Source organism: Halorubrum sp. GN12_10-3_MGM, from assembly GCF_005435235.1.
GTDB classification, from domain to species: domain Archaea; phylum Halobacteriota; class Halobacteria; order Halobacteriales; family Haloferacaceae; genus Halorubrum; species Halorubrum ezzemoulense.
Genome location: NZ_SGUB01000009.1, coordinates 1 through 114,498, shown reverse-complemented (window position 1 = coordinate 114,498; position 114,498 = coordinate 1). Strand labels below are relative to the sequence as shown.

The following is a 114,498-nucleotide window of genomic DNA, read 5'->3' as shown; positions in this document are numbered from 1 at the left end:
CAAACGCTTTCGAAACCGTGGTGGCCAGCGATACGACGACTCACTGAAACGCTTACCGAGGAGTTTGATGCCACCATTGTTTCGATGACTGCCACCCAACCAACACTATTTACTGAGGCCTCACAGCTCGAATCAGTACCACTTGTTACTGATGTGGATGAACACTTTAGAGCCACAGAACGGGTCACCTACGCAGTCGGTGACTCAGTGTGGAACTATCCGGAAACCCCACCCATAGAGCACGCTGATGCAGCCCAACAGATCGTCGATGATGTGCTCAACGAAACGAGCGATTCATCAGCGTGTTCTGCGATGGCAATCTGCAATACTATTCTGAGTTCACGAGAACTCACTGAATATGTCGTTGCGAAGGGACGTGAAGCCACTGGGATTTCCGTTACACATCTCGGTGAAATCTACGAGGATGTTTTGCAAACCCAGACACCTACTCCGGAAAGCAAGTCGGAAGCCACGCCGGAGGATCGTCTATCAAGCAGTACGATTGCGGATGAAACGCTTCGTCGACTTGGCTTTCGAACTGATGACGACGATGAGTGGATTTGGAACGGTGATCCGTCCGCACGACCGCTATTCGTTGGGACGTTCAACTCACGCTATCGGCCGTACGACCGGCGAGCATTGATCCAAGTGGCGGATGTGCTCGCAACCGCTGGCGTCCCGTTCGTGTTCGTTTCGACGCAGGCAGTCGAGGCTGGAGTCGACATAAGTTTCGCCCGTGTTTATCGTGACCTTGCATCGCTCGACAGCATCGTCCAAGCAGCAGGACGATGTAACCGCTCTTTCGAGTGGGGAGAACGTGGCGGAGAAGTGACTCTCTGGTTTCTCGCTGACCCCGATGACCCAGAATCTGATCCCCCTGCCACCTATATTTATGAAACACCGGATATCGGCGGCCATCTTGACCTCGTCGTTCAAAAAATCAAAACCGCTGTCGAAACAGCAGATGCCCCGCCAGAAAAGGTTCCCGAGACGACGTTCACCCGGGATGCCATCGTGAGCTATTTCGAGGACATTGACGAGCAGATATCCGACCGAAAAGAACTCGTTACGGCGATTGAGGAGTGTGACGGTTCGACGCTGGGGAGATCTTCACTTATCGACGAAACGTACAGAACAGTCGACATACTAGTTGCGGTCACCGAACTCGACCGAATGCTAATTGAGAAGATTGGTGATAATTTTGATGTCGGGAACAAGCCACGAGGATTCGAACTGTTGAATGACCTCGTTGATATGCGTGTTTCGATACCAGTACGCGATATCGAGGAGAATCTCCCAATGGCGAATCGGGTTGATAGGAAAGAACGTGGTGACTCAGAGGGGGTGAACGTGTTTGTTCATACTGGAGGCGGAGGCGACGGTGAGTATGCACTTTCTGAAGGTGGCTTTATTGCCGAGGAGGACGATCCGATTGCCCGACGATTTACAACATAAGTATGACAAATAGTACAGACTCAAATGAGGTTTCTGGCGGCGAGGACAATCTCATCTCGGAGTTCATTGAACGCGAACGCGCTCCCCATCGTGAACCACGCGTTCGAGTAACCGGGCTTCTTGTCCAGTACTATCATGTTTGTAAGCGTGAACTCTGGTTTATGTCACGCGGTATCGACATCGACCGCGGAGCAGCAAACATCCGCCGTGGAACGCATATTGACGAAACCAGTTACCGCGACAAGCGTCGGTCGTTTCAAATAAACGGTCGCATCGCGCTGGATATGCTCGATTCCGGCGAAGTGATGGAAGTCAAGGCCTCGTCGACGCTCGAAAAACCAGCGCGAATGCAGCTGCTCTACTACCTGTGGTACCTCGACCACATCCTCGATATCCAACGGGAGGGCGTACTCGCGTACCCAGCGGAACGAAAACGCGAGGAAGTCAGTCTGACCGACGAGAACGCAGCCGCCGTCGAGGAGACAATATGCGGCATTATCGAGGTTGTTGAGAGCGACACACCGCCAGAACTGGAGAAGAAACCGTACTGCGATTCCTGTTTGTATCAGGACATTTGTTGGCTCTGATCATGACCAAAGACAACCACCACGTATTCACCGACGGCGAGCTTTCGCGTAGCGAAGGCACACTTAGAATCGACACCCTTGACGGAGAGATGGAGCACCTGCCGGTCGAAAGTATCGATACCCTGTATCTACACGGCCAAATCGATTTCAATACACGCGCACTCGGACTCCTCAACGATCACGGTGTTCCCACTCACGTCTTCGGCTGGAAAGACTACTACAAAGGGTCGTATCTCCCGAAACGGAGCCACATCTCAGGAAACACGGTCGTCGAACAGGTTCGTGCATACGACGATGCTGATCGCCGGCTTGGGATTGCCAAATCGATGATTGAGGCAAGTATTCATAACATGCGGGCAAATCTTGTCTACTACAACGCCCGCGATTGTTCGTTCGACACAGAAATCAACCGACTTGAATCACTCAAGACGGAAGCGAGCGGGGTTGACAGCATTGACACGCTCCGTGGAACCGAGGCAACCGCCCGGAAAACGTACTACTCCTGTTTCAGTGAGATTCTGCGAGAGCCGTTTTCGCTTGACCGCCGAGAGTACAACCCACCAACGAACGAGACGAACGCGCTCATCTCGTTCCTCAACTCGATGGTTTACACGGCTTGTGTCTCAGCCATCCGCAAAACAGCACTTGATCCGACAGTCGGATTTATGCATGAACCCGGAGATCGGCGATTCACGCTTTCGCTTGACATCGCTGATATATACAAGCCAATTCTTGCAGATCGCGTCTTGTTCCGTCTCGTGAACCGGCAACAGATTAGCCCTGATGAGTTCGAATCAGATCTCGATGGTTGTCTGCTTACCGAGGACGGTCGTCTGACAGTACTCGAAGAGTACGAGGAAACGCTTGATAGAACAGTTGAGCACCCTCGTTTGAAACGAAAGGTGAGCTATAAGACGCTTGTCCAGACGGACGTGTACAGCTTGAAGAAACACATCCTAACTGGCGAACCATATCGTCCAACTGAACGGTGGTGGTGAGATGTTCGTACTCATTACATACGATGTTCCAGCAGAGCGAACCGACATTTACCGCAAACTCCTTCGAAGTCGACTAGAACACCTCCAACAGTCCGTCTTCTATGGGGATATTACCGAAGGCCAATTAGTCGGCATCAAGCAGGATATCAAATCAGAACTCATTGACGAGGATTCAATCTATATCTTTCAAGCGGATGTTTCAGCTGCAGTTGAGTACACTGTTTTGGGTGCTGGTGACGAACCGGGCAGCCGTTTCACCTAATTTTCGTCGACCCCCCAGTGTCTGCTCAGAATTAGGGGTCGACGAAAGCGATAAGTGATATACCGGCTATAGGGCCACTGTGTCGGCTAATTTGGCACATGTTTCAGACGAACCCTCGTGGGGTTGAAGCGACAGGGGAGGCCACAGACACGCTCCATTATGGCTCTGTTTCAGACGAACCCTCGTGGGGTTGAAGCTAATATCGTATTCAACGCTTATCTCAAAATCCACAGGTTTCAGACGAACCCTCGTGGGGTTGAAGCGACGAAGCGACCTCGACGACACATATCGGCGGGGATGGTTTCAGACGAACCCTCGTGGGGTTGAAGCTGGCAGTACGTGACGGTTGCCGTCGGCGGCCCGAGTTTCAGACGAACCCTCGTGGGGTTGAAGCTATCTAATCTAAGCGAACAATACAACAACAACGTGAGTTTCAGACGAACCCTCGTGGGGTTGAAGCGTCGCCGGGACGGAACGGCGACACACACCTATGGTTTCAGACGAACCCTCGTGGGGTTGAAGCCACTTCCTGAACGTGGGGCTCTCTAAGAGATCTGGTTTCAGACGAACCCTCGTGGGGTTGAAGCGTCCAATTCGAGGAGGACGCGCTCGTCGCGAACCAGGGTTTCAGACGAACCCTCGTGGGGTTGAAGCCGGATTCGCCTCGACGTGGGGGCCGACTCTCCTCGCGTTTCAGACGAACCCTCGTGGGGTTGAAGCACGGTGATCGAGGCGACTGACGAGGAGGGTAACGAGGTTTCAGACGAACCCTCGTGGGGTTGAAGCGCATAATCAATAACCTCAGACGGACCGTTCGGAGCTGTTTCAGACGAACCCTCGTGGGGTTGAAGCACGGAGGGCGGCGTCTGGAACCAGATGGCCCGCGGTTTCAGACGAACCCTCGTGGGGTTGAAGCTCCTGAACGAGCTCGTCGGCGACGTCGACGACGCCGGTTTCAGACGAACCCTCGTGGGGTTGAAGCGAGTTCACGATCCCGGACACCAGCAAACAGCGGCGTTTCAGACGAACCCTCGTGGGGTTGAAGCACGCTGATGCACTGGGGGCTGCCGTATCACAAGGCGTTTCAGACGAACCCTCGTGGGGTTGAAGCGGGTTCGGTGGGCCACTGTCGTCGTCGACGCGCGATGTTTCAGACGAACCCTCGTGGGGTTGAAGCGGCTTGTCGGCGACCTCTGCCAACTCGATCGTCGAGTTTCAGACGAACCCTCGTGGGGTTGAAGCTCCTCGATCTCTTCGTCGGTCGGATCGTCCAGATCGTTTCAGACGAACCCTCGTGGGGTTGAAGCTATTGACAATATGGGCTAAAAGGCGACTTATCTTGCGTTTCAGACGAACCCTCGTGGGGTTGAAGCGAATTCAGGTGAGTTGGTGCTTGCTTTGCTAGTTCGTTTCAGACGAACCCTCGTGGGGTTGAAGCACCGGTTCCTTCGAGAGTGACGCTTCCTGTCTCTGGTTTCAGACGAACCCTCGTGGGGTTGAAGCGTCCAGTTCCTCATCAGTTCCTCGCGGGCCTCGGTTTCAGACGAACCCTCGTGGGGTTGAAGCAGTAACGCGTGACGGGACAGAGACAACGGGACAAGAGTTTCAGACGAACCCTCGTGGGGTTGAAGCGAGCGTCTCGGCGAGTGTCTGGAGGAGGACCCGCGGGTTTCAGACGAACCCTCGTGGGGTTGAAGCGCCAGCAGCTCGCGCCGCGACATTGAGCGGCTCGCGTGTTTCAGACGAACCCTCGTGGGGTTGAAGCGCTTCGCAAAAGTCTACCACAAAGGGATTCAACCCTTGTTTCAGACGAACCCTCGTGGGGTTGAAGCGACTCCTCGAAGGTCGGCCGGTACGGGGCCCTAGGTTTCAGACGAACCCTCGTGGGGTTGAAGCGGCGGCGCGTCGTCGCTACAAGACACCGTCACGAGTTTCAGACGAACCCTCGTGGGGTTGAAGCTGATAGTCCTCCAAGGGAACGAGCGACTCGATAGCGTGTTTCAGACGAACCCTCGTGGGGTTGAAGCGTTGCTACCAAACTGCCAATTCCCCTCGTCGGGGTCGTTTCAGACGAACCCTCGTGGGGTTGAAGCGGAGCCGGGGGCGGCGACTCTCGCGGCAACTTCTCGGTTTCAGACGAACCCTCGTGGGGTTGAAGCTCGACGCAGACGATTGACTTCCGCATCCAACCGATCGTTTCAGACGAACCCTCGTGGGGTTGAAGCGGGGGTGACGCGCCACGCGTGAGACATGGCTCTCACGTTTCAGACGAACCCTCGTGGGGTTGAAGCACCGTGTCAAATGATTGTTCTGATACTGTGTCCAAGGGTTTCAGACGAACCCTCGTGGGGTTGAAGCACCGCGGAGCGGGACATTCGCGGGAGGGAGCCGCAAGTTTCAGACGAACCCTCGTGGGGTTGAAGCTCGACCTCTTGGTTCGCGACGAGCGCGTTGTCATCGGTTTCAGACGAACCCTCGTGGGGTTGAAGCTTCGAGTTCGGAACGAGCCCGCACACGATCCGCGGTTTCAGACGAACCCTCGTGGGGTTGAAGCGGTGTGGACCGTCGCATGGACCGCGACGCGCGCCGAGTTTCAGACGAACCCTCGTGGGGTTGAAGCTCGGCGGGAGTTGGGGCTGGACGACTCGCTCGACGGTTTCAGACGAACCCTCGTGGGGTTGAAGCCGGCAGGCACTCGGGATTCTCAAAGAACAGGCGAAGTTTCAGACGAACCCTCGTGGGGTTGAAGCACGCATATTCGCAACCAGTTTGAAAGGGTTATCGGGTTTCAGACGAACCCTCGTGGGGTTGAAGCGCAATACGGTGCCGGTGACATCCCCACTGAAGATGGTTTCAGACGAACCCTCGTGGGGTTGAAGCTCATCGTGTCCTCCGTCGTGCTCATGCGTGGTCGTGAGTTTCAGACGAACCCTCGTGGGGTTGAAGCTCGACGTGTCCCTGAGCTCGCTCGCCAAGGTGCGCGTTTCAGACGAACCCTCGTGGGGTTGAAGCTCGACGTGTCCCTGAGCTCGCTCGCCAAGGTGCGCGTTTCAGACGAACCCTCGTGGGGTTGAAGCGCGAAGGACCGCAACGTCGAGAATCCCGACGCCGTCGTTTCAGACGAACCCTCGTGGGGTTGAAGCAGGTTGTCAGTCCACGCGGCCATGTCGATGCCGAGTTTCAGACGAACCCTCGTGGGGTTGAAGCGGATCGGCGGGACCACGGTGGATGTGCCAACGGCGGGTTTCAGACGAACCCTCGTGGGGTTGAAGCGCCTGGACGAGCGCCGCGTAGTCCTGGAGTTCGAGGCGTTTCAGACGAACCCTCGTGGGGTTGAAGCGGGCACCGTCACGGTATCCGGGAGCGACGCCAGCGTGGTTTCAGACGAACCCTCGTGGGGTTGAAGCCGGTCGCCCGGCTCGGTCGTGATGTTCGAGAGCCCGTTTCAGACGAACCCTCGTGGGGTTGAAGCGTCAGGGTAGTAATCAGAGAGGTCCCGACGTGCGACGTTTCAGACGTACCCTCGTGGGGTTGAAGCTCGGAGATGCCGGCCTCCTCTGCTAACTCCTCGGCGTTTCAGACGTACCCTCGTGGGGTTGAAGCGTCGGCCGGGAACCGCACCGGGTCGCGGTCGATCGTGTTCCAGACGAACCCTCGTGGGGTTGAAGCGAGCAAGATGTCGAGCTCCCCCACATGTTCGATCCGGTTTCAGAAGAGCCCTACATGTCGAGATAGGGGCCGCAAGCCCGAAACGTGGTACTACGGCCTATCGCTCATTTGCCCACCGTAGTTCTGATAGGATATTTGAAATTAGGTGGGCTAAAAGAGCGCTTATCGGGATTCAGTACCCCAAAAACCGCACAGACAAGTTCTGTGCTACTCCTGGTTCGGTTACCTTCCCCGATGCGGCGACGGAGTGAGCCGCGGCGTAGCGACGGCACGAACGTCGAACTCGTCGGTGAGTCCCACGAGCGCGGCGGTCTTGTGGTCGCGTCAGGCTGCGATCGCTGACTCTCAGTCTCGAGGTGGTCGTCAGTGACCCACGACTGAAATCACGGGCTTCTGTCTTGTACCTCTGTGTGATTAACGCTTGGATACGTGGCAAATAAAGGGACTTCGAGTCGTGATCGCAGGGGCTGTGTCACTCCTCGTCGGAGTTCCGGAACGAGGGCCAGAATACCTATCTGAGTTGGTAACCACTCGCCGTTATGGACAGCGAGAAAGAGAAGATGCTGAACGGAGACCTGTACGACGCCGACACACCCGAACTCCTGTCCGAACGGGAGCGCGCCCGCAAGCTCACGAGACGATATAACCGAACGATGGCGGACGACGCCGAGGAACAACGGGATCTGTTAGAGGAGTTGTTCGGGTCGCTCGGTGAGGAGTGTTACGTCGAGCCGCCGTTCCGCTGTGACTACGGATACAACATCCACGTGGACGAAGACTTCTACGCGAACTTCGACTGCGTGATATTAGACGAGTGTCGGGTGGATATCGGACGGAACTGTCTGATCGGCCCGGGCGCGCACATCTACACCGCGACTCATCCGCTCGACGCGGACGAGCGGATCACGGGTCAAGAGTATGCCAAGCCCGTCACGATCAGTGATAACGTCTGGATCGGTGGGCAGGCGGTTCTCAATCCCGGCGTAACGGTCGGTGACAACGTCGTAGTTGCATCCGGGGCTGTCGTGACGGAAGATGTGCCCGACGATGTCGTCGTACAGGGGAATCCCGCCACAGTTGTGAAGAACCTCGAGGCAACCCAATAGTCCCCGGCGGACAGGGGTTCTGCCGACCGAAACCGAACTGAGAGATCCACCGTGTGGATCGTCAACGAGCTTCTCGACGAGTACCGTCTATACTGAGTCACGCAACCGAGTGCTGTCGGCGCGTTCCACGCCTGGAACGGCGTTCGTACTGACTTCCGGCCGGAAAACCGACCCTGCCTCGGCTACCCCGGGTCTTCGTGTACAATTTCGCCGTCAACGACCGTGAGATCCACGTCAATGTCCGCAATCGACTCCGGCTCGGCGAACGGGTCCGCGCCGAGCACGACCGCGTCAGCGAGCTTACCGGGCTCGAGTGTTCCCTTCTCCGCTTCGGTGAACTCCGCGTACGCCGCGTCCCGCGTATACGCCGCGATCGCCTCGTCGACGGAGAGGCGCTGCGTGTCGTGTGGCGCGTTGACCGCGTGGTGGATGCCGTGGAGCGGTCCGATCGGCATCGTGTCGCTGCCGAACGCGAGGGGGACGCCGGCGTCCCGCACGCTACGGAAACGGTTGTTGCCGCCGCGGGCCTCGCTCCCGATGACGGTCTCGTAGATCCCGCCCTTGCCGGCCCACTGGAGGAAGTTCGGCTGCATGCTCGCGACGATCCCGAGCTCCGCCATCCGGTCTATCGCCGCGTCGGTGGCCAGTTCCACGTGTTCGATCCGGAGTCTCGGATCCGGTACGCGGTAGTCGTCGAGCACCGCCTCGTAACAGTCGAGTACAGTGTCGATCGCCACGTCGCCGAGCGCGTGCGTGGCGATCTGCTGGTCGGCTCGCGCCGCGGTCCGGAACAACTCGGAGAGCTCGGACTCGGTCGTCACCATCGTCCCGTCGTTGTCGGGGTCGTCGACGTACGTCCCGGAGATCTTCCCCGTTCGCGCGCCGAGAGAGCCGTCGGAGAACGTCTTGAGCCCGCCGATCCGGAGCCAATCGTCGCCGAACCCGGACGCGATCTCGAGGTCAGACAGCGACTCCGCCTTCCCGGAGTGGACGTAAAACGTCACCCGAAGCCCTAGCTCGTCGTCTCGCCACGCGCCGAAGAACGCCGCATGGATCGGGCTCCCGAACTCCTGTGGCGCGGTAAGTCCTGACATGTTCTGGACCGACGTGACGCCGAGCTCGTGCGCTCGCTCCGTCGCCGCCGCGAGCGCGCGGCGGGCCTTCTCGCCGCGCGGGTACGTCGCCTGCTTCACGCGACCGGCGGCGTCCTCCACGAGCACGCCCGTCGGCTCCCCGCTGTCGTCACGCTTCACATCGCGTTCCACGCCGTCGAGGTCAACTCGGTCGACCGCGGGACCGTTGACGGCCGCGGCGTGTCCGTCGACGCGCATCGCCGCGACGGGGTGTTCCTCGCTCACCGCGTCCAGATCGGTTCGGGTGAGGTGTCCGTCGTCGTCGGGCCACGTCGTCTCGTCGAAGTTGTAGCCGAGCACCCACTCGCCGGGCTCCGTCGCCGTCGCGTTCTCCCGGAGCATCGAGAGCGCCTCCGCGCGGTCGTCCGCGCCGGCGAGGTCGGTCTCGAGCCGATCGATCCCGACCGACAGCAAGTGCGTGTGCGCGTCATTGAACCCCGGGAGGACGACCCGACCGTCCAGGTCGACGATCCGCGGGTCGGTCGCGGTCGCCTCAACGGTCTCCGTATCACCGACCGCGGCGACATGCCCGTCGCGGAACAGGACCGCCTCGGCCACCGTCCGGTCGTCGTCGAACGTGTGCACGGCGCCGCCGCGCAGGAGGAGCTCGGTCACGGGACTACTCCTCGCCGTCCGGCCAGCGCTCGATGTACACGGTCTCGTCGGTGTAGAACCGGACGACGTCCTCGGCCTGCGCATGCAGGTCGCCGAAGAAGGAGTCCTTCTGCCCCCCGAAGTGGAAGAAGGCCATCGGCGCCGCGGTGCCGACGTTGATACCGACGTTCCCCGCCTCGAGCTCGTGGCGGCATGTCGCCGCCTCGTCGCCGCGGTTCGTGAAGACGGAGGCGGCGTTGCCGTAGCGGCTCCGGTTGGCGATGTCGATCGCCTCGTCCAGATCGCCGGCCCGAATCAGCGCCAGCACCGGTCCGAACAGCTCCTCGGTCGCGATTGTCATCTCCGGCGTCACCTCACCGAAGACCGAGGGTGCGAGGAAGCACCCCTCGTCGGAGGCGGCCTGCTCGCGCCCGTCGAGCAACAGTTCCGCGCCCTCCTCGACGCCGGTCTCGATGGCGGACTCGATCCGGGCTTTCGCCTCGTTGGAGACGACCGGCCCGATGTCGACGCCCTCGTCGAGGCCGTTGCCGACGGTCTGTGCCGCGGCCCGGTCGACGACGAGCTCCGCGAACTCGTCGTACACGTCGTCGTGGACGACCGCGACCGGGTTCGCCAGACAGCGCTGTCCGGTGTTGGCGAACGCCGAACTCACGGTCTTCTTGGCGGCGTACGACAGGTCCGCCGCGTCGCTCACGATGACGTGGTTCTTCGCGCCGCCCTGCGCCTGCACGCGCTTACCGTTCGCGGCCGCCGTCTCGTAGACGTGCTTCGCGACGCCCGTGCTCCCGACGAACGAGGCCCCGACCACGTCGTCGTGCGCCAACAGCCCGTTCACCGTGTCCGGGCCGCCGTGAACCAGTGAGACGACGCCGTCCGGGAAGCCGGCGCGTTCGAGCAGTTCGAACAGCGCGATCGCGGTGTACGGCGTTCGCTCGCTCGGCTTGAGCACGAACGCGTTCCCGCACGCGACCGCGTACGGGAGGAACCACAGCGGGATCATGCCGGGGAAGTTGAACGGCGTGATCGCCGTGAACACCCCGAGGGGATGGCGGACCGCCGTCTCGTCTATCCCCGGCGCGGCGTGCTGGAGGTGCCCGCCCTGCAGCAGCGTTGGCGCGCCGCAGGCGACCTCGACGTTCTCGATTCCGCGGCGGAGCTCGCCTTCGGCCTCCCCCTTCGTTTTCCCGTGCTCGCGGACGAGCAGCTCCGCGATCTCCGTTTGGTGCTCCTCCAGTAGCGACTTGAACCGGAACAGCGGCTGAATGCGCTCTTCGACCGGCGTCTGCCGCCATTCCTCGAACGCCTCGCCCGCCCGTTTCACCGCGGCGTCGACGTCGGACTCGGTGCTGATCGGAGTGTCACCAAGCGCCTCACCGGTCGCCGGATCGACGACCGTCTCGGCGAGGCCGCCGCTTGGGCGCGTCCACTCGCCGTCGACGTAGTTCGCGATCGGCCGGTCGAGGAGGTCGTACAGGTCGGTGGCTTCCCGCTCGCTGGTTCCGTCGACGCTCATTCGATCTGCTCCCCCTCGATCACGATCTCGCGCTCCGCGAGCTCGTCGATGAACTGCTCTGGATCGAACAGCTCCTCGGGCGGCTTCGCGCCCGCTCCGGTCACGTCGCCCTGCCCGACGAGCACCGCCGCGATGCCCATCGGGACGCCCGTCCAGACCGCGGTCGCCTTCAGACCCCAGTCGTCGAGTCGCGACTCGACCACGGTCGAGTACCGGTACTGGGCGTGTTCGCCGTCCTCCGTCCCGGCGACGTCCACGCGGAACGATTTCCACTCCTCCGCCGGACCGGGCTTCGGCTGCCGATCGAGGTGCCAGTCGAGGAACTCGCGGGGCGAGGTCTCGACGCCCTTGTACTCCACGGGCTCTTCGCTGGTGAGGTTCAGCCCGATGAGCACGTCACAGATGTTGACGAGGTCCGGGGAGAACGCGACGCGGAAGTCGACGTCCTCGACGCCGGGGAAGGTGGTCGGCATCGTTGCCAGCTCCGAGTGGATGCTGTGGAACCCCTCCACCTCGCCGACCGGGGACGGCATGGTGTACGTCTCGCGGCCGGAGAGCGGATCGAGCGTCCGATACTCGCCGTCTTCATAGACGACGGGGTCCATCGTCAGCTCGTCGAGGATCGTCTTCGCGGAGTAGGCGAACCCCTCGCCGCCGCCGCGCGCGCCGGTGCGGATGTGGATCGATTCGACCTCGTCGAGGTGACTCGCGCCCATCGCGGTCGCGACGTTCGTCAGCCCCGGGCTCGCACCCATTCCGAGGACGGCGGTCAGTCCGGCCTCGGCGAACTGATCGTCGTATTCCAACTGGTCCTGCGTCTTGTGGTACAGCCCGCCGAGGTCGAGGTAGTGACAGTCCGCGTCGAGACACGCCTCCATCACCGCGACGTTAAACGCGTACGGGAGGGCGTTGGCGACCACGTCGGCGTCGGCGATCGTTTCGACCACGCTCTCGTGGTCGGTCACGTCGACACGCGCCGTCTCGACGTCGCCCGGTAGTTCGGCGGCGAACTCGTCCGCGGAGTCGATGTCCGCGTCCGCGATGAGGAGGTCGTCGATCGCCTCGTTTTCGGCGAGTTCCCACGACGTTGCTCGACCCATCGCGCCGCAACCGCCCAGCGCGACGACTTTCATTCCGCTCCTCCGTAGTTCATCATTACAGATTTCACTTGTGTCATAGCTTCTAAGTGCCACTTACTGCCGTACCGCCCGCCGGAACCGCTCTCGCCGTAGCCGCCGAACGGGAGCAGTCGTTCCCAGTAGTTGTTCGTCTCGTTGATGAACACGCCCCCCGCCTTGATGCGGTTCGCAGCGTCGTGGGCGCGTTCCAGCGAATCGGTGAAAACCGCCGCCTGAAGCCCGTACGGCGAACGGTTCGCTATCTCGATCGCCTCCTCGTACGAGGACGCAGTGATGACCGGCGTCACCGGGCCGAACGTCTCCTCGGTGGCGACTGCCATCTCCTCGGTCACGTCGTCGAGGACGGCCGGTGCGAAGAACAGCCCGTCTGTCTCGCCCCCGGTCCTGACCGTCGCACCGCGTTCTACGGCGTCGTCGAAGTGCGCACGCGCCTTCGACTGGATCCGCTCGGAGATCATCGGTCCGACATCGACTCCGTCCTCAAAGGGATCCCCGAGCACGAGGTCCTCTGTCCGCTCCACTATGGCGTCGACGAGCTCGTCGTGGACGCCCTCGGTCGCGATGACGCGCTCCGTCGCGCAGCAGACCTGTCCCGCGTTCCAGTTGCTGCCCGAGACGATGCTATTGGCCGCGTGCTCCACGTCCGCGTCGTCGAGAACGACGATCGGGTCCTTCCCGCCGAGCTCCAGCAGGCACTGGGCGTTGCGCTCGGCCGCGGTCTTCGCGATCTCCTGTCCGACCGCACTGCTGCCGGTGAACGCGATCAGGCGGATGTCGTCGTTGGCGACGAGCGAAGCGCCGGTCTCGCCGTCACCGGTGACGAGGTTGAACGCGCCGTCAGGGAGACTGGACTGCGCGAACGCCTCCGCGATGTGGTACGCCGTCAGCGGCGTCTCCTCCGGCGGCTTGAACACGACCGGGTTGGCCGTCGCGATGGCGGAGTAAATGCTTCCGCCCGGAATCTCCAGCGGGAAGTTCCACGGGGAGATAACGGCACACGGCCCATACGGCTCGCGCTGCGTGTACGCGAACTTGTCACGCCACTCGGAGGGGACGACGTCGCCGAACAGCCGGATGGCGTCGTGCGCGTAGTCCTCGCTGGACTCGATGACATACTCGGTCTCCTCGTAGGACTCGTGGAGGGGCTTCCCCTCCTCTTCGGTGATCCCCTCCGCGATCTCGTCTTCGTGCTCCTCGAAGTAGTCCGTCACCTCGTCGAGTACCTCCGCGCGCTCGAAGGCGGTCATTTCCTCGAGCTCCGTCTGGGCCCGACGGGCGGCGTCGACCGCGGACGCCACGTCCCGCCCGTTTGCTTGCGGGACCGTGTCGATGATCTCCCCCGAGACGGGAGAGACGACATCGATCTCGGCCGACGACTGGGAGCCGACCCACTCTCCATCGATGTACAGTTGGCGCATGTGTCGTGTCCTCGGTGGCCATACAACAACCCCCATAAAAAATCTTTCTCGATAACCGCCATGTAGCCGAAGTATATTCGGCCAAACCCGAGCTAAGGAGGAATACCAACGGGTAATCGGTTCTCACCGGATGTAGTCAGCCGCTTTCGACGGGGTCAGTACGGCGGATCGTCGAGCGCGACGTTGACTGACTTCGATCGGGTGTGCTCTTCGAGCGCCTGCTGGGCGCACTCCCGGCCGAATCCAGACTGCTTGAACCCGCCGAAGGGCGTCCCCGGGACCGTCCCGAAGTACTGGTTGACCCAGACGCTTCCCGCCTCCACGTCCGCGGCCGCCCGATGGGCCACAGACGGGTTCTCGGTCGCGATCCCCGCGGTGAGTCCGTAGTCGACGTCGTTCGCGATCTCGATCGCCTCCTCGTAGTCCGAGAACGTCATGAGGAACTGAACCGGTCCGAACACCTCCTCCTGACCGATTCGCATACCCGGCTCGACGTCGTCGAAGACGGTCGGCTGGTAGAAGGCGCCGTCGGCGTACTCGTCACCGTCCGGGGCCTCGCCGCCGCGGAGAACGCTTGCCCCCTCCTCGCAGCCCACGTCCACGTAGTCGTCGACGCTCTGCCGGTGGCCCTCGTAGGCCAACGGTCCCATCGTTGTTCCTTCTTCGAGGGGGTCGCCGGGTTCCCAACCGGAGAGCTCCTCCAGATACGCGTCGACGAACTCGTCTTTCACGTCCTCGTGGACGAGGATCCGCGTCGCCGAGTCGCAGGACTGCCCGGCGTTGTACATCCCGCCGGTCGCGGCGTTCGCGGCCGCCTCGTCGATGTCGGCGTCGGGGAAGACGATGAAGGGGTTCTTACCCCCGAGCTCGAGCGTGACGGGCGTCACGGAGTCCGCCGCGGTCCGCATGATCGACTGCCCGACCGGGACTGACCCCGTGAACGACACCTTTCCCACATTGGGATGGTCGATGATCGGTTCGCCCACGTCGCCTCCGGAGCCCGGGACGACGTTCAACACGCCTTCGGGCAGGACGTCGTCCGCCAGCTGCGCAGCGCGGATCACGGACAGCGGCGCCGGACTCGGCGGTTTGACGACCGTCGTGTTACCGGCCGCGAGCGCCGCCCCGACTTTCCACCCCATCAGGAGAATCGGGTAGTTCCACGGGAGGATCTGTCCCGTCACGCCGTACGGCTCTTGGCGGACATACGCGTGGGAATCCGCCCCCGTAGGAACGTATTCGCCCTCTTGGGCGACCGAGACGTTCGCGTAGTACTCGAAGAAGTCGAGACCGTTCTCTATGTCCGCCTTCGCGTACGCGAGTGGCTTCCCGACCTCCAACGTCTGTAGCAGCGCGAGCTCGTCGACGTTGTCCCGCAGTTCGTCGACCCACGTCCGAATCAGCTCGGCCCGGTCACCCGCGTCCATCGCTCCCCAGCCGTCCTCGTACGCCGTGTCGGCTGCCGCGACGGCGTCCTCGACGTCCGCGGTGCCGCACTGCGCGACCGTCGTGATCGGCTCGTCGATCGAGGGATCCGTCGGTTCGAACGTCTCTCCGTCGCTCGCCGGTCGGGTCTTCCCATCGATGTACGCGCCGAAATCAAGGGTCGCGATCTCTTCGTGCGCCTGTTCGTGTCGGTCTCGAATCGTGCCTGTGAAATTCATGATTGTGCTTCGGTTGTCGTTCGTATCGTCCCGGTCCGTTCGCCGGAGTCGTCTCGCTGGACATTCGCACGATCGTCGGTCAGCGCGAACGCGAGATCGGTGTCTCTCGGACTCTCGTCTACTCGGTGAGTACCACGCTGTTCTCCGCCGCCCAGCCGATCTGAACCGTCTCTCCCGTCTGGAGGTACGACCCCTGGTCCCGTATCTGCATGTCGACGGTGAACCGTCCGCCGTCGTCCAGTTCAACGACGAACTTGCCGAGGTTCCCCTTGTAGATCTCGTCGATGATCGTCGCCCGGAAGCTGTTGTCGAGCCCGGCGGCCTCATCGCCGATCCGGATCTTCTCGGGCCGGACCGCGAACCCAGCTGTCGCGTCGGCCTCCGGATTCGACGGAACGACATACGTGCGGCCGTTTCGGTCGATGGCCGCTCCGTCGGCAGTGTCGGAGTAATCACCGCGGACGAGATTCGTTTCACCAATGAAGTCCGCGACGAACTCCGTCGCGGGCTCCTCGTAGATCTCGGTGGCAGTGCCGAGCTGCTCGACGTGTCCGTCGTTCATCACCGCGATCTGGTCGCTCATCGTGAGCGCCTCCTCCTGATCGTGGGTGACGTAGATGAACGTCGTGTTCAGCTCTTCCTGCAGGTTTTTCAGCTCGACCTGCATGTTCTGCCGGAGCTTCAGATCGAGCGCCCCGAGCGGCTCGTCGAGCAGGAGCACGGCCGGCTCCGTGATCAGCGCCCGCGCTAGCGCGATGCGCTGCTGTTGGCCGCCGGAGAGCTCGCTGATCTGCCGGTCCTTGGTCCCGGGCAGCTCCACGAGTTCGAGCATCTCCTCGACGCGAGACTCGATCTCCTCGTTGGAACCCCTCCGAACGAGGCGCTTGACCGCCTGGCCGACCCCGCCGCGTCCGGTCTCGCCGCTGCCGTCGACCCCTTGCATCTGAAGACCGAACGCAACGTTCTCGCCGACGGTCATGTGCGGGAACAGCGCATACGACTGAAACACCATGCTGGTGTTACGTTCGAAGGGCGGAACGTTCGTCACGTCCTCGTCTTTGATGTACACTGCGCCTTCTGTCGGCGTCTCGAAGCCGTCGATACAGCGGAGCAGCGTCGTCTTCCCGCACCCGCTCGGTCCGAGCAGGGTGAGGAACTTCCCAGACTCGACCCGCAGATCGACATCATTAACGGCGACCACGTCGTCGAACCGCTTCGTCACGCCCTCCAGCCGGACGTCGTAATCCGTCATTCCTCAGGCGCTCTTGATCTCTTGCCAGGCGTTGCTGTACATGGTCGTCGCCTGACCGATGTTCTGGATGTATTCGAGGTTGCTCATCGTCTCGTCGTCAGGGTAGATAGACTCGTTGTTGAGAATCTCGTCGAGGATGTACTCTTCGGCGGCCTCGTTGGGGCTCCCGTAGTACGTGTAGTTCGTGATCTCGGCCCCGACTTCGGCGTCTAGGAAGTGGTTGATGAACGCGTGCGCCGCGTTGACGTTCTCTGCCTCTGTGGTTATCGCTGCGGTGTCGACCCACACGACCCCGCCTTCCTCCGGAATGACGTAGTTGACGGGGGAGCTGCCGTCCTCGAACGTCTCCCAGTACGCTTGGAACGCGCCGCCGGACCATGCGTGGACCGGGCTGAGCTGTTCGTTGATCAGGTTCGTCGGGAAGTCCGACGAGTCGTACGTCGAGAGGAGGTCCTTCTGCTCCATCAGTAACTCCTTCGCCTCCTCGACCTCGGACTCCTCCGTCGTATTGAGGGAGTAGCCGAGGTATTTCAACGCCGCGCCCATCGCCTCGCGGACGTCGTCGAGCATCGACATCTGCCCCGAGAAATCCTCGTTCCACATGGTCTCCCACGAGTTGACCTCGATGTCGCCGACCATCTCCTCGTTGTACGCGATCCCGGACGTTCCCCACTGGTAGGGAACGGAGAAGCGGTCCTCGCCCGGATCGTACGGCGCCTCCCGGAATTTCTCGGAGAGGTTCTCGAAGTTCGGCAGGGCGTCGAGGTTGAGCGGCTGGATCATGCCCTGCTCGTTCAGGACGTTGACCATGTAGTCGCTCGGGAAGATTAGGTCGTACTGACCGGTTCCGCCGGCGTTCAGCGCGTTGAACATCTCCTCGTTCGAGGAGTACAGCGAGACGGAAACGGATACGTCGTACTCCTCCTCGAAACCGCTGATGAAACCGTCGGGCCAGTAGTCGCCCCACTGGAAGACGCGAAGCTCGTCTTCGATCTCTCCGTTACCGCCGCTCCCACCGCCGCCGTCGTCTCCGCTCCCACCGTCGCTACCGTCACTCCCGGAGTTGCCGTCACTCCCGGAGTTGCCGCTACATCCCGCGAGTCCGACGAGTCCGGCCGTTGAGACGGCACCGGTGGTCCGCAGGAATGTACGCCGATCACTTGTGGATTGCTGTTGTGACATGGGTTGTCAATGTCTCTTTTTCTCCAACTTCCACAACAGACCATAAATATTTCGGGAGATCATACGTCCAGTCGGATATATTTCACAGAACTCACCACGTCGGGCCCTGAAACCATTGAGCGACGGCGACCAGAGCCATCGTGACGACGATGATCAGCGCCGCGACGACGTTGACTCCGGGAGAGATTCCCTGCCGGACCATCCCGAAGAAGAAGATCGGGAGCGTGTTCTCCTGTCCGATGATAAAGAAGGTGACCACGTAGTCGTCGAAGCTCATGGCGAACGCGAGTAGCGCGCCCGCGAAGATCCCCGGCTTGATCATCGGGAGCGTCACGAACCGGAGCGTCTCGAGTTCGTTGGCACCGAGGTCCATGGCCGCCTCTTCCATCGTCTGATCGAAGGTCTGTAATCGCGCCGCGACGACGACCGCGACGAAGCTGATGCCGAAAGCGACGTGGCCGATTATTGCTGTTCCGGTCCCCAGTTGTATCCCGGCGATGTTGAAGAACAACAGCAGCGAGATCCCCATCACGATGCTCGGGATGATGATCGGCATGAACACGACGCCGGTGAACAGCCGCTTGCCGGGGAAGTCGTACCGGTCGAGGGCGAACGCCAGCATCGTACCGAACACAGTACTGATAACGACCATCGCCACGGCGATCTCGACCGAATTGAGGAGCGCGTTCCACGCCGCGGTCGGATCGACTCGAGCGACTGTCTCGCCCTGTAACAGCGCGGTATACCACTTCGTCGTGAACCCCTGCCAGACGACCGCGTACCGCGAGTCGTTGAACGAGAGCGTGATCAACACCGCGATCGGCAGGTAGAGGAACAGATAGACGAACGCCGTCTGGGCTACCAAGAGCCCGGCCCCCCGCTCGAACAGGGCTGCGCGCGCTCGACGGAACGCGCCCATCATCCGAGCTCACCCCCGCCGCGCTGGTACGCGGCGATGCTGAGTAGCATGACCCCCATGAGAACGAACGCGCCCGCGGCTCCAAGCGGCCAGTTGCCGGCGGAGCCGAATTGAGACGCAATGAAGTTCCCGATCATCTGACTGTCGGTGCCGCCGAGCAGTTCCGGGATGACGTATGCGCCCGCGCTCGGGATGAACACAAGGACGCTCCCCGCCATGACGCCCGGTTTCGACTGCGGGAAGATGACGTGATAGAACGCTTCGAAACGGTCCGCTCCGAGGTCCATCGCGGCTTCTTGGAGCGTGAAATCGATCTCCTCGATACTCGAATACACCGGGAGGATCATAAAGGGGATCCAGATGTAGACGAGTCCCAAGAGGACCGCAAACTGCGAGTACATCAGCGAGGCTCCCTGTTCAACGAACGGGAGGACCGCAAGCGCGCTCATTAGCACGCTGTTGGCCGACAACAGCAGCTGAATGGCGTAGATCCGGACGAGAAACGAGGCCCAGAACGGAAGGATGACGAGCACGATCAAGAGGTTCTGGTATCTTTCGGGGGCAATGTGACCGATATAGTAGGCCATCGGGTAGCCGACGGCGAAGGAGACCACCGTCGCGAGGGACCCGTAGCCGATGCTTTTGAACAACAGCCTGACGTACGGCGTCGGCTGCGTCGCCGAGAGCGTCTCGATTCCGGGGACTACCGTCTCGATCAGCCACGCGACCGTCGCCCAGAGCGCGACGAGGATCGAGGTGTCTTCCGGGATGAAGAACCGACGGTACTGCTGTAGTCCGAGGTTCTCCGCGGCGAGGAGGACTTCGCCGAACGCCCCCCGTTCCCCGAAGCTGAAGAAGAACATCACGGCGAGCGGTGCGAGGAAGAACACGCCGAGCCAGAACGCGCTCGGTGAGAGATTGACGATCGCACCGGTCCACTGGTTCCGACGGACCCTCTGAACCAGTTGCGCGTCGATGCCCGACGCCTGATTGTTGCTATCACGTCCCATTCTCTCGTTGGCGTACCACACCCCACATGAAATATGTTTGGGCAAACCCGATACTTACAGATAAACATACGAAGAGAGACGGGACTAAGGAAATATTATGTTATTCGACCCCCTAACAGCGAATAGAGGCGTGCAGCCAAACAAAACACATAGGCATCCGGCCACTGAATCCACGCTCATGGACATCGACGAGGTCGACCGGAAGATCCTCGCCATACTTCAGGTTGACGGGAGGGCGGCCCTCTCCGAGATCGCACGCCGGCTCGACATGGGGACGGCGACGATCCACGAGCGGACGAAGGCACTGGAGGAGGAGGGGTACATCCGGGATTACCGCGCCGTACTCGACCCGGAACTCCTCGGACGCAACGAGGTCGGCTTTATCCGTGTCGAGACGATGGCCGGCCGGTCGTCGGAGGTCGCAGAACGCCTCGTCGAGGTGACGCCGATCCAAGAGATACACGAGGTCACCGGCGACGCGGATCTGCTGTTGAAAGTCCGCATCGCCGACCGGCAGGAGATGACCGACCTGCTGAGGGAGATCGGCCAGTACGAGGGCGTCGAGAGCACCGCCACGGACATGGCGCTCCGGAGCGTGAAGGAGGAACACACGCTGCGGATAGACGAATGAACGACATCTGGGGGCTCGAACCGTCGGCCAGGTCGGAGTACGGCTCACTCGAGCAGGCCCTGGTTCACGAGCCCGGCGACGAGTTCAACTCGGTCGTCGATCCGGACGCGTGGAACTGGGATGGGCTGCCGCGTCAGGAGAAGGCCGCGAAGGAGCACCGGTCGCTCGTGGAGGAGCTGGAGTCGAACGGCGTGGAGGTGCTCACGCTCGAGGGCGTGACGCAGAGCCTCGCCGAGTCGCTCTTCGTCCGGGACGTGGGGTTCGCGATCGGCGGCGGAATCGTGGTCGGCAAGATGGTCGAGGAGACCCGGCACGGCGAGGAGCGCCGGCTCTCCGAGCGAATGACCGAACTGGGGGCGCCGATCTATCATACCGTTCACGGCGACGGCGGCTTCGAGGCCGGGAACATGGTGTGGATCGACCGCGACACCGTGGCGATCGGTCGGTCGCAGACCACCAACGCGGCCGGGATCCGACAGGTTCGGACCGTCCTGGAGACGTTCGGAGTCGAGGTGATCGAGGTGCCGATCTTCGGCAGCACGGAGAGCACCGGACAGACGCATCTCGCCTTGGTGTTCAGCATGGTCGCACCCGATCTCGCGCTCGTCTACTCCGAGGCGGTTCCGCCGGAGTTCCTCGACATGCTTCACGATCGCGGTATTGAGACGGTCTCCGTCCCGATGCGCGAACAGCGCAACCGCGCGACGAGCACCATCGTCGTCGACCCCGGGACTGTGCTCCTCCCCTCCGGGAACCACCGGGTCCGCGCCGCGCTCACGGATCGGGGATTCCACGTCATCGAGCTGTCGCTCCGGGAGATCAGGAAGGCCGGCGGCGGTCCGAAGGGACTCGTGCTCCCCTTGTCCCGAACTGTTACCGGCGAGTAACTCGAATTGCCGTATCTATTTCGGCTTCTAATTGTATTTGCCAAAGATTTATTTCCCGCCGCTTCATCATCTATTGCGATGAGCCTCGGTGACAAGGAGCGCGACCACGCACGCCCGTTGGAAGAGAAAACGTCGAAGAGCCGGGAGTTTCACCGGCGAGCGTCAAACGTAACGCCGCTCGGTGTCGAGTCGAACGTCCGTTCGTTCGACCCGTACCCGTTCTATCTCGAAGAGACGGACGGCTCGTACGTCTATGACATGGACGACAACGAGTACTTGGACTTCCTCCTTGCGCTCGGTCCGATCATCCTCGGACACGGTCATCCCGAGGTCAAAGACGCCGTCAAACGACAGGTCGAGAAGAGCGACCTGACCGCGACGCCGCAGCCGGTCGCCATCGAGTTCATGGAGAAGGTCTGCGAGATGGTCCCCTCCATCGAGTCGGTTCGGATGGCGAACAGCGGCACGGAGGCGACGATGCACGCGCTCCGCGTCGCGCGGTCGTACACCGGAAAAGAAAAGATCGCCAAGCCCGAGGGCGGGTACGCGGGCGCACACGACTATGCGCTACAGAGCGTCTATGCCAGCGAGGAGGCGCTCGGTCCCGAGGAGGAGCCGAACACGGTGTCGTACGGGACGGGCATCCCCGACGCGGTGAGCGAGACGGTCGTCGCGTTCCCCTTCAACGACAAGGAGGCGACCGAGCGGATCCTGCGGAAGCACGCTGACGACATGGCCGCCGTGATCATCGAGCCGGTGATGTTCTCGTGCGGCTGCCTCAAGCCCCGCGACGGCTACCACGAGTTCCTCCGCGACCTGACGGAGGAGCTTGACATCGTCCTCATCTGGGACGAAGTGATGACCGGCTTCCGGCTGGGCCCGCAGTCCGCGCAGGGCCGGTTCGGCGTCACGCCGGACATGACGACCTTCGCGAAGGCTGCCGGCGCCGGCTACCAAGTTGCCGGGTTCGGCGGGCGGCGGGACATCATGGAGGAGATCATCCCGCCAAAAAAGAAGGAGGCCTCCAAGTGGAACTCCTCCGCGTTCCACGGCGGGACGTACAACGGACACCCGGTCGCGGCCGCAGCCGGGCTGAAGACGCTGGAGATCCTCGACGAGCGCGACGTATACGAGCACATCGACCGCCTCGGCGACAGGCTGTTCAGCGGGCTTCAGGAGGTCGCCGACGACGCCGGACTTGCGGTTAACGTCGAGCATATCGGCTCGATGGGGCAGGTGTACATGACCGATCACGACATCCACTCGTACCGCGACACGTGGCACGCGAACACCGACCAGTTCGCCGACTGGTGGCTCGAGGCCGCAGCCGACGGCGTCCTCTTCGGGAACCCGCTACAGGGAGAGCGGTTCTTCACCACATACACCCACACCGACGAGCAGATCGATCACGCGCTGGAGGTCGCGGAGGACGCCTTCCGCGCGGTCGACCACCAGTACGAGTGACAATGTCGAACCAGTCCGACCCCTCGGTGACGCGCGAGTCGGCCGGTGACGGTCCGTCGAGCGACACCGTCAGATCGCAGTACGACGAGTACGTGATGCCGATCGCGAAAGGATACGATTCGTTCGCCGTCGACCGGGCCTCGGACACGACGATGACGACGCCGGAGGGCGAGGAGTACCTCGACGTGTTCGCCGGGATTTCGGTGACGAACGCCGGACACAACGACCCCGCGGTCGTCGACGCGGCGAAGGATCAACTCGACCGGCTCATCCACACCTGTTCGTACGTCCACAGGAACGCGCCGGTCGGCGAGCTCGCCGAACGCATCGCCGAGATCACGCCGGGAGACCTCCAGAAGACCTTCTTCTGTAACTCGGGAACCGAGGCCGTCGAGGGCGCGGTGAAGCTTGCGCGCAAACACACAGGCAACAAGGAAGTCGTCGCTCTAGAGATGGCGTTTCACGGCCGGACGCTCGGCAGCCTCGCGCTCACCGGAAACAGCGCATACAAGCGGGGGATGGCACCGACGATCAACGACGTCACTCACGCGCCCCCGCCGTACGCGTACCGCTGTGACCGTTGCGACGGGACGTGTTCAAGCGACTGCGCGGACGAGCTCGAGCGCGTCATCGGCACTCACACTTCCGGAGATTTGGCCGCCGTCATCATCGAGCCCGTCATGGGCGAGGGCGGGATCATCGTCCCGCCGGAAGGCTGGCTGCGGCGCGTGAAAGAGATCACGCACGACAACGGCGGGCTACTCATCGTCGACGAGGTACAGACCGGATACGGGCGAACCGGCACGATGTTTGCCAGTGAACAGTTCGAAGTGGTCCCCGATATTATGCCACAGGCGAAAGGAATCGCGGACGGACTCCCGCTCGGCGCGTTCACGGCGCCCGCGGAGATCGCTGATAGCTTCGAGGCAGGCGATCATCTCTCGACGTTTGGCGGTAATCCCGTCTGCTGCGCGGCCGCGCTCGCCAACATCGACCGGTTGGAGGACGGGATCGTCGAGAACGCAAACAGACAGGGCTCATGGCTCGAATCGCGTCTCACGGAGCTGGAAGAGCACTACGACTCGGTGGGTCAGACGCGCGGTCTCGGCCTCATGTACGGCGTTGAACTCGTCGCGGACGCGGACCGAACGCCCGCGAAGGAGGCCGCGACCGCCGTCCGCGAACACATGCGCGACGAGCACAACGTCCTGATCGGCGTCGGCGGCTACCACAAGAACGTCCTCCGCTTCCAGCCGCCGCTCACCATCGAGCGAGACGAACTCGAACGGGCGGTCGACGCGCTCGAGTCCGGCCTTCAGGCGGTCGCGTAATCCATGTCGTCCGGGAACTGCCCCGACGGCGAGGCTGGGTCGGAAACGATACCGCCCGCGTTCCGCGAGGGCGCGAACACTGACGGCCCGCGCGTCGTGGTCGTCGGCGGCGGCGTGATCGGCTGTGCCGCCGCGCGCGAGCTGGCCCCGGACCACGACGTGCTCGTTCTCGAGCGCGACCAGATCGCCGGCGGTGCGACCGCCCGAGCGGCCGGTGAGGTGACGATGACGCCCTCCTACACGGACCACCCGGAGATCGCCGCGCACGCGAACGACTTCTTTCGAGCGTACGACGGAACCAGAGCCTTCGAGTACACCGAAACACCGAGCGTCGAGCTCGTCACGGCCGACCGGGAGGAAGCCGCGAGAGCGCGCGTCGACCGCCTCCGGGACGACGGCGTCAACGTGGCGTTTCTGGAGGCCGCCGCCGTCGAGGAGCGGTGGCCCCGGATCGACGCCTCGGAGTTCGTCGGCGCAGTGCGGTTCACGGACACGGGTCACCTCGACCCGTACACGCTCGCGACGACGCTGCGCGCGGACGGAGCGGACCACGGCGCGCGGTTCGAGACCGGGGTCAACGTGACGGACCTCGTCGTGGAGGGGCGAACGAGTGGAGCAGAGCTCCGTGATTCGGCCGCGGAGGGAGAACCCGCGAAGGGCGACACGGACGCGGAAGCGGAGACCGAGACGGAGACATCGGTCCGCGGGGTCGAGACGGACCACGGGACGGTGGCGGCCGAGGCGGTCGTCGTCGCGGCCGGCTGGCGGACGCCGCAGCTGCTGGCTCCGTACCTCCGGGTTCCCGTTCGGCCCTATCGGACGCAGTGTCTCGTGTTGCGGCCCGAGTCGTCGCTCGGCGCATCGTTTCCGATGGGGTGGATCCCGGGCGAACACGTCTACTTCCGCCGCGAGGAGAATGGGGACCTTCTCATCGGGGGCTGGTCGTTCGCCGAATCCGACCCCGCGGCCGCGAGCCGGGACGCGGACGAGGCCTTCCGAGACCACGTCGCCGCTCTCGTGCCCCGATTCCTCGGGACCGAGGGGGCGCTCCGCGTCGTGGACGGATGGGCCGGGATCGACGGTGCCACGCCGGACACGCGTCCGATCATCGACGCGCCGAGCGACGCCCCCGCCGGGCTCGTCGTCGCCACCGGGTTTCACGGCCGAGGCGTCATGACGGCCCCCGTCGCCGGCGCGCTCGTCCGTGCGCATGTAATGGGCGAAGACCCACCGATCCCAGCAGCGCCGTTCTGTCTCTCGCGGTTCGACATCTGCTCGACCGATTTCGAATTCCGCAGCATCAGCGCCGGTGGCGAGTGACCGGCGCTTCGTATTCGGCACGGTTCCAGTCAAGAGAAGGGTTTCCACAGCCCCGACCGACTCACGCGGAAAGCTTTCGAACCGCGGCGGGTACGTCCCTACGGTCGATCTTGCGGACCGACGGGGCGTCGATATCGGACCTCTCGCACTTTACCTTGACCCGATCAGGATTACGACGGCACCCTCGTTACGACTGATTTCGCCGGATACAGTGAGTTCGCGAACGCTAACCGTCGCCACGGCACAGGACGGTTCGACGGAGAGTCCGGCGTTGAACCCGCCGGTCGGCAACGCGGTTGCCATGTCCGTCACAGGCGTGTGATCGCGGTCACTGATCGAATCGGAGCGGAAGCTGAGTTGGCCGGCACAGTTAGCGAAACCCGAGATTCCGCTGCTGGCGACCACGGCGAAGACACGTCGCCTGTTCGTTGGGTTGGCTCCACGGACTGACTCAGATTTGGAGGGCTAAAATAATACAGAATCGATACAATATATACTCTGATGATACTTCGGTGAGCTGTATTGATTGATCCGAACAGGCGGTCTTCCTCAAACTCTCCGTACAAGATACAGCCTCTAAGTCTTACACTGGCTGACCTACCAACCCCCGAATATATACTGCCGTTTTTATCTTCTTCAGTGTGCGCTAGCTGGTCTCAAAATGCGTCGAGAAGGTAGTGGTATACGATGAACCGCAGTAACCCTCACTTGTTTAATATAGTACCGCGTCCTCGAGAACATGAGCGAGGACGGACCCACGACCGCGGCTATCTACGCCCGGGTCTCGACGTCGGACCAAGACGTGTCCCGGCAGCTCGACGAGGTGCGCGAACACCTGGAGCGTCTCGGTGTCGCAGACGTTGAGGAGTATCCAGAGGTCGTCTCCGGCGCCGCCGACACCGACACCCGCGAGGTGTATAACCAGCTCCTCGACGACGTCGAGACAGGGCAGTTCGATCTCGTGGTGGTTCACGAGATCAGCCGGCTCTCCCGCCTCGGCCCGACTGAGATTCACGAATTCATCCAGCACTGCTTGGAACACGACACCGGCGTCGAAGCCCTTGACGTCGGCCTGAAGATCCACGTTGACGACGGGGACCTCCAGCAGACGATATACAGCATGGTCGCTCGGTTGATGGGTGACCTCGCCCAGATAGAACACCAGCAAAAACTCCAGCGGATACGGTCTGGCGTCCGCGCTGCACAGTCTGCCGGAAAGTGGACTGGGAGACCGCCTGCGGGGTTCGCTGTCGAGGATGGCTACCTCCACGTTGATCCGTCCGAGTTCCTACACGTCCGCGAGGCTCTCGTTCGCGTCTACCACGCCGAGTCGTTTGCGGCTGTTTCCGACGACACCGGGATCGCCGAGTCGACGCTCCGGAGCCTCCACGAAAATCGGCGCAACCTCTACCTCGGCGGCGAGGCCGAAGACGAGCGCGTCGACAAAGCGCTCACCGAGATCCGTCCGCTGGAGGACGCCCGAACTGAGGGTCCTGAACTCGGAGAGTTGCGCGAGCGTGTTGAGCAGCTGGAGGAGGCCACAGATATTGACGCCCACTAACATACACCCTACCTCCTCAGCCTCGAATCGTTCGTACGTGTAAGATTGGCTCTAATGTGACGAAAGCCTGCCAAGTCTCTAGAGTATATAAATAGGTACTGGGGTGGTCAAAGAGCGACAATTCAACAGCATCTTCGAAATGAAGTCTTCTACGTCAAAATGAAGTCTCACCTATGACTAGCTACTGGTTGATATATTGGTGGCCTCACAAACTCGGGTTTAAGTTCATTCCACATTTGGGTTTTAAAATTGTTCGGGCTATTCCCGAGGAGTATATCGCTGATATGATGGTGAAAATTCGAGTATAACTAGGTCATAATTATAAACTAACGAATGGCAGTATTGCTTTGTTGTTCTCATTATAAGCGAGTGCTTCAACTTGACTCACACCATCGGGGGTGATCAAATCGATCACTCGTGGAGCATTTCCGGTGGCCCCCGCGCGGGCTCCGCCGAAGTTGAACTCACCGGCTGTCTCCCCTACGTTGCGGAACGTACCAAAGTTCTCAGAGCCAACCACTGGTATGACCTCTGTGTTGGTGAGATTAATATTCAGACTATCTTTCTCTACGACCAGCGTCACAGTATCGGCAGTAAGACTGACAGTCATCTCTGGGATGCCAAGACCCTCTCCATTGGCGTCGATGATGTCTCTCTTGAAATTCTCGTTTGTGCGCCCGAGACCGCTGGCAGCGATTCGGTAATGCCAGTCATTGGCGAACTCTACGTTCACAGCTAGGTCGCCGTTCTCAGTATTGCTCCCGTTAGAGATTGACGGGTCACGAACCCATACTGTGAAGAACTGTGGTGAGAAATATTCAGCATTGAATACTTTCTCCAAGTTCTCAACCTCAAACGTGAACTCATAACTACTCTCAGACTCAGTCAGCGTGAACTGGCGCAGGTCAAAGGCCCCATCATAAAATGCGTCATTGCTCGGGTAGGTGTATGAGCCAGGACCGTTATCATCACCTTTTGGATCATCGAACTCAGCAACAGTGACGCTGGGAGAATCAGCGGGTTGGATACGCATCGCAGTACCGCCGCTGGCACCCATCGAAATAGCGACTGTGCCGCTAGCTGACGCACGGTACTTGCTAATTTCGACCTTTGTTGGATCACTATCTACCCCAGTCCCAGAGGCGTCAGCATACTCCGTTACTGACCACCCATTGTCTCTCGCAGTGAGGAATTCATCCAACGGTACTGTTAATCCCCGGGCATTTCCGTCAGTCATCGCGCCGAGGAACCACTCCTCACCGTTGCGTCTGGCGACGATAATATACTCTCCAATGGCGGCGTCTACGACAATTGTCTCGTCCCAGCTTGTCGGAACCTGCTTAATAAAGTCGAACTCCGGTTCTGTGTCGTAATTTTCTTTTTCAGTGTGCGTGTTCTCAAAGTCAGTGTACGCCGCAGGGAACGGTGGATCGCTGTTCTGCTCGGTGACACCGATGGTATTGAGGTTTAGACCGCCGACCTCATTCGGGCCGAGTTCTATTGCTACTGTGTTGTCACCGGCCTCAAGATCGATCGAAACGGTATGGATATCCCAATCATCCCAGTAGTCTGTGAACGCCGGCGTGAGTTTCCGTTCGGAGCCGTTAACCAATAGTGTGAGTTCTGGGTTACCATTATTAGTGACCACGTTTCGGTTGTCTTCCTCGTCACTCGCATACCGGAGGTGGAGATCGTAAGTCCCTGATTCAGTAACATTTTTGATTGTGAATGTCGCTGTCGATTCACGATCGGGATCACCACGACTGGGATCAACGGGGACGTAATGAGCGCCGTAGGCGTTGCGCCACTGATCGGCGGTGAACATGTTATTCAGATCCCCAGCCTGCGCCTGAACAAACTCACCAATTTCAAACGTACTATCGATGTACGCTTCGATGCGGTCAGCAGCCATCTGGAGGCCAGCTAGGTACACCGGATACATCGCTAGTTGCTTAGCGCGAGTCGTCTGGATTTGGTCACCATCAGTATCGTTGAATGTGATGTCAAAGATACCTGGCTGGTAACTCGTTGGTCCTGCGAGCATCCGGGTGAATGGAAGAGTGACGTGGTGATCCCGTCCAACGTTTGTACCAAGTGCGCCAAACCCGTCGTACTCTTGTGCTTTCACCACTTCTCGGGCGGCAACATTTGGATATGTCCGAATCTCGCCGGTCGGTTTGATCCCTTCGTGGATTTCCAGCATCTGACGGTTCGCAGCGGCGGCTTGGATGACTGTCTGGTGGTGGTTCACCGCCCGCTGGGAATGGTGGGTGTGAGTCGCCTCTTGATCGTTCAACTCATCGTACAGCCCAGGGTCATTGACGTACCCATTTTTGATCGATCGAATTCCAACGTCTTCGTAATCTTCAAATATACTCTCGTTTTTAATTTCGTCCTCATAGTTACCGAGATTCCCGGAGGTTTCGTTATGTATAGTCATCTCTACCGGGGTTGAGAGGTTTGCTCCGAACTCGGTAACCTCGTTCACATCAAAGTCCGGATAGGAGTCGTCAATACCAATTTCGAGGGTAGTTCCATCAGCATCGGCACCGTAACTGCTCCAGCCTTCATTCCACCCCTCTGCCAGAACACTGTCGAGACCGTGTTCACTTGCGAACCGCATATATCGCTTCATGCGTTCGGTCCGCGCGCCATGGATGTACGCAGCAGGGTTCCCGGAGATCTCGCTGTCACTCTTGTACTCCCAGTTGGCGCTTCCAGCGATCATCGTCCACCAGATACCAACATATTTGCGACCGTTTTCGAGCCATGACGTGTCACCGCTCGGGAACACCGACTCGTCGAGTGGGTCCGCTAGCAACGGAATGAGTTGAGACCCCACAAGATCACCCGGTGTGTCTCCGATCTGTATCGTCCGCCAAGGGGTCATATGGGGGGCCGAAGCTTTCACAGATGACCCGTCTGGGAGTGGCGCGAGTTCAGCTGCAAATTCCGGACTGCCTGCGTTAGACTGAGATGCCAGCGACAGGGAAGCATAATTCTTGAGGTTTGATTCGTGAACGCTCAGATATGGCCCGTTACCGCCAGTGTCCATCGTCAGCGGCGTGTGTGCTCCGCGCCGCACGGAGTTTCCGTTTGGCCTGGTAGATCCTCCCCCTGAAGGAATATCGCTCAAAGTGCCCGTGGCATACTCCTGTTCAAACCGCGGATTAACCCACTCGTTTTCGATCCACCAAGCGTCGTAATCACCAGCGAAGTTAAACTCCGTGTTCTCAGAGTCAATACTGAACTCTCCAAATCCGTCATCCAACACTACACGGAAACCGAGCCCGCTGTTGAATACTCGCACCTCAAGGCTTGCTGCTCGGCCATCTTCTGTGGTCTCTTGGAGATTGAGGGTGAGGTAGCTGTACTCTTCTTCGACAGAGGCGAATTCACCCCATTCGGGGGTCCACTCCTCGGTCGTTGTTCCCCGCTCCCCTCCAGTCACCAGAATATTCGGTCCGCTCCCGCTAATGTCTGTCCCAAACGCCTCTTGTCCGGAAAAGTTGAATCCGATCGGCGACGACTCGACGTATGTTGTTCCCTCGTAAGTAACAGTATAATTTGGGACGCCCGACGAAACGTCGACCGTCATGTTGATAGATCCATCTGGAGATGAGACAGTCTGTGTAGCGAGGTCCTCTTGATCAACCGCGTTTGATGCGTTTGGTTTCTCAACAGCAGATCGAATAGTCACTGGGAGGGTCTGTTCGGTGGTAACGGCTTCTGTATCAATGTACACACCGATTGACTCACTCTCACCAACGCCCAAACCAAGAACTTCATCCTGTCCGTCACGAAGCCTCTGGTCCCGGTTATTTCCCGGATAAAAATAGATAGCATCCGTACTGAAGGGGACATTAGCGAAATCGAACGTCCCCCAGATGTAGATCGTCTGTGTCCCTTGGTTTGTAATCTGGAACACATCGTCAAATGTGTACACAGAGTCAGTCCCGACCCCTTGGCCACCAGCAGCTGTGTCACTGAAGTTGAGTCCAAGTTGGTTGGCACCTGTTACAGTCGCATATTCGCTGTTTGGTCCAGTAGAAGGCGTCAATGCGAGGTATCCACTGGTGTCTCCAGCAACCTCAACGCTGACATCTTGATTTGTGGTGACACTACTGAACGCGCCAGTCCCGACGGCACTAGCGCCGGCAGCACCGCCGAGCAACATGAGGAGTCTTCGTCGGTTCATCATAGCTGTCTTACCGAATGCCCAGTGACGGAATCGAACCGCCTCACCGTGGGTCACACCACGGGCAAACACCTGTGTGGGTAGTACGCCGATCTAGAAATATTATTAAATATATTGAACAATACTTGTAATTGGTTCTCTTTAGGATCTACTCACGGGGAAGTACTTGGTTATGAGACGGTTGAGGTTTGTCACGGGGACCTCGATACATTGAATGTACAGCTTGATGTGGGTCAAGGATCGCTTGATCCAGAATCAAGCACCTATTGAACTTGATTTCTAGCGTTATATTGACGTCAGAATTATTCTTGCTCTATAGAAAGGACTTGGTGGTCTCACTTCTCGTCTTCCTCTTCAGTCTCGCCTTCGTCTTCCTCTTCAGTCTCGTCTTGATTCGGCACACACATCACACTGAGGGTCCGATCAAACGCGACGCTGGTTTCTGACCCGCTTCCAGTTACCTCAAATTTGAGCTCAATATATTGCGTTGTAGAACAGTCCAGTGTAACAGTGACAGTACCAGCGCCCCCTCGGCCGAGTTGACTTGGAGCATCAGAGGTTTCGATCGTGGGCCCAGACGAACTTATACGCAAAACGTCGACCTCCAAGGTGTTGAGGTTGACACCAATCTGGTTGTGATACTCTACAACCGGTGTAGATTGTCCCGCAGTAATATTTTCACCTTCGTCGATGAGTTGCTCGTAGCTGAGATATGCGTTGTCATCCTCGGTTACGTTGATCCCAACTCCGCGGTCAGCATCCATTGTGGTGAACCCAGTGGTACCAAAAATAAATCCGATCGCTGCTGTCAATGCGAGGAGAACACTTAATAGACGGAGTTTACCCACACTAATCTGCGGCGTCCGACTAGGTGTTCTCATTCTCACTGATAGAGTTCAGGTGGTTTTTCCCTATTACCAAGACGACTACGGCGGCCGACGATGTGGTGAACAATTGCCGACATTCCGAAGGCGGTAGCTGTGAAAATGCCCACCCCGACTGGTTCAAGTGCCCCAACGATCGGTGCTTCAACTATGACTGCGAGTAGGAGTGAAGCTGCGACACCTGCGAGCCCAACATAATAAAGGCTCCACGGAATTTCCTTGTTGCTGACAGCCTCAACATATACGTCGAGGTCTTCCAGTTGAGGAGTAGGATGAACTACGTTTTCCTCTTTGTCGATAGTTATGATATTGTTCTCTTCTAGATTTGGCAGATGGGTGCGCTTGAGGGTACTGTACACGCTTCGGTGATCCTCGTACTCAAGATCGTCAGGTTCTTTACTACTCTCCCAAGCAGCGATGTTTATTGAAAGCTCAGAGATATCGACTGGTCCCTGCTTGCGTTTGAGCGCGTGGATTACAAATCGTCGTCGACGGTTCGATAGAACACCATAGATATCATCTTCAGACAATTCATCTCCGTTTGAGTCTGATTCGTTTGCCGGTGTCGTGATTGGTAGCATACAGTCGGCCCCCTTGACCGCCGACCAAGACTTCTATCTCTCAGCCGTCGGGTGTTAAGAAGTTCATACGGAAGCAGATAGTATAAGCCAATATCATATTTTATCTGTTGTGTGTTTAGTCTTACAGTATCTAGGTCTACCAACTGCTGTGAAGGGATCGATTGAAGACCACTGAATCCGCTCATGGGGTTTCAAGCCACTCTTGATGTACTAGTAATGATCTCCTGAAGTCTCTAACATCGATGGATACCCGCTTCAAGCACTGCTTGATACAAACAACAGGGCGTGCTTGAGCCGAATCGAGTTTGCCATTCAATTCATCAACTCCTCCAAGATGTAGCCTCGAGCGTTTCATAACGAAGTAGGTTCCTCTCTATGCCTCATTCGAGCGCTTCCGGCCTGAACAGTCAGGCTCGGGGGTGCCAGAACACAGGTGAAATCCAACATGCAACGGCGAAAGTTTGTCGTCGGACTGGGTGCATTGGCTTCTGGAAGCGCGGCTGCCGTCGGCACAGGCGCGTTCACGAGTGTCACAGCAGACAGGTCGGTTTCCGTTACTGTGGCTGGCGATGCGAATGCATATCTCGCACTGAGTTCGTCGAGTGGTTCGAACTCCAGCTACGTCGAAACTACGAGTGACGGCGAAGTTGAACTCAACCTTGACAGCTTGGACGAGAGCGACACTTCTAGTTCAGGCACAGGGGGTGTCAACCCGAACGCGACGACGGTGATTGACAGTGTCCTCACGATCGCGAACCAAGGCACGCAGAAGGTCGAAGCTGATCTTAATGCCCCGGCTCCTGATAGTGGCACCAATGATGTGACCGTTGGTCAGCCGTCCGACGCCTCCCCAAGCGATGGTGTGTACATCTACTACGATACTGATGAAGATACCAGCGATAGTGGAGATCCCAACCCTCAGAGATTCAACGACACAACCGTCGAACTAGACACCGGTGAGAGTATCGATGTGGATGTGACTGTCATTTCCGGGACAAGTGACTTTACTGGTACCCTCGAAATCGAAGCGGATGCTGACGACGCCGACGGCTCTGCGACCGACTCTACGACGTAATTAAATTCGACTTCCCCTATTCCACTTATGAAGCGAAGACATTTCATCGCTGGTCTGGCGTCGACTACGCTTGGGGGAGCTACGGCAGTCGGAACAGGTGCATTCAACACTGTTGAGGCGAACCGCACTGTGAACGTAACTGTCGCAGACGAGTCACAAGCCTATCTCGCCCTCAACAAGGGCTCCGATCAATCCACATTCGCGCGGACGGGTGCGGCAGGCGGGAACGGTGAGATCTCGCTTGATTTCAACGGCTCAAGCGGTGCTAGTGGTATTGGTGTCGGGACTGATTCGACATACTCGTTCGATGGAGTAATTCAGGTTACGAACCAAGGCACTCAGTCAGTCTATTTGAAGGCACCCGTCAGTGATGCGAGCAGCGACGACAGTGCGACGGGCGAGATAACCGATGCGTACTTTTATGTCGCGAGTGTGGAAGGTAGGCCAATCGACGGTGATGAAACCGGGTTCGATGGAACGACTGAAGGTGAGGCTTGGCTGAAACTCCCCACCGGTACGTCAGCGCAGTTAGGATTCTTCATCGACTCGACTGGTGCATCACAAACGACGCAGGCTGAAAAAGAAGAGCTGTCGGCCACGTTCACCGCTCAAGTCACCCAACCAGGTGGCACTCTCGTCAATAGTTCCGGTAGTACGATCTGACTCCGAGCCAACACGCTGTAGACCACGACCCACGCTGGCACACGTTGTCTCGATGATATCGGGACACGTGGCACGGCATCGCCGTGTAACGGCGGTTCGATTCCGCCGGTGGGAATTTCCCCTCAAGGGGAGGTCAATATGAACCGACGCAAATATCTCGCAGCGCTGGGCGTGTTGGGAAGTGGAACTGCTGCGGCAATGGGGACTGGCGCATTCACTAGTACGAGCGCAAGCCGTGATGTAAGTGTCTCCGTCGCAGACGACACGAACGGGTACCTCGGGTTCGGTACTTCTGGAAGTGCGAACGGAGTGTTTGCATCCGTGAGCGGCGACGAAATCGCGCTGGACTTCGATACGTCCGACGGCGGCGGTTCGGGCGTCGGTCTTAATTCGACCTACAACTTTGACGACGTATTCACGATCGAGAATCAGGGCACGCAGACGATCTACGTGTGGGCCAACTTTAGCGGTGAAGACCTCGATGACGACGATATCTGGTTCTATCCAGATAGTGACTCAGGCCGCAGATTGAATGACGGGTCTAACAGTGTTGTGACACTCACTACCGGCCAGCAGGTCAACGTTGGCGTCCACATCGACACGAGTGTTCTCAGTTCAACGGACAATCAAGCACTCACTGCCTCGCTAACTGCAGACGTCGATGTGCCGGGTGGCTTAGAAGGCTCACAACCAAGTGATCCAGTTGGTGAGGACGCTGCCGTCGTCAGTAAAGATCCAGACGCTGGGGAATTTAGTTCGATTCAGGACGCAATTGATGCCGTTGATGGGACAACGGTCTTGGTTGAGTCCGGTAGGTACGAGGAGAGCGTAGCGATTGATGTTGATGGCCTGACTCTCAAAGGCGTAGAGGGTGCGAACCCGACGGTAACACAAAGTTCTGGTAGTGTCGTCGGTATCAACGCAGATAGTGTAACAATTGACGGCCTCACCGTTGAAGCCGGCAACGGCACAACTGCCGTGAATCTAAACGGTGTCAGCGACAGTGCGGCGGTGACGCTGACGGACAACACAATTGACCTGACTGTAGGGAATGACAACTCTGTCGGAATCGTGGCTGGAAGCGGGTCTGGTATCAGCGAGACGATTGAAGATAACACCTTCCAAGCTGACGCTGACAACTTCCTTGGGGATGGCACGACTCCGTCCTTTGTGGACGACGGGAACGACCGGGTTGACTTCGGGACTATCCTGTCAGAAAACACGTTTGAGCCGGGAGTTGTTGAGTATGAATTTGGTGCGCTAGCCGCGGCGGTACCCGTAGACTCTAATGATGAGTTCTTACAGGCACTTGCCGATGACCGGGATGCGGGTGACGGGACATTTGGTGGACCGTTTGCCCTATCGAAGAGTTACACTGACGGGTTAGATAACCAGAGCATTGCCGGGCAGCGTGACGCGCCTAGGGGTACTGTCCGCGTGGACATCGACCCGGCAGACATCAACACGGACAACTCATACAGCACCCCAGACGGTGATGCCATATCTGGTGTCTTCATCACTGGGTTTGACCAAGCAGCGTTCCAGAACGTCATTATCAGTGGTGGGCAAGTGTTTATTTTCGTCCCTGACCGGCTCAGCGGAGAACAAGTGACCATTGCTGTGGGTAACTTTGACCAGACCAGTAACCCCAGCGGCTGGGATGGTTTGTCCGGTGACGACATCGTTATTCAGAACGTAACGATTCAATAATAAGGGCGCTACCTACACTACCGTCGCACCGCTCACTAACTGACCGCGCTTTTCTATTTTTTCACGACTCGACAGGCGACAGCACGGAGCTATTCGAGGACGGTAATCCCAACCTCGTCGTATATCTCTTTTAGACATTCCGGAGAGTAATCAAGATAATGTTTCTCCAATACGTTTGATTTGATTCTCCCATAAAACGCGTCGATATACTTCGTATCAACCCCACACCGACTCATCTCCGTGGCAAACTACCGGCGCAGTTTCTGAATCGTGACCTTCACGCCGACCTCTTCGGACACGCGGCGGAACTTCCAATTCAGCGGTTGCTTCGTCGTCTGGAACACGCGGTCATCGTCGGGGTCACGCTCGGGTTTGAACGCCTCGAACGCCTCAGCCGCTTCGTCGTTATAGAAGGTGAGCCACGTTTCCTTGATACTCGACTCCTTGTCAGGGACAAGCAGCTTGTCCTCGTCGATATCGTCTATCGTCAGTTGACACAGTTTGCTGGACCGGAGGCCCGAAGTCGCCGCAAACAGAAACACCGCTTTGTACTTCGGGTTCTCTAACGCGCTGTAAAATGTCTGGAGGTTCTCCTTCGAGAGGACGTCCGTGGGTTTCGCGGACTTACTTGGCATCTCGAAGGCGTCCATCACCTCCCGATCGAGGAAATCTCTGAAGAATATACAGAGTGCGCCGATGATTCTCATCTGGATCGAGTCGCTCACGTCACCCAGAAGTCGAGGTAACCCGCGATGTTGTCCTGGGTGGTGGGTGACGGTGGTGTGTCGGCGTGCTCAAGAAGTGGTGCGATGTATCGGGTGTGGGGGTCAGTCGTGTTTTCACTACCGTTAAGAATGCTCATAGCGACTCGCAGCAATTAGCGAGCACATCATCAACCGACGCATCAGCACTAAATGATGTCTGTGCCGCTACCTGATTCAAGCCCACCTCGATACGGTCATGTGCGGCGATTTCTTATATACCAACGACAAGTAACATGAGACGATGAGATGGCTGCGTAGGTCGACCACCCTACTCATCACGGTCTCGTTAGGAGCAGTCGTCCTGCTCGTTGTCTCCAGCGGCGCAGTTGTTCTCGATCAACCGAGCGATCCACTCAACGATGAGGTCGCACTCCAGCCTGGCGACAACCCATACGCGTATCTTAATGAGAACGACGAACTCGCAGTTGATGTCACTGAGAACAATCCGAACCTCGATACTGAGGGCGTAAACCCAGACGGATTCACGGCTCAGGAGCCACTCTTCTACATTACCTACGACGGAAACGAGTCCGCAGAAGCATGGATCGACCACGAGGGGACAGGCGTCACGTTTGTCGTTGACGGTGAACCGATCGAGAGCGGGTCGAACGCTGTACGGCTGACTTCGGAAAACGACGCGGTTCCGGTCGGCGTCGAAGTTGACACTCGTGTGGCCGAAGTCGCCCCCGGTGATCGACTTATCGATGAAATTTCGGTCCACGCTCGTCCTGCAAATTCAGAGGCGATTGAGGACACAGATAACGATGACAATAGTGATGATGACGATCCGGGCACAGTTACGACGGTAGGGTCACCCGACTCAACCGCCCGGAATGTCGAAATTCTCTCGCTCGCTGCTGAAGTAGAGACAGAAGTCGATCTCCGACAGCTCCACGTCGGCGACCCAGCGGTCCGACTCACTAACCTGACGTTCGTCAGTACGGACTCCGGTGACATCGAGTTCGAAGTAAGGGGTACCACCGACCCACCGCCAGAAACTTCCTCCGTGCCGCTTGGTGTGGACCCGCTCGGCTACTACACAGTTGAGTTTACGACACCTGACCAACCAATCAGCGAGGCGACTACTGAGCTCGTTGTGGATCGCGATTATCTCGCGGAAACGGACGTTGACCCCGAACAACTCGCCGTCTACCGTGAGACGGAGGCAGGCTGGAAGCAGACAAAGACGACCGCAATCAGCACGAACGATGAGACAGTCCGACTCCGAGTTGCCTCCACGGGGTTCTCTGCGTTCGCGGTCGCAGCCGAGCGCCCAGCATTAGTCCCCGTTGAGGCGGCTCTCTCGACCGATCAAGTCGCGGCTGGGGAGACGTTGACCGTTACTGTTAATCTCGATAACAACGGGCGGGCCCCCGCGAATGGCTTGAAGGTTCAAATTGTAACCGCTGATGAAAGGGAGTTGGTGAGTGACGAGGTAGCCACAGTCAACGCTGAGGTTGGCGAGACGACAACCGAATCAATCGTTGTCCGCCTCAACTCTTCTGGGGAGTATAACCTCGTCTTGACAGGCCCAGCTCTCGCAACTGGATCGGGGAGTTCCGGAATGGGTACCGATCAATTAATCACGCAGTCTGTTACCGTGACCGAACAACTTGATAACGAAACCGGTACCGAGGCCGAAGGTGCCTCCAGTATCAACACTCCAAATGAGGACTCCGCCGATACGAGTGTCTCAGGCGAGACAGAAGCAAGAAACGACAGGGAAGAAGTAGTAACGGAACCTTCTGGCATCGATCTTACCGATATTGGAGGGATTGCGTTGCTCATCGGAATTGTCCTCACAACTCTGTTGCTGTTCCGACGCGTACCGCGGTGATTACGGTCTAAAAGTCGGAGAGATAGCGCTTAATTCCCGGTTTCGTCAGAAACTCCGACGATCGTGTGACCGTACTCTCGTACACCTCAACAACCGTTTCGTCGTCACTCAGTAGTAGTTGTCTTGAGTTCGCGAACAAGAAATTGAATCCGCTCGTCGAGATCTTCTACCGCCTACCTCGAAGGTTGTCTAGGTCGTGAGTTCTCTCCGACGGCATTAACAGCTTCATCGAAAGCTTCTCTCTTCCCTGCGAAAAAGAACTCCACATGAACCAGATACCGACACAGAGTTCTATAAGAAAACTGTTGATCTTCGACTTGCCGTGTTGAAGGAAGAGCACAACTAACCGTAGTGGATTGATTGGGGGTAGACAAAGTAGAACAATTGGTGTTTCTATGAGGGTGTCATAGAACAGTTCGCATACCTGCTGTATGGCGATTTCTATCAAGAGTAGTTTTCATTTTTGACACTATTGTTCGAACTCAACTGGGCAAGCGTTGTCTCACGATGCCCGTGACAACCATTCTATGACACCTCTGGCGTACAGGAAACGGGGGTTTTCTGAACAGTAAAATCAAATCTACAAGGCTCTTCCCGAACTCAGTGAAACACTACTATCCGCAAATTGATAGAACATTCCGTGATGAATACAGGGCGCGCATCCTGTGACGGATGTCACACCGCAGCCCGCACAATAGAGGGGACTGACAGGAAGTAGTCACGACGGTACGAATAGCCCAAACGGACGAAAAAACCGGGCCAGAGCGCGCCGGGTGTTGTCTCTGATGAACGCCCACGTCCCGATTTTCGACTCGTCAAGGTGCCACTGACCGCCGTCCTTGTAGGCGGTGTCCGCCTGCTCGTGGTAGTTCAGTGCCTCATGGACACGTGACTCGGTCATGTCACAGGCGTCAGCGAGTTCCGGGACCGTCTTCGGGCCGTCCTTCAGTTCCTCGGCGACGAGATGGCCGACCTGCATCGACAGAAACAGTTCACTGGAGTCGGCGTCAGCCATCTCGTCGTCACCTGATCGGATGCCTTCCCGGAGGCTATAGAGTGCGTCTAGCATCAGCCAGCCACCGCCGCCGACTCCGACCGCGGCGACGGTGGTGTCTCCCTGCGCCCAATAGGCGACCCCACCGGCAGTTACGATAATGAGGCCGAGCGCGAGTCGGAAGTGGCGTTCATCCAGTCCAGGTAACGGGCTCGCGAGTTCGGCAGACTCACCCACGAGTACGATAGCCGCGACGATGATGGTTTGTGACCAAGTGAAGCCGAACGCGATACCGAACAGTGCGATCAGCCCCACCGCGTAGGCGGCACGACGGACGAGGCTGGTGCCGAGGAGGGGGCCGGTCGAGGACATTACGTGTCAGGAAAGAGCCCAATCGTTAAAACAGTCAGCCCACGGTACCATGGTCGGAAACACTAATGCGGATGTGTCGTTGCTGACTACAGCCTCTCTATTCAGCAGTCAGTAGCAGCCTATATCATATATCGAATAGTTGTTTCGCTAGGTTGGGCAAGAGCCATCTACAAATTGGCCTACGATTAGGCCTATAGATCAGTAGAGAGAACGCGACTGAATCGTCGGCTCAAAAACCGGATCCGCACCCGGGTCGGACTCGACGCTGCCCGTGACGTACGAAATCTTCTTGCGTTCTCGCTCGGCAGCTGCCGGACTCATTTCCCCGAGATAGTGGTTCCGGAACGTCTCCCAGTCCTCCCACCCGCCGAAGCTCATTACCACGGCAGGAAGTACGCCGCAGTCCCACAAGAGATGCCCGCCCCACGTCCGCCGGAGGTCGTGGACGTCGAGGTAGGTCCATCCCTCGTCACCGGTTGCCGCGTAGCGTCGCTCGCCAGCTCGCTTCACCCAGCGATAGATCGAGTTCGGCTCGACGCCGACAACCGGCTCGTCGGGATCACGCTCGTACGAGAGCGTTCGAACGGAACTGGCGAGTTCTTTCGGGATCGGAGTCTCCCGATATTTCCCGCGCTTCGCGTAGTCGTTCCACACGCGAAGGAAGCCGTCGGGAGCGTGGGTGAAGTCGTTGCTGGTGACGCTGGCGATCTCTTCGCGGCGGAGGCCCGCCTGAACACCGAGCCGAAATGCGATCTCCTGCTCGGGAGACTTCGCCTCGTCGATGAGCGCTGCGACCTCGTCGTTCTCGTCGCTCTGGCTGAGCCAGACCCGCTTCCCGTCTCGTTTGGGGTAGTCGTCAAGTCGCACAGTAGGCTTAACGAGGTGGCGCTACTAAAAATCGTGTGGAATAGGTATCTGAGGGGTCTCTTTGAGAGTCAGCTCGGGCCTATCAGTAGCCGAATACCGGATTCTAACACATCCAGAGACGGTTGTGTTGAAATCCGTAGTTGCTGATAGTTCGTCGAGGTCGTACAGAATACAGAGCGCTTATTCCGTACGCTGCGCTCAGAAGTTGAAGTCGCACTTCTCAGTCATGGGTCGAGCATTGTCTAAACACTCACACGAACTCTCCCTGTTCAGACATCTCGAACTCAAACCGTGCTCCACCATCGGTTCCATCGGCTACAGATAGCTCCCAGCCGTGGGCTTCCACGATTCGTTTTACGATAGTCAACCCGAAACCAGTGCCACCCTGTGCCGACGAATGTCCCGGTTCAAACACCTCGTCACGCTTTTCGACTGGAATTCCTGGTCCATTGTCTTCGACGTAGATCCCCAGTTCGTTGTGACAGCCGACACGAACGGTCACGTCAGATCCACCATGTTCAACAGCGTTTCGGAACAGGTTCTCGAACACGTGGCGTAACCGGTCAGGGTCTGCTTGAAGGGTCATTTCGTCGACTATTTCGATGGCTGCCTCGCCTGTGTCTACTGTTGCCCAGCATTTCCCGACGAGGTTAGTCAAACTGACCGACTCTGTTTCGCTTATTGTGTCGCCTTGGCGAGCAAGCGTCAACGTATCCTCGACGATCGCCTCCATCCGGTCAAGCGCCTGTAGTAGTGGATCAAGATGCTCGCTTTCTCCCTGCTCAGCAAGGAGTGCAGCGCGACCCTGTGCGACGTTGAGCGGACTGCGCAAATCGTGGGAGATAACACTCGCAAACTCTCCAAGCCGCTCGTTCTGCTGACGTAGTTGTCGCTCACGTTCGACGCGTTCAGTCACGTTCCGAGTGACCCCAACGAGACGTGTTATCTCACCATCGGAGACTACCGGCGCAAGTTTTGTCTGCCAGAAGCGTGCTCCTTCGCTGACCAGGAGTTCCTCCTGATACGAGATCGGTTCGCCAGCCTTGACACAGCGGTGATAGTTCGCGGCTAACTCAGCGCCCTGTTCTTCACCGAACACGGCTTGTGGTGTCTGGCCCTGTACTTCCTCGGTAGTAATCCCAGTCTGGCGCTCATAGGAGGGACTGAGGCGCTCAAACTCGAATTGGACACCATCCCCATCTTCCTCAACATTCATCAGAAAGATGGCGTCCTCCACGCTGTTCAAAACGGCTTCGTACTCTTCGGCAAGCTCTCGCGCTTCGCGTTCGTACTCTTTTCGCTCAGTAATGTCTCGACTGCTAAGCAGAATCCCATCGATGATGTCGTCGTCAACTCGATTCCGCATTGTGGCCTCAATCCAGCGCCACGAGCCGTTGGCGTGGCGGAATCGGACTTCAACAGTCTCGGATCCGGAAGGGTTTGAGAGAACGCTTTCCAGCGCGTCGGCGTTTCGCTCCCGGTCCTCGGGATGGACGAACTCGAATCCCTCGTGGCCAACCAATTCGCCGGGGTCGTAGCCGAGAATCCGTGTGATGGCCGGACTAACGTAGGTTATCGTCCCGTCAGTATCGACGACTGTCGCGAGATCATTTACCTCCTCAACGAGCGTCCGATACCACTCAGGCTTGTGGTTATTACTCTCTTGGTGGGTTGTATCGTCATCCATCGATTATAATGGGTCCAGTACACGTGTAAGCATATTAAAATCGTACGCAACCTCCGGCGGAAGCACTACTCCTTGTTGTATATATGGGGGTGGTGGCCAAGATCTTGCTGAGTATACTCCTATACCTCTCACGCAAATCCTATCGACTGTTAAAGATTTCAACAGGGAACTAGAGACAAAGAATCAAATAGTCAATCAGAGTAGAATTTGCTATCATGCTCCCAGACGACCTCCCAGTTGATCGCCAGAAATTGCTGACGTGGGAAACAGACTGCTGGCAGTGTGGCGAGCAAACGCCTGTGGTCTGGCCACGAGGAGACCATCTTGATACACCCCTCGGAGATGTATTAGCGAATTACGAAACTCCTGTTGAACGGGTCTACAGCAATACTCTCGGCAAAAAAGTCTGGGGAAACGTCTGTCAGAACTGTGATTCATACCAAGGAAATCATTTTATCCAGCAAGAGGCACTGGAGATTGACCCGCCACTGGTAGACTGTCCACATTGTGGGGATGAACACGAATGGAGTCCGGACCAAGGGATGGGTGGGGCATTTGGACAGGGATGGGTCTCATGTCCAGAATATGGTGAAATACCGGTTGGTGACCCACGGGGAGAGTGATGAATCCTTTCGCTCCATACAGGGCCAGATCAGTAGTATTTCAAAACTCGAATGCGAAAATTGCGACATGTACGATCTCACTGGCTTTCAGCGCGATCTGCTGTACGTAGTTGCCGGACTTGATGACCCCCACGGACTCGCGATCAAAGACGAGCTCGAGGACTACTATGAAAAAGAAATCCATCATGGTCGGCTCTATCCCAACCTCGACACGCTCGTTGAGAAGGGACTCATCGAAAAAAGTCAGCGGGACCGACGGACCAACGAGTACAGCACTACTCGCCGGGGTACTAGAGAGATCGAAGCTCGGACTGAATGGGAAGCCGGGTATATTGACCACAAGAGATGACTGAACTACGATAGTTGAGGGCAGTTCACAGCCAGCAGTTCACTGTTCATTGTGAGTATCTATATACGCCAGCTTGTACCTTCGTCAGTTTCTCTTTGTCAACTAATTGTGAAAGTGCTCGACTGACACTCGATTTCGGTCGGTCCGTTTCTGTTGCAATCTCAGACGTTGTGTGTGTACTCTCTTCACTTCGACGAAAGAACTCAAGTATATCAATTTCGACCCGACTTGCGACGCTCTGGAGCAAATCGTATTCAAAAGCGATCTTGGCGAGAGCATTAAGATCAATATGTGCTTCACTGATCTCGCCACTACTGGTGGATACAGTATTTATTCTAAAAACTCCCACAGATTCTAGCCAATTTCTTTCTTCTTCAGTGAACGATCCAGTACTGATTGTTATCTCTGTCTCATCTGATGTCTGGTATTCATCTGGACTGCTCATCACATCAAATTATAAAACCCACTTAGGAAAGAGATTAACGGTAATGTTAATCTATATTTCCATCCTGGGCAAAGGTTTGTCCACTATGTTAGCAACGCTTATTACTCAGACTAAGGTATGTATATGCGAGGATGCGGGAGAGGCGGTTAGCGTAACGCGCCGCCTCCCCCGGTTAGGATAGTGAGGTAGTGGCTCACGGTCCGACGACATCCGGTCTTCATATCTACAATTCCTCGAGTAGATAGGATCGAACAGCGGTGTCGTCGATCTGGCTTACGTGATCGCGGTACGGATCCCGATTTGTTGGCGACGGATTCATCGGAATTCCTTTTCCCAAAATCCAAGCGAGTACTCGGGAGCGGATGCCCTCTTCGCGAATCGGACGAATCGAGTCAAGTTGGTAGGGAACCTCCGCCTGAGGAGCAGGATCTACCCATGATGGGTCGAAATCGAGAACCTGGGGTGGGAGTTCAGGTCGACTATTCTCCAACAGATGGGTAATATGACCAGCAATGTAATCTGCCGTATTCGTCACGGGATATGTCCGATCAGCCCCCTCCATGAACGTTAACAAAACAGGACAGATAGACTGCTGAAAACTAGTGTCGAATGCTGAAGGCATCTGTCGCTTTAGCTGGTGAAAATAATTGCTGTGGGCATCTTCACGACCATCATGAAGGAACGCCGTTTTGCCACATCCATGGGCAAGGTCTCCCACTTGGAGTGGGTTCGTGATTGATTTTTTTGCAGCTGTAACTGCGCATGTCGCGAGTCCAGTAGCCTTGTCGGACCCCTCCCAGAGGATGGCACTCCAAGAGACCGGTAGCGATCGAAGATCCTCAATAAGTCCTTGGACTCGTCTAGCACGCTCCTCTACAGAGACATCTCCGTAACGGAGTAGTGACGATGATTTGTGCTTGAACGGTTGGAGGTCATTTTCAATAAGTGCGCGGAGAAGAGAGATATCGTCCTCTCGAGCAGTACGAACGGCGACTACAATGGTATATCGCGTGCCTTCTACCGTCGTGGTCGATTCATCAAGACCGATCAAATTCGGAGCGCGCTGCTTCTCACCGTCGCGGACCAGCCTGATGTCACGCAGCGGCACACTCATCTGTATATTTCTTGGGAGGCGGTGTCTTGTACGTTCGGATGTTCGAACTTGGCATGCTCTGTTGAATTCGCAGACGGTGTCGGGATCAGGCTACTCTGTGTTCGGTTCGCGCTGTCAAGAAAATTCTGTAAAGACATCTTGGCAGAAGAGAATCACTGGAGCGATCGATCCAACACATCGACGAAGCAGTCTTGATTGTCTCGATCCACCCCTACTCACTTCCCGGTTTGCCGACGTACTCTGATTTCATCGTCCCATTTTACGATAGTAGCGGTAGAGATACGTTCCGTGTATATTTTGGGGGTCTCCGCTGGCACACTTACAGCTGTCGTCGCCACAGGCGACCTTCTCTTTGACGACGGTTCCGTTGCCCTCACTATCGGGCTTGTCGATGGGGTCGGCTGTCTCGGGAAGTACATCGGTGTCGATTGCTTGGTCGCGATACTCGGTGAGCGCCTCAACGTAGCTGTGTATCTCTTGGAGTGTCTCCGTATCCTGTTTCGAGAGGCCCTCTGCGAGATATCTCGGGAGCGAGGTGGGTGGTGACAGTTGCCCTACACCTTATGTAACAATTAGAGCCACATTAGCGCTCGATTGATACATAAGGAATTGAACGTGCTTCACCAACTGTGAGCACTTCAGCGATTACTCAAAACTGTATGTCGCAAGCTCGTGAGAACCACACTGTGGACATTCATCGACATCCTGCTCCACGCTGTATCCACAGTGACGGCATTCGTGGTGCGTTGTTGATGACGGCCTATCCCTGACGATCTGCTGAATGAACTGTTTACTGAGCATTAGTGGGGTCGACGATCTCGCCACAGCCGGGGCATTCAGCCCATATGCCTGGGGTACCGGTGGCTGTTTCATAGTGGATTATCGCATGTCGTCCAGTGACTGTCTCGCCGCAGTACGAGCCGGCGCCACGGAATAGACTCCGATAGTGTGTGGGCGTCTGACGTAGACTTATTACGGCCGCGTTTCGATCGTTTCACAGAATGCCACAAACGACTGAAACGGGCGAAACGATCGAAACGTCACCGGCGATCGTGGCGATGCTCAATCAAAAGGGTGGGGTGGGGAAGACGACCCTCACCATCCACGTCGCCGGCGCGCTCGCCGATCGCGGGCTTGATGTCCTCGTGGTCGACCTCGCGCCGGAGGGGGCGCTCACGTCGATCCTCGGCTACGACGAAGCCTACAGCGACCTCGACCGTGAGGTGTCGCTCCACGAGCTCCTCTTGGACCCGAGCCGCGCCGCCGACGTCGAGGACCTCGTGCTTGTGGGCGAGGAATTCGACCTGCTCCCGTCGAACGAGCGCATGGTCGACCGAACCGGTGGGGAGTTGAATGGCGAACCACGGGCCCGAGAGCGACTGAAGATGACCCTCGACGAGCTCGGCGCAGGCTACGACGCCGTTCTCGTGGATAACATGCCGAGTATTAATGTTCTCACGGACAACGCCCTGGTGGCGAGCGACGGCGTCCTTATCCCAGCGTATGCCGAGGCGCTCTCTGTACAGGGACTCGACCGCCTCCAAAAGCAAATCGACAGCGTCCGGGAGTACTTCGGCGCAGTCAGGATCCTCGGGATCGTCGCGAACCGCGTCGAACATAACAAGCAGGCCGACGCGATGCTCGAGCAGCTCCACGGCGAGTTCGAAGACGGACTCGGCATCCCGGTGTTCGACGTGTACAAGCGAGTCGATCTCCAGCGAGCGATCGCCGCACAGGAGCGCTCTATCTTCGCCGCCGAGGAGCTCGACAGCGACATGGCCCAGGTGATCGCCGAGATTGCGGCGCTCGTCGACGACGAACTCGTGGGGCAGGCTAATGACTGACGACGAGGACGACGCCAGCGAGGAGCTGGGGAAGACCGGCGAGAAGATGGGCGGCATCGCCGACCGTTTCGGCTCATCGACCGACACGACTAACACGAGCGAAACGTCCGAAATGTCTGAAACGGCCGACACGACTAGAACGCCTGAAACGCCTGAAACGATCGATACGGACGACGACGACTCCGCGGCGTCTCCCGATATGACTGAAACGAGGGACACAACGACAACGACTGAAACGGGTGAAACGATCAAAACGTCCGAAACGGGCGACACGACTGACACGCTCGCCCCCAGCGACGAGGGGTTCGTGCTGCGGGAGGACTGGAACGGGCGGACGATCTACCTCTCGGACGACGACGTCGACGAGCTCGACATCCGCTACTCTGAGGTCAACGTCGAGTGGCAGCGTGAACACGGCGAGCAGCTACCGAAGAACGAGCGGTTCTATCCAGCAGTGATCCGGGCGGGGCTCTCCGGGACGTCGATTGAAGAAGAGCTCGGCCTTGAGGACTAGCTGTTACAATCTAGAAACCGAGCTGGTCTGCCATCCATTTTTTCCAGCCTTCCCGAGCATCGACTCCCAAATAGCGAACATCGTCGTGTCGTTGACGTACGTCGAACTCATTTTCTGGTATCTCTTCGAATTTTCCTCGTCTTCGCCTGTCCACGGACCTTCCTCGAAGAACTCCTTGATGTCGTCGAAGTCAGTATGCCGGCACGTGAATCGATTCGGGGCTTGACACCGAGGCGATTTACGGATTATTGGTTATAGGGGAGAGGAGGAGAGCGTGTGCCTCTGATTCCTCCATCAAAAACTGAGTTAACAGTGATATTAAATATGGCGTGGAAATGCGCCGCTCGCGACAACTCGACGATTTCGAATCAATACGATACGCTCACAACGAGTAGAACGAACGAGGTCCATGGTCGTCCTGCCACGCAAACGCGTAGAGACGGCGGGTTTCGACACGCCGGAGCCGGCGGCCGTCGGCACTTTCGCCCGTTGTGAGTGTCCACGTCGTGCCATCACCGCTGACCGAGCCGCTCTCAAGTCGAAGTTCGAATTCCGGCTGCTCGAAGGCGTGAAGACCGTCATCGGTCGCAAGAACAACAACAGCAGTTTCACCCACCGTTGTCTCCACGACGCCGCCGGCCGCCTCAACGATGGGCTGCGGGAAGCCGAGCGCGCCCCCGTCGGCCGGCGTCACGCCGAGGACGATCGTTTTCGGATCGAGATCGTCCCGGTTCCACTCGCGCTCCGGACCCTCGCTGCGCATCCCGCGGAGCCCGAATGCCTCGCGCTCTTCATACGCTTCGTACCCGGAGGGATCGTAACCGCTTGCCGCGGCCGATCCCTCAGATTCTGGTTGGAGTACGACCCCGTCGGGATGCGCCTCGCGGAAGGCCGCGTACGTTGTCATCGGCCCGGGCCGAACCCGGAGCCGCTCGCCGGCGAGTTCGCCTGCGATACACTCGCCGGTGGACTGCTTCCACTCGGAGTCGGTCTCGCGGTCGTACAACACAAGGTCGTCGTCGGCCAGTTTCCCCGAGACGCCGAAGGTGAGCCGGCGGCCGTCGACGGTCGCGTCGTAGACGACCCCGCTGCCGCAGATCGGACACCACGTGACGGCGATCGAAGCCACGTCGCCGTCGGCAACCGGGACCGTGTCGTTGACGACCTCGTGGTAATTGAGGATCCGGATCGGGTAGGCGCGCGCTGGCGACGCCCCGTTGCCGGGCTCTACAATCAGTACTTCGTCGTCGGGATCGCCGACGTACTCCTCGCCGAACGTCGGGTCGTCGATGCTCGGAATCGCATCCTTCGGGAGGACTGAAATCACGTTCATCGCCGACTCGCTCGAGTCCGTCACTGGTCCTCCGGAGCGGTGAGGTGTTCTCGGCCCCAGTCACGCATGGCGATGATCACGGGTTCTAGCGACCGCCCCCGGTCGGTCAGCGAGTACTCCACGCGGAACGGCTTCTCGCTGACGACGGTCCGGTCGATGAACCCATTCTCTTCGAGGTCTTCGAGGACGTCCGACTGAACCTTCCCTGAGATCCCGTCTACCTCTTCTTTGAGCGCGTTGAATCCCAGCGGCCCGTTCTCCAAGAGTCGGTGAATAACGACCGGATGCCACTTTTTACCGATCAGCGTCGCGGTCGTCGTGATCGGACACCAGTCGCTGCCCGCACACCACACTTCCAGGGGCTCGGAATCGGTACTCATACCGGATCCAGGGTCGCCACGAAAATAAAGGTACGTTTGGTAACCAGATGAGGAAACGAAACCGAAGATACCAACCGGTTACCCGGTTACCCGTCTGTTCGCGCGAGCTTTTCCATTACCCATCCATACTAAGTTACTGTAGGTAACCATGAGCGAACTCGAAATTGATGCCGACAGCACGGCCGTACTTATCACCGACCCGCAGATAGACTTCCTGAAGCCAGAAAGCGTGGTCTGGGACAAAGTGGGCGAGACCGTCGAGGAGAACGCCGTCGTCGACAAGCTCCGCCGGCTTCGCGACGCCGCTCGTGAAGGCGACGTGCCCGTCTTCTACTCCCCGCACGAGTACGAGGACGCCGAGTACGAGAGCTGGGAACACCTGAACACCATCGATCAGATCATGTTCGACACGCGGATGTTTGACATTGCGGGCGACGGCGCCGACTTCGTCCCGGATCTCGAACCGGACGACAATACCTTCGTCCTCTCGCCACACAAGCAGCTGTCCGGGTTCTGGAGCAACGACGCGCAGATCCAGCTCCGGCAGCGCGGTATCGACACGATCGTGCTCGCAGGGATGAGTGCGAATCTCTGCGTGGAGTCACACCTGCGCGACGCCGTCGAGAACGGGTTCGAAGTGCTGACCGTGACCGACGCCACGGCAGCCGCCGGCGAGGAGGCGCTTCAGGCGGCGCTCACGAACTACGGGTTCATCGCCCACGAGACCGCCGAGACCGACGACGTCGTCGAGCGGCTGGCAGCGGCAGAGTAGGGGCAGCGCTGTAAGAGAACTCGGCTACGCGGTCTTTTCACACGCGAATCGTCTGTGGTTAATAGACATCTGATCGAATCAACTCCTGACGAGGTAGCGCGGTCGAGTCACACAACCAGTACAACTCTTTACAAACGGACAGTAATCGAACGTATGGACCGGCCGTCTCCGAGCGACCGTCTCGCATTTAAATCCGAGGGCGTCGTGATAGCGGTCGTCGCGTTCGTGCTGACGCGGGGGACGGTCGCCGACCTGTTGGTGACAGAGCGGGGGTCCGTGATGGAGATGAGCGCGGTACTGGTGTTAGCGGTCGGATTCGGCGTCGTCCTGTACGGGATCAACCTCGCAGTCAGCACCCGTGACCGGACATACACCCGGACTGTCCTCATCTGGTTCCTCGGCGGCGCCGCTGCGGTCGGACTCGTGCTCGGTCCGTTACTGATTGCGTCGTCGTCGGGAGACGCCACCGCCACAGCTGCCGCCGTCGGGATCGTCGGCGGCGGCACGGGACTGCTCATCGGGATCCGCGGCGCGGAGACGGACCGACGGCAGGCCACCGTGGACCGGCAGATCGAACAGGCGCGGCTCCTCAATCGGATCCTCAGGCATGAGGTCCGGAACTCCGTCACGATCCTCCGGGGTCACTCGGAGATTCTGTTCGAGGAGCGCGGGGAGACCACCGACCGGAGCAAGACGGCGATCACCGACGCGATCGCACGGATCGAACGGGCAGTAGACGAGACACGGTTTCTCACCGTCGGCACGGTCGACGGCGGTAGCGCGCTCGGACCAGTACGGCTCGACGAGGCGATCCGGAGACATGCGGAGCGCACCGATCGAGACGCGTCGGCGGTGGCGGTCCCGTCGGTGACGATCAGAGCGGACCGATACGTTGACCGGCTGCTCGACGAACTCGTCGCACTCCCTGACTGGGCAGACACCGGCGCCGATCCCCTCGCGGTCGACGTCGGGGACCGGTACGTCGAGCTGTCCGTCACGGCCCCCGGAGTGTGGCTTAGCGCTCGCGAACGCGACGTGCTCGTCGAGGGGATCCCCGAACAGGAGCGGAACGACGTGGACTACGGCGTCCCGGTCGTCCGGATTCTCGTCGCGAGATACGGCGGGGATGTCAGGGTCGACGACACCGACGAGGCGACTACCCTCCGGGTGCGGCTCCCGCGGACCGGCCAAACTGGCGCGGACGACGACACGCCGGGACTCGCGAGCGGAACGCTATGGCGGACGCTCGGTATCGGGCTAGCGGCCGGCGTCGCGATGGGGGTGTTCTTTCAGGTGACGACTGGAACACTGCCGGTGATCGGCGCGCTGTACGGGGCGTCCGTCTCGTCGGTGGGGTGGGTCGCGCACCTGTTCCACAGCGCCGTGTTCGCGACCGTGTTCACCGTGGTTCGCTCGGAGATATTCGGCAGGCTGCTCGGTGAATCCGTCGGGGCCAGCGTCGCCGCGGGGGTCGCGTACGGGCTCTTCCTGTGGTTCGTCATGGCGGGAGTAGTCATGAGCCTCTGGTTGAACGCCGTGGGAGTCGCGACGCCGCTCCCGAATCTCGGCCCGGCCTCGCTTGTCGGTCACCTCCTCTGGGGCGGACTCGTCGGCGCGCTCTCGACGACGCTGTCGCCGCTTCCAGACCGGCAGACGATCCGGGACCAAGTGTTAGCAGCCATCGGTCGATGACGGGGTGATCACCACTCGACGGTCGAGCACTTTCTCGGTTCGGTCGAACCGCCTGTGCGCTCTCGACGCACGATCTGAACGCTGTTAACATCCGTTGACGCCAACCTATTGTATGGTACAGATTGACAGGCGAACCCTCCTCGGCGCCCTCGGGGTCGGAATCTCGTCGGTTTCGGGATGTCTCGGACTCTCCGACGCCGGCACCGAATCCGGGTCGATTGACGACGGCTCTGACGGATCGACCGGGTCGACAGCCGAGGGGCCGCCGACGGTCGAGCGGTCGCTCCCGGCGGCGTACACGGCCGAAGAGCTCGAAGCGGCGAGCCGGTCCGGCGGGCCGCCGCCCGACGGCATTCCCGCGATTGAGGACCCGCAGTTCGCCGAGGCGACAGACCCGCCGGCGTTGCTCGACGACGGCGATCCGGTGTTTGGCGTCGTCCTCGGCGGCGAGGCGAAAGCGTACCCGCAGTCGGTCCTCGTGTGGCACGAGATCGTCAACGACGTTATCGCCGGGACGCCAGTCTCCGTGACCTACTGTCCGCTTACCGGCACCGCACAGGGTTTCCACCGTGGCGAGACGACGTTCGGGGTCTCGGGACAGCTGATCAACGCGAACCTCGTCATGTTCGACCGGGCGACGGAGACCTGGTGGCCGCAAATGCTCGCGACGCGGATTACTGGTGACGACCCCGGAGAGCACCTACAGGAGTTCCGGGTCGTCTGGACGACGTGGGAACGGTGGCGCTCGGCTCATCCCGAGACAGTCGTGCTCACCGACGACACCGGATTCGCCCGGAACTACGGCAGCGATCCGTACGGCCGGTACAACCCCCGAAGCGGGTACTACGCCGGCGACTCCTTCCTGTTTCCACCGCTTACGGAGGACAACCGGCTCGCCCCGAAAACCGTCGTGATCGGGATGCGGTCGGCGAACGGCGCCGTCGCCGTTCGCAAAGAGACGCTCCGCGAAGAGCGGATCCTCGATTTCGATCTCGGTGGCGTCCGTCACGCGGCCGTCTACGACGAATCGCTCGACACCGGGTACGTGTACCGGTCCAGAGATGGCACCGAGAGCGACGGGACCGATAGTGCCGACCTCGAAACCGCGACGCTCTCATGGATGGACAGAGACGTCGTCGTCGACGGCACCGTTCACGCTCCCGACTCGTTGCCGTTCGAGCGGGAGATCGTCTTCGACGCCATGTGGTTCGCTTGGTACGGCTACTACCCGATGACCGATCTTCACCGATGAGCGCTCGCAGCACACGTGAGACGTTTTACGATGTCCTCGGAAACATCGACGGAGCGGTGCGACTGGCCATCGGTCGCCGCGATAGTGCGGCGGTCGTCGCCGCCGTGACAGTTGGCTACTTACTAGCGTATCTCTGGGCGACGGGCGATCTGTTCCTTCGCACAGAGGTCGCCCCCGGCGTACTCGTGATCGACGACCCGCTCGGTCGCCTGTTCGCCCGAACCGGCCCAGCGTCGTTCGGCGCGATCGCCACGGTCGACACCGGCGTCGTCCGGCTGCTTCTCTCGCCGATCAACGTCGTGATCGGCGGCGTCGTCGCTGGCCTCGTCGGTATCAACCTCGGGATGACGTATCTGGCGGTTCGACGGCCCAAAGCATGCGGGATCGGAGCCGGGTCAGGCCTGCTCGCGTCCGTTCCCGCCCTCCTCTCCGGGACGGTCTGTTGCGGCCCGGTCGTGCTGCTCGCGCTCGGCGTCCAAGCGACGGCCGTCGTCCTGACGGCGTTCGTCTGGCTATTACCGATCGGGGTTGCGCTGCTCCTCGCCAGCCTCGCATACGTTGCAATGAAGATCGATCCGGGACGGCCGATCGAATCTTGATCACCGATCGGAGCCGGGACGAGCGAGCGATTCACTCCGTCTCCGTCGCCACGAGCGCTATCCGGTAACTGCTCCTGTGGCGGCGAGACCCCACCCGATGGTCGATCCCGCGGCGACGAGCACCATCGTCACCACGGCTGGGAGCGGCTCTTCGCGTCTCGTGAATCGGTAGTATCCGGGAACGAGCCCGACCATCGGCAGTACAGTCCCGAGCATGACGACTCGCGGGAACACGGCATCAAAAAACGCGAGCGCGACGGCGGACCCCGCGGCGGCGAGACTTCCGAGGCCGTAGGCCAGCCGGAGTCGATCGGCCGACCACCGCGTCGCGAGCGTTCGTTTCCCGACGGCTGCGTCCGCGCGGCGGTCGGGCCACTGCGTCTCCAAGAGGTTCACGAACACCACCAGCGCGAAGGGAAGGGTCGCGAGCGCGGCGGCAACGGTGACGCCGCCGGTGACGACCGCGAACCCGTACAGCGGCAGCGCGACCCCGCCGAGCACTGCGTTCGTCACTTCACCGAGCCCCTTCCACGCAAGTCGGAGCGGCCGTACTGAGTACTGCCAGCCGGCGAGTAGTATCCCGACGAGGACCGCCGCCGGGACCGCTCCCAGCACCCGACCGCCGACCGGCGCCGCGCCGGCGACCAGCAGCGCGACTCCGACGGCTCCCGACGCGACCGCGGCGCGCAGCGCGAGGGACCGGGGAAGCCCGCTCTCGGCCAGCGCGCCGCTGCCGCCCGAGAAGGGTGTCCGGTCGGTGAGCGCGTCCGTTTCGGCGTCCGCGTACTCGTTCGCGTAGTGAACGCTCGCGGCGGTCGGCAGCAGCGCCGCCAGCCCGACCGCGACTGCTCCCGCATCCGCCTCCGCGCCTCGACCGAACGCCATCGCGACACCGAGCGCGTACACGAGCGTAATCAGCGCGAGCTGCGCCGGGCGAGACATCCGCCACAGCGCGACGAGGACGACGCGGCGCTCCAACTCGCCGTCCGTCCCTCCGCTGCGCGGTCCGGTCTCACTCACCTCACTCGCCACGCAGCGTCCGGATCACGTCGAGCAGGTCGTCGATTTCCGGGCGGTCCGCGGGCATCCGTCCCTCGTAGCTGTACGCGACCGCGGGCTCGCCGGAGCGGGTGTCGAGGACCATCGCGACCGGCATCCGGCCGACCAGGTCGTGGAGCGAACCGAGGACGCCGAACCGCACCGGCTGGTCGTACGCGTCGCTCACATCGGTGCTCGGGTCGGCGAGCAGCGCGAACGGGAGGTCGTACGACTCCTGCCACTCGCTGGCTCGCTCGACGGGTTCCGGGAGGATCGAGACGACGGCGGCGTTCAGCGCCTCGAACTCGTCGTACCTGTCGGCGATCGCTTGGACCTGTTTCCGGCAGTTCCCGCAGTGGTAGTCCCGCTGGAACAGCAGCACTAGGGCGTCCATGTCGGCATCGGCCGCGGCGCCGGAAAGAGAGAACGGATCCGGACCGGCGCCGGCGTTCGGCAGCTCAAAATCCGGTACTGCGTCCGGTGTCGGCGACGGAGTCGTATCGCTCATGCCACCGATACGCGGAGCCGCGGGATAACGCCGGGTCGGTTTGGCGCGCGAGGTGCCAGACCCCGTCAGCTATTCTCACGCGTCGAGTAATCTTCTATCATGCCAACACCCGAGTCGACGTCCGTACCGGACCCCGACCGGGAACCCGCGGACGATCCCGACTCTACGTCTACCGAGGGTCTTTCGCTCGTCGCGGACTCGCGGCGATTCCTCCGCGCGGTCCGAGCCTCCGAAGGACGCGGGCACGCACTCGACACCTCCCGAGAGCGACTCGCTGACGCCTCGCCCGACGAACTGGACGCGCTTGGTCCCGACGAGCGGCTCGCGTTCTGGCTCAACGTCTACAACGCCGCGACGGGAGCCGCGCTGCTCGCGGACCCGCAGCGGTTCGAGGACCGCCGGCAGTTCTTCGGCGAGTCGGTCGTCACCGTCGCCGGAGCCGATCTGAGTCTCGATCAGATAGAACACGGGATTCTCCGCGGCTCACAGTGGAAGTACGGGCTGGGATACGTCCCGAATCCCTTCCCCCCGGCGTTCGTCCGGCGCCACCGCGTCGCTGATCCCGACGCGCGCGTTCACTTCGCGCTCAACTGCGGCGCCGCCTCCTGTCCCGCGGTCGCGGCCTACGACGCCGCCGATGTGGACGACCAGCTCGACCGCGCCGCCGCCTCGTACCTGCGAAGCGAGACGGTCGTCGAGGACGGGACCGCTCGCGTGCCGCGCCTCCTCCTGTGGTACCGCGGCGACTTCGGCGGGCGATCGGGTATCCGCACGCTCCTCCGCGAGCACAGCGTGATCGACCCGGACGCGACCCCCCGGATACGCTACCGCGAGTACGACTGGTCACTCGCGCTCGATGCGTTCCGGACCGAGAGGGAGAGGCGATGAGCGACGACGGCCTCCTAGGATCGCTGTCGGTCGTCGGACTGTTGAGTCTCTGTTGTATCGGGGTCGGCGGGATAGCGGGCGGTGCGGTCCTCGCCGGCGGCGGCGCCTCTGCCACCGTCGTCACTACGGGCGCGTCGAGCGCTCGCGGCGCGCTGATCTCGGGCGGCGTCACGTTCGCGACCGTGTTCGTCGCGGCCGTGGCGATCCGGTGGCAGCTCAATCGGTGACGACGGCGGAAGGGGCGGTATCGTCGCCGGCGATCAGACGACTCCAACGCCGCCGAGGATCAGTCGGACGCCGATGACCGTCAACAGCCCCAGAACGACCCCGCGACGGAGGCGCTCGCTCACGCGCTCGCGGAGACGTTTCCCGACCGCGACACCCGCGACGGCGGGGACCGCGGCGGCGACCGATGCGAGGACGAGACCGGGGTCCGGGTACAGTCCGAGCGCCCCGGCAGCGCCGACTCGCAGACCGTTGATGCCGACGAATACGAGCGCGACGACGCCGACGAACAGCCCGTGGGAGAGGTCGAAGCTCCGAACGAACGCGACGAGCTGGACTCCGACATTTGTCGCGCCGAACAGGACGCCTGAGACGACGCCGACGACAGCCATGACGAGCGGCGTATCGGCGAACTCCCGCTCGCTCACGACAGGGAGGGACGGTAACGGGATGGCGTGCTGATTCGTCGCGACGAAGCCGAGCGAGACGAACCCGAGTAGGATCCGGAGCGGGGCTTCCGGGAGCCGGTCGAGGAGTGCCATCCCGAGGAGAGTGCCGACCAGCGCGGCGACGAGCAGCGGCGCGAATCGGGTTCCACACGTGCGGAGCTCCTCGCGGGTGAGATCGCCGACGAGCGCGAGATTGACAGCGAACATCGGAATGATCATGAACGTGACGGCGGTCGCGGGATCGAGTGTCGCGGCGAGTACCATGGTCCCAACGACGGCGAATCCGAACCCTGCGACCCCGTTGACGGCGCCCGCGACCCCGACGACGACGGCGATCGTCGCCACCAGTTCGACGGAAAGCGCGAGGGTCATACGCCTGAGATGACGCGGTTATTCATAAATGACCGCTGACTGTGTGGCGCCGAGACACGGCCGCGAGGTCGGCCGTATGCTGACGGCGGCTCTCGGGTGGTCGGACGCGTAATGTGGTGTGTGCGATCACCCCGCACGACCGGCCGAGGCTCATACCCGTCGGCCGTCGTTATTCAAATATGCTCCAAACCGGACAGACGGCGCCGACATTCGAACTCCCGGGTGCGGGCGGCGGACGGATCGACACGCACGGCCTCGCCGAGTACGCCGATAACGGGTGGGCTGTCGTGGTGGTGTTCTACCCGTTCGACTTCCACCCGGTGTGTACCAGCCAAATGTGTACGCTGCGGGACAGCGAGGCACTGTCGCTGTTGGAGAATACTGTCGTCCTCGGTATTTCGACCGACAGCGTCTACAGTCACCGCGCGTTCGCCGAACAGCATCGTATCGACTTCCCGCTGCTCTCAGACAGCGACGGCCGTGTCGCCGGGGCGTACGGCGTGCGCGCCGAAGAGATCGATGACCACCGCGGGGTCGCGCGTTCGGCGGTCTTCGTGGTCGATCCGGACCGCACCGTCCAGTACGCGTGGCGGAGCGAGGAGACTGACGACGAACCGGATCTTGAAGCCGTCGAACACGCCGCGCGGTGTCACGGTGACGAGTGCGAACTGCCGGACGGGAAGTCGTACCTGTGAGCGCAACTGCTGACAGCCATTACCGACCAGTAACTCGGTTACCCGTCCGTTCGCGCGTCTTTATCCAATAGTCTCGCATCTAGGTTACTAGAGGTAACCTGCGTCGGCTCGCCGGCGCGTATTACACATCATGGTAAGCATACTCACCGGACTGATCGCTGGACTGATCGCGACCGTCGTCATGACGATGTTCATGATGACGATGGGAGACGACTCGCCGCCGCCGACTGCCGCCCTCTGGGCGAAGTACGTCGGCGACGGGGGGCCCGAGGCGTACATGAAACAGGGCATGCTGCTCCACATGCTGTACGGGGTCGGTGCGGGGGTTGCCTTCGCAGTCGGTGCGACCGCACTCGGGCTCGCTGTCGGCGCCGGGGCCCTCGTCGGGAGCGTCCTGTGGGGGCTCGCCTTCGGGCTTGTCCTGATGGTCGGCGGAATGATGTTCTGGATGCGAATCGTCCTCGCAATGGAACCCGACCCGAAGACGATGGCTGCGTTCGGCTTCTTCCACGTCGTCTACGGCGTCGTACTGGGCGCGGGAATCGCGCTGCTCCCGGTGTAAGGCGTGGGCACGAACACGAACGCGGACGGTCGTGGCCCGGGATGCCTGCGCGACGACCGCCCGGTACACAGCTGTACCGCGGCGGCCGGATCGGCGGTCAGTCGCGGGATAGAGGCGACCGTTCGACGCGTCGCATTCTGGACGGCGATTGCGTTCCCGACGGCGTACGTCATCGGGGCCGTCGATCCCGTCGCGGCGGCGCTGCCGGTCGGCTGGCTCCCGCTCGCGATCTCGACCCACCTGCTGTTGCTGTGGGTTGGACACGGCGCTCACCATCCGGAGTAAGCGATGTCAGGCGCACTCGTACTAGCGACGGGGGTCGACCCGCTGCCGCTACTCTCGGCGGTGTCGGTCGATCGAGTCCTCGATCACTGGTGGGTGTTCCCCGCGTCAGTGTTGTTCTCGATGATCGCCATCGCGGCCGGCGTCTCGGGCGCGCTCTTTTTCAGCCCGTTCTTCCTGCTGGCCGTCGGGCTCGGCCCCGCGCAGGCGGTCGGCGCGGGCCTGATGACTGAAGTGTTCGGGATGGGCAACGGGCTCCGGTCGTACGTCAAACAGGGCGTCGTCGACTACGCGACCGCGAAGTGGCTGTTGGTCGGCGCGCTGCCGGCGATCGTGATCGGATCGTTCGCAGCACATTACGTCCCAGACACGCTGTTGCGCGGCGGGTTCGGCGTCGGGCTGTTCGTGCTCGGCGGATTCCTGTTGTACTCCGACTCTCCGGAAGAGACCGAACCCGGCGAGCGCGAGGGCGAGTTCCTCGAAAAGAAGAACGCGGAGTGCGGTACCACCGTTGTCAACGCTACCGACGGCGAGCGGTTCGTCTACCCGACCTGCTGGCGCCCGCCGGGCGTCGCGCTCGCGGCACTCGGCGGGGCGATCACGGGGTTGATCAGCGCCGGCCTTCCCGAGATTGTGACGACCCAACTGGTGGCGCGGTGTCGAATGCCACCGCGAGTTGCGGTCGCCACGTCGGTGTTCGTGCTCGCGATCGCCGCGGTCGCCGGGGCCGCCGTCCACGCGCTGGCGGCGACACCCGTGTGGTACGTGGTGGTCTGGTCGATCCCGGGCGTGATCGTCGGTGGAACAATAGGTGCCCGCGTCGGCAAACACGTTCCGAGCGGGCTGATGGAGCGCGGGCTCGGCGTCGTCTTCGGGATCGTCGGCGGAATCGTTCTCGTGACAACGTTCGGCGTCTAAACGCTCGCACACCGGTTCTGGGCGGTCGTGTACAACTCACGCCACAACGGACCGGGGTTGATGACCGTAGGTCCCGTCGATCAATCCATGCAAGAGTTTGATTTCCTCGTTATCGGGTCTGGATCAGGATTGGACGTAGCGAACGCGATGGCCGGTCGAGGGAACTCGGTCGCGGTCGTCGAGGAGGGCCGGCTCGGCGGGACCTGTCTCAACCGCGGCTGTATCCCCTCGAAACAGCTCCTCTATCACGCAGAGGTGCTGGAGACGATCGAGGGCGCCGATGCGTTCGAGATCAAGGCGGAGGTGACCGATATCGACTTCGCGGAGATCGTCCGGAAGGTCAACGACGACGTCGCGGGAAGCTCGGAGTCGATCCGTCGCGGGCTGGAGTCCTCGAACAGCCACGACCTGTTCTCGGGAACCGGACGGTTCGTCGATGACCGCACGGTCGAGATCGTTGAGGGCGACGACGCGGGCGCCACACTGCGGGCCGACACCGTCCTCGTCGCCACCGGCACCCGCCCCTCGGTCCCGCCGATCGACGGGATCGACGGCGTCGACTACCTCACGAGCACGGAGGCGCTCCAGTTGGAGACAGCGCCGGACCGCCTCGTGATCGTCGGCGGGGGGTACATCGCGGCCGAGCTCGGCCACTTCTTCGGGACGTTCGGCACCGACGTGACGATCGTCGGCCGGCGCGAACACCTCCTGCCGGAGGCCGACGTGGAGGTCGGCGAGGCGTTCACCGACCGCTACGCCGACCGGTTCAATGTGTACACGGGGTACGAGGCCGTCGCCGCCGAGGAGGCTGACGGCGAGGTGACGGTCGAGGCGCGCCCGTACCCCGAGGCGAACTCGGTCCGCGCAGGCGACGGGACGGTCGGCGCGCCCGACGAGGCCGAGTCGGTGACCGTTACCGGCGACGAACTGCTGGTCGCCGCGGGCCGCCGCCCGAACACCGACTCACTGAACCTCGACGCGACGGGCGTCGAGACGGACGCGGACGGCTTCGTCGAGACGGACGAATACCTGCGCACCGACGCCGAGGAGGTGTGGGCGCTCGGCGACGTGGTCGGCGAGTACCTGCTGAAACACAGCGCGAACCACGAGGCGAAGGCCGTCGTCCGGAACCTGCTGGGTGACGAGCCGGAACCCGTCGACTACTCGGCGATGCCGTTCGCGGTGTTCGCCTCGCCCGAGGTCGCCGGCGTCGGGGCACGTGAGCAAGACCTCCGCGAGGCCGACGTCGAGTACGCCACGAACACGTACGCGTACGAGGAGACGGCCCGCGGCAGCGCGATGCACGCCGACGGCTTCGTGAAGGTCCTCATCGACCTCGACGGCAACATCGAAGGCTGTCACATCATCGGCCCCGAGGCGTCGAACCTGATCGAGGAGGTCGTCGTCGCGATGACCGCCGGCTCCGGAACAGTTGCGGACATCCGCGACGCGGTCCACATCCATCCAGCGCTCTCCGAGGTTGTCGACCGGGCCTTCTCGGGTCAGTTCTCTCGCGGCGGCGGTCACGAGCACGGACATCATCACCACGGATAGCCGTCAGAGCGGATCTGCGGCCAAACACGGCGACTTCTGGGTCGGGCGAGTGGTTTTGACGCTTCCCACCAACCACCAACTATGGATGACCTCGGTCATTTCTCTCGGCGTCGACTGTTGGCCGGCCTCGCGAGCGGCGGCACACTGGTAGCGCTGGCCGGCTGCGCTGAGAGCAACACCGGTACCGAAGCTGACACCGACGCCAACGGAACCGAATCGGAACCGCCCGCTGCTGACGACCTCGACCTCCGAGAGGCGAACGTCGTTGACGTCGCGTTCGAGGCGACGGACGGCGGCTACGCGTTCGACGTGACGCTCCACCACGACGACGACGGCGAGGAGGGCTACGCGAACTGGTGGCAGGTCGAGCGACTCGACGGGACTCGGCTCGGTCGCCGGGAGCTGCTCCACGCTCACTCCGAGCAGCCGTTCACGCGGTCAGCGACGGTCGCAATTCCCGACGACATCATCCAGGTCGTCGTCCGCGGTCACGACCAGACGCACGGGTACGGCGGGGTGGCGGCCCTCGTTGCCATCGACGACGGGTCGGTTCGGTTCATTGACCAGGGACCCGAGCCACGGTCGTTCGACGCCGGGAACTTCTCGTAACGCGCTCCCACGGGCCTGACACGCTATCACGTGCCGAGATGGTGTCCCGGACACACATCCGCGGACGGGTTTTGTACGTATGCGTTTTATAAGCGAACACGATGGCAAAAGCAGCAATCGTGATTCTCGCCGGCAACGAATCGCACTCGGACTACGGTCGCCTCGCGAACGCGCTCGAAGCGGCGAAGGAGTTCGCCGAGAACGACGACGACGAGCTGGAACTGATCTTCGACGGCGCCGGGACCCAGTGGATCCCGGAGCTCGAAGACGAGGAGAGCGACTACCACGAGCTCTACCAGGCAGTCCGCGACGACGCGGCGGTCTGTGACTTCTGTTCCGGTGCGTTCGGCGTTGAGGACGCCGTCGCCGACTCCGGGCTCGTCACGCTCGACGAGTACGATGGCCACCCGAGCATCCGCTCGCTCGTCGACGACGACTACGAGATCATCACGTTCTAATCCGGGCGACCAGCTCGGCGGTGCCTATTATTTTTGACCGTGTTCTTCGATGTTCGCCCAGACGACAGCCATCAGCTCGCCTGTCTTCGCGACCAAGTCCTCTACAGCCTCGTCAGAGTCGGCTGGCGCGCAACCTAAGTCCCGGATCGCCTTTGTCGCTGAGACGTGATGGACATGGACGCGGTCGTCCGCAGCGCGCTCGTAGACGGTCGTCGTACACGGTAACATGCCGGCCAGGGTTGGATCGATCTGGAGGGCGTCATGTGCGATTTCTGGGTGACAGACCACAATTAGAGCGGTTCGTTCAACGTCGTCGTGTCCGAGCATACCCGCGATCATCTGATCGAGGCGAGTGACGCGTACCGTTTCAAAATCAGCCAGTTCGTGTTCGATCTGGACGAAGGGGACGGCGTCCTCGAACGGCATATCGAGAGTCGTATGAAGAGCCTCATCAGCCGTCGGTGTCGGTGATCGGGATGACGCGTCGCTCATGCGAGGTTCTCTCACGCCCGAATATAAATATCGAATCGCACCCTCGACAACTGCCGTTACCTCTTACGCGCCGTGCCCGTTGCCGGTCGGGACGGACTTATGACGCCGTCGGGCCATCTCCCGACATGATCGAACTCACGCGAGCGGCGTACGACGACATCGTGTATCGGGCGTACGAGGGCGGCGAGGCCGAAATCTGCGGCGTCCTCGCCGGCGAACACGGCGACGACGGCGACCCGAGCGTCGTCACGGAGACGTACGCCGCGGAGAACGTCGCTGAGACGCCCGAGATCCGGTACCTGATCGACCCCGAAGAGCAGTTCGAGCTGATCGAGACTGTCGAGGACGCGGGCCTCGACGTGGTCGGCTTCTACCACTCGCACCCGACCGGCCCGACGCACCCAAGCGAAACGGACGCCGCGCGGGCGACGTGGCCGGGCCACTCGTACGTCATTTGTGCGCTCGACGGCTACCCGTTCGTCGGGTCGTGGCGCTGGCGCGACGATGCGGACGAGTTCGAACAGGAGACGGTGTCGGTCCGGAGCGAACGGTAGCCGGGTCGACCGGGAGTCGGAACCGGAGCGGAAAACCGAGAGAAGACAGCGGGTCGGGCAGGGCTCAGTCGCTCGCCTCGATCTCCGGCTCGGAGTCGCCGCCGACGTCGATCGCACAGGAGGCGGTGTACTCGACGTCGTGGACGGACTCGATGGCGGGGTTGTCGCCGCAGACCGGGCAGTCGTCCTGCTTGGGGATCTCGACCTTGTCGAACTCCATGTCGAGGGCGTCGAAGAACAGCATCGAGCCGTCGAGGCTCTCGCCTTTGCCCATGAGGTGTTTGACCGTCTCGGTCGCCTGGAGGCAGCCCACGGTGCCCGGCAAGACGCCCAGCACGCCAGCGGTCGCGCAGTTCGGGACCATCCCGGCTGGCGGCGCCTCGGGGAACAGACAGCGGTAACACGGCGAGTCGTCGTCGCCCGCGAACGTCGTCACCTGGCCCTCGAACCGGAAGATGGAGCCGTGCGAGAAGGGGATCCCGGCGAGGGTACAGGCGTCGTTGACGAGGTAGCGCGTCTCGAAGTTGTCCGTGCCGTCGACGACGAAGTCGTAGCCGTCGATTAGCTCCTCGATGTTGTCGGGGGTTACCCGCATCTCGTGGCGCTCGACGTCCACGTCGGGGTTGAGGTCTGCGACGAACTCCGCGGCCGAGTCGACCTTCTTCCGGCCGACGTCGTCGTCGCCGTGGATCACCTGTCGCTGGAGGTTCGACAGCTCGACCTCATCGTCGTCCGCGATGCCGAGCGTGCCCACGCCGGCCGCGGCGAGGTACTGGATGATCGGCGCGCCGAGCCCGCCGGCGCCGAGCACCAGCACCTCCGCGTCCAGCAGGTCCTTCTGCCCCTCGGGCCCCACGTCGTCGAGGATGATGTGTCTGGAGTAGCGGTCGAGTTGCGTTGGGTCGAGGTCGAGATCACTCATTCACGCTTCTATACCGTTTGCGGACGGTTAAGCCGGCCGTCCACCGGTGGGTACTGCCGCCATCTCGGAGGTGCGTCGCGGGCGCACAGACGGCGTGTGACGCGCCGATCGCCGCGGCGAGACTTCCGTAGCTGCCGGTATCGCCACCGTTGAGAGGTTGTGGATCTGCCGGAACCGGCGGAATTCACTCTGATGCCGCCGGCAACCGTGTCAGACCGTGGTCGACGTTGCCGTCGACACGCCCCTTTTGAGGACGAGCGTCGAACGAGCGGTATGGCCACAATTAAACTCCCGGCCGCGCTGGTCGGCGGGTCAGCGACGTCGAAGGTCGAAATCGCCGGCGAGACGGTGGCGGAACTGTTCGACAACCACGCCGCGGAACACGGCGACGAGCTGCGCGACAGCGTGATCGAGGACGGCGAGATCAAGGAGTTCATCAACGTCTACGTGGACGGAACTCCGGTCGACGGGCTCGACGCGGAGGTTCCGGACGACGCGCAGGTGCGGGTCATCCCCGCGGCGAGCGGCGGCCAGTAAGACGGTCGACACTTCTCGGCTCTTTTCGGGCGCTCAGAGGTACTCCTCCCACAGCGGGATGTCCGCGTACTTGTCGCCGCGGTCGCACAGCATGAACACGACGGCGTCGTCGTCCGCGAGGTCGCCAGCCGCGTCGAGGGCCGCAACGGCGGCCGCGCCCGCGCCGGCCGAGGTCCCCACGACGAACTGCCCGTCGACGCGGAGATTCTCGCGGATCGTCTCCAGGTCGTACTGCCCGGCGTCCGCGATCGGCACGGGGTCGTCGGCGTACCGCTCGCGGAGCGCCCGGGCGCGCTCATAGGCGTCGTCGGTCGTGACGTACAGCTTCCGGTCGAGCACCGACTCGTCGTACGTCTCCGGGTGGTAGTGGTCGCCCGTGCGGAGGTACTTCAGCCCGTCAATGGCGTGGAGCGGCTCCTCGGGTTCGAAGCCGACAATCTCGACCGTCCCGTCACTCAGGTCAGTCAGCCCCCGGCCCGTCCCGGTGATCGTGCCGCCCGTTCCGGCGCCGGCGACGAAGTGGGTCACGTCGCCGTCGGTGGCCGCGTGGATCTCGCGTGCGGTCGTCCGCTCGTGGGTGCCGGGGTTGTCCGGGTTCTCGTACTGGTTTGGGCGGTAGTAGGCGTCGGGGTCCGCCGCGACGATCTCCTCGCAGCGCTCGATGACGGCGTCGTAGCCGAGGTCGGCGTCGACGAAGTGGATCTCGGCGCCCGCGTCGCGGACGGCCTCGACCTTCCCGCCCGCGGCGTTGTCGGGCATGACGATCTCCACGTCGTAGCCGCGGGCGGTCGCGAGTCGGGCCACCTCGCTGCCGGTGTTGCCGGAGGTGGGCTCGATCACCGTCACGCCCGGTTCGAGGTCGCCGCGCTCCTCAGCGCCGTCGAGCATCCCCTTCGCGATCCGGGACTTGATCGACCCGCCGCCGTGGGGCGCCTCGTAGAGGTTGAACCACTCGGCTTTCGCGTACACCGAGGCGTCGCTCTCTAAGCCGAGCTCGAGTTCGAGCAGCGGCGTCTCGAAGATCGTCGACTCGCCGACGGCGTGTCCGGTCATACCCTCCGTTCGCCGCTCCCAAATAAGAGTCCGACGGAAACGGCGGTCTCGGACCTCGACGCGGTCGTGCGCGGGAAACGCCCGTCCGAGATACGGGAGAAGCCTGCCGGTCACGAAAGGGGTTCCACGACGAGTGTCGTACGAGGGTCCATGAGTGAACTATCGTGGGACGACGTCGTCGAGATGCCCGACGAGCTCGACGACGAGACCGCCGAGGCGCTCTTCGAAGACGCGACCGAGGTACAGGACATGACCGGCGAAGTCTGTCCGTACCCACAGGTCGAGGCAAAGAAGGCTATCGCGGGGCTTTCGCCCGGCGACGTGCTCGTCCAAGAGACGGACCACGTGCCCAGCACAGAGAACGTCCCGAAGGCGGTCGGCGAGGACGCGACGGCCAAGGTGTGGAAGTCCGGGGACGGCCGCTACCGCATCTTCATGCGGAAGGAATGACCATGGTCGAGGAACTTACCCCCGAGGAAGTCAACGAGCGCGCCCAGAATGGCGACATCCGCGTCATCGACACGCGGCCGCCAGCGGAGTACGAGCAGGGCCATATCCCCGGCTCGATCAACGTCCCGCTCGGCGACCTCCCATCTCGAGTCCCCGACATCGACTGGGACGACACCGACGTGGTGTGCGCCTGTCCTGTCGGCGAGTCGTCGAAGCAGGCCGCGATGCTGATCAGCAGCTACGAGGGTGTCAAGGACGACGTGGTCGTCGCCAGTATGGCCGGCGGCTACGAGGAGTGGACGTTCGAGCTGGAGTCCGGCGCGGCGGACGCCTGAACGGGCAGTCTCGTTTCTTGGGTTCTTTTCGCAGAGTTTTAGATCCGAGTAGCGTCGCGTCTGAAAGACGTATGCGACGGTTTAGGTCTGATACCCGCGATAGCGCGTACCGACGAGCGCCCGCAGGGCGCAAGTCACACGCGCGAGGGAGTCGGCCGACCGGAGCGAAGCCGACGAGGCTGGGGGGCGTGAGGTGTTCCGCATCTATCCCCTAGAAGTCACTCCGTCAAACTCACGCGTATCATCGACTCAACCAAGAAATCCGGAACCGGTTGGAAATCCCGATTAAATCGCGCAGCCGACCTCGCGGTACATGTAATGGGTCATCACGTAGACGCCGAGGATGATCCCCGCGCCGGCGAGGAAGGAGTGGACCGACAGGAGCGCGACCCCGGAGAACAGGTTCGCGATGTTACAGCCGGCCGCGAGCCGCGAGCCGACGCCCATCAGGAGGCCGCCGACCGCGTAGTTCGGCACGCGGTTCAGCTTCGGCTTCCGGATCCGGAAGTCGCCGGAGGCGTACGCGGCAATAAACGAGCCGACGATCAGCGACGCGATCATCAGCATGTCGATAGTGAGCGAGATGTTCCCGTCACGGAACAGGATCGAGCCCCAGTACTCGACGCTCGCGACGTCGAACCCTGCCCCGGCGAGGAGGTAGCCGGCCCAGCGCGCCTCGCTACCAGTGATCGCCCAGTGGCCGTGGACGGAGAACCAGAGGCTGGCGACGAGCGCCATCGCAACGCCCGCGGTCCGGGCGTCCCAGGAGTCGCGCAGGCGGACCGTCAGCGGCCGGTCGTCGGCGCGGATCCCGCGGACGTACTCAACGGTGCCGTCGGCGATGCCGCGGAGGCCGAGCGCCACCGACGAGAGCAGTCGTGAGCCGCCGAGCGCGGCCTGTGCCCGCGCGTCGCTGGCGACGCCGGTGCCGCCCGAGGGGTCGTCCGGGAGTTGGCTGCGACCCTTCACGAAGGCGTACGCGAGCGTCCCCACGGCGACCGCGAGCAAGCCCGTGACCGCCGGCGAGAAGGGGAGCGCGAGGTAGAGCGTCTGCCCCTCGAACGGGTTCAGCGTCTGGAAGTAGTACGTCTCCGCAACCGGGAACGCAAACGCAAACAGAACGTAGCCGACGAACATGAACAGGAGGACGAGCCAGAACTGGAGGTATCCCTGTCCCGCGCGATACAGCGTCCCCGACGCGCAGCCGCCGGCGAGCGTCATCCCGAGTCCGAAGACGAAGCCGCCGAACAGCGACCCGAGCCCCCACGCCGGCGTCCAGAACCCGCGGAAGTAACCGAACGTCGCCTGGAGGCTCCAGAACACCGTCATCACGGCGATTCCGGCGAGCAGCCCCTTCAGCACGCGGGTGTCTTTGAACGCGACGAAATCACGAAATGCGCTGACGAAGCAGAAGCGCGCCTTCTGGAGTAAGATACCGAAGGCGAGACCGACGGCAATCGAGACGCCGATATAGGCGCTCGGCGAGAGTATCATTGGCTCTTTTTATTGTCCTCGCACCTAAATCCGCGCCGGACACGGTAATGAACCCCTTCTATCGGAGATCAGCGTAATTGTTGCCGAAACGTGGGACACGGGGCAACGAGACGGGCGTTCGGCGAGGCTTTAGCCGCAAGGGCTCATTTGCTCCGTATGAGCGATAATTGCGGCTGCGGGTCGAGCGACTCCGGCGACGGGGAGACGGCGGCGTCCCCGCGACCCGCGAAAGGCGAGGAGCTGGCGAACGACGCCCGTCGGAACCCCTTCGCGGACGGCGTCGACCGGCGACGCCTGCTTCAGGCCTCGGGGACCGTCGGTGCGACCGCCGCCCTCGCCGGCTGTTCTGGCGGTGGCAGCGGCGACGGCGGCGACGGCGAAGCCGTCCCGACGATGTTTGTGTTCAACAACGGCGACCGGACGCTGAGCGTCATCGATGCCGAGGACGATGAGCTCGTCACCTCGGCGTTCCTCGGGACCACCGCCTCCTTCCCGGCCAACCAGTACTCCACCGGTGCCGAGTCCGACCACGACGTGCTCTGGCTCAACGTCTCCGGCGGCGTCCGCGCAGTCGACCAGCGCACGCTCGAGGAGCTGGCGTACGTCGAGACCGGGTTCGGCCCGAACTACCCCAACCTGACGCCGGACGGCGACCACCTCCTCATCGCCTCCGGCGGCACGACCGGGATGGCGCCCGAGGGCGACGCAAACCACGCGATCTTCCGCGTCGACGCGAACCGCGACAGCGACACCTTCGGCGAGGTGACCGCGGAGATCGAGACCGGCTACGTCGGCCCCTGCGACATGACGCTCGGGCCGAACGGCGACTACGCGTTCGTCGTCGACGTCGCCGACGAGGCGATCCGGGTGCTGAGCGTCGACCCGTTCGAGACGGTGACCCGGATCGACGCGGGCGAGCCGGTCACCGAGGGGAACGTCCTCCCGTTCATGTGTACCGCCTCCTTCGACGGCGACCTGCTCCTCGTCGAGAACGGCGAGGGGACGCTCGGCGGCGACCCCGAGGTGCCCCGCGAGGGCTCCGAGAGCGTCTGGGACATTTCCGACCCGGAGAACCCCGAGGAGATCGCGAAGGTCACACGCGACGACGGACTCCCGGGCGCGCCGATCACGAGCGAGGTCGCCCCGGACAACACCGCCGCGTACCTCTTCATACCGGGCGAGGGCGTCGGCGTGATCGACTTAGAGGCCAACGAGTACGCGACGACGCTTGATGTCGGCGGCAGCAGCATCGCCGGCGCGTGGGGCCCGAACCGAGAGAAGCTGTACGTTCCGGTCCAGGACGCCAACCAGGTCGCGGTGATCGACCATGCGAACCGCGAGGTGGCGACGACGATTGAGGTCGGCGAGGCCCCCACAGGCGCCGCCGCCGGCACCGTCCGCCCCGAGAGCGACGCGGTGTCGAGCCTTCAGGCCTCGCTCGCGTCGCTCGGCATCACCTTCGGCGACATGGAGGCGTCGTGGTGTATGGACGACCACTGCTACTGCGGCTGATGGTCGACGAACCCCCGGAGGCCGACGGCGACGAGAGCGGCGACGCGACGCGCCGCGGACTCCTCCGCGCCGCGGCCGGCGCGACGGTCGCGGGCGCAGCGAGCACGGCCGGCTGCCTGAGCGTCTCGACGCCCGCCAACGTCGCCTCGCAGTACGAGGTGACGGGCAACGTCGCCCACTTCGTCGGCCCGAGCTGGCTGGCCGAACACCGCGACGACGCCGTCGTCCTCGACGCGCGGAACGCGGCGCGGTTCCGCGAGGAGCGGATCTACGGCGCCCGCCGCGTTCCCTTCGACGCGATCACGAGCCGGACGGGGACGGACGACGGCGCGGTTCCGGACGCCGACGCGATCGCGGCCGCGTTCGGGTCCGTCGGCGTCGCGCCCGACGACGACGTGCTCGTGTACGGCGCGAGCGTCGGCTCGCGGGTCACGCGGACTGCGTTCGCGCTCGCGGCGATCGGCCACCGCGGCAAAATCAAGGTGCTGAACGGCGGCCTCGACGGGTGGAACGGCCGGCTCGGGACGGGGTCGGGCCGGGATGTCTCGACGGCCGACTACGAGCCCGACCCCGCGCCCTCGACGTGGGTCACCCGCGAGTGGCTCGCCGAGCGGGTCGGCTCGTTCAACGACGGTGGGCCCGGGCTGGTCGACGTGCGGGTGCCGGAGGCGTACCTGGCCGCGGCCGGCTCGGCCGCGCTGAACGACGACCACGAGCGCCACGGCCACCTCCCGGGCGCGATCGATGTCCACTGGGTAGGGAACGTCTCCGGCCGCCGAATGACGGAGCCGGGGCGCCTCGTCCAGCTGTACGAGGGCGAGGGCGGGCTCGATCCGAGCGACACCGTCGTCGTGTACGGCGACGACAACGTGGATCCGACCTCGACGTGGCTCACGCTGCGGGCGATCGGTTTCGATGACGTCCGCGTTTACGACGGCGGCTTCGGTGAGTGGGCGAACGCGGACGACCGCGGGCGACACCCGGTCGAAACGGCGACGAATGTCGTGGTCGAGACCGAGGGGAGCGTCGGCGGCGACGACAGCAGCGGCGACTTCTCCTGTACGGGATGAACTCGGACGGTGCCGGCGAGGGAGCGGAAGACGCGCCGAACCGTGTCGTCGCCGTCCCCTGCGAGGGCGCCGACGTTCTCGCGCTGTTCGCGCTCGCCACGGGCGACTCGCTCGGCGAGGTGCCGGTCGGTAGCCACCCGGTCCACGCGACGACGACTGCCGACCGGACGTTCGTCGCGACGATGGGCGAGCGGTCGGTGACCGCGGTCGACCCCGGTGGCGAGGTGACCCGCATCGACACCGGCGTCTTGGGCCCTTCGCACTTCGCGAGCGCGAACGGCGAGCTGTACGTCGCCTGTTCGGCCGGCGACGCGCTCGCGGTGATCGATCCGGTGGAACTGGCACGTACCGACCGGATCGGCGTCGGCGCGGAGCCGCACGAACTGGCCGTCGCGCCCAACGGCGACCGCCTCTACAGCGGCAGTCGGCGAGACGGCCTCGTCGATGTCGTCGATACCGCGACTCACGAACGGATTGGTACGGTCAACGTGGGCCCGGAGGCGAGGGTACAGGGTGTCGCGCTCACGCCCGACGGGCACCACGGGTACGCCGTCGATCAGGACGGAGACCGGATCGTCGTATTCGAGCCGGCTAGTCACGGGGACGAAGAGCCAGACGCACCTGCGACCCGAGTCGGCCACGTTCGCAAAGCGGCCGCGGTCGGGGCGGACCCGTACGACCTCGTCGTCACTGCCAACCGCGTGTTCGTCCCGGGGAGGGCCGACGGGACGGTCCACGAGTTCTCGCCGGACCTGACGCTCGAAGCGGTCCACGACGGCTTCTCCCGCCCAGTCGACCTGTTCAAAGCGAACGGTCACTGGTGGGTGATCGACGCCGAGGCCGCTCGACTTCGCTCGCTCGATGGCGAGGTCGTCGACACGAACGTGCCGGGGCTCGTCGCAGCACCGGTGGGCGGCGGGCGGCTCGTGGTGTCTCACTACGACGACAACCGGATTTCGCTCGTCGACGTCGCGGACGGGATCGTCTGGACCGCCGACACGCCGGCGTACCCGTTCGGCGCGGTCGTGGTCTGACGCGTCACAGGCCGCGGGGAACCCTGCCGGAGTCGCCGCCGTAATTCCTCCGTTGGCCGTCTCTCGCCCGTGAAGGTAGCATACGTCTTTGCGACGGCCGGACAGACCATCGACTACGTGCTCGGCGACATGATCCTCCCGCAGCTGGAGGCGGGCGCGCACGGCGCCGACGTGGTCGGCATGTTCTTTTTCCACGACAACACGTACGCGCTCCGGGAAGACGACCCGCTCGGTCAGCGGCTCGCGGACGTTGCGGCCGAGCAGGAGATCCTGCTCATGCTCTGTGACCAGTGCGCGACGCGCCGCGGGCTCGCCGAGTTCGACCACACCGACGACCACGGCCGCGACCACTACAGGCCGACGGACACCGTCGAGGGCGCCACAGTCGGCTGCTTCCCCGACCTCTACGAGGCGCTCGGTGAGGCCGGCGTCGACCAAGTCATCACGCTGTAGCTCCCGCGTTCTCCGACCCCGCACCGTTTTTGACGCGCGCCCCGAACGACGCCGCATGGACGCGTCCGCGTTCGACGACCCCAATGGGCGCCCCGTGACGGCGGTCACGGCTGCGGAGATGCGGGCGGTCGACCGCGTTGCCGTCGAAGCGATCGGCCTCGATCTCCGCCGGATGATGGAACACGCCGGCCGGGGACTCGCCGAGGCCGTCCTCGACGTCCGGTCGAGCGACGGGAGCGACGGCCACATCGCGGTGCTCGCCGGAAACGGGGGGAACGGCGGCGGTGGCCTCGCGTGTGCCCGCCACCTCGCGAACAGGGACCTTCCCGTACGGGTCGTTCTCGACCGAGACCCCGCTTCGGTCGACGGCGTCACCGCGGAGCAACTACGAATCCTGGAAGCGATGGACGTGTCGATCGGATCGCCCGACAGAGACACGGATACCGACACGGCGCTCGACGGTTTCGTCGTCGACGCGCTGATCGGCTACGGACTGACGGGGGCGCCCCGCGGCGCCGCCGCGGAGCTGATCGAGGCTACGGGCGATGCGGCGGAAACGGTCGTGTCGCTCGACGTCCCGTCCGGGACGAACGCGACCACCGGTGAGACCCCGGGAGCCGCGGTCGAGCCGGACCACACGGTCACGCTCGCGCTGCCGAAAACCGGGCTCGCGGCTATCGGCGGCGACCTCCGCCTCGTCGACCTCTCGATTCCCGCGACGGTGTACGACCGGCTCGACATTGAGTACGAGGACCCTTTCGGCGACGAGTTCGCCGTCCCGCTGTCGAGGCGCTGAGAGGCGATGGTCGGCGCGGACCTACTCGTCCGCCAGCTCGTACGCCAGGCGGTGCGGCATCAGCGCCAGCGTCCGGACGATCGCCGCGAGCGCGACGAAGATCCCGACGAGGACGTGCGCGACGCCGCCGAGCTTTAGCCACAACAGCACGGAGGGGAACGAGTGGATCGTCGCGAGCTGCGAGTTGAGTGCGGTTTCCCCCGCCCGGTCCGCGCCGCCGCCGGCGAGGCTCCACCCGGTGTGAGTGGTGAAGTACTCCTCCAACAGCGGGTGGAACGCGGTGATCTCCACGAAGAGCGCGAACCCGACCAGCAGGTAGCCGACGGCGGCGAACGCAGCCCCGATCTTGAGCATCCGCTTGATCCCGGCCATCGTCGATTCCATCTCAGCGGTCGTGAGCGGCTCCAACGCGGCCGCCTCGGTCTCGGCTGCCATACCCTCCACGACGCGACGCTCTACATAAACGCTCTCTGAGGGGCGCGTGACACGGTTACGTTCATGTGACTCCCTCACACGACACTCGATCGTCGACCGGCGAGGGATCGACGTTCGACGGGGCGGTTACGTCACACTCACCGGAGGGTTATACCCCGTGAGACGGAGGGTTCAGCCATCAATGGCGCCAGTGATCGGCGACGCGAAGCGCGGCACGAGCGGCGACGGACGCACGGGCCCGACGGAGGAGCGACGGACCCGATGAGCGCCGAGAGCGCACGCGACCCCGAGCGGGTCGCGACGTGGAGCGACCTCGGAGACCGGGAGCCCACCCACGCCCGAGCGGCCGGCGTCGACCTCGTCGTTGTCCGGTACGACGACGAGGTGTCGGTGCTGTACGGCCGGTGTCTCCACCGCGGCGTGCTCCTCGGCGACGGCCACGTCGAGGGCGAGGACCTCATCTGCGGCGTCCACGGCTGGGACTACCGGTACGACACCGGGATCAGCGAGTACGACAACTCCGAGCGGTTAGAGAAGTTCCCGGCGTGGGTCGAGGCCGACGACGACGGCGAGGCGGCGGTGTACGTCGACGCGGCGGCGGTCGCCGAGTGGGCCGACGACCACCCGGAGCCGTACGACTTACCGGACGGCGCCGAGGAGGCAGACGACGTGGACGCCGCCGTGAACCCCGAGTTCTACGGGGAGCCGGAGGCCGAGACCGAGCCGCACACCCACTACATCCAGAAGCTCGCCCGCGAGGGGCCCGAGGGGATCGGCGAACACGGGAGCGTCTCCGCGATGGGAGTTCCGCGGACGGAACTGCCGAGCTGGAACGACCTCCAGATCCTCACCGCCCAGCTCGACCGCACCCCCCTCGACGACGAGGCTTCGGTCGATTCGGAATTGGTGATCGGCCCGAACGCGGAGAACCCGCTCAAACTGGAGATCCCGGTGTTCGTCAGCGACATGAGCTTCGGCGCGCTGAGCGAGGAGGCGAAGGTCGCCGTCTCGAAGGGCGCCGACGCGGCCGGCACGGGGATCTGCTCCGGGGAGGGCGGCATGCTCCCCGAGGAGCAGGCGGTCAACTCGCGGTACTTTTACGAGTACGCCACGGGGAAGTTTGGCTGGGACATCGAGAAGGTCGCGGACGTACAGGCGTTCCACTTCAAGGCCGGACAGGGCGCGAAGACCGGTACCGGCGGCCACCTCCCGGGCGAGAAGGTCCAGGGGAAGATCGCGGAGGTCCGGGGTCTCGAGCCGGGCACCGACGCGGTCAGCCCCGCGCGGTTCGACGATTTGGAGACGCCCGACGACTTCGCGGCGATGGCCGACCGCGTCCGCGAGGTCAGCGGCGGCATTCCGGTCGGGTTCAAACTCTCCGCGCAACACGTTGAGGACGACATCGACTTCGCGCTGGAGGCCGGGGCGGACTACCTAATCCTCGACGGCCGCGGCGGCGGGACGGGCGCGGCGCCGGACGTGTTCAAGAACAACATCTCGGTGCCGACGATTGCGGCGATTCCACGGGCACGCCGCCACCTCGACGCGCGCGACGCGGACGACGTGACGCTGATGGCCACCGGCGGGCTTCGCACCGAGTCCGACTTCATCAAGGCGCTGGCGCTCGGCGCCGACGGCGTCGCGGTCGCGAACGCCGCGATGCAGGCGATCGGCTGTCTCGGGATGCGGGCGTGCGACTCGAACAACTGCCCGGTCGGGATCGCGACGCAGAAGGAGGGGCTCCGGAACCGACTCGTGATCGACTCGGCCGCCGAGGGGCTCGCGAACTACTTTGCCGCGACGGTGAAGCTGATGAAGGTGATGGCCCGCGCCTGCGGTCACGACGTGCTGACCGAGTTCGAGCGCCGCGACCTGACGACGTGGAAACGGGACGTCGCCGACCTCACCGGCGTCGAGTACGGGGGCGTGGGGGCGGAGGGGCGTCGGCGGTGAACGGTCGGCCAGACTCAGTGATCCGGCTCGGTGATGACCAGCGGCTCACTCGAGCGAGTCAGGTTGGTGAAACGCGTCTGGACCGTGGTCGTCCAGCCAGGTGAACGCATAAAGTCGTCGCGCCGGTAGTCGTTCGAGCCGACGACCGTCCGCCGCGGCGCCCGTGGTCGGATCCCACGTCGTCCCGTCGCCGGAGACGCCACCGTCGGTCGTCTCGAACTCGTGACCGGGGTCCGCGTACGCGTGGATACCGTCATCCGCCGCGAAGGCGACCACGTCCCGGTCGCCGACTGTCGCCCGCGCGACGCCGCCGGCCGCCCGCACCCGAGAGAACGCGAAGCCGAGCGCGTCGCCGTCGAACTCGACGCCCAACACGACGGTTTTCGGATCGAGGTCCGCGGGGCTGTCCCACTCCCGGGTGTCGGCCGCGCCGCGGTGTGCCGCGAGCCCGAACCCCTCGCCCGCGGCGTACGCCTCGTACGGCGACTCGGCGTAGTCGATCGGCGCGGGCTCGTCGTCGTCGCTCGCGGCCTCGCTCTCTCCACCCGGCGGGTCGAGGACGACGCCGTCCGGGTACGACTCGCGGAACTCCCGGGCAGAGAGCATTGCCGCCGGGCGGACGGCGATCGATTCGCCCTCGAACGCACCGTCGATACACTCGCCGGTCGACTGCTTCCACTCGCTTTCCGTCTCGCGGTCGTACATCACGAGGTCGTCGTCCGCGAGCTTTCCGGAGACGCCGAACTCAAGCGTCCGCCCCGCGTGGCTCCGGTCGTACACGACCGCGCTCCCGCAGAGCGGACACCACGTGACGGCGATCGGATCGCCGCCGTCGCCGCTGTCGAGGGCGTCGTTCACGATCTCGTGGAACTGGAGGTACCGCACGGGGTACGCGCGCGGCGGATCGGCGTCTGTCACGGCGACGACGCGGTCGTCGGCGTCCCCGTCGTACGCGCCGCTGAACCGGGGCTCGTCGACGCTCGGGATCGCGTCCCGCGGGAGGACTCGTCGGACGGTCACGTCGGTGACTGGCGCTCGCCCGACATAACTCGGTTGCTCGCGGGTTGGGGGCGTCACCGCACAGCGCCGCGCCGCTTATTCGACTGGCCGCGCACTGGCGGGTATGAAACGCGTCCGCGTCGACGATGTGGAGAACTCGCTCCAGCCGGCCGCGGTGATGCGACCGCTCACCGACGCTCTCGGGCTGACGGACATGGCCGTGAACTACTACGAGCTCGAACCGGGCGACAGCTTCGCGTTCGCGTACCACAGTCACGAGGTTCAGGAGGAAGCGTTCTACGTCATCTCCGGTACCGCGACGTTCGAAACGGAGGAGGGGCCGGTCGAGGTGGGCGCAAACGAGGTCGTGCGGTTCGGTCGCGACGAGTTCCAGCGCGGCTGGAACCGCGGCGACGAGCCGGTCCGCGCGCTCGCGCTCGGCGCCCCGCTGGAGTACGGCGAGATGCCGCGGCTCCGGTACTGCCCCGACTGCGACGCCGAGCGGGACAGCGAGTTCGACCGCGTCATCGAACCGGGCGACGATGGCGAGGGGTCGGGGCGCGAGGCCGTCGTCACCCGGTGCCTCGAGTGCGGCGCCGAGACGGGCCGCTGGTACCGCGGATCGATGGACGGAGAGGTGCCGTAGGGCGATGTCGGAGCCCCGCGCTCCCGAGCCGGTCGAGCGATTCCTCGCCGATAACCGGGCAGACCTCGTAGAGACCGCGGAGGTGCTCCTGGGCCACGATACCGCGAACCCGCCGGGCCACACCGCGACCGCGGCCTCGTGGATCGCCTCGCGCTTGGAGGGGGCCGGCGTCGACGTCGAGCGGATCGCGGTCGACCCGGAGAAGCCGAACCTCGTCGCGACGCTGCCGGGCGTCGCCGACCGGACGCTCTGTCTCGTCGGCCACCACGACACGGTCCCGTTCGACGCGTCGGAGTGGTCGCGCGATCCCCTCGGCGAACGCGACGGCGGCCGGCTCTACGGCCGCGGCGCGACGGATATGAAGGGCGCCGTCGCCGCGATGGCCCACGTCGCGCTCGCGTACGCCGAGACCGACGCGGCACCGCCGGTCGACCTGCAGTTCGCGTTTGTGAGCGACGAGGAGACCGGCGGCGACGCCGGCCTCCCGAGCGTCAGAGAGGCGATCGAGTTCGTGCCCGACGCCTGCGTCATCGGGGAGACCACCTCGCGGGACGGCCGCTGCGCGGTGTCGATCGCGGACCGCGGCGCCATCTGGCTGACGTTAGAGGCGACCGGTGAGGCCGCACACGGGTCGCGGCCGATGCTGGGTATCAATGCTATCGACCGACTGACGGCCGCGATCGATCGGCTCAAACGAGAGTTCGGGACCCGAGAGCTGGACGTCGCCCCAGAGATGGAGCCGATCGTCGAGGAGTCGGTCGGCTTCCACGGGGAGGAGCTAGACGCCGAGACCGTCCGCGATCTGTTCCGGTATCCGACGGTCAACCTCGGCGTGATTGAGGGCGGGAGCGCGGTCAACACCGTCCCGGCGTCGGCGCGCGCAGAGATCGACATCCGACTGACCGCGACCGTCAAGACTCACGACGCGCTCGGGTCGATCCGGCGCTGTCTCGGCGGGATAGAAGGGATCTCGGTTGCGGACGTCTCATGGAGCCGCGGGAGTTACGAACCGATCGACTCGCCGCTGGTCGAAGCGAGTACGGCCGCGGCGGAGTCGGTCGTCGAGGGGCGGATCTACCGCCGAAGCGCGACCGGCGGCGGGGACGCGAAGGATCTGCGCCATGACGGGATTCCGACCGTGGAGTTCGGCTTCGGGACGGACACCGCCCACGCGGTCGACGAGTACACAACGGTCGACGCGCTCGTCCGGAACGCCAAGGCGTACGCGCGGCTTGTCGGTGAGTTCGCAGCTCGGGTCGACGACGGAACCGCCGGTTCCGACGACCGCTGAATTCGGTCAGTCCCCGCCGTACGTGTGGAAGTCGACCGCCTGTTCGAGTAGTTCGTCAGGAATGCCAGGGACCTCCTCGTCGCGAACGGGGCCGGCCTCCCGCAGCGCCTCGGGCGTCCGCGGGAACTCCCGGAGCGCGAAGTGGATCGAGATACCGGCCTTCGCGCCGTCAGCGAGAGCGATCGGGAGCTGGTTGTGGCCCGGCGTCACGTCGCCGACAGCGTACACGCCGTCGACCGACGTTTCGCCGTGGTCACCGACGTCGACCGTCCCGTCGTCGTTGAGATCGCAGCCGAGCTCGCGAGCGAGCCCGTTGTTATACTCGGAGCCGTACATCGCGAACCCGCCCTTGTACTCGCGCGTCGTCCCGTCCTCGAACTCCAACGCCTTCAGCCAGCCGTCCTCGCCGTTCTGTACACCGGAGACGTCCGAACTGACCACGTCGATCGGGTGGTTCTCCAGCATCTCCGCTGTGTCGTCGCTCCACTGCGGCTCGTGGCCCCGCGTGAGGATGTCGACGTTGTCGGTGAAGTTGAGCATGATACCGGCCACGTGCGCGGTGCTCTCGGCGTGCCCCATCACGTACACCGGTTTGTCGACGAACATGTGGGCGTCGCAGTGCAGACAGTAGTGGAGCCCGCGTCCCGTTCGCGGCAGTGGCGGATCAGGGCGCACGTCGTTGAAGCCTGTCGCGAGGACGACCGCGCCAGTCTCGTACACCGCACTGTTCCCCTCTAGCACGATGCGGTCGTCGTCGCCCTCGCGATTACACGAGGCGATCACGTCGCGGTGGAGGTCGCAGCCGTACTCCTCCAGCTGTTCTTTCCCGACGCCGAGCAGCTCGTTCCCGCTCGTCTCCTCTCGCGTGCCGATCAGGTTGTGGACCTCCTGCATCATCGCCGCGCGACCGCCGCCGCGGTCAACCAAGGCGGTGCGGTGGCCTAATCGAGTGCTGTACAGCGCCGCTGTCTGGCCGGCGGGACCCCCGCCGACGACGACCACGTCGTACGACTCAGCGTCGAGTGACTGAGACATACGACCGTAAACACACGGACCGAACAAAAACCCGTGTTGTAGCCGACACGCACAGACGCGGGACGGAACGTGTCGGTGTTTGAAGCGCCGGCCGACCGCGAGACGGGCTACGGCCTGGAGATGCCGAGCGGCTTCCGGCAGTTCTTACAGAGGAACAGATCGTGGTTCTCGTAGAGCTGGAACGAACCGTCGTCCTCCGGTTCGATCTCGGCGACTTCGCCCTCCGTTTCAAGGTCGTCAGTCGAATCGATGCTCGCCTCACACTCGGGGCACTCAATCGTGTCAGACATACTCAACCATACAATCTGTGAGTTTATAAAATAGTTAGTTAATGTGGCGGCGACACATGCGCGGTCCCGATGTCACGTATCGGGGCGTCCGAGATGCTGATTCGGTGACGTTGCGCCGCCGCGCTCGCCCTCTCTCTCAGTCCCGGTACGCGCAGTGGAATCCGGCGGCGTGCCGGTAGAACGCCGGAATAACCGTCCCGCGAAGGTCGGCGTCGGGGTCGTCCGCGAACTCGAGACCGACCCAGACGCGGGCGTCGTCGACCGCGGCCACGACGTGCGGCGGGAGTTCGTAGGCGCCGGTCGCGGTGAGATACGCTCTCGTGAACGCGTCCGCGAGACGATCGAGGAACCGCTCGGTCGGCTCGAAGGTGTCCCAGCCGTCGGCGACGAGCCGGTAGTAGGTGCGCCGGATCAGTTCCGACCCGTCGTCGATGCCGTGGTCGTCGAACGATGCCGTCGTCGTACAGTCGTCAGTATCGTCGTCTCTATTCGTGTAGTCTGTGCTTTCGTCCATACGAATGAAGACGCGTGGTTACTATAAGTAACCACCATGCGCGTGCGCCTCAGTCGCACACCCGGACTGATCTCATTCCCTGCGCAAGCTGGTCGGTGCTCATAGAATTGCTAACTTTCGTGTACGAGGCGGCCCTAGCCTGAGCGATGAGTGTCCGTGGCCGTCCAGTCTCGTTCTGGCTCCTACTTTTGCTGCTTGGACAGCTATCGGTTCGCGCGCTCGCCGGTGGCACAGCGCTACTTGTGTCCCCATCCGGCGAACTCGTGGGACTGCCGACCGGGCCGCTCGACAACGCACCGATCGAGAACTTCCTCCTTCCGGGTTTCGCGTTGTTTCTGGTGTTCGGTATGGTGTCATCGATCGTCTGTTACGGGCTTTATACGCGGCGAGCGTGGGCGCGGCCGGGAGCGATCGGTGTCGCGCTGGCGCTCCTCGTCTGGGTGATCGTGGAGGTAGTCGTCGGGTTCTCCCGGCCGACGCTCTACCTGAACGTCGCGACTGCGGTCGGTGTCGCGGGGGCCGCTCTGTCCCCGGCGGTACGTACCGACCGACGGGACGAGAGCGCGTAAGCCTCCGGTGTCTCTTCATTGCTGTCCGACAATGCCGGTCCGGTGTCTTCCGTGTCCGGCGCTCAGCAACGCAGATCTGAATAAAATGCGGCCGCTGGAACAGTTTACAGGACAAGATATTCGGCGGAAACAGAGTGAAACAGCAAGACGCGTCGACGGCCGCCGCGGTCCGGAGGCCGTCGGACCGTCTCAGCGCTCCCCGTCCTCACTCCAGCGCCGCCCGAATCTTGTCGGCGCCAGTGACGCCAACGAACCGCTCGACCTCCTCGCCTCCGCGGTAGATCGCGACCGTGGGGATCGACCGGACGCCCGCCTCGGCGGCGAGTCCGTTGTGCTCGTCGGTGTCGACGCCGAGCACCGGGGCATCGATCGTCCCGGACAACTCCTCGAGGATGGGCGTTTGCTGCTTACAGGGGCCACACCAATCCGCGAAGTAGTCGACGACGACCTGGTCGTTCTCCGCGATCGTCTCCTTGAAAGATGCCGCGCTTTCCACGTCGATGATTCCGCCCGCCTGTGCGCCGTCGCCGGAAGCCGCGTCGGATGACATACGTGGTTAGAGGATTCCCGACGGTATATTGGTTCCCGAACCGCGCGGTAAGCGGGTTACCGACAGGTCACCGACCGCGAGAACCTCCCTCCATCATGTCGGTTGGTAACACAAATACATTTCCGCCATGGTCTTATCAACTAGACAATCGTTCACCGACCATGCCAGTCGAGTCGAACGCGCCGTCGGTACCGAGCGACAAGGACGCGATCCTCAGCGCGCCGCGCGACGACGGTGCGAACGTCCTCTTGACCGCGAACAGATACGACGATCCCGAGCGCGGCCGCCACGGGGCGATCATCGAGGAGACGTCGGCGTTCCGGTCAGACATCGAGTTATTCTACGACCTCCACACACTCGCGTGGAACGCCGACGAGGGACACACGCTGGACGCGAGAGACGACGCCGTCGAGAGCGACGTCTCGTACGCGTCGAGCACGGTCCCGGAGATCACTCTCGAGAATCGCTTTGACGAGCCGGGATCTACCGGAGCCATCACGCAGCGCGTCGTCGCGAGTGTCGACACCTGCGGCCTTCTGATCGAAACCGAGGCCGACTTCGAGACAGTCGCCGAGCGGACGTTCTACACCGTCGCCGACCTCGGGATCCACGGCCACGACCACGAGGACCCCAACGCGGTCCAGGAGGCGTTCGTCACCGAGCGGGATGGTGCGGAACTGGTGGTCGCGACCGACGGCGACCGGTGGCTCGCGCTCGCGCAGGACCGGGACGGGGACCGCGAGTTCGACGGCCGCCGGATCGGTCACACCGGCGTCACGGCGGGGCCTGACCGGAGCGCCTGGGCGGACATCTACGAGGGGAACGACGGGTTCATTGACGACGCCGAGGGGGCCGAGGGGAACCTCGACGTGGGCGTCGGGCTGTACGTCGGCGAGACCGACGCGGCGTCGTGGCTCACTGGGGTGGGGTTCGGGTATGGCGAGGAGTCGGCGATCGAACACGCCCTCCGGCTCCTCGATCGGGGGTACGAGTCGGAGCGGGCGTCGTTCGCGACAGCGTGGGAGGAGTGGCACGAGACGGTGTCGGACGGCCCGACGGACGACCCCGCGGTCAACGACCTGTACGAGCGGTCGCTGACGGCGATGAAGTGCGCGCAGGACGGCTGCTGCGGCGTCATCGCCGGCGCGTTCAAGCCGAGTGACATGACATACAAGTTCATCTGGCCGCGCGATCAGGTGATCATCACGCAGGCGCTGATCGCGGCCGGGGCCGAGCACGAGGCGCGACTCGCGCTCCGGTGGTTCGACGAGAACCAGATCACCGGCGACGTCGTCGACGACCGGGGGATCGACCGACACGGGACGTGGTGGCAGAACTACTACGTGACGGGCGAGGCCCACTGGCGGGCGCTCCAGCTCGACCAGGTCGGCGGCCCGATATACGCACACTGGCTCGTCTGGCGGGAGACGGGCGACGACGACCTCCTCGACGAGCATTACGACATGTCACGCCGCGCCGCGGAATTCCTCCTCTCGTACGACAACGGGTACGGCTTCCCAAAGAAGCACCAGGACCCGTGGGAGGAGATCTGGGGCCACAGCACCGAGGGCACCGCAGCCGCGATCGCGGGGCTGCGCGCCATGGGCGAACTTGCCGACGCGCGCGGCGACGAGGCATTCGCAGATGAGTGCCGCGAGCAGGCGACGGTGTGGGCGGATAACTTCGAAAAATACTGTTTCAAGTCCACACCGTACGGCGACGCACTCGTCACGGCCGACAGCCCGGAGACGCCGTCCGACCCGTCGGCCGACGCTCGGCCAGACGCGGCGGCGTTCATGGCCGTCTGGCCGTGGAACGTCGTCGACGCGGACAGCGATTCCGTCGCCGCGACGCTCGCAGCTGCTGACGACGAGGCGTGGGTCGCAGGCGATTCCCCCTGTCTCGGCAGATATCCCGGGGATCGCTACACCCCGACTGGTACCGTTGAGGACGGTGGCTGGCCGCTCTGCGAGGCGTACGCCGACGCCGCTCGGTGGCTCGGCGGGACCGACTCGGGCGCAGTCGCCGACCACGTGTTCGAGGACGCCCGCGAGTGGACGACGAGCGCCGGGCTCCTCCCGGAGCGTGTCGACGGGAGCGGCCGGGTCAGGTGGAACTCGAACCTCCAGTGGAGCCAGGCGACGTACTTGCTGCTCGTCGAAAACCACGTCCGCAACGAGGCGTTCGGGCTGGCCCCCGGGAGTGACACGGAATAAAAACGGAGTGGACGGCCGACGGCGGGCGGCGCTACTCCGACGCGACTGCGTCGAGCGCCGCCGACCGCCACCGATCGATCGCGCGAGCGACGAGGTCCTCGGAGGGCTCGTCGTTGATGTAGTACTGGTAGACGTGGCCCCCCTCGTCGAGCAGTCGGCGGCCCCGGGTCACGAGACCGGTCTCCCGGAGCCGCTTCAGCGACCGGTTCACGTTGCTGCGGTCGCGGTCGAGATGACCGGCCAGTTCGCTCGTCGTCGCTCCCGTGACCTCGACGACGGCGTCGTACGTTCGGACGTCCTGTTCGCCGAGGCCGAACACCGTCCGGAACACCTCATCTCGATCGGGGGCCTTCACCGCGAGTTCCGGCTCGTCGGCTCTCGCTCCCCGCTGACCGGCTCCGCGCTCGGCCCGCGTGTCGGGAGAGAGGTCCGTCTGCAGGTCGGTTCGGCTACTCATCGTCCGTCACCTCTCTGCCGGGGCGACCGGGAACGTGCGGGGTCGTTGGCTTCCGCGTCCGCTCCGCCCCGTTCTCAGTCAAGTGTTCGCGGCCCCACCTGAGCATCGGATCGAGGACCGCCTCCAACTCTTGGCCCCGACTGGTCAGCGCGTACTTGACCCGAACCGGCTTCTCGCTCACCACCTCGCGGTCGACGAGCCCCTCCGCTTCGAGCGTCGAGAGGCTGTCCGAGAGCATCTTGTTCGACACATCGTCGATGGCCGCGGCGAGTTCGCTGAACGTGTGCTCTCCGTTCAGCAGCTGCGTGAGGATGACCGGGTGCCACTTGTGGCCCAACACGTCTGCGACCTCGATGAGGAGGCGCTGCGTGCGCTCGTGCGAGCCGTCGAGTCGGGACAGCGGGATCCGTTCGGTGCTCATATACTGTGAGTCATGCGCCACCAGTATGGTCACCCACGCTACGTGTCTCGGGTGAGGGGTACCGAGACACATAGGTATCCGGTCAGCAGCGTGTAGCTTCACTCGTCGTCGACGAACGACGAGACAAGCGCATGTTCCGCAGAGCGGAGGTGTTGATGGAGCGTCGACGAGGCGATATCGAGGCTCTCGGCTATTTCCTCGGCAGTGTGGTCGCGAGGCCAGTCGTAGTACCCCTTCTCGTAGGCCGTCTCCAGTACCGACCGCTGCCTGTCAGTAAGACCCGCCGCGCCGTCAGTCGGGACCGGAAGGTCCGCCCCACGTGTCAGTGTCTGGCGCTTAGCGACCAGCTCGACGTCGTTCCAGTACTCCGAGAGCGCGTCAAGCACGCGTGTGACGTCTTCGTCGCTCGGAACCTCGGCGATCAGCCTCGTGTCGCCGTCGCTCGCGTGGAGCGACACCAGTCCGAACCCGGCCTCGGCGAGCAGCCCCGGCGGCGCGCCCGCCACGGTGACCTCGACGAGACACGTCTCGCCGCGACACTCGACGAGTCGGCACCCGCGAATTTCGGGGTACTCGTCGAGGAAGGCTCGGATCTCATCGAAGTCTCCATGCGTAATCCGCGTCTCATACGCGTGCGTGTCATCACCGTCGGCGACGCTCCCGAGGTGGTCACACCGGCAGTCGAACGCCGCGGACAGGTCACCCAGCGGACTTGCGAAAGAGAACTCCAGCTCGACCGCGTCGCTCTCGATCAGCGTGTTTCGGCGTCGGTCAGCGATGATAGCGAATCCGAGCGTCTCCCCGAGCAGCTCAAGCCCGCTCTGTGTCGTCTCGGTGAATCCGCTCTCTTCGGTCCCGGCCACGGCAAGCACGCCGAACCGCTGTCGGCCGCAGGCCACGGGGACTGCGGCGGCGATGGACTCCGTGTTGGCGTCCGCCGCAGTCCCGTTTTCGGACTCGAATCGCCGCCGCTGGACGACTGCGGCGTCCCGTTCATTGGCCTGCCGGACCAGTTGCCGCGCGAACGGCGACGTGAGGAATGACTCCGCGTTGGTCTCGCTGAACGAGTCCGTCGCGACCGAGCTGGAGTCGATCGTCACGGCATCGGCGTCGTCTCCCGTCCCGATAGTCGCGATCCACGCTGCTTCGTACAACGACGATTTGGCGAGGTCGTCACAAATAGACTGTTTGACCGCCGCTCCGCTGGTCGCCCGTAGTACTGAACGAATCACTTCGGTGACGAGGGAGTTGAACCGAGCCGCCGCCGTCAGCTCCTCGCGGCGACGCTCCAACTGGCTCTGACGGGACCGGAGCCGCTCGTCGCGTTCGGCGCGGGTCAACGCCGAGTGGACCACGCCGGCGAACAGTTCGATCAGCCGGATATCCTCCTCCGTTAGCGTCGCCTCGCGGTCGAAAACGCTCAGTACCCCAAACTCGCCGAGCGGAACGTGGACCTCGGCCCGACACGGGTCGTCGGTGTACGCGTCGTCTTCTCTTGACTCGTTTCGGACCGTTGCCTCGCTTCGGTACGCCGCACCGGCGTTTGACGACTTGAGGTCGTACGCGACCGCCTGCCGGACGAGCGCCGCGGCCGCATCCGATGTCGCGGTCCGCACCAGTTCGTTGGCGTCGGGGTCGTACAGTCGAACGCAGGCGAGCTCGTGGCCTAGCGCGTCAACGACCGTCCGGATTGCGATTCGACTCACCTCCTCGCGGTCGGCCGCAGCGAGGAGCTCACGGCTCGCCTCGGTCACCCCAGTTAGGCGGCGTTCCCGACGACGCTCTTCACTCACGTCGCGGGCAACACAGACGAACTCACCGCCTTCGAGACCCGTCACCGACGCGCGGACTGGCAGCTCGTCGCCGTCCGTTCGGGAGGCCGTCAGGTCGCCGCGCCACTCTCCGGAATCGACGACCGTCGGTCGACAGTCGAGTTCGAACCGATCCGGGCTCGCGTACAGGTCGTCCCAGCTCCTACCGGCGATCGCGTCCGGGTCATCGTACCCGAACAGGGAGGCGTAAGCGGCGTTCGCGTGGACGACGACACCGTCCGCGTCAAGCACGGCGATCCCGTCGTCAGCCGCGGCCATCGCTGCTGATCGGCGGCGCAGTTCACGCTCGTGCTCTGTCCGCGCCGATGCGTCCCGTACGATCGTGAGTATCTGGTCGTCCTCACCGAACCGGACGGTCGTCGCGGTGACATCGACGGGAACGACCTCGCCGCCCCGCGTGTGACACGACAGCTCTGCGGTGAACCCGCTCCCCCTGTCGCGGACGCACTCGACGAACGACTCGAAGACATCGTAGTCGTGCGGGTGGATATCCGGTGGGCCGAGCGAGAGGAGGCGCTCTCGGTCGTACCCGAGCAGCTCGCACGCCTGGTCGTTACACCGCAGGATGCGGTTCGCCTCTGGGTCGATGACGAGGACCGCATCGGGGGTGTGCTCGAACAGCCGTTCGAAGATCGTCGACTCCGGGTCGTCGCCCGTCACAGAACCGGATTCGGGCACATCGCTCATGACGCCAGGCGAAGCGGGGAGTGTCCGTCGTTCATTCGGTGTGCCTCTCGACTAGTTCGTTCGGTACGCACGCTTAAGAAACCAATCGCGGAGTGGGCAATTAGATCAATTCGGCCTCGCCCGCGCACTCGTCAGGACATCGTGAGCAGTTCATAGCCGTCGGCGACGAGGGCCGCGACGTCCGGACCGTGCTCTTCACCGGCCGTTCCGAGAAGTGGGATTCCCTCCGTTCGACAGCCCGCCGTCGCGTCGAACGCGGCCGCACAGTACGCACAGGCGGCGATCCCGACCTCGCCGGCCACAGCCCTGTCGAGCGCGTCGCGGAGCGGGTGGTCTGCCCGCGTCGCTAGCTCTTTCGGCCATCGAGTTGCCGCCCCGTCGAGAAACACCCGTACGTCGTGGCCGCCGTCGGCGAGCCGGAGCGCGTACTCCACCCCGTTGAGCGCGCTCCCAGTTCTGTCGGGCCCAGCGCTGAGCAACACCGCGTACTTTCCCATACGGATCGGCGGTGAGAGCCAATATAAACGCTATCGGGGGACCCGGTTACGTCGTTACTCTGCGGTTACCGGACAGAAGCGCCGACTGAAACTGAGCATTCGGGGTAACCGATTCCCCATCAGTCGTCGGCGGCCGAGACCGTGCCATCGGAGTCTCCTCCGATCGCCGTCGTCTCCGTCCGGTCGTGGGTCCGGAACGTCGCGAGCGACTCTCGGAGGCGGGTCGTCCGCTCCGCTAGGCCCTCCACCTTCTCAGAGACGCGATCCGAGGAGACGGCTTGTTCTTCCGCCGCAGCCGCGACCGACGAGGCGTTCGTCGAGGTCCGCTGGCTGATCTCGGCGACGTCGTCGACCGATGTCGTTACGTCGTTGACCGCGCGGGCCTGCTCGTCCATCGCGTCGGATATCTCTTTGACACCGTCGTCCGCCTCGGTGATGCGGTCATCGATGTCGGCGAGCGCGGCCTCCGCCGCCTCCACCGTGTCGACGCCGGCGTCGATCCGCTCGCGTATCGCCGCCATCTCCGTCACACTCTCGTCGGTCCGCTCCTCGAGTTCGTCGATGAGCGACTCGACCTCCGCGGCGGCCTCGCTCGTCTCCTCGGCCAGGCTTTTCACTTCGTCGGCGACGACGCCGAATCCGGAGCCTGCCTCGCCGGCCCGCGCGGCTTCGATTGAGGCGTTCAGCGCCAGCAGATTCGTCTGATCGGCGATCTCCGTGATCGTGTCGACGATGACGCCGATGCGCTCCATCCCGTCTTCGAGCTGGCCGACAGCCTCCGTCGCGGACCGGGACCGCTCCTCAACGGCGTGGAGTTCCTCGACGGCGCGTCGCGTCGCCGACCGACCCTCATCGCTGAGTTCGGTCGCCCGTTCCGAAGTCGCTGCGACCTGTTCAGCCGAAACGGCGACTTCCTCAGTTGTCGAGGACATCGTCTCCATCTCGCCGGCGATCTCGACGAGCCGGTCGTTCTGTTTCTCCGCGCCGGCGGAGATCTCGTCTATCGACCCGCTCGTCTCGCGGGCGGCCGCGGCGACCTCCTCCGCACTCGTCGTCATCGCGTCGCTCGCGTCCGCCACTTCGTCGGCGAAGCGGCGCACGTCGGAGACAGTAGTCTCGAGCTCCGACAGCGCCTCGTTGAACGCGTCCGCGATCTCGTGGAGCGCCTCCGGGTCGTCGCGCTCGACCGAGAGCCGAGCGGTCAGGTCGCCATCTGCGGCCTCTCCCATCGTTCCCGCGAAGGCCTCAGCGCGCGTCTCGAGCGTGTCCGCAAATCGTTCCGTCTCGCGTTTGGCTTCGCGGGCGCGCTCTCGCTCCGCCTCTACATCCTCGATGCGACCCTTGAGCGCGGTCCGCATCGCGTCGAACGACTCGTAAAGCCGGCCGATCTCGTCGTCTGTTTTCGGTTCGAGATCGACATCAAGATTCCCGTCTTCTAGTGCTTCCGCCCGTCGGCCGAGTTCGTCGAGCTCGCGGATCGTCGGGCGTGCGAGTCCCATTCCGACGGCTCCGAGGCCGACGATGGCGACGCCGATAATCAAGAGGATGTTTCGCGTCACGGCGGCGTGGGCGGCCGGGTCGACGACCCCAGCCGTCTGTCGGATAGTGAAGAGGCCCGTCACCGCGATTGCGGCGATGACGAAGGCGATCGAGAGGCCGAACTTGACGAGCCGGTTCTGTTCCACCACGGCGGGGATGAGTCGACTTCGAACCGCCCTGCGGCGGCTTCGATCCGACGTCACTCGGCCCACCTCCGCCGACGGTCAAGCGGGACGCAGCCCGTGATCTGTCGCGAGTCCATGTGGGTGGCTGTGACAGTCTCCGATTTAATTCGTCGGTGCCGATTATCACGTACGGGTCTCACGGGTAACGGCGACGTAACGGCGTTTCTCGCGGCTCACGTCGCGTTCGTCTCGGGATCCGTTGATACCCTCCGTCTGCCCGAGTCGAACGCCCTCGCGGCGAGAGTTTATTCGTCGCAACCGACGAAAGAGAATCGCATGATTGTGTTACACGCGGTCTTTCCGCTCGATCCCGAGAAGCGCGACGAGGCGCTCGATCTGATCGCCGACCTCGCTGAGAAATCCCGCGCCGAGCCGGGGATGATCGACTACCGGCCGGCGACGGACGTGGACGATCCGAACGTGGTCCGGTTCTTCGAGCAGTACGAAGACGAGGCCGCCTTCGAGGCGCACTCCCAGACCGACCACTTCCAAGAGTTCGAGGCGGCGCTGCCCGACCTGCTCGCCGGTGAACCGGAAGTTACCCGGTTCGAGGTCGACTCGGCAGCAGAGATGGATCTCTAAGCGAAGGCTGCCAGTCAGCCGCCGTCAAACCGAATTACTGCTCCGCCGAACGGTTCGTCCGTTCGTCGATCTCGTTGGCCTGACTGATCGCGTCGATCACGTCCCTGGCGATGTAGTCGAGGTCGTCCGCGTACGCCTGCGTCGTCTCGCTCACCTCGTCGACGTTCTCGGAAGTTCGAACCGCGCTGTCGGCGATGCCGTCGAGATCGTCGACCGCGTCCGTAATCGACGCCGCGGCAGTTTCAGTGCGCACGTCAACCGTCTCGATTTGTGCTATCGTCTCGTCCGCGGTCGAACGCACCTCCTCGACGGTCGCCTCGATCTCCGTCGCGCGCTCCTGAGCCTGTTCGGCGAGGTCTTTGACTTCGTCTGCGACGACGGCGAAACCGGAGCCCGCCTCGCCGACGCGGGCGGCCTCGATAGAGGCGTTCAATGCGAGCATGTTCGTCTGGTCGGCGATTTCGTTCAGCATCGCGACGATGTCGTCGATCTCGGTGACTGTCTCACGGAGCGTCTCCAGTTTCTCCTCGGCTGCGGCGGCAGCGACCTTCGCTTCGTCGACGTCGGCGTTCGCCTCACGGGCCGACCCTCGGGCCGTCTCCGCCAGCGACGCTGTGTCGGAGCTTGATTCGTTCGCCTCCGCGGCACCGCGAGACAGCGACTCGATCGCGTCGCTCGACTCGCTCAATTCCGTCCCGATCTTCGAGAGGAGCTTCGCATGCTCGGCTGTGAGCGTCGAGAGCGGCGCCTTCCCCTCCGGGTCGACCGTTCCGTCCGACCCTCCGCTTCCGTTGCGATCGCGTGATTGTCGACTCATGAGTGTGCTCCCGCCGAGGCGGTTAGCGTACACTTCCGCGGGGGCTATTTAATCGTGGTCCGCATATTATCAGATACGATGTCAGACCACGATCACGACCACGACGACGGCGATATCCACGCGTGTGACTGCGGCGCGACGTTCGACACGCTCGACGAACTGAAAGACCACGCCAAGGAGAATCACCCCGACGCCTACGAGGAGAACTTCGGGGACGAAGCGTAGTGTCGGACCGACGAGTCAAGGCATGAGTGGAGACGCCACCTGTCCGACCTGCGGCGACGAGACGGAAAGCAGGCTCGCGATCATCGAGCCCTCGGAACTGAAAGAGGAGCGCGAGTACTGCCTCACCTGTGAGACGTTCGTCGACGCGGACGCGCGGAAGCCAGAGTAACCTGTCGTGTCTGCGTCGCCGCGGCGCGCGCCGAGGAAGATCGGCCCACCGCCGAGCGCACCGGCACACGAGAGCCGTCCGATGTCCCCTGCGCCCGACCAGTGAAATATTATATCATCGGAGCAGTAACTAACCATAGAGAGGCGGAAACGGACTTCGGCCGCAACTGTCCGCCCGCCGTTTGGGTCCGACCGGTCGAACCGACCACCAGAATCGCAAACTGGACAGCCGACACATGGGCAACGAATCAACGGACGGTGGCGAAGGCATTGAGGCGAGCGGAACCGGTGGGGACCCCACATCGGTCGAAGAGCGGTATCAAAAGGTCTTCGAGTACAACAACGACGCCGTCATGATCGTCGACTTCGAGACCGAGTCGTTCGTCGACGTCAATCCACGCGCTTGCGAACTGTTGGGGTACTCCCGCGAGGAGCTGCTCTCGATGGATCCCGAGGACATCCACCCGGACGACATCGACCGGGTTCGAGAGGAGTTCATCTCGCAGGTCAAAAGCGAGGGAACCGGCTTCACAGACGATCTCACGTGTCTGACGAAGGACGGAGAGAAGGTCCCCACCGAAGTCTCCGGGGCGGCCTTGGAGTCGACGGCGGGTGCGGCGGACGCCGAACCGAGACGGATGATCGCGATGCTCCGAGACATCTCGGGACGCGTTCAAACCCGGCGCCGGCTGGAGCAGAAGGTCGAACGGCTTGACCGGTTCGCCGGTATCGTTTCACACGACCTCCAAAACCCCCTTTCAATCATTCAAGGGCACGCGAAACTCGCCAGACAGACCGGCGACTCAGAACATTTCGACGCGGTCGAGGACGCCGCCGACCGCATGGAAGAGATGCTGTCGGAGCTCCTCCGGCTCACCCGAGAAGGCGATTTGATTCACGAGCGGGAGGATGTCGATTTAGACGCGATCGCGCGTAACGTCTGGGCCAACTGTGACATGGCGCCGGCAAGCCTCGAGGTCGAATCGTCGACGACGCTCCGGGCCGACCGAGACCGCCTTCACGAACTGCTCGTGAACCTCTTCGAGAACGCCCGCGACCACGGCGGACCGTCGGTGACCGTTCGGGTCGGTGTACTCGACGGGCCGGAACTGAACGGCTTCTACGTCGCGGACGACGGGGCGGGAGTCCCGACTGACGACGAGGACGACGTCTTCGAATGGGGTCACACGACGACGGGGGACGGAACCGGGTTCGGGCTGGCCATCGTCGCCGAAATCGCGGAGGCACACGGCTGGGAGATCGGCGTCGAGGAGTCTGCAGACGGCGGCGCAAGGTTCGAGATCGACGGGATCGACCGCTAATGCGAGAGATCGCACGGCTCGACGCGGACCGGCGAGGCCGTCAACGACGTGGCCGGCGCCATTCACGCGCTTCCGATTCCGAGCAAGGTGGCCGAGACGGCATCCAAGAACGCGGCCCGGGAACCGCTTCCAGTGACTGGTCGGCCATGGACTCAGAGACAGCGCCACAAAAACCGAGCGGGTGCCGACGGTGAGTAACGCCGACACGTCGAGTCGAGCCGCTCGGTTCGTCGACATCGGGCGGCGGCTCCGCTCGAGTCTCGGCGACCTCCTCTCACAGGAGTTCTCGTATTCCTCGGGGCACCTCGCCGCTATCTTACACGGGTGTCTGTTTGCGCCGTCGATCCTGACTTTCTGGTTCGTCAACGGCGTGCTCGACTTCTCGACCGCGGCCGCCGTCGGCGCAGTCGCTACGACGGCCGGACTCCAGATTCGTCTCTTCGCGTACGTGCTTCTCGTGCCGGTGTTCTTGCTCACGAGACTGACCGTTCACCTCGCTCATCCCGTCCATCGGGCACAGGTGCTTTCGGGGTCGTGTCCGACAACGGAGCTGATGAGTCTCGACTGGGTCAGTCTGGGTATCCTCGCGACTGGGCTTCCACTCGCGATTCAGAACTTCGGGCCGTGGGTCGGGATGAACGCCGTCCTCCTCGTCGGGATTTTCGTGCTTCCGCGCATACTGTCGCCCCGGTACCGTCCAGGCGCCAAACTCCTCGCGATCGCCGCCGGCGGGGCGGTGTTCATTTACGCGACTTACGGGGGCGCAATCTCCTTCCTACCGGCCCCGGCATCGGTCCTTGGCCCCGTCGCGACGGTGTCGCTCACGGATATGACCACTGAATGGCTGTTCCGGCTCGCTAACAGCATCGCGTTCGGCCCGCCGCTGGTCGCCGCGTTCGGCGTCGCGATGAACCACATTCTGACCCGGCCGGAGCTCCGCGACCTGCCGGTCATCCGGCGGACGCTGCCACACCGCGACTCGGACCAGGTTGTCGCCGCAAGCGCGGCATTCGGGACGACGTTCTATCTTATAGTCGTCGCGGCCGCGACCGGTGAGGTTGTTTTACTTCCCTGAACCAGAGTCCTCCGGAAGCCCCGTACTGGCGGGAACGGCGGGAGGCGAATTAGAAACCTCCTCGCGGCGGTCCGCCGCTGAAAACGACTTTTGTTCGGCCATTCGGCACATACAAATGATCTACCGCGTGTGGATAATGGAACCGAACAGCCGCCGCACACTTAATTTACTGCGGCGCGCCGGATGACGTCATGAGTAGAGACTCGACTTCGACCGGGGCGGCAGGCAACACGAATTGGTACAAAGCGCTCGACCCGGACGAGCTGCCGGAGGGACGGGTGAAGGCGGTGAGCTGCGGCGACACGACAGTCGCGATGACGCACCAGAACGGTGAGTACGCCGCGCTCGACAATCGCTGTCCCCACCAAGGTGGGCCGTTGGGCGAAGGATCTATCGAGACCGGACTGCTCCGCTGTCCGTGGCACGGCTGGGACTTCGACCCGCTGACGGGGGAAACACCCGGATCCCACGACGACTGCGTCGAGACGTTCCCGGTAGAAGTGCGCGACGATGGGATCTACGTCGGATTCCCCGAAGAGGAGCCGCACGAGCGGACGGTGTCGGACGTGATCGCCGAGACGCTGGTCAACTGGGGGGTCCGGCAAGTGTGGGGGATCGTCGGACACTCGAATCTCGGGCTCGCCGACGCGCTCCGCCGCGAAGCGGCCGGGGGAAACCTCGCATATTATGGCGTACGCCACGAGGGGGCTGCCGCGTTCGCTGCCTCCGCGTACGGGAAGCTCACCGGCCGCCCGGCGGCGTGCTTCTCCATCGCCGGCCCCGGTGCGACGAACATGCTCACCGGACTGTGGGACGCGAACGTTGACCGCTCGCCGACGATCGCGCTCACCGGACAGGTCGAGTCGCAGGTGCTCGGCACAGGGAACTTCCAAGAAGTCGATCTGGAGGCGGCCTACGGCGACGTCGCTGAGTTCGAGGCGACCGTCCTCCCCGACAGCGACCACGCCGAACTCGCGACGCGGGCGGCCAAGACCGCGATTCTTGGCCGTGGAGTCTCGCATCTGGTCTTCCCCGACGAGATCCAGACCCAGTCGGCTGAGGGCGTCGATCCCGGGGACCCGGAGGGACGGATCACGGACCGCGACATCACGCCACCGGAAAGCGCGCTTGAGGACGCGACCGACCTGCTCGAGAGCGCCGAGCGGCCGGTGATCGTCGTCGGACACGGGGCCCGCTTCGAGATGGACGGGATCGTCGATCTGGCCGAGCGGTTCGACTGTCCTGTGCTGACGACATTCAAGGCGAAAGGGCAGATTCCCGACTCGCACCCGCTCGCGGGGGGTGTCCTCGGCCGGAGCGGGACCCCGATCGCGAGCCACTTCATGAACGAGGCCGACTTACTGGCCGTCTTCGGCGCGAGCTTTTCGAACCACACCGGCATCGCGGAGTACAAGCCGACGATCCACGTCGACTACGACGCGATGACGCTCGGGAAGTTCCACAGTATTGACGTGCCGGTGTGGGGCGAGATCGGCGTCACCGTCGACGAACTCCACGAGCGACTTGACGAAGTTGAGGCGGAGAGCCAGCGCGAAGAGATCGCCGACCGCTGGGCAATTTGGCGTGAGGAGAAGGCCAGCCGGCGAGCGGGGATACCGGAACGCGGCGTCAACTACGCTACGGCCTTCGAAGCGATGACCCGGCTCGTTCCCGACGATGCGATCATCCCCGTTGACGTGGGGAACAACACCTACGCGTTCGGCCGGTACTTCGAGCCGGAACACCAGTCCGTGCTCATGTCGGGGTACCTCGGATCGATCGGATTCGCGTTCCCAGCGGCCCTGGGCGCGTGGGCAGCCACCCAGGAGCCGGAGTCGGAGTTCAGCGGTCGTAAGGTGGTCTCGGTGTCCAGCGACGGCGGCTTCGGCCAGTACATGAGCGAGTTCACGACCGCGGTGAAGTACGATATGGACGTTACCCACGTCTTGTTGAACGACGACGAACTCGGGAAAATCAGTAAGGAGCAGCGGACCGGGGGCTGGGATGTCTGGCAGACCGACCTCGTCAACCCCGAGTTCGCGGCGTTCGCGGAGAACTGCGGGGGCCTCGGTCTCTTCGTCGACGACCCCGCCGATCTCGACGACGCACTCGAAAAGGCGATCGCCCACGACGGTCCCGCGCTCGTCGAGATCCTCACCGATGCTGATCCGGTGTGAACACCCGTCTCGATACGTAGCTGTGGTCTCCGAGACGCTTTTGTTCAATAAATAAATCCACCGCTTGCGTGTCCGGCCGGTGACCGGACGCGATACGTATTAATTTTTAGTGAGAGACTATCGGGCATGGGAACTGACACTGCTCGGGAGAGGCCCGCCCCGAACCGTGACACCGCTGTCCCCGATTCCTACGCAATCTACGTCGACGCTCGAGGCGTCGACGTCTGGCAATACCGCGTCGACCTCGAGGAACCGGGCGGCGCTTGGCAGTTCGTCGAGACGCACGACGCCGGGGACGACCTCCGAGTGTCGCTCGAACTCGCGACGCTGACGCCCCCGTCCGGGAGCGGATACTGGGTGTACAGCAGGACCTACGACTGCGAAATCGATTGTAAATGAACTGCCTCGGGGTCAAGCCCTGAGGCACTCGGCCTGTCTCGCCTGTAGACCGCGGCCGAATCGCTCAGGCCTCCAGTTCGAGGGAGTAAATCCGCTTTCGGGCGTCGGCAAACGAGATTCGCGACGAAACGATTTCGGCCTCTTCGAGCTGATCGAGCGCATACCGAACGGTCCGCGGGGGGAGAAGCGTCGACTCGGCGAGAGCCGACTGCGTACTCTCGCCCTCGTACTCGAGGGTCTTCGCGACCAGCTTGGCACTGGGCGAGAGCTCGAGGAGTTCCGAGGGCGCCGACCGCGCCGAAATCGTGGTTTTATCCGGCATTACGGGTGGAAATAGCCGGACGAACATCTTAATCTGCGAGCGTCTGTGCGATCAACTCACACAAATGAGCACCGCGGCCGACGTGGTTCGTCTCGCCTGAGCACCGAGGCGAGTCCGTGCCGTCGTATCAGGAAGACAGCCGAGGCGAATGGTTACTCCGTCGACGCTGCCCACTCCAAGATCGGTTCGAGCCGCGTCCGTAGCTCGTCACCGTCCTCAGTGAGGGCATACTCGACGCGAGGCGGGATCTCGTTATACTGAGTTCGAGAGACGAGTCCAGCCTCCTCAAATTCGTCGAGTCGTTTCGAGATGGTCGAGGTACTCGCCGTCGGAAGGTGCGCTTCGATCTCCGCGAATCGAAGCGAGTCGTGCGCCCCGATGATGCTGACGAGCTGCATCGCGTATTTTTGACTCAGTGTCCCGATCACACCCGTGAGCGGACAGTAGCACGTGCCGTCAATATCACAGGCGGGAGCGTCTGCGGTGGTATCTGCCATAGCTTTGTAGCCTCCAACTTACTCCATAGCTTTGGACTTCGAAGTATAAACGCCTCCTGTTGTAAAGTAACGGTATACGTGACTAGCGACCCCAACTACGACCTCGTGATTCTCGGCGGCGGCGCCGCGGCCTTCGCTGCGATTACTGAAGCGAGCCGGCGGGACCTTTCGACGGCAATGGTGAACACGGGCCTGCCGATCGGCGGGACCTGCGTGAACGTCGGCTGTGTCCCAAGTAAACATCTGCTTGCCGTCGCCGAAAACGGTGCTGCAGCGTCGGAGAACCCCTTCGACGCCGTTCGATACCCCGAGGAGCCGACCGTCAACTGGGCCGACGCCCTCGACGGCACCGACGAACTCGTCGAGCGGTTCCGGCAGGAGAACTACGTCGATGTTGCCGAGCACTTCGAGACCGATATCTACGAAGGGTACGGGCAGCTAGTCGACAGCGAGGGACACAGTCCCTCGGGCAACCGGACGCAGTCCGGTGACGACACGACTATCGAGATCGTCGACGGCGCCGACGAGGGCGCACGTATCACCGGAAAAAAGGCGCTCGTCGCGACCGGAAGCTCACCGTGGGCACCGCCCATCGACGGCCTCGAGGACGTCGACTACTACACGAGCGAGACGATCCTCGAAAAGCGCGACCTCCCCGAGAGCATCGTAATGCTCGGCGGCGGGTACATCGCACTGGAGTGGGGCCAGATTCTCCACCACGTCGGTGTCGACGTGACGATCCTCCAGCGCTCCGAGCGCGTGCTCTCAGGAATGGAAGGGCAACTCGGCCGCGAGATACAGCGTGTATTCAACGAGGACGGCATCGAGGTGGTCACCGGCAACGACTTCCAGCGCGTCCGTACGTCAGCAACCGCCGGTGAAACCAAAACGAGACAGTCGGGCGTCGCCGTCGAGACGGCCGTCGAGGGCACCGAACGAACGATCACCGGCGACGCGCTGTTCGTCGCGACCGGCGTCCAGCCTAACAGCGACGGGATCGGTCTCGAATCAGTAGGGGTGGAAACGGACGACAATGGAACGATCCACGTCGACGAGCACTTCCAGACGACGAATTCTCACATCTACGCGGCGGGCGACGTGATCGGCGAGCCCGAACTCGAGACAGTTGCTGCCAAGGAGGGCAATCACGCTGTCAAGAACGCGTTCAGTGACGAGGGTGTCAGTATCGACTACGACGCAGTCCCCGCAGTTGTTTTCACCAGCCCGGAGGTCGCCGCAGTCGGGACAACCGAGCTGGAGTACACGGATGAGCACGGGACTTGTTCGTGCCGGACTGTTCAGATGGAGGATCTACCACGGGCGAAAGCCGTCAAAGACACCGATGGTCTCGTGCAAGTAGTCAAGCACCACGAGACCGACGAGGTCGTCGGCGTCCACATGGTCGGCCCCCGTGCCGCCGACATGATCATGGAAGCGACGCTGGCGGTGAAGTTCGGCCTCACCGTCGACGACATCATCGATACCGTTCACCCGTTCCCGACGTTCAGTGAAGCGTTCAAACAGGCTTGTCAAGCGTTCCGTCGGGATACATCGAAGATGAGCTGTTGTATCGAGTAGTGGTCTCCAAAACAAATATCGAACACTCCCATTCTGAGCTATTTGTTCTAACAGTAGGAGCGTTCGTGCGACCTCGTTCCACATCCGCGAAGACTGTTTAAGATGACTGCGCTCACTCTTTACTAAGACCTAATGTTGGAACTCTACCGCCTTCCCGGCTGCCCGTACTGTGCGAAGGTCGAAAACAAGCTCGATGAACTGGATCTGGAATACGAGGCGCATAACGTACTCCCCTTTCGGTTTCTCCGATTCGAGGTGAAATCGGTGAGCGGTCAGTCCGGGGTGCCGGTGCTCATCGACCCTGAACACGGAATCGAGGGGCTGGCAGAGAGCGACGACATCGTCGCCCATCTCGAGAACACGTACGCCTGAGGTGGTTTCAGAAGGCCGTCGGAGGTGGCACTCCTCCACACGTCGTTTTCCGCCACCACTAGAATGAGCGGCTCAATCGTCGCATTCGCTCTGGCCAGTTTTTTAGTCGTCACGATGGCTTGGGGCCTCCGTCGCCGTCATGTTACTGTGACTGCGTCCGAGATCGCGGCGACACTTCCGTGGTTCGCAGTCATCGGTGTCGCGGTCGCTATCGGACGGTCGGTACCCATGTCGGGCCCAGCCGCTGGATTCTTTCTGAGTCCGACGGTGTACCTCGTGGTCGGGGGGCTCGTCTCAGGGTTGTGGGTGATACTGGATGCCGCCGATATACACGATATTTCGCAGTGGACGGCCGTCAGCGGTGTCTTCACGGCTAGCGTCGTCGGGGGAGTGAGCCTCCTCACAGCTGATGGGCTCCAGTTGCGTGTTCTCGTCTGGAACGCGGCTGCAATCGTGATGGCAATCGGTATCACTAGACTCGTCTTGCGAGCGCTTCAGAATCGACAGCTATCCACCCATGGGTGGCTCGGTCGTGGGGTCCTCTTTGCGCACGTTCTCGACGCGACGACCACGGGAATCGGACTCGAGCGTCTCGGGAAGATCGAACGGAACCCGATCTCCGCGGCAATTATTCAGTTTGGAGACGGCGTCGGCCCATCCGGCGCCGTGCTCTTTCTTTTCGTAAAAATAACGGCCGCCATGCTCGTCTTAACCGCTCTCGACACAAACAGAGACCAGCTAGGTCGAGAGTCAGTAGGCCTACTGGTCATCGCCGCTGGTGCCGGTCTCGTTCCTGCCGTCCACAATCTCACCCTGTTCGCGCTCACGATCTCCTGAGCGATTCCCTCCACGATCACTCCACGGCAATAGTCGAGACACAATCACGCGCTCTTTCGGCACGGGCGTTATTAAGACGGAGGCTATCGCCGTTCCGGATGTTCGAACTCGAACTGCTCCGATTGGATGATTTCTACCGTCTCTTCGATAGACGGCCGGTCACCCCAGAACGTCCCGTAATAGGCGAAGCGAACAGTCCCAGTCGGATCGAGAATAATCGTCGCAGGTCGATTGATATACTCGGCGTGGACGGCGTAAGCCATCGGATCGACGCCGTATGTCGCGCCGACCGCCCCCGCCCGATCGAGGAGGTGTGGCCACCAGATCCGCTCCGCGTAGGACTCGATGAACGACTCCTCGGCGAACCAGTACTCCGGTTCGAGCTCATGACCGACCATCACTCGACCGCGGTACCCGCCGTGACATTCGATCGTCGCCACGTTGATATCCGCCGCATGCAGTTCCTCGCGAAGCTCGATCAGTTCGTCGAACTCGCGGTGACAGACCGGACACCAGTCGGCAAACACCCAAATCAGGACCGTCCACTCGTCTCCAACCGAGTCCTCCAAGTCCCATGTCCGTCCGTCAGTATCCGGCAGTACGAATGACGGCGCTGCCTCACCAACTGCCAGCTGTTCAAACGTGTCTTCGTCGAGATTTCGATACGCGGCCTCCAGCTCGGGTTCGGCGACGGCGCCCTTTTCGATGCGGTCGATCGAAAGTTCGGCTTGATGACGGACGTCTTTCGAGTCGTCGTTCGCGTGCCGGTCACGGAGCAAGTCCAGTGACTGGGTGGCACCGATTTGCCCCAACGCGACGATCGCCTGGGATCGTGCCAGTGGGTCCGGATCTTCGCGAACCACCCGGTCGAGCGACTCCACCTCGCTCTGGGCTCGCAGAATTCCCAGCGCCGTTGCACAGACGTAGCGTGCCTGTACGTCGTCGTCCTCGAGTGCGCCGGCGATTTTAGACGTTTTGGCGTCTCCGAGCCGAACGAGGTCGCGGACGGCGAGCAGTCGGACTCGCCAATCGTCGTCGTCGAGGTCCGCAATGCCGTGTTCTCCGAGCGTCCGATCGATTGTGAAGCTTGTCTCATCAACAGGGTGGAATTCGTGCGTCCGGACACGGTCGAGTACCGCCTCCACGGACAGTCCATCGGAGAAGGTCGCTTCGGTATCGGTCATACACCCACGAGGCGGCCAGACCAGAAAAGGATACGCGACGGCGAGTCGGAGACAGCGGCGGAAGCCGGGGAACCGTGCCGTGAAATCAGACATCGAGCGTCTCACCCGCTCAAGAAACGCGGGCCGACCGGTGCGCGTTCAAAATACACCAGAGCGGGACTACGACGGTCGACTCGCGGTCTCGTTGGGACTCGAGAGCTGATCGCGGTCGTGGGATCGTCCATAATCGAGCCCCGGTCCGATCGGCGTAATCTCCCCCTGGTAGTAGCCGTCGTCTTTGATGTGCTCCATCCGTACGGTCTCGGCGAATCCTGGCGTCTGGTAGAGATCACGCAAATACGGCCAGAGATTGTCGTACTGGTGGAGATACTGTCGGTTACATTTGAACGCCGTATGATAACACTCGTCGAATCGGATCAGCGTCGGGAATAGACGCACGTCGGCGAGCGTCAACCGATCGCCGGCGAGATAGCGCTGGTCGGCGAGGACCCCATCCCAGTAATCCAGCGCATCGAAGACGTCGGTGACGGCCTCGTCGTATGCTTTCTGTGACTCCGCGAAGCCGGCCCGATAGACGCCGTTGTTGATCGAATCGTAGATCGAATCGATGATCCGGTCGATCTCCTCGCGGTAGCCTTCGGGATACAGCTCGCGCCCATCGTCGCCGTAGTCGGCGAACTCGGTGGCGAACATCCGCATAATCTCGATGGATTCGTTGTTGACGATGGTCTCGTGCTCTCGGTCCCAGATAACTGGCACGGTCACTCGACCGGTGTACTCGGGGTCTCCCGCGACGTACACGTCCCGGAGATAGTCACAGCCGTTGACTGTGTCGGGAGTACAGCCGTCTTTCTCGGGGGTGAACTCCCAGCCCTCGTTTTCACGCCACGGGTCGACGATGTCCATCGAGACGACATCGGTCAGCCCGGCGAGGCGGCGCGTGAGCGCGGCCCCGTGTGCCCACGGACAGTTCCGCGCGATATAGAGGTGGTACCGCCCGGCCGCCGGCCGGAATTTGGTATCCGGGGCGTCCTGGATCCAATCACGGAACGAGGTTTCAGCCCGATCGAATGCGCCACTCTCGTCAGTATACGGTCCGAGATCCGTCTTCCAGTCCCCGTCGACGAGCATATTCCGACCCATATGGCTGTGGAGGGGCTTTTCGCATACAATCCTGCCGCCCAGTCGTGCTCAGCCAACACAACCGATAGTTGGCTCCGTTCCCATCTCAGTCAGATGAACTCGGAGTTCTGCGGGCCGTTCGTGATGTGGACCTCGAACGGCTGTGTACTGACATCGTCCTGTTCGACGAGATGCCAGTAGGTCTCAGCCATCTCGTCGGGGTCGAGGAACGTCTCGTCCTCCCGGTCGGGGAACTGGTCGTGAACGCCCGGCGTGTCGATTTGCCCGTCTATGACGACGTGCGCGACGTGAACCCCTTCGGGACCGAACTCCTGAGCGATATCCATCGCCATCCCGCGGGCGGCGAACTTCGCGGCCGTGAATCCGATTGCGCCGCCGAGGCTCCGTACTGCGGAGGTCGCACCTGTAAAAATGACCGTCCCACCATCGATCTCAAGCATGTCACCAACGGCTTCCTGCGAGCAAATGAACGCGCCTCGGCCGTTGACCTCCCACGACCGTTCGAACTCCTCGACATCTAGGTCCATGAGTCCTTTCCAAGAGGCGGCACTGGCGTGGTTCACGAGAATATCGACCGGCCCGAATTCATTGCGCACCGCCTCGAACCCGTCTCGGATCTGATCGGCATCGGTAAGATCAGTCTGGACGGCCAGCCCCTCACCGGGATCAGGAAGATCCGCTGCGAGCTCGTCGATGTAGTCTGCCGACCGAGCGAAGAGTGCGACCTGACAGTCTTCAGCTGCGAATTTCCGTGCGAGCGATTCACCGAGTCCTGGACCGACACCCGCGATGACTGCTGTGTGAGCCATAGGTCCACCTACGAACCGGACCGGCAAAGCCGTGGTGACGGGCGGCCTACTGGTCGGTCGACAGCCGGAGAGCGAGTTCACCACTTTCGTTGATATCGATGAGCGCGCGATTGAGCAGTTCCCGAACGACGAACTCTAACTACCATAATCTCGGAGGATGTATTTAATAGGCCTGTTTATTACTGTCTGTATTTATAAAATAAATTAATATGACTGTTCTAACCTCATTGCGCCCTATTAACTGTTCTATTTACTTCGTTGAATCCGCAGAATACGTCAGGACTAGTCACGATAAGGTTGACACAGTATCGCTGTCGAGAGAATTCTGAGAGTCAATTTCGTGCGCTCGTTCGGTAGTTCGAGAGTAAGGATTCAAAATCGATCCCCAACCGCTGAGAATCACCACGACTTGATGGCGATTCGATCCAAAAATAGCCTATCCTCCAAAACTGTGAACTTCCACACAACCTCGGAGGTTGGGTTTGATGCGTGCCTTCTATTCGATTCACCCGTCCTGAACCAAAATCGAGATTGAACTCCCCTTGGCGGCTTTGCGCTGGTTACGAGACTGAGGAGGAACAGTACGCGGCCTACGACGGGATGTTCGCACACTATCTCCTCTCGATGGAGCGGGTGGACCGTGCGCACACGTGGACGACGCCCGATGAACTCCGTGATTGTGTGGCGGACGCCTACGCACCCGATTGATGCCGATTTAATCCAAAACTGGCCCATCCTCTGAAACTGTGAACTACACGATCTCGGAGGATGGTATTGATTCGCACCTTATATTTCATACTTATAAATATGAAATAATATATGCGCCAGCTTCGCTAACTGTTGTAATTATTCTATTCCGTAGAAACAGGGTTACCGTCACTCATCGGCGAGAACGACTCGACAACACCCGATCGCTGCTTCGATGTGGCGGTCGGCGACGGCGTCGCCCGTTTCGTCGGCCGACTCAAGCAGTGTGGCGACTTGGCGGACGCGTTTCCGTCTGGTTTGCGTGTCAAGATCGTCACTGGTGGCATCGCGGGCGACGGCTTCAGCCTCTCCGAGCCATCGGTTCGTCGCTGGCGGGACTGGGCGGTCTGCGGTCGCAGTCAGATGGGCCGCCAGTGCGTCGACCGCAGCCCGCGGCTCGGTTGGGATGTCGATCTCGTCCGTCATTGTTGGTGTGTTGGCGCCCACTCTGAAGAATTGTTGCGCCAAGCCACTCCAGATGCTTTCGAACGTCCCCAGCCGAGTGCGACCTCTTGTTCGCCTACCGTGACACGTCCTCGGTATCTGTCCGGGCTCGTTCGAGAGACACACCAGACGACACAAATCCGTACGCAACCGAGAACGACTATGATCGAGTCGCTCCTCCGGATTGACGTCGTCCTCTTCGTTCTCATCGGCGTGCTGGGCGGCGCACACTGTATCGGGATGTGCGGTCCACTTGTGACGATGTACTCGAAGCAGATGACGCCGCAGCCAGACGGCGGGACGGTGACAGCCAACGACGGGCGTGCCGGTCATCTCACGACCTACGAGGTTCGCCAGCACTTCCTGTTCAACGTCGGCCGGGCGACGACGTACGCGATTCTCGGGGCCGTCTTCGGCGCGCTCGGAAGCGTCGTGTTCGTCACCGCTGACCAGTTGACACCGATCGCCGACCTCCTGCGAGGTGTTGTCGGTCTCGCGGTCGGAGGGTTCATTGTGGCGACCGGCGTTCGGTACGTCATCGGCGGAAGCGGAGGCGACATTCGAATACCCGGCGTCCAGCGCGTTACGTCGTGGCTCGCAACGAGAGTCCATCGGCACGTCAACAGCCCGAGTATTGTCGGGCTCGGCGCCGTCCACGCGTTTCTTCCCTGCCCGATGCTGTATCCCGCGTATCTGTTCGCCTTCGCGAGCGGCTCCCCGACCACCGGGGGAATCGCTCTCGGTGCCCTCGGCATTGGGACGATTCCGGCTGTCTTCCTCTATGGAACGATTATCCAGTCGATCGACGTTGCCCACCGGCGTCGTGTTCATCGGCTGCTCGGCGTGGTGTTCGTCGTGCTGGGGTACGTGCTGTTCGCGCACGGATTGATGGCACTCGGTGTTCATCTTCCACACCCGATGTTCCCGCATTACCAGCCCCTCGGGGGCGCGATGGGGCACTGACCGAGTACTGGCCACATTTCGCTGGCTCGATACAGGAACGGACTCCCTTCGTCGGCTACGATGCGGAAAACGACGGTAGCTGGCCTCCCGGAATTTACGAGCTGTCACGCGGTGGCCACTCGTTCGAGGTCGTCGACGAGCCGTTCGATGTCGGTTCGCGGGCCCCGTGGGTACGCCCGCTCGATGATCCCTTGCTTATTGGCGAGGATGATGAGCCCGTAGTGCGGGAAGCGATACTCTAAATTCTCGATGTCATCTGCCGGTTGCTTCTCGATCTTCAGACCGAAGTGCTCGTCGTGTATCTCTTGAGCCCGCTCGTAGGTCTCTGGGCGGAGGAAGTGCCAGTTACCCGCGTCGAGGTCAACCCCCTGCTGCCCGGCGTACTCGCGGAGGGCCTCGGGGGTATCACGCTCGGGATCGAACGTGATGGGGAGAAACGCGACTTGGTCGCCGTACCCCGCCTCGGCCGCGGCCTCCTGTCCGCGACGGAGCCGGAGAATGAGTGCGGGACACACCCCGTCCGGACAATTGGTGTAAAATGACGTCCACAGCACCGCGCGCTCGCCCTCGAACTGGGCCGTCGATATCTCCTCGCCGTGGATCGGGTCGGGGACGGTGAACTCGGGCATGTTGTCACCGTAGCTCGGGAATGACGCCTCGCTGAGGTCTCGCTCCGGCGGTCCGAGAACGGTTCCTTCGGCGCCACTACTGCCAAGGACACCAAGACAACCGGCAGTGCCGGCGGTGACTCCCGCGACGCCGGCCGTTTTACAGAAACTCCGTCGGTCCATACGTTCACGTATCGGTTCCGCGGTTTTGAGGTATCTGGTGTGACCTTCGAACGCGCCACTTGCGTCCGATCCGGGCGGGTCCAGCTAGTCGTTTCCTTATTCGAAGAGGCTGTCGACGGTCCGAATGAATCGGTCGACGAGCCGGTCTGGCAGCGAGGGCGACACCACCTCAAGCAACTCAGCCGTGCTGTCCGGGCGGGTCAACGTGATCGTCATCGGGCGGTCGTCGGACTTCGTGACGATCCCAGCGTCGCTGAGGTTCGAGACGTGCCACGAGACCGTGCTCCGCGCGAGGTCCAACTCTGTGGTTAGTGTTTCCGGGCGAAGAGAACCGTCCGCATGGAGCCGCAGTACGATCTCGCGGGCGGTCTCACGTCGAAGAAATGCGAGCGCGCGTCGTTCCCACGGATCGAAGGTGGGATCAAAGTAGTGAGCTTGACCAGCGATCCGTTCGACAACCAACTCCTTATCGTTCACCAGTCGTCGGAGATGATACTGCGCCTGTCCGGTGGCGATGTCCAGATCGCGTTCCACCTGGTTGAAGTGGACGCCGGGTGTCTCGCGGACGTGTCGTCGCACCCGATCTCTGGTCGTCGCCATCTGAGTATTCGCCCGTAATCGGCTGAGAGATAAAACCTGTCGGGGCGTTCTCCTCGCACGGGAATGTTTCGCCCCGTGTCTTCTTATCACTTCGAACGCATACTGACCAGTGTCGTGATCGTATCGCTCATCTCCCGGACCGTCTTCCCGGCGCTCGTGCCACTCACCGTCCAAGGGTCGCCCGTGTTACTGGCCGTCATCGCATGCGCCGGGATCGGAACCGGTGCGCTGTTTCTTGTGAGTCTCGTCGCGTATCGACGCCGCCAGACCGGCCAGTACCGACTGATCAGCGCAGCGGTCGGCGTGCTCGTTCTGCGGTCGCTGGTCGGTGCCGGGACCGTGTGGGGGATCGTCCCGATGCCGGTTCACCACTTCGTCGAACACAGCCTCGATTTCCTGATCGCCGCGATGGTTCTCTACGCGGTGTACGCGTACGCACCGGGCTCACTAAGTGACAGCTCCACTGCGGACTGACTCGACCAGACCCAATCGCAACTGTGCCCGCGCTGTGACAATCGGTGACCGCCTCCCCCCGATCCGTCCGGTTCGTCCACTCAGTTTTCCGATTGTCGAATCCCTTCGATCAGGGTGCGGTCGATCTCTTCGTAGTCAAACATCTGGCCGCCGTGGGTGTCGATGAACGATCGGGCCTCCTCTTGGTCCGAGAAGGGGTGGAGCGCCGGGCCCATTCCACCCATTACGTCGCTTTCGGCGACGTAGACGAGGTCAGTTGCGTCGGCGAACGTCTCCGGTGCCGTCGGCGACGGCATTCGCGGCGCACCGTCACGCTGCCGCACGGTATAGTCGACGCGCGAGAAGTCGGTCACGTAGACGACGACCGGCTCCCAGTCGCGGTCGAGCCGATCGAAGTGGTAGGGAAAGAGGCTGTGGACGAGGGTGTGGAACCACGCCGGGTTGCCCTCATCCCGCGGATCGGCGTCTCGGTAGAAGATCTGCCCGTTTGCGCCCCCGTGGGGGCCGATCGCCATCCCGTGGTCGGTGTCGAACTCTCCCTCGAGATCTACCGGGTCGGGGAGCGCTTCCTCGGAGGCGCTCCCGCCCAGACAGCCGGCGAGTCCGGTGACCGCACCGCCGATCCCGGTAGCGATGACGCGGCGTCGGTTCATACCCATGCTTACGCTCACCCGATCATATCCGTTCTGGTGGGAACGTCGAATTCGCCTCACGCAGGGGTTGGGTGCGTTGATGCCGCGAAGGGAACGTACGACTCGAATTCCGATACGATCCCGCGACCGGATTTCTCACTCCGCGAACCGGAATCTGCTCCGTTCGATTACGGTACTCAGGCGCTCGCGGAAGGCAAGCGTTCCGACCGAAGCGAGGCTTCCGAAGAGCGTCCACCCCGCAAGCGAGCCGACCGCCCGGCCGACGTCAACGACGTTCCCCTCCTGCGCGAACGAAACGCCGATTACGGTCTCGAAGACGAGCCCGCGGAAGGCTCCGTTCGGCGTGAGCGCTGCTCGTCCGGCGACCGCCGACGGGTCGGCACCAGCCATCAGCGACTGAATGAGCGCTAGGTCGCCGCCGAGCGTTCCAACGAGGAATGCGAGGACCGCGAGCGCGGCCGCGCCCCGCCGGCTCGTCGCTGCTGCCGACACCCACATCGACAGCGCGAGGAACACCGTCCCGAACAGCGTGATCAGTGCGAGAAAGCGGACGTACAGCAGCGGCGAGTCGACGCCCGCGTGGGTCGCGAAGATTCCGGTGTCAGGGGCGGCGGTCAACCAGACGTAGCCGCCGATCACGGCGAATGGGAGACCGATGACCGCAACCAACGCGACCAGCCGTGCGAGCAGGACGCCGACGACGTAGCCCGCGACGCCAACCGGATACGTCCGGATCACGGCGAACTCTCCGCTGACCGCGTCCGCCAACAGCGCCCGATACCCCAGCACGACCGCGAGCAGCGGCACCAGCAGCTCGGCCGGCAGGAGGAGGTCGACAACCGCCGGAACGAACCCCGTCTCGCCACCGCCACCGACGGCGACCAGAAGCCAGAGCACGGCGAGTAAGCCGACCCCTAGGACGCCGTAACCGGGCGTGCGCAGGACTGTCACGAGCTCTCGCCGGAACACGGTTCCCGCGCCGGCAAACGCGTCGGTCACGCCGAGATCACCGGTCATTGTTCGGATACCCCCGTCACGTGGACATCGCGGTCGCCGTCGTCGCCGGACATGTTTTGCTCGTCTTCGGCCGCCACACCGTTTCCCGCTGGATCATCGTCGTCGGCGGTCTCGGACAGGGCAGCGTCGCGTCCCGCGGCCTCGTACAGCGCCGCGGTCGTGTCGACGCTGTACTCGTCGCGGAGGGCGTCGAGGTCGCCGGCGGCTACAACCCGTCCGCGGGCGAGCATGACGACGCGATCAGCGTGGGCATCGACGAGGTCGAGATTATGTGTACTCACGACGACCGTCACGTCGTCAGTCGCGTGGGTGGCCGCAGTCCGGAACGCCCGCTCGCGCATTCCGGGGTCGAGCCCGCTGGCCGGCTCGTCGAGCACGACGAGCGGTGGATCGCCCAGCATCGCCTGTGTGATGCCGAGAAGGCGCTGCATCCCGCCAGAGAGATCCTCGACCGGTTTGTCGGCGGCGTCCGACAGTCCGACCGACGCGAGCGCGGCGTCGGGGTCACCCTCGACCAGTCGTGCGTAGAACGCGAGCGTTTCCCGAGCGGTGAATCCCTCGCGGAACGGGACCCGCTGGGGGAGGTAGCCGATTGACTTCCTGCCCCCGTCCTCGGTGTTCGGCCGTTGGACCTCCCCGGTGGTCGGGGGAACGGTTCCTGCGAGCGCACCGAGCAGCGTCGACTTTCCGGAGCCGTTCGGCCCGATCACCGCGGTGAGTCCCGACCCGAACGCGAGTGACACCGAATCGAGCACCGGCACGCCGCCGTACGTCCGGGTGAGGTCGTCGACGACCACGCGATCGGGTTCAGCGCCGTCGACCGTCGACCCGGCGTCGGGCGTCCCCTCCGTCGACGAGCGCTCGGTCACGGAGACGCCTCCTCGACCGTCGCCCGTTCGTTCGCCTCGATGCCCCAGCGCAGTCGTGTTGCGTTTCGGTCGTCCGCGGTCATAGGTTGGTCGTCAAGTTGCCGAGCAGCATGGCTGCGGTCATCGATCTGCGCCCGCCAGTCGGCGTGGACCGCCGTCCCGTTCGGGTCTGCGGCCGCTGCGACCCGATCGGGAGCGTACGGCTCCGGCGCCGGCGCCGGATCGATGATACTCCCAGAACGCGCCCCCGCGACGGTGCCACGAAACCGTTCGAGAAGTTCGTTCACCGGCGACTCGCGGAGCGCAACGACGGCGGGTTCCCGGTGGAGGGCGGCGTCGATCGGCGACGTCGGGCGGTAGGCCCTCACGCCCGGCTCGTGGAGTCCCGCGTTCGCTCCCTCCCAGTAGTTGCCGCGGTCGCCGCCGCCCCACACGCGCAGCGGTCCCGCTCCCGCCCCGGCGTGGCGGTCGTTCCCTACAAAGTCGTTTGCGACCACACGGCTCGCGGGCACGACCGTCGTCGCTCGCGCGCCCTCTTCATTCTCCACGACGACGTTGTGCTCGTATAGCGAGCCGCGAGAGCTGGTGGAAAAGCCCAGACCGTTGTGTGCGAGCGTGTTGTAACCGATGTACGTCAGCGTGCCGGATGACTGTATCCCAGCCGCTGAGCCGCGGACATCGTTGCCGACGATCGCGTTGCGGGCAGGTCGAGTCATTACGGTGATCCCCGCGAAGATTTCGTCCCGGAACGAGTTGTCCGCGATTAGGGCGTCTCCGGTGAACATGAGATGGACGCCGTAACGGTTCTCTCTAAACGTCGAGTTCCTGACGATCGACCCGTCGGCGCGGTGGAGGTATATCCCGTCACGACCGTTCGTGAACGTCCCGTTGGTGACCGTCACTTGGGATTCCATTCCGGTGATTCCCATGAAGCCGTCGTCCCACTCGGACGTTCCGTTGACCTCGATATCACGGAGCACCGCGTCTGATCCGTCCCGCAGGAGAACGCCGCTCGCGTTCGTGTCGATCGTCACGTCGTCTATGAACAGCCCCGGCGCGCCGAGTCCGCGGATCCCGGCGTCGCCGTAGCCGTATCCGAGTTGGATGTTCGTATCCCACGACTCCGTCTCGTTTCCTTGCGCAGCCTCTTTGGCCCGTCGTTGGGCCGCTTCGGGATCCCGAGTCCGATTTCCGGTGCCGTCGATCGTCAGTCCCGTGACCGCAACGTTCGGCGCCCGGACAGTAATCACCGAACCGTTCCCGCCGCCGCTGACGTGTGCGCCTTCGCCGGCGATCGTGAGCGGTTTCGTGACGTTGATCCGCTCCTCGTAGGATCCTGACGGCACGACAACCGTCGTGTTCGGCGGGGCCGCGTCGACCGCGGCCGAAATCGTCTCGGCGTCCTCACCGACGGTTACCGAGACGGAGCGCTCGGCGGTTCGCTCTACAGCTGTGACCCGTTGGTCCGCCACCTCCCACCGTTCCGGTGCCATCGCCCGCGCAACCGCCCCGGAGTCAACGTCGAACGATCGCGTCCGAAGCTCCGCCCAATCGACGATTTCCCCGCCGTGGCTCCCGGTGAACGCTGTCGCCGCGTCCCGAGAAGAAAACGGGATAACCGTCTCGCCGGCGGGCGTCCCGGCCTCACTGTCGACAACGTAGACCGCTTCCTCGGCGGGCGTCCACGACGACGGTCTCGATTCGGCTGCTGTGAACAACCCCGTCTCAGTCGTCCCCGGCTCGGTTCCATCGAAGGTTTCGACGTACGCGACGAGCGGATAGCCGAACCGACGTTCGGTGTAGCCATTGTCGAGTCGATCGACGAAGGACTCGATGCCGTTGTATCCAATGACGTACTGGAGCTGTGAGTAAAAGACCTGAACGCGCGGGATTCGGCCGGAGTCGGACATTAGCGAATCCGTTTCCGTAGACAGCCCGAGCTCGACGGTATCATCGTACGCGACGGGGTCAGGGGCGTCCGCCGCAGGGTCGGCAAGAAACGCTCCAGCGACGACGAGCCCGACGATGGCCGCGAATACGACAACCCAGGCAAGCACAGCCCGCGATCGGTCGCTGTACGGGTCGAGAATCGCCACGAAACAGGTACACGTCGTCGGGATATATCTGATCTGGTTCGATTTTCGAATACGAACTCCTGTTAGTTGTGAACAAAAGCATCATACATCCTGTTTTTCGAAGGCTGGATCTCGTAACGCCTAGGACCATTCTTGTATGAGTAATTCTAATGAATCTTATTCCACGACGAATTTTCGAATGCGTTCGGTCTGTGAAGCGTATCAGCTAGGGATTTCCATCCGAAATGAACTCAAAGAGACCGATCTCGTTACCGTGTTCGAGAATCTCGGTCACGCGATAGACGCGATCGAAGACGGGTATCCAGCGTGGCATCCCGCCCCACTCTCCTTTCGCGCGATGGTCCTCTCGTTCGTGTTCATGGAGATAACGGGTGACTCGTACGCCGACTTTTCTCGACGACTCACCCGGCAACCGGAAGTAGCGACTATCCTCGGCTTCAGTCGAATACCCGATGAATCAGCGTTCTCGCGAGCGTGGCGAAATCGATTCGACGATACAGTCCATGAATATGTCCACGCTGCCGCCCATTTCGTTGTCAAAGAAATTCACGAGCGCGACATCTCAGCGTCGGAGGTTCGGCCAAAGGCAGAGATCGTCGAGGATACTGAGGAAGCCGCAGACGCAGCAGAAGACGAATCCTTCTCACAGGAGAAAATCATCCAGACGACGCGCCTCGCACGTGATCACGCCTTCGGACACTTCGACTCTGGTCGGGCGTCGAACGCCTCGTACGAGGACACGCAATTTTTCGAGTTACAGACGTTCATGGGGATGGTTCGGTGCGGAACCGGGCAGGGAGCGACTCGCTTCCAATACCGTCGTGGTGAAGAGTACAGCCCACACGGTGACACCCACCTCCGCACCGTCAAGTTGTTCGATCCCGAAGAGCTCGTGAACGGCTTCGATGAGACAACGGACCGCTTGCTTTCCGTGATCGCTTCTGAATCCTCATTCCGCCGTCCAGTCACTGCGGCGATCGACATCACGACCATCCCCTATTACGGGGATGTCGAAGGGATGTCGATGGTTAGCGGGACGAAGGACAGAGACGGTCGAGCGTTCAAATTTGCGACGCTTTCGATCATCGGACAGAACATTCCGCTGATCTTGGCTGTCGAGCCGGTCCGAGAGAGCTCTGAGTGGGATGAGAACCCGTCGAATCAGATCCATCGTACTGTGCGGCGACTGGTTCGACGAGCGAAAGAACACGTTCCGATCGAGACAGTGCTGTGTGATCGGGAGTTCGATTCGATACGCGTGTTTCAGACGCTCTCAAACCTCGATGTGAACTACCTCATTCCGAAGCGAGTCTCCAGCTCTGAACGGGATGTACTCGAACAAATGGAGGAAGGCGACCAAGAGGTGGCCGTTGAGTCAGCTTCTGTCCATGTGGAATCTGGATCGCATCCAATGCGGCTCCTGTACGTGCCGTCGACGAGTGGTGAGGGGACGGCCGTCTTCGCGACGAATCTCCGAGTCGGTCCGGAGGAAGCCGAGTCGTTCTGTCAGCGCTACAGCCGCCGGTGGCAGATCGAGAGTGAGTACAAATCGATCAAAGGTGACTTTCTCGCCAAGACCTCCTCGAAAGACTACCGCGTTCGCCTGTTCTACTTCGTGTTCGCGATCCTCTTGTACAATATCTGGCGGCTCACCGATTTCCTGCTGAAAGCAGGTGTCGACGGAGAGATGGACTACGCACCCGTGTTGACTGCGGGTGAGTGTGTTGAGCTCGTTGCCTCGTCGTTGATTCCACACGACTAACCCGCTGAGATCTCGCTGGGTCCGCCGCTCAAGAGTGACAACCGTGTTCAGCAGCGCCAAAATCCGCGCAATTTCGTACGCTCGTCCGGTAGATGCGACCAGTAGGGATCCAAATCAGGACTGGTCGGTGAGAGGAACCACGAATTGATGATAATTCGACCTGAAACTGGCCTATCCTCCGAAACTGTGGGAGTAGCGGTCACAAAATTCCTATAGCGAGATGCGATATATTACAGGTCGATAACGGGGAGTTTCTCCGAATAGATCCTGGATCGAGGCGTGTTTACCCCTGCTTCGAGACAGAAGGATCGACCTCCTCGGAGGTATGAAAGCGCCGGAAACAACGTTTCCGGTAGGTTCAGTGCTACAATTTCGGATTAACGAGGCTATCCCGAGCAGTGGACCCACACAACGATATCCGAGGTAGTGGTGCTAATAAATTGAGTAACCTATCAGCACTGCCGGTCGATCCACTGACACCACTTCTCGAAGTCCTCCGCTCCGGACTGGTCTGCGATGTTACGTAGTGTTCCAGTTCGGATCCGATCGTGTTGCGGGACGGAGACGACACGGACATCGTCGTCGTTCGTCGGGTGCTCGTATCGAAGCTTGACGTGGCTGCCGGTCCGATCAACGATAGCAAAACGATTCTTCGAGAGTGCTTTGACGATATCGCGTCCGGAAAAGTCAGGCGCTCCCATCCGACTTACTGCATGAAGTCGGGGAGGCCATCGTGCTCGTCGCGAGCCTGCTGTACTTCATCAGGATCGATACCGAGTTCATCAAGCACTTCTTTTTCCTCCTCCCAATTGTCGACCGAATCACCGGTTTCTCCCTTGTGAAGTGCGACTGCCTCGTCAAGGTTGTCTAGGGCATCTTGCCGCGTCTCACCCTGGCTTGCGACACTGGTCGCCTCGTCACGGGCGACCCACCAGCCGTCGTCCGCCTGAGTGAGCGTAATCGTTCGCCCACTCCGGGCGTCGTCGTTCGTACTCGTTTCGGTACTCATTATCACTATGTTACCAGAGCGGCATCATAAGCATTCGGCCGCTGATCGAACATACCGTATAAAATCGACTCAACAACCGAGATACATGCGTACCCTGTAGTTGATGACAATCAGTCGATCACGTTCTCAGAGGCCATCTGAAACAGATTACTCACGCTATCTCGAACACTGACCCCATCATCCTCACCGTCCTGCGGTTTCAGTCTCGCTCTTATGTAGAACTACGGAAAGCCCCCATAACAAGGCAGTCAATGGTGAGATCGACGGATGCGCCTGTGAGATTCAGCGATCTAATGATCCCAAATGTATGAGCGGCCTGCTCCAAGCCTTGCTTGGACAGGCCGCGGAACTTCCGCAGCCACGGTTGAACAAGCGAAAACAGACATTCTGCCTGATTAATGTGGACTCCGTCAGGCGATACGTACCTCTCTTTGTGGACGACCGTTCGGTGATCCCGATCCATCTCGCGGTACGCTTGGAGTCCATCTGTCCAGACCTCTCCCAGCCGCTGGGAGAGGTCTTCAG

Annotated in this window: 112 protein-coding genes, 2 pseudogenes and 1 CRISPR repeat array (1 of these 115 only partly in view); of the genes and pseudogenes, 59 read left to right on the top strand and 55 right to left on the bottom strand. The window is 62.2% G+C overall.

The features are described 5' to 3' along the window. The 5 genes from EXE47_RS08955 to EXE47_RS08935 form a co-directional block, all read left to right on the top strand. Positions 1-1,455 carry the 3' portion of a CRISPR-associated endonuclease Cas3'' gene (locus tag EXE47_RS08955; protein WP_137708171.1) on the top strand. It extends 1,344 nt beyond the left edge of the window, so 1,455 of the gene's 2,799 nt are visible here — the last part of the coding sequence; its start codon lies off the left edge, out of view; its stop codon occupies positions 1,453-1,455. 161 nt (positions 1,456-1,616) lie between these two features. Further along, entirely contained in the window at positions 1,617-2,042 is a 426-nt protein-coding gene (locus EXE47_RS08950) for a CRISPR-associated protein Cas4 (RefSeq protein WP_241997567.1), read from the top strand. 2 nt (positions 2,043-2,044) lie between these two features. After that, positions 2,045-3,040: a type I-B CRISPR-associated endonuclease Cas1b gene (gene cas1b / locus EXE47_RS08945; RefSeq protein WP_137708170.1), complete on the top strand. Its 996-nt coding sequence runs from the start codon at positions 2,045-2,047 to the stop codon at positions 3,038-3,040. A gap of 1 nt (position 3,041) precedes the next feature. Then, entirely contained in the window at positions 3,042-3,302 is a 261-nt protein-coding gene (cas2, locus tag EXE47_RS08940; RefSeq protein WP_137708169.1) for a CRISPR-associated endonuclease Cas2, read from the top strand. Between the two features lie 100 nt (positions 3,303-3,402). Continuing rightward, positions 3,403-6,971: a CRISPR direct-repeat array (repeat unit 30 nt; unit sequence GTTTCAGACGAACCCTCGTGGGGTTGAAGC). Positions 6,972-7,510: 539 nt separating this feature from the next. Next, positions 7,511-8,077 carry a sugar O-acetyltransferase gene (locus EXE47_RS08935; RefSeq protein ID WP_137708168.1) on the top strand — a complete coding sequence of 189 codons (567 nt, stop codon included), beginning with the start codon at positions 7,511-7,513 and terminating at the stop codon, positions 8,075-8,077. A gap of 182 nt (positions 8,078-8,259) precedes the next feature. On the opposite strand, the gene EXE47_RS08930 is transcribed toward EXE47_RS08935, so the two are convergent. The 9 genes from EXE47_RS08930 to EXE47_RS08890 form a co-directional block, all read right to left on the bottom strand. Then, positions 8,260-9,825 carry an amidohydrolase gene (locus tag EXE47_RS08930; protein ID WP_199237871.1) on the bottom strand — a complete coding sequence of 522 codons (1,566 nt, stop codon included), beginning with the start codon at positions 9,823-9,825 and terminating at the stop codon, positions 8,260-8,262. A gap of 4 nt (positions 9,826-9,829) precedes the next feature. Next, positions 9,830-11,338, bottom strand: a complete 1,509-nt coding sequence (locus EXE47_RS08925; RefSeq protein ID WP_241997566.1) for a CoA-acylating methylmalonate-semialdehyde dehydrogenase — start codon at positions 11,336-11,338, stop codon at positions 9,830-9,832. Continuing rightward, positions 11,335-12,471, bottom strand: coding sequence for a saccharopine dehydrogenase family protein (locus EXE47_RS08920; protein ID WP_049933011.1), 1,137 nt, complete (start codon positions 12,469-12,471; stop codon positions 11,335-11,337). Before EXE47_RS08920 ends, EXE47_RS08925 begins: the two co-directional genes overlap by 4 nt. Next, positions 12,468-13,895, bottom strand: a complete 1,428-nt coding sequence (locus EXE47_RS08915) for an aldehyde dehydrogenase (protein ID WP_049933012.1) — start codon at positions 13,893-13,895, stop codon at positions 12,468-12,470. The genes EXE47_RS08920 and EXE47_RS08915 overlap by 4 nt, the downstream gene beginning before the upstream one ends. A gap of 155 nt (positions 13,896-14,050) precedes the next feature. Further along, a complete protein-coding gene (locus EXE47_RS08910; RefSeq protein WP_049933013.1) occupies positions 14,051-15,559 on the bottom strand; it encodes an aldehyde dehydrogenase in 1,509 nt (502 codons plus the stop codon). A gap of 118 nt (positions 15,560-15,677) precedes the next feature. Next, complete coding sequence (locus EXE47_RS08905) at positions 15,678-16,811, bottom strand: ABC transporter ATP-binding protein (RefSeq protein WP_049933014.1); 1,134 nt, start codon at positions 16,809-16,811, stop codon at positions 15,678-15,680. A 3-nt stretch (positions 16,812-16,814) separates the two neighbouring features. Continuing rightward, the gene (locus EXE47_RS08900) at positions 16,815-17,993 is read right to left on the bottom strand and encodes a spermidine/putrescine ABC transporter substrate-binding protein (protein ID WP_049933015.1); all 1,179 of its coding nucleotides are present in this window, start codon (positions 17,991-17,993) and stop codon (positions 16,815-16,817) included. Positions 17,994-18,084: 91 nt separating this feature from the next. Then, entirely contained in the window at positions 18,085-18,912 is an 828-nt protein-coding gene (locus EXE47_RS08895; protein WP_049933016.1) for an ABC transporter permease, read from the bottom strand. Further along, positions 18,912-19,922 carry an ABC transporter permease gene (locus tag EXE47_RS08890; protein ID WP_049933017.1) on the bottom strand — a complete coding sequence of 337 codons (1,011 nt, stop codon included), beginning with the start codon at positions 19,920-19,922 and terminating at the stop codon, positions 18,912-18,914. The genes EXE47_RS08895 and EXE47_RS08890 overlap by 1 nt, the downstream gene beginning before the upstream one ends. 178 nt (positions 19,923-20,100) lie before the next feature. On the opposite strand from EXE47_RS08890, the gene EXE47_RS08885 reads away from it, so the two are divergent. From EXE47_RS08885 to EXE47_RS08860, 6 genes are all read left to right on the top strand, one after another. After that, on the top strand, positions 20,101-20,553 hold the full coding sequence (locus EXE47_RS08885; protein WP_008443091.1) for an Lrp/AsnC family transcriptional regulator: 453 nt from the start codon (positions 20,101-20,103) through the stop codon (positions 20,551-20,553). Next, a complete protein-coding gene (locus tag EXE47_RS08880; protein ID WP_094582891.1) occupies positions 20,550-21,440 on the top strand; it encodes a dimethylarginine dimethylaminohydrolase family protein in 891 nt (296 codons plus the stop codon). Before EXE47_RS08885 ends, EXE47_RS08880 begins: the two co-directional genes overlap by 4 nt. A 78-nt stretch (positions 21,441-21,518) precedes the next feature. Further along, positions 21,519-22,904 (top strand): aspartate aminotransferase family protein, encoded by a 1,386-nt coding sequence (locus tag EXE47_RS08875; protein ID WP_137708166.1) that lies wholly within the window; start codon positions 21,519-21,521, stop codon positions 22,902-22,904. Positions 22,905-22,906: 2 nt separating this feature from the next. Beyond that, a complete protein-coding gene (locus EXE47_RS08870) occupies positions 22,907-24,235 on the top strand; it encodes an aspartate aminotransferase family protein (protein ID WP_049933020.1) in 1,329 nt (442 codons plus the stop codon). Positions 24,236-24,238: 3 nt separating this feature from the next. After that, on the top strand, positions 24,239-25,555 hold the full coding sequence (locus tag EXE47_RS08865; RefSeq protein ID WP_199237870.1) for an FAD-binding oxidoreductase: 1,317 nt from the start codon (positions 24,239-24,241) through the stop codon (positions 25,553-25,555). A gap of 739 nt (positions 25,556-26,294) precedes the next feature. After that, entirely contained in the window at positions 26,295-27,116 is an 822-nt protein-coding gene (locus tag EXE47_RS08860) for a recombinase family protein (protein WP_137708165.1), read from the top strand. A gap of 319 nt (positions 27,117-27,435) precedes the next feature. On the opposite strand, the gene EXE47_RS08855 is transcribed toward EXE47_RS08860, so the two are convergent. The 3 genes from EXE47_RS08855 to EXE47_RS08845 form a co-directional block, all read right to left on the bottom strand. Further along, positions 27,436-31,371, bottom strand: a complete 3,936-nt coding sequence (locus tag EXE47_RS08855) for a glycoside hydrolase family 97 catalytic domain-containing protein (protein ID WP_241997565.1) — start codon at positions 31,369-31,371, stop codon at positions 27,436-27,438. 278 nt (positions 31,372-31,649) lie between these two features. Next, complete coding sequence (locus EXE47_RS08850; protein ID WP_137708164.1) at positions 31,650-32,078, bottom strand: hypothetical protein; 429 nt, start codon at positions 32,076-32,078, stop codon at positions 31,650-31,652. A gap of 119 nt (positions 32,079-32,197) precedes the next feature. After that, positions 32,198-32,779, bottom strand: coding sequence for a transcriptional regulator (locus tag EXE47_RS08845; protein WP_137708163.1), 582 nt, complete (start codon positions 32,777-32,779; stop codon positions 32,198-32,200). Positions 32,780-33,224: 445 nt separating this feature from the next. Here EXE47_RS08845 and EXE47_RS08840 point away from each other — a divergent pair, with 445 nt between their 5' ends. The 3 genes and pseudogenes from EXE47_RS08840 to EXE47_RS19355 form a co-directional block, all read left to right on the top strand. Continuing rightward, positions 33,225-33,854: a hypothetical protein gene (locus EXE47_RS08840; protein ID WP_137708162.1), complete on the top strand. Its 630-nt coding sequence runs from the start codon at positions 33,225-33,227 to the stop codon at positions 33,852-33,854. Between the two features lie 27 nt (positions 33,855-33,881). After that, entirely contained in the window at positions 33,882-34,517 is a 636-nt protein-coding gene (locus EXE47_RS08835; protein ID WP_137708161.1) for a hypothetical protein, read from the top strand. A gap of 138 nt (positions 34,518-34,655) precedes the next feature. Beyond that, a pseudogene (locus tag EXE47_RS19355) lies at positions 34,656-35,120 on the top strand (DUF1102 domain-containing protein); the annotation flags it as partial. 1,355 nt (positions 35,121-36,475) lie between these two features. Here the strand turns inward: EXE47_RS19355 and EXE47_RS08825 are convergent. Further along, positions 36,476-36,952, bottom strand: a complete 477-nt coding sequence (locus EXE47_RS08825) for a tyrosine-type recombinase/integrase (RefSeq protein ID WP_137708159.1) — start codon at positions 36,950-36,952, stop codon at positions 36,476-36,478. A 280-nt stretch (positions 36,953-37,232) separates the two neighbouring features. On the opposite strand from EXE47_RS08825, the gene EXE47_RS08820 reads away from it, so the two are divergent. Further along, positions 37,233-38,828, top strand: coding sequence for a PGF-pre-PGF domain-containing protein (locus tag EXE47_RS08820; RefSeq protein WP_137708158.1), 1,596 nt, complete (start codon positions 37,233-37,235; stop codon positions 38,826-38,828). 718 nt (positions 38,829-39,546) lie between these two features. On the opposite strand, the gene EXE47_RS08815 is transcribed toward EXE47_RS08820, so the two are convergent. The 3 genes from EXE47_RS08815 to EXE47_RS08805 form a co-directional block, all read right to left on the bottom strand. Next, positions 39,547-40,194: a hypothetical protein gene (locus tag EXE47_RS08815; RefSeq protein WP_049933271.1), complete on the bottom strand. Its 648-nt coding sequence runs from the start codon at positions 40,192-40,194 to the stop codon at positions 39,547-39,549. A gap of 198 nt (positions 40,195-40,392) precedes the next feature. Continuing rightward, positions 40,393-41,061 carry a site-specific integrase gene (locus EXE47_RS08810; protein ID WP_085682810.1) on the bottom strand — a complete coding sequence of 223 codons (669 nt, stop codon included), beginning with the start codon at positions 41,059-41,061 and terminating at the stop codon, positions 40,393-40,395. A 250-nt stretch (positions 41,062-41,311) separates the two neighbouring features. Then, positions 41,312-42,748, bottom strand: a complete 1,437-nt coding sequence (locus tag EXE47_RS08805; protein WP_137708157.1) for a PAS domain S-box protein — start codon at positions 42,746-42,748, stop codon at positions 41,312-41,314. A gap of 215 nt (positions 42,749-42,963) precedes the next feature. Between EXE47_RS08805 and EXE47_RS08800 the strand changes: the two genes are divergently transcribed. Together EXE47_RS08800 and EXE47_RS08795 are read left to right on the top strand one after the other, a co-directional pair. Then, entirely contained in the window at positions 42,964-43,371 is a 408-nt protein-coding gene (locus EXE47_RS08800) for a hypothetical protein (protein ID WP_080508779.1), read from the top strand. Between the two features lie 67 nt (positions 43,372-43,438). Continuing rightward, entirely contained in the window at positions 43,439-43,720 is a 282-nt protein-coding gene (locus EXE47_RS08795; RefSeq protein WP_137708156.1) for a helix-turn-helix transcriptional regulator, read from the top strand. A gap of 46 nt (positions 43,721-43,766) precedes the next feature. Here EXE47_RS08795 and EXE47_RS08790 read toward each other — a convergent pair whose 3' ends face one another. The 3 genes and pseudogenes from EXE47_RS08790 to EXE47_RS18925 all read right to left on the bottom strand — a co-directional run bounded on the left by EXE47_RS08790 (position 43,767) and on the right by EXE47_RS18925 (position 45,828). After that, positions 43,767-44,165: a helix-turn-helix domain-containing protein gene (locus tag EXE47_RS08790; protein WP_137708155.1), complete on the bottom strand. Its 399-nt coding sequence runs from the start codon at positions 44,163-44,165 to the stop codon at positions 43,767-43,769. 223 nt (positions 44,166-44,388) lie between these two features. After that, positions 44,389-45,279: a hypothetical protein gene (locus EXE47_RS08785; protein ID WP_137708154.1), complete on the bottom strand. Its 891-nt coding sequence runs from the start codon at positions 45,277-45,279 to the stop codon at positions 44,389-44,391. A gap of 211 nt (positions 45,280-45,490) precedes the next feature. Then, a pseudogene (locus EXE47_RS18925) lies at positions 45,491-45,828 on the bottom strand (hypothetical protein). Positions 45,829-46,280: 452 nt separating this feature from the next. Here EXE47_RS18925 and EXE47_RS08770 point away from each other — a divergent pair. Together EXE47_RS08770 and EXE47_RS08765 are read left to right on the top strand one after the other, a co-directional pair. Next, positions 46,281-47,123: a ParA family protein gene (locus EXE47_RS08770; RefSeq protein ID WP_137708153.1), complete on the top strand. Its 843-nt coding sequence runs from the start codon at positions 46,281-46,283 to the stop codon at positions 47,121-47,123. Next, entirely contained in the window at positions 47,116-47,637 is a 522-nt protein-coding gene (locus EXE47_RS08765; RefSeq protein ID WP_137708152.1) for an HNH endonuclease, read from the top strand. The genes EXE47_RS08770 and EXE47_RS08765 overlap by 8 nt, the downstream gene beginning before the upstream one ends. A gap of 382 nt (positions 47,638-48,019) precedes the next feature. On the opposite strand, the gene EXE47_RS08760 is transcribed toward EXE47_RS08765, so the two are convergent. Both EXE47_RS08760 and EXE47_RS08755 read right to left on the bottom strand, forming a co-directional pair. Beyond that, the gene (locus EXE47_RS08760; protein WP_321167110.1) at positions 48,020-48,994 is read right to left on the bottom strand and encodes a DUF3179 domain-containing protein; all 975 of its coding nucleotides are present in this window, start codon (positions 48,992-48,994) and stop codon (positions 48,020-48,022) included. Beyond that, on the bottom strand, positions 48,991-49,350 hold the full coding sequence (locus tag EXE47_RS08755) for a helix-turn-helix domain-containing protein (protein ID WP_089308273.1): 360 nt from the start codon (positions 49,348-49,350) through the stop codon (positions 48,991-48,993). The genes EXE47_RS08760 and EXE47_RS08755 overlap by 4 nt, the downstream gene beginning before the upstream one ends. 148 nt (positions 49,351-49,498) lie before the next feature. Here EXE47_RS08755 and EXE47_RS08750 point away from each other — a divergent pair, with 148 nt between their 5' ends. The 4 genes from EXE47_RS08750 to EXE47_RS08735 all read left to right on the top strand — a co-directional run bounded on the left by EXE47_RS08750 (position 49,499) and on the right by EXE47_RS08735 (position 53,665). Continuing rightward, the gene (locus EXE47_RS08750) at positions 49,499-50,122 is read left to right on the top strand and encodes a cysteine hydrolase family protein (protein ID WP_089308272.1); all 624 of its coding nucleotides are present in this window, start codon (positions 49,499-49,501) and stop codon (positions 50,120-50,122) included. A 153-nt stretch (positions 50,123-50,275) separates the two neighbouring features. Beyond that, positions 50,276-51,814 carry a histidine kinase gene (locus EXE47_RS08745; protein WP_137708151.1) on the top strand — a complete coding sequence of 513 codons (1,539 nt, stop codon included), beginning with the start codon at positions 50,276-50,278 and terminating at the stop codon, positions 51,812-51,814. 112 nt (positions 51,815-51,926) lie between these two features. After that, complete coding sequence (locus tag EXE47_RS08740; RefSeq protein ID WP_137708150.1) at positions 51,927-53,066, top strand: DUF3179 domain-containing protein; 1,140 nt, start codon at positions 51,927-51,929, stop codon at positions 53,064-53,066. Then, positions 53,063-53,665, top strand: a complete 603-nt coding sequence (locus EXE47_RS08735) for a hypothetical protein (RefSeq protein WP_137708149.1) — start codon at positions 53,063-53,065, stop codon at positions 53,663-53,665. Before EXE47_RS08740 ends, EXE47_RS08735 begins: the two co-directional genes overlap by 4 nt. 57 nt (positions 53,666-53,722) lie before the next feature. Here the strand turns inward: EXE47_RS08735 and EXE47_RS08730 are convergent, their stop codons facing one another. Both EXE47_RS08730 and EXE47_RS08725 read right to left on the bottom strand, forming a co-directional pair. Continuing rightward, complete coding sequence (locus EXE47_RS08730) at positions 53,723-54,685, bottom strand: prenyltransferase (RefSeq protein WP_241997564.1); 963 nt, start codon at positions 54,683-54,685, stop codon at positions 53,723-53,725. 1 nt (position 54,686) lies between these two features. Next, positions 54,687-55,211, bottom strand: a complete 525-nt coding sequence (locus tag EXE47_RS08725) for a peroxiredoxin (protein WP_137708148.1) — start codon at positions 55,209-55,211, stop codon at positions 54,687-54,689. 99 nt (positions 55,212-55,310) lie between these two features. Between EXE47_RS08725 and EXE47_RS08720 the strand changes: the two genes are divergently transcribed. Beyond that, positions 55,311-56,099: a DUF547 domain-containing protein gene (locus EXE47_RS08720; RefSeq protein ID WP_137708147.1), complete on the top strand. Its 789-nt coding sequence runs from the start codon at positions 55,311-55,313 to the stop codon at positions 56,097-56,099. Continuing rightward, positions 56,096-56,326: a hypothetical protein gene (locus EXE47_RS08715; protein WP_137703783.1), complete on the top strand. Its 231-nt coding sequence runs from the start codon at positions 56,096-56,098 to the stop codon at positions 56,324-56,326. Before EXE47_RS08720 ends, EXE47_RS08715 begins: the two co-directional genes overlap by 4 nt. 33 nt (positions 56,327-56,359) lie before the next feature. Here the strand turns inward: EXE47_RS08715 and EXE47_RS08710 are convergent, their stop codons facing one another. Beyond that, positions 56,360-57,145, bottom strand: coding sequence for a TSUP family transporter (locus EXE47_RS08710; RefSeq protein ID WP_137708146.1), 786 nt, complete (start codon positions 57,143-57,145; stop codon positions 56,360-56,362). A gap of 179 nt (positions 57,146-57,324) precedes the next feature. On the opposite strand from EXE47_RS08710, the gene EXE47_RS08705 reads away from it, so the two are divergent. The 7 genes from EXE47_RS08705 to EXE47_RS08675 all read left to right on the top strand — a co-directional run bounded on the left by EXE47_RS08705 (position 57,325) and on the right by EXE47_RS08675 (position 62,223). Beyond that, entirely contained in the window at positions 57,325-57,840 is a 516-nt protein-coding gene (locus tag EXE47_RS08705; protein ID WP_137703785.1) for a redoxin domain-containing protein, read from the top strand. A 130-nt stretch (positions 57,841-57,970) separates the two neighbouring features. Next, complete coding sequence (locus EXE47_RS08700) at positions 57,971-58,402, top strand: hypothetical protein (RefSeq protein ID WP_241997563.1); 432 nt, start codon at positions 57,971-57,973, stop codon at positions 58,400-58,402. Positions 58,403-58,405: 3 nt separating this feature from the next. Next, the gene (locus EXE47_RS08695; protein WP_089308267.1) at positions 58,406-58,687 is read left to right on the top strand and encodes a hypothetical protein; all 282 of its coding nucleotides are present in this window, start codon (positions 58,406-58,408) and stop codon (positions 58,685-58,687) included. Between the two features lie 3 nt (positions 58,688-58,690). After that, complete coding sequence (locus tag EXE47_RS08690; protein ID WP_137708145.1) at positions 58,691-59,602, top strand: sulfite exporter TauE/SafE family protein; 912 nt, start codon at positions 58,691-58,693, stop codon at positions 59,600-59,602. 87 nt (positions 59,603-59,689) lie between these two features. Further along, positions 59,690-61,156, top strand: coding sequence for a dihydrolipoyl dehydrogenase (locus EXE47_RS08685; protein ID WP_137708144.1), 1,467 nt, complete (start codon positions 59,690-59,692; stop codon positions 61,154-61,156). Positions 61,157-61,237: 81 nt separating this feature from the next. Continuing rightward, a complete protein-coding gene (locus EXE47_RS08680) occupies positions 61,238-61,765 on the top strand; it encodes a hypothetical protein (protein ID WP_137708143.1) in 528 nt (175 codons plus the stop codon). 101 nt (positions 61,766-61,866) lie between these two features. Beyond that, complete coding sequence (locus EXE47_RS08675; RefSeq protein ID WP_089308263.1) at positions 61,867-62,223, top strand: DsrE family protein; 357 nt, start codon at positions 61,867-61,869, stop codon at positions 62,221-62,223. 27 nt (positions 62,224-62,250) lie between these two features. Here the strand turns inward: EXE47_RS08675 and EXE47_RS08670 are convergent, their stop codons facing one another. Continuing rightward, positions 62,251-62,715, bottom strand: coding sequence for a DUF302 domain-containing protein (locus tag EXE47_RS08670; RefSeq protein ID WP_137692211.1), 465 nt, complete (start codon positions 62,713-62,715; stop codon positions 62,251-62,253). Positions 62,716-62,840: 125 nt separating this feature from the next. Between EXE47_RS08670 and EXE47_RS08665 the strand changes: the two genes are divergently transcribed. Next, positions 62,841-63,269 carry a desampylase gene (locus EXE47_RS08665; RefSeq protein WP_137692212.1) on the top strand — a complete coding sequence of 143 codons (429 nt, stop codon included), beginning with the start codon at positions 62,841-62,843 and terminating at the stop codon, positions 63,267-63,269. 64 nt (positions 63,270-63,333) lie between these two features. On the opposite strand, the gene EXE47_RS08660 is transcribed toward EXE47_RS08665, so the two are convergent. Then, positions 63,334-64,191, bottom strand: coding sequence for a molybdopterin-synthase adenylyltransferase MoeB (locus tag EXE47_RS08660; protein ID WP_137708142.1), 858 nt, complete (start codon positions 64,189-64,191; stop codon positions 63,334-63,336). A gap of 273 nt (positions 64,192-64,464) precedes the next feature. Here EXE47_RS08660 and EXE47_RS08655 point away from each other — a divergent pair, with 273 nt between their 5' ends. Continuing rightward, positions 64,465-64,728 (top strand): MoaD/ThiS family protein, encoded by a 264-nt coding sequence (locus EXE47_RS08655; protein ID WP_089308259.1) that lies wholly within the window; start codon positions 64,465-64,467, stop codon positions 64,726-64,728. A gap of 33 nt (positions 64,729-64,761) precedes the next feature. Here EXE47_RS08655 and EXE47_RS08650 read toward each other — a convergent pair whose 3' ends face one another. Further along, complete coding sequence (locus tag EXE47_RS08650; RefSeq protein WP_137708141.1) at positions 64,762-65,781, bottom strand: PLP-dependent cysteine synthase family protein; 1,020 nt, start codon at positions 65,779-65,781, stop codon at positions 64,762-64,764. Positions 65,782-65,931: 150 nt separating this feature from the next. On the opposite strand from EXE47_RS08650, the gene EXE47_RS08645 reads away from it, so the two are divergent. Continuing rightward, positions 65,932-66,231, top strand: a complete 300-nt coding sequence (locus EXE47_RS08645; RefSeq protein WP_089308257.1) for a sulfurtransferase TusA family protein — start codon at positions 65,932-65,934, stop codon at positions 66,229-66,231. A 2-nt stretch (positions 66,232-66,233) separates the two neighbouring features. Then, complete coding sequence (locus EXE47_RS08640; RefSeq protein WP_089308256.1) at positions 66,234-66,566, top strand: rhodanese-like domain-containing protein; 333 nt, start codon at positions 66,234-66,236, stop codon at positions 66,564-66,566. 285 nt (positions 66,567-66,851) lie between these two features. On the opposite strand, the gene EXE47_RS08635 is transcribed toward EXE47_RS08640, so the two are convergent. Then, on the bottom strand, positions 66,852-68,060 hold the full coding sequence (locus EXE47_RS08635; RefSeq protein WP_137708140.1) for a YeeE/YedE family protein: 1,209 nt from the start codon (positions 68,058-68,060) through the stop codon (positions 66,852-66,854). 156 nt (positions 68,061-68,216) lie between these two features. Between EXE47_RS08635 and EXE47_RS08630 the strand changes: the two genes are divergently transcribed. The 5 genes from EXE47_RS08630 (at position 68,217) to EXE47_RS08610 (ending at position 72,925) form a co-directional block, all read left to right on the top strand. Then, positions 68,217-69,572, top strand: coding sequence for a hypothetical protein (locus EXE47_RS08630; RefSeq protein ID WP_137708139.1), 1,356 nt, complete (start codon positions 68,217-68,219; stop codon positions 69,570-69,572). Then, entirely contained in the window at positions 69,542-70,642 is a 1,101-nt protein-coding gene (locus EXE47_RS08625) for a sulfurtransferase (protein WP_241997562.1), read from the top strand. Before EXE47_RS08630 ends, EXE47_RS08625 begins: the two co-directional genes overlap by 31 nt. Next, on the top strand, positions 70,639-71,676 hold the full coding sequence (locus EXE47_RS08620) for a YncE family protein (protein ID WP_137708138.1): 1,038 nt from the start codon (positions 70,639-70,641) through the stop codon (positions 71,674-71,676). The genes EXE47_RS08625 and EXE47_RS08620 overlap by 4 nt, the downstream gene beginning before the upstream one ends. A gap of 69 nt (positions 71,677-71,745) precedes the next feature. Then, positions 71,746-72,129 carry a SaoD/DsrE family protein gene (locus EXE47_RS08615; protein ID WP_137708137.1) on the top strand — a complete coding sequence of 128 codons (384 nt, stop codon included), beginning with the start codon at positions 71,746-71,748 and terminating at the stop codon, positions 72,127-72,129. A gap of 55 nt (positions 72,130-72,184) precedes the next feature. After that, positions 72,185-72,925 (top strand): NAD(P)H-hydrate epimerase, encoded by a 741-nt coding sequence (locus EXE47_RS08610; protein ID WP_094552808.1) that lies wholly within the window; start codon positions 72,185-72,187, stop codon positions 72,923-72,925. A gap of 21 nt (positions 72,926-72,946) precedes the next feature. Here the strand turns inward: EXE47_RS08610 and EXE47_RS08605 are convergent, their stop codons facing one another. Further along, positions 72,947-73,360: a hypothetical protein gene (locus tag EXE47_RS08605; protein WP_089308249.1), complete on the bottom strand. Its 414-nt coding sequence runs from the start codon at positions 73,358-73,360 to the stop codon at positions 72,947-72,949. A 261-nt stretch (positions 73,361-73,621) separates the two neighbouring features. On the opposite strand from EXE47_RS08605, the gene EXE47_RS08600 reads away from it, so the two are divergent. Beyond that, complete coding sequence (locus tag EXE47_RS08600; protein WP_137708136.1) at positions 73,622-75,313, top strand: glutamate synthase-related protein; 1,692 nt, start codon at positions 73,622-73,624, stop codon at positions 75,311-75,313. Positions 75,314-75,358: 45 nt separating this feature from the next. Here EXE47_RS08600 and EXE47_RS08595 read toward each other — a convergent pair whose 3' ends face one another. Beyond that, entirely contained in the window at positions 75,359-76,333 is a 975-nt protein-coding gene (locus EXE47_RS08595; RefSeq protein ID WP_137708135.1) for a DUF3179 domain-containing protein, read from the bottom strand. 103 nt (positions 76,334-76,436) lie between these two features. On the opposite strand from EXE47_RS08595, the gene EXE47_RS08590 reads away from it, so the two are divergent. Both EXE47_RS08590 and EXE47_RS08585 read left to right on the top strand, forming a co-directional pair. Continuing rightward, entirely contained in the window at positions 76,437-76,958 is a 522-nt protein-coding gene (locus tag EXE47_RS08590) for a cupin domain-containing protein (protein ID WP_137708134.1), read from the top strand. 4 nt (positions 76,959-76,962) lie between these two features. Continuing rightward, the gene (locus EXE47_RS08585) at positions 76,963-78,249 is read left to right on the top strand and encodes a M20 family metallopeptidase (protein ID WP_137708133.1); all 1,287 of its coding nucleotides are present in this window, start codon (positions 76,963-76,965) and stop codon (positions 78,247-78,249) included. A gap of 6 nt (positions 78,250-78,255) precedes the next feature. Here EXE47_RS08585 and EXE47_RS08580 read toward each other — a convergent pair whose 3' ends face one another. From EXE47_RS08580 to EXE47_RS08570, 3 genes are all read right to left on the bottom strand, one after another. Beyond that, positions 78,256-79,284, bottom strand: coding sequence for an NAD(P)/FAD-dependent oxidoreductase (locus EXE47_RS08580; RefSeq protein ID WP_089308244.1), 1,029 nt, complete (start codon positions 79,282-79,284; stop codon positions 78,256-78,258). Between the two features lie 107 nt (positions 79,285-79,391). Beyond that, entirely contained in the window at positions 79,392-79,574 is a 183-nt protein-coding gene (locus tag EXE47_RS08575) for a hypothetical protein (protein ID WP_089308243.1), read from the bottom strand. A gap of 136 nt (positions 79,575-79,710) precedes the next feature. Next, positions 79,711-80,088, bottom strand: coding sequence for a hypothetical protein (locus EXE47_RS08570; RefSeq protein ID WP_137708132.1), 378 nt, complete (start codon positions 80,086-80,088; stop codon positions 79,711-79,713). Between the two features lie 146 nt (positions 80,089-80,234). Here EXE47_RS08570 and EXE47_RS08565 point away from each other — a divergent pair, with 146 nt between their 5' ends. Further along, positions 80,235-80,657: a DUF2127 domain-containing protein gene (locus tag EXE47_RS08565; RefSeq protein ID WP_137708131.1), complete on the top strand. Its 423-nt coding sequence runs from the start codon at positions 80,235-80,237 to the stop codon at positions 80,655-80,657. A gap of 205 nt (positions 80,658-80,862) precedes the next feature. Here EXE47_RS08565 and EXE47_RS08560 read toward each other — a convergent pair whose 3' ends face one another. Continuing rightward, positions 80,863-81,207: a co-chaperone YbbN gene (locus tag EXE47_RS08560; RefSeq protein WP_137708130.1), complete on the bottom strand. Its 345-nt coding sequence runs from the start codon at positions 81,205-81,207 to the stop codon at positions 80,863-80,865. Between the two features lie 161 nt (positions 81,208-81,368). On the opposite strand from EXE47_RS08560, the gene EXE47_RS08555 reads away from it, so the two are divergent. After that, positions 81,369-83,423 carry a glycoside hydrolase family 15 protein gene (locus EXE47_RS08555; protein ID WP_137708129.1) on the top strand — a complete coding sequence of 685 codons (2,055 nt, stop codon included), beginning with the start codon at positions 81,369-81,371 and terminating at the stop codon, positions 83,421-83,423. Between the two features lie 31 nt (positions 83,424-83,454). Here EXE47_RS08555 and EXE47_RS08550 read toward each other — a convergent pair whose 3' ends face one another. The 5 genes from EXE47_RS08550 to EXE47_RS08530 all read right to left on the bottom strand — a co-directional run bounded on the left by EXE47_RS08550 (position 83,455) and on the right by EXE47_RS08530 (position 89,005). Then, positions 83,455-83,880, bottom strand: coding sequence for a helix-turn-helix domain-containing protein (locus EXE47_RS08550; protein WP_137708128.1), 426 nt, complete (start codon positions 83,878-83,880; stop codon positions 83,455-83,457). Then, positions 83,873-84,301 (bottom strand): helix-turn-helix domain-containing protein, encoded by a 429-nt coding sequence (locus EXE47_RS08545; RefSeq protein ID WP_137708127.1) that lies wholly within the window; start codon positions 84,299-84,301, stop codon positions 83,873-83,875. The genes EXE47_RS08550 and EXE47_RS08545 overlap by 8 nt, the downstream gene beginning before the upstream one ends. Before the next feature lie 98 nt (positions 84,302-84,399). After that, positions 84,400-86,793, bottom strand: a complete 2,394-nt coding sequence (locus tag EXE47_RS08540; protein ID WP_158293595.1) for a PAS domain S-box protein — start codon at positions 86,791-86,793, stop codon at positions 84,400-84,402. A gap of 158 nt (positions 86,794-86,951) precedes the next feature. Next, on the bottom strand, positions 86,952-87,317 hold the full coding sequence (locus EXE47_RS08535; protein WP_137708125.1) for a DsrE family protein: 366 nt from the start codon (positions 87,315-87,317) through the stop codon (positions 86,952-86,954). Positions 87,318-87,436: 119 nt separating this feature from the next. After that, complete coding sequence (locus tag EXE47_RS08530; protein WP_241997561.1) at positions 87,437-89,005, bottom strand: methyl-accepting chemotaxis protein; 1,569 nt, start codon at positions 89,003-89,005, stop codon at positions 87,437-87,439. A gap of 312 nt (positions 89,006-89,317) precedes the next feature. Between EXE47_RS08530 and EXE47_RS08525 the strand changes: the two genes are divergently transcribed. Next, entirely contained in the window at positions 89,318-89,623 is a 306-nt protein-coding gene (locus tag EXE47_RS08525; protein ID WP_094519949.1) for a putative quinol monooxygenase, read from the top strand. 34 nt (positions 89,624-89,657) lie between these two features. Here EXE47_RS08525 and EXE47_RS08520 read toward each other — a convergent pair whose 3' ends face one another. After that, the gene (locus tag EXE47_RS08520) at positions 89,658-90,440 is read right to left on the bottom strand and encodes a methyl-accepting chemotaxis protein (RefSeq protein ID WP_089308234.1); all 783 of its coding nucleotides are present in this window, start codon (positions 90,438-90,440) and stop codon (positions 89,658-89,660) included. Between the two features lie 78 nt (positions 90,441-90,518). Between EXE47_RS08520 and EXE47_RS18430 the strand changes: the two genes are divergently transcribed. From EXE47_RS18430 to EXE47_RS08500, 6 genes are all read left to right on the top strand, one after another. Then, the gene (locus EXE47_RS18430; RefSeq protein WP_158293594.1) at positions 90,519-90,665 is read left to right on the top strand and encodes a hypothetical protein; all 147 of its coding nucleotides are present in this window, start codon (positions 90,519-90,521) and stop codon (positions 90,663-90,665) included. A 22-nt stretch (positions 90,666-90,687) separates the two neighbouring features. Then, complete coding sequence (locus EXE47_RS18425; RefSeq protein ID WP_158293593.1) at positions 90,688-90,834, top strand: hypothetical protein; 147 nt, start codon at positions 90,688-90,690, stop codon at positions 90,832-90,834. A gap of 235 nt (positions 90,835-91,069) precedes the next feature. Further along, positions 91,070-92,155 carry a PAS domain S-box protein gene (locus tag EXE47_RS08515; RefSeq protein ID WP_137708124.1) on the top strand — a complete coding sequence of 362 codons (1,086 nt, stop codon included), beginning with the start codon at positions 91,070-91,072 and terminating at the stop codon, positions 92,153-92,155. A 370-nt stretch (positions 92,156-92,525) separates the two neighbouring features. Continuing rightward, positions 92,526-93,230 (top strand): hypothetical protein, encoded by a 705-nt coding sequence (locus EXE47_RS08510; protein WP_241997560.1) that lies wholly within the window; start codon positions 92,526-92,528, stop codon positions 93,228-93,230. 191 nt (positions 93,231-93,421) lie between these two features. Further along, complete coding sequence (locus EXE47_RS08505) at positions 93,422-95,407, top strand: thiamine pyrophosphate-binding protein (protein WP_137708122.1); 1,986 nt, start codon at positions 93,422-93,424, stop codon at positions 95,405-95,407. 126 nt (positions 95,408-95,533) lie between these two features. Next, entirely contained in the window at positions 95,534-95,806 is a 273-nt protein-coding gene (locus EXE47_RS08500; RefSeq protein ID WP_089308231.1) for a hypothetical protein, read from the top strand. 64 nt (positions 95,807-95,870) lie between these two features. On the opposite strand, the gene EXE47_RS08495 is transcribed toward EXE47_RS08500, so the two are convergent. Together EXE47_RS08495 and EXE47_RS08490 are read right to left on the bottom strand one after the other, a co-directional pair. Next, positions 95,871-96,128, bottom strand: coding sequence for a helix-turn-helix domain-containing protein (locus EXE47_RS08495; protein ID WP_089308404.1), 258 nt, complete (start codon positions 96,126-96,128; stop codon positions 95,871-95,873). A gap of 152 nt (positions 96,129-96,280) precedes the next feature. Continuing rightward, complete coding sequence (locus EXE47_RS08490; RefSeq protein ID WP_137708121.1) at positions 96,281-96,625, bottom strand: helix-turn-helix domain-containing protein; 345 nt, start codon at positions 96,623-96,625, stop codon at positions 96,281-96,283. A 78-nt stretch (positions 96,626-96,703) separates the two neighbouring features. On the opposite strand from EXE47_RS08490, the gene merA reads away from it, so the two are divergent. The 3 genes from merA to EXE47_RS08475 all read left to right on the top strand — a co-directional run bounded on the left by merA (position 96,704) and on the right by EXE47_RS08475 (position 99,412). Continuing rightward, the gene (gene merA, locus EXE47_RS08485) at positions 96,704-98,203 is read left to right on the top strand and encodes a mercury(II) reductase (RefSeq protein WP_137708120.1); all 1,500 of its coding nucleotides are present in this window, start codon (positions 96,704-96,706) and stop codon (positions 98,201-98,203) included. 132 nt (positions 98,204-98,335) lie between these two features. After that, a complete protein-coding gene (locus EXE47_RS08480) occupies positions 98,336-98,575 on the top strand; it encodes a glutathione S-transferase N-terminal domain-containing protein (RefSeq protein ID WP_089308228.1) in 240 nt (79 codons plus the stop codon). A 24-nt stretch (positions 98,576-98,599) separates the two neighbouring features. Further along, complete coding sequence (locus tag EXE47_RS08475) at positions 98,600-99,412, top strand: DUF63 family protein (RefSeq protein ID WP_137708119.1); 813 nt, start codon at positions 98,600-98,602, stop codon at positions 99,410-99,412. An 83-nt stretch (positions 99,413-99,495) separates the two neighbouring features. Here the strand turns inward: EXE47_RS08475 and EXE47_RS08470 are convergent, their stop codons facing one another. From EXE47_RS08470 to EXE47_RS08450, 4 genes are all read right to left on the bottom strand, one after another. After that, positions 99,496-100,596, bottom strand: coding sequence for a redoxin domain-containing protein (locus EXE47_RS08470; protein ID WP_158293592.1), 1,101 nt, complete (start codon positions 100,594-100,596; stop codon positions 99,496-99,498). A 159-nt stretch (positions 100,597-100,755) separates the two neighbouring features. Then, on the bottom strand, positions 100,756-101,739 hold the full coding sequence (locus tag EXE47_RS08465) for a glutathione S-transferase family protein (RefSeq protein ID WP_241997559.1): 984 nt from the start codon (positions 101,737-101,739) through the stop codon (positions 100,756-100,758). 89 nt (positions 101,740-101,828) lie between these two features. Beyond that, a complete protein-coding gene (locus EXE47_RS08460; RefSeq protein WP_137708187.1) occupies positions 101,829-102,548 on the bottom strand; it encodes an SDR family NAD(P)-dependent oxidoreductase in 720 nt (239 codons plus the stop codon). 876 nt (positions 102,549-103,424) lie between these two features. Beyond that, positions 103,425-103,721, bottom strand: a complete 297-nt coding sequence (locus EXE47_RS08450) for a hypothetical protein (RefSeq protein WP_137708117.1) — start codon at positions 103,719-103,721, stop codon at positions 103,425-103,427. Between the two features lie 180 nt (positions 103,722-103,901). On the opposite strand from EXE47_RS08450, the gene EXE47_RS08445 reads away from it, so the two are divergent. Next, entirely contained in the window at positions 103,902-104,702 is an 801-nt protein-coding gene (locus EXE47_RS08445) for a sulfite exporter TauE/SafE family protein (protein ID WP_094553316.1), read from the top strand. 104 nt (positions 104,703-104,806) lie between these two features. Here EXE47_RS08445 and EXE47_RS08440 read toward each other — a convergent pair whose 3' ends face one another. Together EXE47_RS08440 and EXE47_RS08435 are read right to left on the bottom strand one after the other, a co-directional pair. Further along, positions 104,807-105,493 carry an SCO family protein gene (locus EXE47_RS08440; protein WP_137708116.1) on the bottom strand — a complete coding sequence of 229 codons (687 nt, stop codon included), beginning with the start codon at positions 105,491-105,493 and terminating at the stop codon, positions 104,807-104,809. 96 nt (positions 105,494-105,589) lie between these two features. Continuing rightward, positions 105,590-106,093 carry a helix-turn-helix domain-containing protein gene (locus tag EXE47_RS08435; RefSeq protein ID WP_137708115.1) on the bottom strand — a complete coding sequence of 168 codons (504 nt, stop codon included), beginning with the start codon at positions 106,091-106,093 and terminating at the stop codon, positions 105,590-105,592. Between the two features lie 156 nt (positions 106,094-106,249). On the opposite strand from EXE47_RS08435, the gene EXE47_RS08430 reads away from it, so the two are divergent. Next, positions 106,250-106,567, top strand: coding sequence for a hypothetical protein (locus tag EXE47_RS08430; RefSeq protein ID WP_394348127.1), 318 nt, complete (start codon positions 106,250-106,252; stop codon positions 106,565-106,567). Between the two features lie 80 nt (positions 106,568-106,647). Here the strand turns inward: EXE47_RS08430 and EXE47_RS08425 are convergent, their stop codons facing one another. The 4 genes from EXE47_RS08425 to EXE47_RS08410 form a co-directional block, all read right to left on the bottom strand. After that, a complete protein-coding gene (locus EXE47_RS08425; RefSeq protein WP_137708114.1) occupies positions 106,648-107,220 on the bottom strand; it encodes a nitrous oxide reductase accessory protein NosL in 573 nt (190 codons plus the stop codon). Positions 107,221-107,355: 135 nt separating this feature from the next. Further along, a complete protein-coding gene (locus EXE47_RS08420) occupies positions 107,356-108,219 on the bottom strand; it encodes an ABC transporter permease subunit (RefSeq protein ID WP_137708185.1) in 864 nt (287 codons plus the stop codon). A gap of 14 nt (positions 108,220-108,233) precedes the next feature. Then, positions 108,234-109,034, bottom strand: coding sequence for an ABC transporter ATP-binding protein (locus tag EXE47_RS08415; protein WP_199237877.1), 801 nt, complete (start codon positions 109,032-109,034; stop codon positions 108,234-108,236). A 68-nt stretch (positions 109,035-109,102) separates the two neighbouring features. After that, positions 109,103-111,202, bottom strand: coding sequence for a NosD domain-containing protein (locus EXE47_RS08410; RefSeq protein WP_137708112.1), 2,100 nt, complete (start codon positions 111,200-111,202; stop codon positions 109,103-109,105). A gap of 178 nt (positions 111,203-111,380) precedes the next feature. Between EXE47_RS08410 and EXE47_RS08405 the strand changes: the two genes are divergently transcribed. Then, a complete protein-coding gene (locus EXE47_RS08405; protein ID WP_137708111.1) occupies positions 111,381-112,964 on the top strand; it encodes a transposase in 1,584 nt (527 codons plus the stop codon). A gap of 452 nt (positions 112,965-113,416) precedes the next feature. Here EXE47_RS08405 and EXE47_RS08400 read toward each other — a convergent pair whose 3' ends face one another. The 3 genes from EXE47_RS08400 to EXE47_RS08390 all read right to left on the bottom strand — a co-directional run. Continuing rightward, positions 113,417-113,665 (bottom strand): type II toxin-antitoxin system HicA family toxin, encoded by a 249-nt coding sequence (locus EXE47_RS08400; protein WP_137708110.1) that lies wholly within the window; start codon positions 113,663-113,665, stop codon positions 113,417-113,419. A 5-nt stretch (positions 113,666-113,670) separates the two neighbouring features. Beyond that, complete coding sequence (locus EXE47_RS08395; protein ID WP_137708109.1) at positions 113,671-113,973, bottom strand: type II toxin-antitoxin system HicB family antitoxin; 303 nt, start codon at positions 113,971-113,973, stop codon at positions 113,671-113,673. A gap of 211 nt (positions 113,974-114,184) precedes the next feature. Then, positions 114,185-114,498: transposase (locus EXE47_RS08390; RefSeq protein WP_137708108.1), on the bottom strand; the 314-nt coding region annotated here is incomplete at its 5' end.

Coding starts and splice junctions, on each gene's coding strand:
- EXE47_RS08480 (WP_089308228.1), top strand. CDS start 98,336: ATGTTGGAACTCTACCGCCTTCCCGGCTGCCCGTACTGTGCGAAGGTC.
- EXE47_RS08750 (WP_089308272.1), top strand. CDS start 49,499: ATGAGCGAACTCGAAATTGATGCCGACAGCACGGCCGTACTTATCACC.
- EXE47_RS08550 (WP_137708128.1), bottom strand. CDS start 83,880: ATGAGTAGCCGAACCGACCTGCAGACGGACCTCTCTCCCGACACGCGG.
- cas1b (WP_137708170.1), top strand. CDS start 2,045: ATGACCAAAGACAACCACCACGTATTCACCGACGGCGAGCTTTCGCGT.
- EXE47_RS08440 (WP_137708116.1), bottom strand. CDS start 105,493: ATGGACCGACGGAGTTTCTGTAAAACGGCCGGCGTCGCGGGAGTCACC.
- EXE47_RS08700 (WP_241997563.1), top strand. CDS start 57,971: ATGGTAAGCATACTCACCGGACTGATCGCTGGACTGATCGCGACCGTC.
- EXE47_RS08880 (WP_094582891.1), top strand. CDS start 20,550: ATGAACGACATCTGGGGGCTCGAACCGTCGGCCAGGTCGGAGTACGGC.
- EXE47_RS08650 (WP_137708141.1), bottom strand. CDS start 65,781: ATGACCGGACACGCCGTCGGCGAGTCGACGATCTTCGAGACGCCGCTG.
- EXE47_RS08745 (WP_137708151.1), top strand. CDS start 50,276: ATGGACCGGCCGTCTCCGAGCGACCGTCTCGCATTTAAATCCGAGGGC.
- EXE47_RS08805 (WP_137708157.1), bottom strand. CDS start 42,748: ATGGATGACGATACAACCCACCAAGAGAGTAATAACCACAAGCCTGAG.
- EXE47_RS08425 (WP_137708114.1), bottom strand. CDS start 107,220: ATGAACCGACGCCGCGTCATCGCTACCGGGATCGGCGGTGCGGTCACC.
- EXE47_RS08610 (WP_094552808.1), top strand. CDS start 72,185: ATGGACGCGTCCGCGTTCGACGACCCCAATGGGCGCCCCGTGACGGCG.
- EXE47_RS08575 (WP_089308243.1), bottom strand. CDS start 79,574: ATGTCTGACACGATTGAGTGCCCCGAGTGTGAGGCGAGCATCGATTCG.
- EXE47_RS08460 (WP_137708187.1), bottom strand. CDS start 102,548: ATGGCTCACACAGCAGTCATCGCGGGTGTCGGTCCAGGACTCGGTGAA.
- EXE47_RS08570 (WP_137708132.1), bottom strand. CDS start 80,088: ATGGACGAAAGCACAGACTACACGAATAGAGACGACGATACTGACGAC.
- EXE47_RS08495 (WP_089308404.1), bottom strand. CDS start 96,128: ATGCCGGATAAAACCACGATTTCGGCGCGGTCGGCGCCCTCGGAACTC.
- EXE47_RS08795 (WP_137708156.1), top strand. CDS start 43,439: ATGTACGATCTCACTGGCTTTCAGCGCGATCTGCTGTACGTAGTTGCC.
- EXE47_RS08865 (WP_199237870.1), top strand. CDS start 24,239: ATGTCGTCCGGGAACTGCCCCGACGGCGAGGCTGGGTCGGAAACGATA.
- EXE47_RS08770 (WP_137708153.1), top strand. CDS start 46,281: ATGCCACAAACGACTGAAACGGGCGAAACGATCGAAACGTCACCGGCG.
- EXE47_RS08875 (WP_137708166.1), top strand. CDS start 21,519: ATGAGCCTCGGTGACAAGGAGCGCGACCACGCACGCCCGTTGGAAGAG.
- EXE47_RS08840 (WP_137708162.1), top strand. CDS start 33,225: ATGCAACGGCGAAAGTTTGTCGTCGGACTGGGTGCATTGGCTTCTGGA.
- EXE47_RS08515 (WP_137708124.1), top strand. CDS start 91,070: ATGGGCAACGAATCAACGGACGGTGGCGAAGGCATTGAGGCGAGCGGA.
- EXE47_RS08870 (WP_049933020.1), top strand. CDS start 22,907: ATGTCGAACCAGTCCGACCCCTCGGTGACGCGCGAGTCGGCCGGTGAC.
- EXE47_RS08950 (WP_241997567.1), top strand. CDS start 1,617: ATGTCACGCGGTATCGACATCGACCGCGGAGCAGCAAACATCCGCCGT.
- cas2 (WP_137708169.1), top strand. CDS start 3,042: ATGTTCGTACTCATTACATACGATGTTCCAGCAGAGCGAACCGACATT.
- EXE47_RS08725 (WP_137708148.1), bottom strand. CDS start 55,211: ATGAGCGATACGACTCCGTCGCCGACACCGGACGCAGTACCGGATTTT.
- EXE47_RS18430 (WP_158293594.1), top strand. CDS start 90,519: ATGTCAGACCACGATCACGACCACGACGACGGCGATATCCACGCGTGT.
- EXE47_RS08885 (WP_008443091.1), top strand. CDS start 20,101: ATGGACATCGACGAGGTCGACCGGAAGATCCTCGCCATACTTCAGGTT.
- EXE47_RS08785 (WP_137708154.1), bottom strand. CDS start 45,279: ATGAGTGTGCCGCTGCGTGACATCAGGCTGGTCCGCGACGGTGAGAAG.
- EXE47_RS08565 (WP_137708131.1), top strand. CDS start 80,235: ATGAGTGTCCGTGGCCGTCCAGTCTCGTTCTGGCTCCTACTTTTGCTG.
- EXE47_RS08600 (WP_137708136.1), top strand. CDS start 73,622: ATGAGCGCCGAGAGCGCACGCGACCCCGAGCGGGTCGCGACGTGGAGC.
- EXE47_RS08535 (WP_137708125.1), bottom strand. CDS start 87,317: ATGGGAAAGTACGCGGTGTTGCTCAGCGCTGGGCCCGACAGAACTGGG.
- EXE47_RS08755 (WP_089308273.1), bottom strand. CDS start 49,350: ATGAGTACCGATTCCGAGCCCCTGGAAGTGTGGTGTGCGGGCAGCGAC.
- EXE47_RS08660 (WP_137708142.1), bottom strand. CDS start 64,191: ATGAGTGATCTCGACCTCGACCCAACGCAACTCGACCGCTACTCCAGA.
- EXE47_RS08835 (WP_137708161.1), top strand. CDS start 33,882: ATGAAGCGAAGACATTTCATCGCTGGTCTGGCGTCGACTACGCTTGGG.
- EXE47_RS08655 (WP_089308259.1), top strand. CDS start 64,465: ATGGCCACAATTAAACTCCCGGCCGCGCTGGTCGGCGGGTCAGCGACG.
- EXE47_RS08890 (WP_049933017.1), bottom strand. CDS start 19,922: ATGGGACGTGATAGCAACAATCAGGCGTCGGGCATCGACGCGCAACTG.
- EXE47_RS08505 (WP_137708122.1), top strand. CDS start 93,422: ATGAGTAGAGACTCGACTTCGACCGGGGCGGCAGGCAACACGAATTGG.
- EXE47_RS08620 (WP_137708138.1), top strand. CDS start 70,639: ATGAACTCGGACGGTGCCGGCGAGGGAGCGGAAGACGCGCCGAACCGT.
- EXE47_RS08900 (WP_049933015.1), bottom strand. CDS start 17,993: ATGTCACAACAGCAATCCACAAGTGATCGGCGTACATTCCTGCGGACC.
- EXE47_RS08520 (WP_089308234.1), bottom strand. CDS start 90,440: ATGAGTCGACAATCACGCGATCGCAACGGAAGCGGAGGGTCGGACGGA.
- EXE47_RS08525 (WP_094519949.1), top strand. CDS start 89,318: ATGATTGTGTTACACGCGGTCTTTCCGCTCGATCCCGAGAAGCGCGAC.
- EXE47_RS08910 (WP_049933013.1), bottom strand. CDS start 15,559: ATGAATTTCACAGGCACGATTCGAGACCGACACGAACAGGCGCACGAA.
- EXE47_RS08560 (WP_137708130.1), bottom strand. CDS start 81,207: ATGTCATCCGACGCGGCTTCCGGCGACGGCGCACAGGCGGGCGGAATC.
- EXE47_RS08680 (WP_137708143.1), top strand. CDS start 61,238: ATGGATGACCTCGGTCATTTCTCTCGGCGTCGACTGTTGGCCGGCCTC.
- EXE47_RS08935 (WP_137708168.1), top strand. CDS start 7,511: ATGGACAGCGAGAAAGAGAAGATGCTGAACGGAGACCTGTACGACGCC.
- EXE47_RS08555 (WP_137708129.1), top strand. CDS start 81,369: ATGCCAGTCGAGTCGAACGCGCCGTCGGTACCGAGCGACAAGGACGCG.
- EXE47_RS08490 (WP_137708121.1), bottom strand. CDS start 96,625: ATGGCAGATACCACCGCAGACGCTCCCGCCTGTGATATTGACGGCACG.
- EXE47_RS08645 (WP_089308257.1), top strand. CDS start 65,932: ATGAGTGAACTATCGTGGGACGACGTCGTCGAGATGCCCGACGAGCTC.
- EXE47_RS08860 (WP_137708165.1), top strand. CDS start 26,295: ATGAGCGAGGACGGACCCACGACCGCGGCTATCTACGCCCGGGTCTCG.
- EXE47_RS08710 (WP_137708146.1), bottom strand. CDS start 57,145: ATGACCCTCGCGCTTTCCGTCGAACTGGTGGCGACGATCGCCGTCGTC.
- EXE47_RS08605 (WP_089308249.1), bottom strand. CDS start 73,360: ATGGCAGCCGAGACCGAGGCGGCCGCGTTGGAGCCGCTCACGACCGCT.
- EXE47_RS08915 (WP_049933012.1), bottom strand. CDS start 13,895: ATGCGCCAACTGTACATCGATGGAGAGTGGGTCGGCTCCCAGTCGTCG.
- EXE47_RS08920 (WP_049933011.1), bottom strand. CDS start 12,471: ATGAAAGTCGTCGCGCTGGGCGGTTGCGGCGCGATGGGTCGAGCAACG.
- EXE47_RS08445 (WP_094553316.1), top strand. CDS start 103,902: ATGATCGAGTCGCTCCTCCGGATTGACGTCGTCCTCTTCGTTCTCATC.
- EXE47_RS08690 (WP_137708145.1), top strand. CDS start 58,691: ATGTCAGGCGCACTCGTACTAGCGACGGGGGTCGACCCGCTGCCGCTA.
- EXE47_RS08705 (WP_137703785.1), top strand. CDS start 57,325: ATGCTCCAAACCGGACAGACGGCGCCGACATTCGAACTCCCGGGTGCG.
- EXE47_RS08500 (WP_089308231.1), top strand. CDS start 95,534: ATGGGAACTGACACTGCTCGGGAGAGGCCCGCCCCGAACCGTGACACC.
- EXE47_RS08735 (WP_137708149.1), top strand. CDS start 53,063: ATGAGCGCTCGCAGCACACGTGAGACGTTTTACGATGTCCTCGGAAAC.
- EXE47_RS08670 (WP_137692211.1), bottom strand. CDS start 62,715: ATGAGCGACGCGTCATCCCGATCACCGACACCGACGGCTGATGAGGCT.
- EXE47_RS08790 (WP_137708155.1), bottom strand. CDS start 44,165: ATGAGCAGTCCAGATGAATACCAGACATCAGATGAGACAGAGATAACA.
- EXE47_RS08675 (WP_089308263.1), top strand. CDS start 61,867: ATGGCAAAAGCAGCAATCGTGATTCTCGCCGGCAACGAATCGCACTCG.
- EXE47_RS08720 (WP_137708147.1), top strand. CDS start 55,311: ATGCCAACACCCGAGTCGACGTCCGTACCGGACCCCGACCGGGAACCC.
- EXE47_RS08580 (WP_089308244.1), bottom strand. CDS start 79,284: ATGTCTCAGTCACTCGACGCTGAGTCGTACGACGTGGTCGTCGTCGGC.
- EXE47_RS08395 (WP_137708109.1), bottom strand. CDS start 113,973: ATGAGTACCGAAACGAGTACGAACGACGACGCCCGGAGTGGGCGAACG.
- EXE47_RS08895 (WP_049933016.1), bottom strand. CDS start 18,912: ATGGGCGCGTTCCGTCGAGCGCGCGCAGCCCTGTTCGAGCGGGGGGCC.
- EXE47_RS08470 (WP_158293592.1), bottom strand. CDS start 100,596: ATGACCGATACCGAAGCGACCTTCTCCGATGGACTGTCCGTGGAGGCG.
- EXE47_RS08740 (WP_137708150.1), top strand. CDS start 51,927: ATGGTACAGATTGACAGGCGAACCCTCCTCGGCGCCCTCGGGGTCGGA.
- EXE47_RS08585 (WP_137708133.1), top strand. CDS start 76,963: ATGTCGGAGCCCCGCGCTCCCGAGCCGGTCGAGCGATTCCTCGCCGAT.
- EXE47_RS18425 (WP_158293593.1), top strand. CDS start 90,688: ATGAGTGGAGACGCCACCTGTCCGACCTGCGGCGACGAGACGGAAAGC.
- EXE47_RS08590 (WP_137708134.1), top strand. CDS start 76,437: ATGAAACGCGTCCGCGTCGACGATGTGGAGAACTCGCTCCAGCCGGCC.
- EXE47_RS08820 (WP_137708158.1), top strand. CDS start 37,233: ATGAGATGGCTGCGTAGGTCGACCACCCTACTCATCACGGTCTCGTTA.
- EXE47_RS08640 (WP_089308256.1), top strand. CDS start 66,234: ATGGTCGAGGAACTTACCCCCGAGGAAGTCAACGAGCGCGCCCAGAAT.
- EXE47_RS08925 (WP_241997566.1), bottom strand. CDS start 11,338: ATGAGCGTCGACGGAACCAGCGAGCGGGAAGCCACCGACCTGTACGAC.
- EXE47_RS08630 (WP_137708139.1), top strand. CDS start 68,217: ATGAGCGATAATTGCGGCTGCGGGTCGAGCGACTCCGGCGACGGGGAG.
- EXE47_RS08400 (WP_137708110.1), bottom strand. CDS start 113,665: ATGGGAGCGCCTGACTTTTCCGGACGCGATATCGTCAAAGCACTCTCG.
- EXE47_RS08450 (WP_137708117.1), bottom strand. CDS start 103,721: ATGACGGACGAGATCGACATCCCAACCGAGCCGCGGGCTGCGGTCGAC.
- EXE47_RS08815 (WP_049933271.1), bottom strand. CDS start 40,194: ATGTCCTCGACCGGCCCCCTCCTCGGCACCAGCCTCGTCCGTCGTGCC.
- EXE47_RS08665 (WP_137692212.1), top strand. CDS start 62,841: ATGATCGAACTCACGCGAGCGGCGTACGACGACATCGTGTATCGGGCG.
- EXE47_RS08845 (WP_137708163.1), bottom strand. CDS start 32,779: ATGCTACCAATCACGACACCGGCAAACGAATCAGACTCAAACGGAGAT.
- EXE47_RS08635 (WP_137708140.1), bottom strand. CDS start 68,060: ATGATACTCTCGCCGAGCGCCTATATCGGCGTCTCGATTGCCGTCGGT.
- EXE47_RS08800 (WP_080508779.1), top strand. CDS start 42,964: ATGCTCCCAGACGACCTCCCAGTTGATCGCCAGAAATTGCTGACGTGG.
- EXE47_RS08715 (WP_137703783.1), top strand. CDS start 56,096: ATGAGCGACGACGGCCTCCTAGGATCGCTGTCGGTCGTCGGACTGTTG.
- EXE47_RS08435 (WP_137708115.1), bottom strand. CDS start 106,093: ATGGCGACGACCAGAGATCGGGTGCGACGACACGTCCGCGAGACACCC.
- EXE47_RS08905 (WP_049933014.1), bottom strand. CDS start 16,811: ATGACGGATTACGACGTCCGGCTGGAGGGCGTGACGAAGCGGTTCGAC.
- EXE47_RS08465 (WP_241997559.1), bottom strand. CDS start 101,739: ATGGGTCGGAATATGCTCGTCGACGGGGACTGGAAGACGGATCTCGGA.
- EXE47_RS08545 (WP_137708127.1), bottom strand. CDS start 84,301: ATGAGCACCGAACGGATCCCGCTGTCCCGACTCGACGGCTCGCACGAG.
- EXE47_RS08405 (WP_137708111.1), top strand. CDS start 111,381: ATGCGTTCGGTCTGTGAAGCGTATCAGCTAGGGATTTCCATCCGAAAT.
- EXE47_RS08850 (WP_137708164.1), bottom strand. CDS start 32,078: ATGGATGCTGACCGCGGAGTTGGGATCAACGTAACCGAGGATGACAAC.
- EXE47_RS08765 (WP_137708152.1), top strand. CDS start 47,116: ATGACTGACGACGAGGACGACGCCAGCGAGGAGCTGGGGAAGACCGGC.
- EXE47_RS08685 (WP_137708144.1), top strand. CDS start 59,690: ATGCAAGAGTTTGATTTCCTCGTTATCGGGTCTGGATCAGGATTGGAC.